This is a genomic window from Roseimarinus sediminis (assembly GCF_050433125.1).
Lineage (GTDB): Bacteria > Bacteroidota > Bacteroidia > Bacteroidales > Prolixibacteraceae > Roseimarinus > Roseimarinus sediminis.
Window position 1 is genome coordinate 1 of the sequence record NZ_JBNPXV010000001.1, and the last position, 115,343, is coordinate 115,343.

87 protein-coding genes and 3 tRNA genes (1 of these 90 running past the window's edge) are annotated in these 115,343 nt (G+C 44.5%); 48 read left to right on the plus strand and 42 right to left on the minus strand.

Annotation, left to right across the window (positions count from 1 at the left end; all coding sequences use genetic code 11):
• Positions 1-143 precede the first annotated feature (143 nt).
• The 3 genes from FHS86_RS00005 to FHS86_RS00015 all read left to right on the plus strand — a co-directional run bounded on the left by FHS86_RS00005 (position 144) and on the right by FHS86_RS00015 (position 4,304).
• A complete protein-coding gene (locus FHS86_RS00005; protein ID WP_429409804.1) occupies positions 144-818 on the plus strand; it encodes an endonuclease III domain-containing protein in 675 nt (224 codons plus the stop codon).
• 88 nt (positions 819-906) lie between these two features.
• A complete protein-coding gene (locus tag FHS86_RS00010; RefSeq protein WP_429409806.1) occupies positions 907-3,123 on the plus strand; it encodes a DNA cytosine methyltransferase in 2,217 nt (738 codons plus the stop codon).
• Positions 3,120-4,304 carry an MvaI/BcnI restriction endonuclease family protein gene (locus FHS86_RS00015; RefSeq protein WP_429409807.1) on the plus strand — a complete coding sequence of 395 codons (1,185 nt, stop codon included), beginning with the start codon at positions 3,120-3,122 and terminating at the stop codon, positions 4,302-4,304. The genes FHS86_RS00010 and FHS86_RS00015 overlap by 4 nt, the downstream gene beginning before the upstream one ends.
• Positions 4,305-4,791: 487 nt before the next feature.
• Here FHS86_RS00015 and ltrA read toward each other — a convergent pair whose 3' ends face one another.
• A complete protein-coding gene (ltrA, locus tag FHS86_RS00020) occupies positions 4,792-5,841 on the minus strand; it encodes a group II intron reverse transcriptase/maturase (RefSeq protein ID WP_429409809.1) in 1,050 nt (349 codons plus the stop codon).
• A gap of 968 nt (positions 5,842-6,809) precedes the next feature.
• Here ltrA and FHS86_RS00025 point away from each other — a divergent pair.
• From FHS86_RS00025 to FHS86_RS00045, 5 genes are all read left to right on the plus strand, one after another.
• Complete coding sequence (locus tag FHS86_RS00025; RefSeq protein ID WP_429409811.1) at positions 6,810-10,574, plus strand: beta-galactosidase small subunit-related protein; 3,765 nt, start codon at positions 6,810-6,812, stop codon at positions 10,572-10,574.
• A 122-nt stretch (positions 10,575-10,696) separates the two neighbouring features.
• Entirely contained in the window at positions 10,697-11,035 is a 339-nt protein-coding gene (locus FHS86_RS00030) for a transposase (RefSeq protein WP_429409813.1), read from the plus strand.
• A gap of 579 nt (positions 11,036-11,614) precedes the next feature.
• Positions 11,615-12,271, plus strand: a complete 657-nt coding sequence (locus FHS86_RS00035; protein ID WP_429409815.1) for a hypothetical protein — start codon at positions 11,615-11,617, stop codon at positions 12,269-12,271.
• A 576-nt stretch (positions 12,272-12,847) separates the two neighbouring features.
• Positions 12,848-13,168 carry a nucleotidyltransferase domain-containing protein gene (locus FHS86_RS00040; protein WP_429409817.1) on the plus strand — a complete coding sequence of 107 codons (321 nt, stop codon included), beginning with the start codon at positions 12,848-12,850 and terminating at the stop codon, positions 13,166-13,168.
• Positions 13,165-13,557 (plus strand): HEPN domain-containing protein, encoded by a 393-nt coding sequence (locus tag FHS86_RS00045; protein ID WP_429409819.1) that lies wholly within the window; start codon positions 13,165-13,167, stop codon positions 13,555-13,557. The genes FHS86_RS00040 and FHS86_RS00045 overlap by 4 nt, the downstream gene beginning before the upstream one ends.
• A 272-nt stretch (positions 13,558-13,829) precedes the next feature.
• On the opposite strand, the gene FHS86_RS00050 is transcribed toward FHS86_RS00045, so the two are convergent.
• On the minus strand, positions 13,830-14,945 hold the full coding sequence (locus tag FHS86_RS00050) for a methyl-accepting chemotaxis protein (RefSeq protein WP_429409821.1): 1,116 nt from the start codon (positions 14,943-14,945) through the stop codon (positions 13,830-13,832).
• Between the two features lie 233 nt (positions 14,946-15,178).
• Here FHS86_RS00050 and FHS86_RS00055 point away from each other — a divergent pair, with 233 nt between their 5' ends.
• The gene (locus tag FHS86_RS00055; protein WP_429409823.1) at positions 15,179-15,370 is read left to right on the plus strand and encodes a cold-shock protein; all 192 of its coding nucleotides are present in this window, start codon (positions 15,179-15,181) and stop codon (positions 15,368-15,370) included.
• Positions 15,371-15,446: 76 nt separating this feature from the next.
• On the opposite strand, the gene FHS86_RS00060 is transcribed toward FHS86_RS00055, so the two are convergent.
• Both FHS86_RS00060 and FHS86_RS00065 read right to left on the minus strand, forming a co-directional pair.
• On the minus strand, positions 15,447-16,166 hold the full coding sequence (locus tag FHS86_RS00060; protein WP_429409825.1) for a DUF6320 domain-containing protein: 720 nt from the start codon (positions 16,164-16,166) through the stop codon (positions 15,447-15,449).
• Positions 16,163-17,461 (minus strand): hypothetical protein, encoded by a 1,299-nt coding sequence (locus FHS86_RS00065; protein WP_429409827.1) that lies wholly within the window; start codon positions 17,459-17,461, stop codon positions 16,163-16,165. The genes FHS86_RS00060 and FHS86_RS00065 overlap by 4 nt, the downstream gene beginning before the upstream one ends.
• A gap of 112 nt (positions 17,462-17,573) precedes the next feature.
• Here FHS86_RS00065 and FHS86_RS00070 point away from each other — a divergent pair, with 112 nt between their 5' ends.
• Both FHS86_RS00070 and FHS86_RS00075 read left to right on the plus strand, forming a co-directional pair.
• A complete protein-coding gene (locus tag FHS86_RS00070; RefSeq protein WP_429409829.1) occupies positions 17,574-20,372 on the plus strand; it encodes a LamG-like jellyroll fold domain-containing protein in 2,799 nt (932 codons plus the stop codon).
• 63 nt (positions 20,373-20,435) lie between these two features.
• Positions 20,436-20,990 (plus strand): helix-turn-helix domain-containing protein, encoded by a 555-nt coding sequence (locus tag FHS86_RS00075; protein WP_429409831.1) that lies wholly within the window; start codon positions 20,436-20,438, stop codon positions 20,988-20,990.
• Between the two features lie 310 nt (positions 20,991-21,300).
• On the opposite strand, the gene FHS86_RS00080 is transcribed toward FHS86_RS00075, so the two are convergent.
• Positions 21,301-21,720, minus strand: coding sequence for a cupin domain-containing protein (locus FHS86_RS00080; RefSeq protein WP_429409833.1), 420 nt, complete (start codon positions 21,718-21,720; stop codon positions 21,301-21,303).
• Between the two features lie 631 nt (positions 21,721-22,351).
• Between FHS86_RS00080 and FHS86_RS00085 the strand changes: the two genes are divergently transcribed.
• Entirely contained in the window at positions 22,352-22,813 is a 462-nt protein-coding gene (locus tag FHS86_RS00085; RefSeq protein WP_429409835.1) for a hypothetical protein, read from the plus strand.
• A gap of 69 nt (positions 22,814-22,882) precedes the next feature.
• On the opposite strand, the gene FHS86_RS00090 is transcribed toward FHS86_RS00085, so the two are convergent.
• The gene (locus tag FHS86_RS00090; RefSeq protein WP_429409838.1) at positions 22,883-23,644 is read right to left on the minus strand and encodes an exodeoxyribonuclease III; all 762 of its coding nucleotides are present in this window, start codon (positions 23,642-23,644) and stop codon (positions 22,883-22,885) included.
• 107 nt (positions 23,645-23,751) lie between these two features.
• Positions 23,752-27,009: a S41 family peptidase gene (locus FHS86_RS00095; protein ID WP_429409840.1), complete on the minus strand. Its 3,258-nt coding sequence runs from the start codon at positions 27,007-27,009 to the stop codon at positions 23,752-23,754.
• Between the two features lie 272 nt (positions 27,010-27,281).
• On the opposite strand from FHS86_RS00095, the gene FHS86_RS00100 reads away from it, so the two are divergent.
• From FHS86_RS00100 to FHS86_RS00110, 3 genes are all read left to right on the plus strand, one after another.
• Positions 27,282-28,343, plus strand: a complete 1,062-nt coding sequence (locus tag FHS86_RS00100; RefSeq protein ID WP_429409843.1) for a DUF4382 domain-containing protein — start codon at positions 27,282-27,284, stop codon at positions 28,341-28,343.
• Positions 28,344-28,691: 348 nt separating this feature from the next.
• On the plus strand, positions 28,692-29,912 hold the full coding sequence (locus tag FHS86_RS00105) for a metallophosphoesterase family protein (RefSeq protein ID WP_429409845.1): 1,221 nt from the start codon (positions 28,692-28,694) through the stop codon (positions 29,910-29,912).
• 36 nt (positions 29,913-29,948) lie between these two features.
• Entirely contained in the window at positions 29,949-33,026 is a 3,078-nt protein-coding gene (locus FHS86_RS00110; protein ID WP_429409847.1) for an AAA family ATPase, read from the plus strand.
• Here the strand turns inward: FHS86_RS00110 and FHS86_RS00115 are convergent.
• The 3 genes from FHS86_RS00115 to FHS86_RS00125 form a co-directional block, all read right to left on the minus strand.
• Positions 33,023-33,967, minus strand: a complete 945-nt coding sequence (locus tag FHS86_RS00115; protein WP_429409849.1) for a pyridoxal-phosphate dependent enzyme — start codon at positions 33,965-33,967, stop codon at positions 33,023-33,025. The genes FHS86_RS00110 and FHS86_RS00115 overlap by 4 nt on opposite strands.
• 86 nt (positions 33,968-34,053) lie before the next feature.
• Positions 34,054-35,286, minus strand: coding sequence for an alpha/beta hydrolase family protein (locus tag FHS86_RS00120; protein WP_429409851.1), 1,233 nt, complete (start codon positions 35,284-35,286; stop codon positions 34,054-34,056).
• A 152-nt stretch (positions 35,287-35,438) separates the two neighbouring features.
• Complete coding sequence (locus tag FHS86_RS00125; protein WP_429409853.1) at positions 35,439-36,431, minus strand: aldo/keto reductase; 993 nt, start codon at positions 36,429-36,431, stop codon at positions 35,439-35,441.
• Positions 36,432-36,545: 114 nt separating this feature from the next.
• Between FHS86_RS00125 and FHS86_RS00130 the strand changes: the two genes are divergently transcribed.
• Positions 36,546-37,154 (plus strand): flavin reductase family protein, encoded by a 609-nt coding sequence (locus tag FHS86_RS00130; protein ID WP_429409855.1) that lies wholly within the window; start codon positions 36,546-36,548, stop codon positions 37,152-37,154.
• Between the two features lie 12 nt (positions 37,155-37,166).
• Here FHS86_RS00130 and porK (FHS86_RS00135) read toward each other — a convergent pair whose 3' ends face one another.
• The 8 genes from porK (FHS86_RS00135) to topA all read right to left on the minus strand — a co-directional run bounded on the left by porK (FHS86_RS00135) (position 37,167) and on the right by topA (position 48,240).
• Positions 37,167-38,507, minus strand: a complete 1,341-nt coding sequence (gene porK / locus FHS86_RS00135; protein WP_429409857.1) for a T9SS ring complex lipoprotein PorK/GldK — start codon at positions 38,505-38,507, stop codon at positions 37,167-37,169.
• Between the two features lie 111 nt (positions 38,508-38,618).
• The gene (gene porN, locus FHS86_RS00140) at positions 38,619-39,488 is read right to left on the minus strand and encodes a type IX secretion system ring subunit PorN/GldN (protein ID WP_429409859.1); all 870 of its coding nucleotides are present in this window, start codon (positions 39,486-39,488) and stop codon (positions 38,619-38,621) included.
• A 23-nt stretch (positions 39,489-39,511) separates the two neighbouring features.
• Positions 39,512-41,143: a type IX secretion system motor protein PorM/GldM gene (gene porM / locus FHS86_RS00145; RefSeq protein WP_429409861.1), complete on the minus strand. Its 1,632-nt coding sequence runs from the start codon at positions 41,141-41,143 to the stop codon at positions 39,512-39,514.
• Positions 41,144-41,159: 16 nt separating this feature from the next.
• Positions 41,160-42,203, minus strand: coding sequence for a type IX secretion system motor protein PorL/GldL (porL, locus tag FHS86_RS00150; protein ID WP_429409863.1), 1,044 nt, complete (start codon positions 42,201-42,203; stop codon positions 41,160-41,162).
• Between the two features lie 59 nt (positions 42,204-42,262).
• On the minus strand, positions 42,263-43,564 hold the full coding sequence (gene porK, locus FHS86_RS00155) for a T9SS ring complex lipoprotein PorK/GldK (RefSeq protein ID WP_429409865.1): 1,302 nt from the start codon (positions 43,562-43,564) through the stop codon (positions 42,263-42,265).
• Between the two features lie 18 nt (positions 43,565-43,582).
• Positions 43,583-44,623, minus strand: a complete 1,041-nt coding sequence (locus tag FHS86_RS00160) for a PorP/SprF family type IX secretion system membrane protein (protein ID WP_429409867.1) — start codon at positions 44,621-44,623, stop codon at positions 43,583-43,585.
• Positions 44,624-44,634: 11 nt separating this feature from the next.
• Positions 44,635-45,819, minus strand: a complete 1,185-nt coding sequence (locus tag FHS86_RS00165) for an arginase family protein (protein ID WP_429409869.1) — start codon at positions 45,817-45,819, stop codon at positions 44,635-44,637.
• 87 nt (positions 45,820-45,906) lie between these two features.
• Positions 45,907-48,240 (minus strand): type I DNA topoisomerase, encoded by a 2,334-nt coding sequence (gene topA / locus FHS86_RS00170; RefSeq protein WP_429409871.1) that lies wholly within the window; start codon positions 48,238-48,240, stop codon positions 45,907-45,909.
• Positions 48,241-48,550: 310 nt separating this feature from the next.
• Between topA and FHS86_RS00175 the strand changes: the two genes are divergently transcribed.
• The 6 genes from FHS86_RS00175 to FHS86_RS00200 all read left to right on the plus strand — a co-directional run bounded on the left by FHS86_RS00175 (position 48,551) and on the right by FHS86_RS00200 (position 58,055).
• Positions 48,551-50,920 (plus strand): penicillin-binding protein 1A, encoded by a 2,370-nt coding sequence (locus FHS86_RS00175; protein ID WP_429409873.1) that lies wholly within the window; start codon positions 48,551-48,553, stop codon positions 50,918-50,920.
• Positions 50,921-51,041: 121 nt separating this feature from the next.
• Positions 51,042-52,934, plus strand: coding sequence for an Ig-like domain-containing protein (locus FHS86_RS00180; RefSeq protein WP_429409875.1), 1,893 nt, complete (start codon positions 51,042-51,044; stop codon positions 52,932-52,934).
• A gap of 47 nt (positions 52,935-52,981) precedes the next feature.
• Positions 52,982-54,226, plus strand: coding sequence for a CotH kinase family protein (locus FHS86_RS00185; RefSeq protein ID WP_429409877.1), 1,245 nt, complete (start codon positions 52,982-52,984; stop codon positions 54,224-54,226).
• Positions 54,223-55,836, plus strand: a complete 1,614-nt coding sequence (locus FHS86_RS00190) for a right-handed parallel beta-helix repeat-containing protein (RefSeq protein ID WP_429409879.1) — start codon at positions 54,223-54,225, stop codon at positions 55,834-55,836. Before FHS86_RS00185 ends, FHS86_RS00190 begins: the two co-directional genes overlap by 4 nt.
• A gap of 18 nt (positions 55,837-55,854) precedes the next feature.
• Positions 55,855-56,535, plus strand: coding sequence for a DUF2490 domain-containing protein (locus tag FHS86_RS00195; protein ID WP_429409881.1), 681 nt, complete (start codon positions 55,855-55,857; stop codon positions 56,533-56,535).
• Between the two features lie 11 nt (positions 56,536-56,546).
• Positions 56,547-58,055, plus strand: coding sequence for a CotH kinase family protein (locus FHS86_RS00200; RefSeq protein ID WP_429409883.1), 1,509 nt, complete (start codon positions 56,547-56,549; stop codon positions 58,053-58,055).
• A gap of 131 nt (positions 58,056-58,186) precedes the next feature.
• Here the strand turns inward: FHS86_RS00200 and FHS86_RS00205 are convergent, their stop codons facing one another.
• A complete protein-coding gene (locus FHS86_RS00205; RefSeq protein WP_429409885.1) occupies positions 58,187-61,078 on the minus strand; it encodes a M16 family metallopeptidase in 2,892 nt (963 codons plus the stop codon).
• Positions 61,079-61,285: 207 nt separating this feature from the next.
• Here FHS86_RS00205 and FHS86_RS00210 point away from each other — a divergent pair, with 207 nt between their 5' ends.
• On the plus strand, positions 61,286-61,714 hold the full coding sequence (locus FHS86_RS00210; RefSeq protein ID WP_429409886.1) for a hypothetical protein: 429 nt from the start codon (positions 61,286-61,288) through the stop codon (positions 61,712-61,714).
• On the opposite strand, the gene FHS86_RS00215 is transcribed toward FHS86_RS00210, so the two are convergent.
• From FHS86_RS00215 to FHS86_RS00230, 4 genes are all read right to left on the minus strand, one after another.
• Positions 61,711-62,856 (minus strand): outer membrane protein assembly factor BamD, encoded by a 1,146-nt coding sequence (locus FHS86_RS00215; RefSeq protein WP_429409888.1) that lies wholly within the window; start codon positions 62,854-62,856, stop codon positions 61,711-61,713. The two genes, FHS86_RS00210 and FHS86_RS00215, sit on opposite strands and share 4 nt — an antisense overlap.
• A gap of 42 nt (positions 62,857-62,898) precedes the next feature.
• Positions 62,899-65,256: a penicillin-binding protein 1C gene (pbpC, locus tag FHS86_RS00220; protein ID WP_429409890.1), complete on the minus strand. Its 2,358-nt coding sequence runs from the start codon at positions 65,254-65,256 to the stop codon at positions 62,899-62,901.
• A 4-nt stretch (positions 65,257-65,260) separates the two neighbouring features.
• On the minus strand, positions 65,261-70,771 hold the full coding sequence (locus FHS86_RS00225) for an alpha-2-macroglobulin family protein (RefSeq protein WP_429409892.1): 5,511 nt from the start codon (positions 70,769-70,771) through the stop codon (positions 65,261-65,263).
• A gap of 65 nt (positions 70,772-70,836) precedes the next feature.
• Positions 70,837-71,523 (minus strand): 2-C-methyl-D-erythritol 4-phosphate cytidylyltransferase, encoded by a 687-nt coding sequence (locus FHS86_RS00230; RefSeq protein ID WP_429409894.1) that lies wholly within the window; start codon positions 71,521-71,523, stop codon positions 70,837-70,839.
• 206 nt (positions 71,524-71,729) lie between these two features.
• On the opposite strand from FHS86_RS00230, the gene FHS86_RS00235 reads away from it, so the two are divergent.
• The 3 genes from FHS86_RS00235 (at position 71,730) to FHS86_RS00245 (ending at position 74,450) form a co-directional block, all read left to right on the plus strand.
• Complete coding sequence (locus FHS86_RS00235) at positions 71,730-72,395, plus strand: DUF2461 domain-containing protein (protein WP_429409896.1); 666 nt, start codon at positions 71,730-71,732, stop codon at positions 72,393-72,395.
• Between the two features lie 64 nt (positions 72,396-72,459).
• Positions 72,460-73,140 carry a DUF5020 family protein gene (locus tag FHS86_RS00240; RefSeq protein ID WP_429409898.1) on the plus strand — a complete coding sequence of 227 codons (681 nt, stop codon included), beginning with the start codon at positions 72,460-72,462 and terminating at the stop codon, positions 73,138-73,140.
• 17 nt (positions 73,141-73,157) lie between these two features.
• A complete protein-coding gene (locus FHS86_RS00245) occupies positions 73,158-74,450 on the plus strand; it encodes an NCS2 family permease (protein ID WP_429409900.1) in 1,293 nt (430 codons plus the stop codon).
• 361 nt (positions 74,451-74,811) lie between these two features.
• Here the strand turns inward: FHS86_RS00245 and metG are convergent, their stop codons facing one another.
• Complete coding sequence (gene metG, locus FHS86_RS00250; RefSeq protein WP_429409902.1) at positions 74,812-76,845, minus strand: methionine--tRNA ligase; 2,034 nt, start codon at positions 76,843-76,845, stop codon at positions 74,812-74,814.
• A gap of 577 nt (positions 76,846-77,422) precedes the next feature.
• Between metG and FHS86_RS00255 the strand changes: the two genes are divergently transcribed.
• From FHS86_RS00255 to trmB, 7 genes are all read left to right on the plus strand, one after another.
• Complete coding sequence (locus FHS86_RS00255; RefSeq protein ID WP_429409904.1) at positions 77,423-78,355, plus strand: tail fiber domain-containing protein; 933 nt, start codon at positions 77,423-77,425, stop codon at positions 78,353-78,355.
• A 93-nt stretch (positions 78,356-78,448) separates the two neighbouring features.
• The gene (locus FHS86_RS00260) at positions 78,449-79,021 is read left to right on the plus strand and encodes a hypothetical protein (RefSeq protein ID WP_429409906.1); all 573 of its coding nucleotides are present in this window, start codon (positions 78,449-78,451) and stop codon (positions 79,019-79,021) included.
• Positions 79,018-81,543: an esterase/lipase family protein gene (locus FHS86_RS00265; protein WP_429409908.1), complete on the plus strand. Its 2,526-nt coding sequence runs from the start codon at positions 79,018-79,020 to the stop codon at positions 81,541-81,543. The genes FHS86_RS00260 and FHS86_RS00265 overlap by 4 nt, the downstream gene beginning before the upstream one ends.
• Positions 81,544-81,670: 127 nt before the next feature.
• Complete coding sequence (gene holB / locus FHS86_RS00270) at positions 81,671-82,795, plus strand: DNA polymerase III subunit delta' (RefSeq protein WP_429409910.1); 1,125 nt, start codon at positions 81,671-81,673, stop codon at positions 82,793-82,795.
• 171 nt (positions 82,796-82,966) lie between these two features.
• Positions 82,967-84,223: a PSP1 domain-containing protein gene (locus FHS86_RS00275; RefSeq protein WP_429409912.1), complete on the plus strand. Its 1,257-nt coding sequence runs from the start codon at positions 82,967-82,969 to the stop codon at positions 84,221-84,223.
• A gap of 3 nt (positions 84,224-84,226) precedes the next feature.
• Positions 84,227-84,688: a gliding motility lipoprotein GldH gene (locus FHS86_RS00280; protein ID WP_429409914.1), complete on the plus strand. Its 462-nt coding sequence runs from the start codon at positions 84,227-84,229 to the stop codon at positions 84,686-84,688.
• Positions 84,689-84,690: 2 nt separating this feature from the next.
• The gene (trmB, locus tag FHS86_RS00285) at positions 84,691-85,434 is read left to right on the plus strand and encodes a tRNA (guanosine(46)-N7)-methyltransferase TrmB (RefSeq protein ID WP_429409916.1); all 744 of its coding nucleotides are present in this window, start codon (positions 84,691-84,693) and stop codon (positions 85,432-85,434) included.
• A gap of 204 nt (positions 85,435-85,638) precedes the next feature.
• Here trmB and FHS86_RS00290 read toward each other — a convergent pair.
• The 4 genes from FHS86_RS00290 to mutS form a co-directional block, all read right to left on the minus strand.
• Positions 85,639-85,711 (minus strand) — tRNA-Gly (locus FHS86_RS00290).
• Between the two features lie 112 nt (positions 85,712-85,823).
• Positions 85,824-85,908 (minus strand) — tRNA-Leu (locus tag FHS86_RS00295).
• Between the two features lie 42 nt (positions 85,909-85,950).
• Positions 85,951-86,023: transfer RNA gene (locus tag FHS86_RS00300), tRNA-Gly, on the minus strand.
• A 245-nt stretch (positions 86,024-86,268) separates the two neighbouring features.
• A complete protein-coding gene (gene mutS / locus FHS86_RS00305) occupies positions 86,269-88,893 on the minus strand; it encodes a DNA mismatch repair protein MutS (protein ID WP_429409918.1) in 2,625 nt (874 codons plus the stop codon).
• Between the two features lie 208 nt (positions 88,894-89,101).
• Here mutS and FHS86_RS00310 point away from each other — a divergent pair, with 208 nt between their 5' ends.
• Positions 89,102-89,836: an SDR family NAD(P)-dependent oxidoreductase gene (locus FHS86_RS00310; protein WP_429409920.1), complete on the plus strand. Its 735-nt coding sequence runs from the start codon at positions 89,102-89,104 to the stop codon at positions 89,834-89,836.
• 11 nt (positions 89,837-89,847) lie between these two features.
• Here the strand turns inward: FHS86_RS00310 and FHS86_RS00315 are convergent, their stop codons facing one another.
• The 3 genes from FHS86_RS00315 to FHS86_RS00325 form a co-directional block, all read right to left on the minus strand.
• A complete protein-coding gene (locus tag FHS86_RS00315) occupies positions 89,848-90,201 on the minus strand; it encodes a hypothetical protein (protein WP_429409921.1) in 354 nt (117 codons plus the stop codon).
• Positions 90,202-90,211: 10 nt separating this feature from the next.
• The gene (locus tag FHS86_RS00320; protein WP_429409923.1) at positions 90,212-90,649 is read right to left on the minus strand and encodes an aspartyl protease family protein; all 438 of its coding nucleotides are present in this window, start codon (positions 90,647-90,649) and stop codon (positions 90,212-90,214) included.
• Positions 90,650-90,726: 77 nt separating this feature from the next.
• Positions 90,727-91,077 carry a carboxypeptidase-like regulatory domain-containing protein gene (locus tag FHS86_RS00325; protein WP_429409925.1) on the minus strand — a complete coding sequence of 117 codons (351 nt, stop codon included), beginning with the start codon at positions 91,075-91,077 and terminating at the stop codon, positions 90,727-90,729.
• A gap of 266 nt (positions 91,078-91,343) precedes the next feature.
• Between FHS86_RS00325 and FHS86_RS00330 the strand changes: the two genes are divergently transcribed.
• Together FHS86_RS00330 and FHS86_RS00335 are read left to right on the plus strand one after the other, a co-directional pair.
• Entirely contained in the window at positions 91,344-92,048 is a 705-nt protein-coding gene (locus tag FHS86_RS00330; protein WP_429409927.1) for a ComF family protein, read from the plus strand.
• Positions 92,049-92,062: 14 nt separating this feature from the next.
• The gene (locus FHS86_RS00335) at positions 92,063-92,452 is read left to right on the plus strand and encodes a DUF3859 domain-containing protein (protein WP_429409929.1); all 390 of its coding nucleotides are present in this window, start codon (positions 92,063-92,065) and stop codon (positions 92,450-92,452) included.
• Positions 92,453-92,510: 58 nt separating this feature from the next.
• Here FHS86_RS00335 and queA read toward each other — a convergent pair whose 3' ends face one another.
• Positions 92,511-93,560, minus strand: a complete 1,050-nt coding sequence (gene queA / locus FHS86_RS00340) for a tRNA preQ1(34) S-adenosylmethionine ribosyltransferase-isomerase QueA (protein ID WP_429409931.1) — start codon at positions 93,558-93,560, stop codon at positions 92,511-92,513.
• Between the two features lie 192 nt (positions 93,561-93,752).
• Positions 93,753-94,457, minus strand: a complete 705-nt coding sequence (gene truB, locus FHS86_RS00345; protein WP_429409933.1) for a tRNA pseudouridine(55) synthase TruB — start codon at positions 94,455-94,457, stop codon at positions 93,753-93,755.
• A gap of 35 nt (positions 94,458-94,492) precedes the next feature.
• On the opposite strand from truB, the gene FHS86_RS00350 reads away from it, so the two are divergent.
• The gene (locus FHS86_RS00350) at positions 94,493-94,696 is read left to right on the plus strand and encodes a hypothetical protein (RefSeq protein ID WP_429409935.1); all 204 of its coding nucleotides are present in this window, start codon (positions 94,493-94,495) and stop codon (positions 94,694-94,696) included.
• On the opposite strand, the gene FHS86_RS00355 is transcribed toward FHS86_RS00350, so the two are convergent.
• Genes FHS86_RS00355 through FHS86_RS00365 form a run of 3 tightly spaced genes read right to left on the minus strand, consistent with a single transcriptional unit; the run spans position 94,668 to position 98,330 of the window.
• Complete coding sequence (locus FHS86_RS00355) at positions 94,668-94,925, minus strand: DUF3098 domain-containing protein (protein WP_429409937.1); 258 nt, start codon at positions 94,923-94,925, stop codon at positions 94,668-94,670. The genes FHS86_RS00350 and FHS86_RS00355 overlap by 29 nt on opposite strands.
• Before the next feature lie 29 nt (positions 94,926-94,954).
• Positions 94,955-95,833: a cell division protein FtsX gene (locus FHS86_RS00360; protein WP_429409939.1), complete on the minus strand. Its 879-nt coding sequence runs from the start codon at positions 95,831-95,833 to the stop codon at positions 94,955-94,957.
• Positions 95,823-98,330, minus strand: a complete 2,508-nt coding sequence (locus FHS86_RS00365; RefSeq protein ID WP_429409941.1) for a YfhO family protein — start codon at positions 98,328-98,330, stop codon at positions 95,823-95,825. Before FHS86_RS00365 ends, FHS86_RS00360 begins: the two co-directional genes overlap by 11 nt.
• 81 nt (positions 98,331-98,411) lie before the next feature.
• Here FHS86_RS00365 and FHS86_RS00370 point away from each other — a divergent pair, with 81 nt between their 5' ends.
• Together FHS86_RS00370 and FHS86_RS00375 are read left to right on the plus strand one after the other, a co-directional pair.
• Positions 98,412-99,950, plus strand: coding sequence for a lipopolysaccharide biosynthesis protein (locus FHS86_RS00370; RefSeq protein WP_429409943.1), 1,539 nt, complete (start codon positions 98,412-98,414; stop codon positions 99,948-99,950).
• A 9-nt stretch (positions 99,951-99,959) separates the two neighbouring features.
• A complete protein-coding gene (locus FHS86_RS00375; RefSeq protein WP_429409945.1) occupies positions 99,960-100,937 on the plus strand; it encodes a sulfotransferase family protein in 978 nt (325 codons plus the stop codon).
• Between the two features lie 6 nt (positions 100,938-100,943).
• Here the strand turns inward: FHS86_RS00375 and FHS86_RS00380 are convergent, their stop codons facing one another.
• From FHS86_RS00380 to FHS86_RS00390, 3 genes are read right to left on the minus strand one after another with little or no spacing between them, the layout of a single operon-like run.
• Complete coding sequence (locus tag FHS86_RS00380; protein WP_429409947.1) at positions 100,944-101,939, minus strand: glycosyltransferase family 4 protein; 996 nt, start codon at positions 101,937-101,939, stop codon at positions 100,944-100,946.
• Positions 101,936-103,012: a non-hydrolyzing UDP-N-acetylglucosamine 2-epimerase gene (gene wecB, locus FHS86_RS00385; RefSeq protein ID WP_429409949.1), complete on the minus strand. Its 1,077-nt coding sequence runs from the start codon at positions 103,010-103,012 to the stop codon at positions 101,936-101,938. The genes FHS86_RS00380 and wecB overlap by 4 nt, the downstream gene beginning before the upstream one ends.
• Positions 103,009-104,310 carry a glycosyltransferase gene (locus tag FHS86_RS00390; RefSeq protein WP_429409951.1) on the minus strand — a complete coding sequence of 434 codons (1,302 nt, stop codon included), beginning with the start codon at positions 104,308-104,310 and terminating at the stop codon, positions 103,009-103,011. Before FHS86_RS00390 ends, wecB begins: the two co-directional genes overlap by 4 nt.
• Before the next feature lie 74 nt (positions 104,311-104,384).
• On the opposite strand from FHS86_RS00390, the gene FHS86_RS00395 reads away from it, so the two are divergent.
• From FHS86_RS00395 to FHS86_RS00420, 6 genes are all read left to right on the plus strand, one after another.
• A complete protein-coding gene (locus tag FHS86_RS00395) occupies positions 104,385-105,476 on the plus strand; it encodes a DegT/DnrJ/EryC1/StrS family aminotransferase (protein WP_429409953.1) in 1,092 nt (363 codons plus the stop codon).
• 99 nt (positions 105,477-105,575) lie between these two features.
• Complete coding sequence (locus FHS86_RS00400) at positions 105,576-106,133, plus strand: acyltransferase (RefSeq protein ID WP_429409955.1); 558 nt, start codon at positions 105,576-105,578, stop codon at positions 106,131-106,133.
• Complete coding sequence (locus FHS86_RS00405) at positions 106,130-107,443, plus strand: nucleotide sugar dehydrogenase (protein ID WP_429409957.1); 1,314 nt, start codon at positions 106,130-106,132, stop codon at positions 107,441-107,443. The genes FHS86_RS00400 and FHS86_RS00405 overlap by 4 nt, the downstream gene beginning before the upstream one ends.
• Positions 107,444-107,499: 56 nt before the next feature.
• On the plus strand, positions 107,500-107,727 hold the full coding sequence (locus tag FHS86_RS00410; RefSeq protein WP_429409959.1) for a UPF0175 family protein: 228 nt from the start codon (positions 107,500-107,502) through the stop codon (positions 107,725-107,727).
• Positions 107,711-108,175: a DUF3368 domain-containing protein gene (locus FHS86_RS00415; RefSeq protein ID WP_429409961.1), complete on the plus strand. Its 465-nt coding sequence runs from the start codon at positions 107,711-107,713 to the stop codon at positions 108,173-108,175. Before FHS86_RS00410 ends, FHS86_RS00415 begins: the two co-directional genes overlap by 17 nt.
• Before the next feature lie 21 nt (positions 108,176-108,196).
• Positions 108,197-109,135 (plus strand): Gfo/Idh/MocA family protein, encoded by a 939-nt coding sequence (locus FHS86_RS00420; protein WP_429409963.1) that lies wholly within the window; start codon positions 108,197-108,199, stop codon positions 109,133-109,135.
• A 14-nt stretch (positions 109,136-109,149) separates the two neighbouring features.
• Here FHS86_RS00420 and FHS86_RS00425 read toward each other — a convergent pair whose 3' ends face one another.
• The 3 genes from FHS86_RS00425 to FHS86_RS00435 all read right to left on the minus strand — a co-directional run bounded on the left by FHS86_RS00425 (position 109,150) and on the right by FHS86_RS00435 (position 110,966).
• A complete protein-coding gene (locus FHS86_RS00425) occupies positions 109,150-109,437 on the minus strand; it encodes a hypothetical protein (protein ID WP_429409965.1) in 288 nt (95 codons plus the stop codon).
• A gap of 67 nt (positions 109,438-109,504) precedes the next feature.
• On the minus strand, positions 109,505-109,978 hold the full coding sequence (locus FHS86_RS00430) for a hypothetical protein (RefSeq protein WP_429409967.1): 474 nt from the start codon (positions 109,976-109,978) through the stop codon (positions 109,505-109,507).
• 88 nt (positions 109,979-110,066) lie between these two features.
• Positions 110,067-110,966 carry a hypothetical protein gene (locus tag FHS86_RS00435; RefSeq protein ID WP_429409969.1) on the minus strand — a complete coding sequence of 300 codons (900 nt, stop codon included), beginning with the start codon at positions 110,964-110,966 and terminating at the stop codon, positions 110,067-110,069.
• 206 nt (positions 110,967-111,172) lie between these two features.
• On the opposite strand from FHS86_RS00435, the gene ileS reads away from it, so the two are divergent.
• From ileS to FHS86_RS00450, 3 genes are all read left to right on the plus strand, one after another.
• The gene (gene ileS, locus FHS86_RS00440) at positions 111,173-114,598 is read left to right on the plus strand and encodes an isoleucine--tRNA ligase (RefSeq protein ID WP_429409970.1); all 3,426 of its coding nucleotides are present in this window, start codon (positions 111,173-111,175) and stop codon (positions 114,596-114,598) included.
• An 86-nt stretch (positions 114,599-114,684) separates the two neighbouring features.
• A complete protein-coding gene (locus FHS86_RS00445; protein ID WP_429409972.1) occupies positions 114,685-115,062 on the plus strand; it encodes a TraR/DksA family transcriptional regulator in 378 nt (125 codons plus the stop codon).
• Between the two features lie 68 nt (positions 115,063-115,130).
• Positions 115,131-115,343, plus strand: partial view of a lipoprotein signal peptidase gene (locus FHS86_RS00450; RefSeq protein WP_429409974.1) — the beginning only. It continues 426 nt past the right edge of the window; only the first 213 of its 639 coding nucleotides appear in the window; its start codon is at positions 115,131-115,133; its stop codon lies beyond the right edge, outside the window.

The window sequence follows — 115,343 nt, forward strand, 5'->3', positions numbered from 1 at the left end:
GAATCAAGAATAAATGAATTTTTGTACTATTGTATGATCTTTTTAAGTGGCACAATTTGACCGAACAGGCTGGCATGGTCACTCCGAAATAACCAAGAGCCAAATCTTTGCCGACACACAGGCAGAATGAGTACCTTTGCTATGTGGATAAAGTTGACTTCATATACGAATCTGATATTGAGTATTTCCAAGCGAAACTTCTCTACTGGTATAAAGATAATGGACGGACTTTTCTTTGGCGGAATAAATCGACTACAAATTATGAATTGATTATATCAGAAGTGTTTCTGCAAAGGACAAAAGCCGAAACTGTTTCAAAATTCCTACCGACTTTTTTTAAAAAGTATCCATCATGGAAACAGCTTGGAGAAGCAACAGAAATAGAATTACAAGAAATTATAAGACCATTAGGATTATACAAACAACGTGGTAGTCGACTATACAAATTATCGCAAGAACTTAAGAAAAGAAAAGGAAGGTTTCCAAAGGAACGGAACCAAGTTGCTGAAATTCCTATGATGGGACAATATATTACCAATGCTTATGAACTTTACGTATTGAAAAAGAAATCGCCATTACTAGATGTTAATATGGCTCGTTTACTTGAAAGATTCTTTGGCGAAAGAAAGTTAGCAGATATACGACATGACCCCTACTTACAAACATTAGCCTATCGAGTAGTAAATATTGAAGAATCAAAGGAACTAAATTGGGCAATTTTAGATTATGCTTCCATGATTTGTGAAAAAACAAATCCAAATTGTCCTAATTGTTTGATTCATAGCAAATGCAAACTTTTTATCACAAAATCAAAATAACAGTTCATAAATTTTCCTCCTCGATTGTGATGAAAAATAGAATATTTGTCCGTAAATTTGTCCGTGTACGTAAAAATGTCCGTAAGTTATGGCTACAATAAATTACTATCTCGACAAAGCAGACAAGAAAGGATTTGCACCTATTCATATGCGAATTAATTGCAATGGTTCGCAAGTAAAGGTATCTACAAAAAGAAAAGTAAAACCTGAATATTTTGACAAAACAACACAAACAGTAAGTGACTCATGTGAAGAACATAAAGAGTATAATTTTTATTTGAATTTCTTAAAAAATCGTGCAGATGAGCTATTAAACCAATCATATCGCAAAACATATACTGAAAAAGAATTGAAAGATTTGCTAAACGACCATGTTATTAATTACAAAGAAAATAACGATGTAAACATCGTTCGTGAACAACTTTCGTTATATGGAAAATCTTTCAAATTTGTTGATTTGTTTGCTGGAGCGGGTGGCTTTAGTGAAGGTTTCCTTCAAGCAGAAGTCAACAATAAATTCTTCGATTTTATTGCAGCAAACGATATAAATGAAAATTGTGAATTGACTCATATTGTTCGCTATAATCATCAGCTCGGTCTAGATGCTAAATTCCTTTGTCAAGATATTACAGAACCTGACTTTTTAGACAATCTTTTAGAGAAAATTGGCGACCATAAGATTGATGTAGTTTGTGGAGGACCTCCATGTCAAAGTTTTAGTTTGGCTGGAAAACGCAAAAAATTTGATAAAAAAGATGACTTGTTTTCACATTACCTTGAAGTTATTAAGGCCTTACAACCGAAATATTTCGTAATGGAAAATGTTAAGGGAATTCTTACAAAAGAACAGGGCAAAATAAAGGAGTTGATTTTAAAAGAAATTAATTCCATTATTGACGTTAATGAAGTTCCCAAATTAATATCTTTCCTTAGGTCACTTAAAGGAAAATTCAAAAAAAATGATTTTATAATTGATGGTCTTATCAAGAGAATTGAAATAGAGAAGCTTAGCGAGACCAAAAAAGAAGAGGGCAAGGAAGCATTTATTCGTTTCGTTGAATCTAGATTCAGAAATCTCACCCCAAAAATAGTCGATTATAAAACAAGCAAAACAGATTCAGGAATAAGTACAATTCGCCATGGGTTTAATATTTTAATACGCAATAAAGAATGGGAGAAATTGAAAAGAGACATTATTAAAGAAAAAGACTATTGTAATATTGATAATGATTTCTTTGTTGAGTCATTTACAACTTTCTTAAGCGATTTGGGAACCGATGAAGTAATCAATAAAATTGAAACTGCTTTTAAAAGCTTAAAAATTGCTAAAGAATTTAATGACGAAATAGATAGCATTCTTTCGTCACTAAGAATTTACACATACTCCTTTGATGAAACAATTGATTTTATAAGAAACAATTGTGATAAATCACAAATTGATAAACTTGATAGTCTTGTTGAGAGTATCCGTCTTTATAGAATCGAAAAACCTTTTGTCGCTAATGCTTCAAATTATGGAGTTCCTCAGAACAGAGAACGAGTGCTGTTTATTGGTTGTCGTAAGGACCAGAAATTCATTTCAGAAATTCCAGCAACAGTTTCTGAAAGTGAGAAGGTGTCTGTTTTTGAAGCCTTGTACGATTTAGATTTTATTGGTAATAACCAAGAATTTCATCACTACGAGCCAGTCAATATTAATGCTCAATTCAATGGTACAGCAAAGAAAATGAAGAGTTTAGTTCAAAAACGAACGATTGATGGAAGAATAAATAAAAAGGAAGGTAAGACATTTGCAGAATGGAGCAAAGAAGGAAGACTAATTAAACAATATCAACAAAATGCATGTAAGCCCTTTTATGTTAGAAATACAGAAGCTTTAGATACAGGAGAGAAAAACTACGATGATTTGAATAATCATAAAACCAGCAATCAAAACAATGATGTAGTTAAACGGTTGAAAATTATTCTTAACGAAGGCGATTATAAAAATGCACAAATCAAATTAAATCAATGTGGTTTAGCCTCGAATAAACGAAATTACAATGTTTTAAAACCAGAAGAACAGAGTCCAACAGTTATGACAATTCCTGATGATTACATTCATTATAATTCTCCAAGAGCATTGACAGTTAGAGAAATGGCCCGGTTACAATCCTTTGACGATTCATTTGTATTTCAAGGGAAACGGTCTACTGGAGGGAATAACAGAAAATCAGAAGTTCCACAGTACACTTTAGTCGGTAATGCTGTGCCACCGTTATTAGCAAGAGCTGTTGCGACCGAAATATTAAAAAACATTCGATGAGAGCATTATCAAAAATTGAAGAAGACAGGTTAAAGATACTGACGAAGAATTCCGTTTCACTTGCACTAATTGAACCGACAGAAACAGGTCTAAAGAAATCAATTATGGATGCGACAGGCCCTGTTCGAAATTATTTGAAGGAGAATAATTTTCATGACTATGATATTCAACATCAAGGACCTGACCACAAGGTTATAATCGAAGGATTTCTTTACGACCAATTTAAAATATCAAAATCAAATGTTTCTTTGTACCGACCAAAAACAAAAAAGGGAGACCCGAGGATTTGGTTATCTGGGTTAACAAAATTTGCTAATCCAAATGATATTATTTCTTTGATTTGTTTCGAAAATCAGATTCATGCTTTTAATCTATCGCAACTTCCAATAGAAAATTTGATTCGCTCTGCACTAACAAATCCATTAAAAGAATTAATCGAAGAAATAAATAATAGAGAAAATGCGATTGCAACTGAACTCCTATTAAAACTAAAAAAGATTGCTCAAGGTGGTGCAATCCCTTCAATGGTTGATGCCGATACTTCTGTTGGTCGAACTCTGGAAACAGTTTTAGGAATTGACATTAACTCATCTAAACTGCCAGATTACAAAGGAATTGAATTGAAATCATTCCGCAGTAAACGGGGAAATCGAAAAAACTTATTTGCACAAGTACCTGACTGGGATTTAAGCAAGTTCAAGAGTTCTGCGGAAATACTCGATAATTTTGGTTACTGGAGAGAGAAAGATTTTAAATTATATTGTACAGTTTCTACTATTACTACAAATTCTCAGGGATTATCATTGAGAATGGATACAGATATTAAACAACTAATCGAGAATTCAAATAAGACTGCAATTGGAGACTTTGTTGTTTGGACTCTTGATAAATTACATTCCAGATTGCATGAAAAACATAGGGAAACATTCTGGGTTGAAGCTGACAGTACAATTATTAATGGAAAAGAGCACTTTCTTTATACCGAAGTTGAACATACCAAAAAACCAATTAGCTCTCAATTTGATATTTTGATTGAGCAAGGCATGATTACACTTGACCATTTGATTAAAAGAAACTCAAATGGAAAAGTTGTTGAAAAAGGCCCTCTATTTAAAATTAAGCCGGCAGGATTAGATTTACTATTTCCACCAAGTGAACATTATAAATTGATTGAAAACTAATATGCCAGCCCTTCGCAACCATACACATTGTCAAGTCGCTCAAAAAAGCCAACACACAAACCTAAACTTGTCAATAAGTATGGCTGCCCCAACGCACGGTGAGACGATGGAGAATAAAGCACTAAAACACAATCGAGTAGATGGCCAGTGAGCCAATAGCCCACTGGTGCACCTCTCACACCACCCAGCATACGGGTCTCGTACTGGGCGGTTCACTAATGTAGGCTAACCTTCATGTAATACTCTTGAAGACTGATGTAGCCACGTTGCTTAAGCCTGTCAACCGTGATGGTAGTCCCTAAAATGGGACTCTGAGCAACTTTCCAACCTCCCATTCTCGTTCGGCTCCATGCATAGGCTTGATCAGGTTTTATGCCTAAGCGGATGAGGTTCATTCTCTTCCTGTCGGCCTTTCTCCAGTAGTGCCAAATACAATAACGTAAGCGGTTACGTAGCCATTCATCCAGCTTTTTCAGCTTTAATTGAATTACGAAGTAATCACGAATGCCTTTTTTGTTTTGATTGTATGAGTAATGGAGGCGGGTTTGAAGTAGTTCACCCAGCCTCGGATTACAAGGTTTAAACGTTCGATGCGTTCATCAAAGCTCATTGGTGTGGTCTTTCTGGTTATCATTTTCAGCTTTTGCTTTAACGACTTCCATTTCTTGTCCTCCACCACCAATTGGTATCTGCCTCTCTCTCCACGTTTGTAGGTTGGTACGAAACCGAACCCTAAAGTGGTGAAGCTTACTGGACGGCAAATACCACTCTTTTCCCGGTTAATGGGCAATTTGAGTTTATCCCTCTGGAATTTATAAATTCCATTGCCTACCCTTCGGGCGGCTTTCTTGCTTCGCACATAAATGCTAAAATCGTCGGCGTAACGCACGTAGCGAAGTTGTCGCTTTTCCAGTTCTTTATCCAACTCATTTAGCAGGATATTAGACAGTAGTGGGCTTAATGGAGAACCTTGCGGTACTCCCTTTCTTCGTTTGTGCAGTGTACCGTTGATAGCAATTGGTGCACGTAGAAATGAGCGCAATAGTTTCAAGGTTTTATCGCATTTAACCTTCTTATAAATCAAGTCCAGCAAGATACCGTGTTCGACCTCATCGAAAAACGATTTAAGGTCGATATCCACGATGTACTGATAGCCGGAATTGATGTTTTCAAGGCTTTGTGCAATGGCCTGATGGGCATTCCTGTTCGGTCGGAAACCATAACTGTGTTTTTGGAACTCAGGTTCGAAAAGTGGTTCCAGCACCTGATGCATGGCTTGTTGAAATACCCTGTCCACAACTGTTGGAATACCCAGCAATCGTTTCTTACCATTCGGTTTAGGAATCTCTACACCCAGTATCGGTGATGCCTGATAACTTTTCTCCCTGATTTCCTCGCGCATTACGTCGGCGTTTTTCTTCAGGTATTCCCCAAGTTCAGTTACCATCATCTGGTCGATACCCGCTGAACCACCATTTTTCACAACCTGTTTGAATGCACGGTTCAAGTTTGTTCTTGATACTAATTCTTCAATCATACTGCTCTTGTTAGCTTGTCCCGCTTGATTAAAGGCTACAGTTGTTCTGGTTATCGTACCGTAACAAACAGCTGCTCCAATTTTCATTAAGAACCATTAGCGTTCAGTCCTTTACCACCTTGTGAGACTATCTGCAATTTATGAATGCAGCTCGTTGCTGGTAGCTACTATGACCTCTGCTGACTTCTCGCTGTCCATCCCGTGGTTAGCGAGATATCCCCAGGTAAGTGTGTGTTCCTTCCTCCGATTCCTTCTGAATCTACTTAACAACACATATCCATTACTGGATTTTGGACTTTACAATGATCCCGCCTTGCGGGACAAGTTATGCTTGCTTATCCGTTTTGTTAAGCCTCATATCCAGTTTCTGTGCGTCAGTACCGAATTTTGCCGTTTGACTTCCTTCACTGCTTCCCTCGCAGGAAGCCAGCTTGTCACTTGCTAATACTTCAAAGCGTTACCTCTGCGTATAAGGGACTTTCACCCTCTGGAACATTCCTGACTCACTTTTATGTTAAGCCAAAATAAATTTGTATTTTACCAATTTATTCAGAGCTTTTACAAAAGTGTGTCAGCACACATGCTGGGCACACACACGCGGTATAAAAAATTGCCGAAACATCAGGTTATTCAATGGTTGTAGCCCGCTTCAACTTTTGTGTAACTTGACAGGAAATCGCCCGCAATCGGCAACTTTTCATACCGCCACCGTTGTAGCCAATTATACAGACTGAGCACACAAAGATTAAATATTGACATGAAACCTAAAGAAGTACTTATAGAAGCTGTAAATAAATTTCTGAAAGAAAAGCTCAAAGAGAAGGGATTTGTTTTCTCTGACTCACAATTGAAATTTACGAAAAAGCTAAAGGGCTGACTTATTGGTGAAATTGGGCTTTAGAGCAATGTCATATATTCTATCTTCGAGAAAAAATATAGTATCCATCAAGATAAAAATATAATCGAGCATGAAAAAAATAGTTGGCTTATTTATCGTTCTGGCAAGTTTTACAGTCTCAGCGCAGCAATCGAAATTTACGAATGTTTATCATTTCATTGAAAATACAGAGGTGTTTGAAATCAACCAGACTGAAGGTCACACGGTTTGTATTCCATTGAAATCGGTTGATGAAGCATTAAATACTCAGAAAACGAAGTCGGAAAATGTGCTTTCGTTGAATGGAAAGTGGAAATTCCATTTTGCCAATACGCCCGAAGGTACACCCAACGACTTTTTTACATCCAATTTTAATGATCAGAAATGGTCTGAAATTACAGTTCCGTCCAACTGGGAAATGCAGGGTTTTGGCGATCCTTTTTTCCGAAATGTTGCACATCCGTTTCGCTCCAATCCGCCTTTTGTTCCGCGCGAATACAACCCCACTGGTTCGTATCGCAAAACGTTTACCGTGCCGGCAAAATGGAAAAGTAAACGCATCTTTTTGCGCATGGAGAAAACCGCTTCGGCATCGTTTGTTTGGATCAACGGACAGGAAGTGGGCTACAACGAAGGTGCGCAAGAGCCTGCCGAATATGATGTTACGAGTTTCCTGAAACCAGGAAAAAATACCATTGCCGTCAACGTAATTAAATATTCCGATGGTGTGTACCTCGAAAGCCAGGACTATTGGCGCCTGGCTGGTATTTTTGACGATGTTTGGTTGTATGCAAAAGAGGATGTGCATATCTTCGACTGGTATGCCACTACCGACCTCGACGAAAACTACGAGAACGCAAAACTGAATTTGCAGATTACGGTAAATAACCAATCGAAAACCGATAAACAGAACTACAAGGTTAAAGCTTCCTTATTTGATTCTGACAATGTGTTGGTTCAGAATCTTACTTCTGATGCCGTTCAAATAACTGCTGATAATAAGCAAAATATTACTATTTCATCAGAAGTATTAAATCCAAAAAAGTGGACCGCCGAAACACCCAATCTTTATCGGTTAACAATGGAATTAATAAACAATGAAGGTAAAACCGAAGAGGTAATTGCTGGTCGTATAGGTTTTAAAGAAACCGAAATCCGCAATCAGGTTTTTTACCTCAACGGTAAGGCCATAAAACTGAACGGCATCAATACCCACATGCAACACCCCACTTTGGGTCATACCATGGACGAAGCCACCATTCGAAAAGATTTTGAACTGTTTAAACAATTCAATATAAATTGTGTACGCATATCACACTATCCACCTGTAAGGCGCTATTTAGGATTGGCCGACGAATACGGATTCTATATTATTGATGAAGCGGGCGTGGAAGCACATGCCACCGAATTTTTGAGTGATAAAGCCGAATGGGAACCCATGTATCGCGAGCGGGTTCGCAAAATGGTGTTACGCGACCGAAATCATCCATCCATTCTGTTTTGGAGCGCCGGAAACGAAAGTGGCGAAGGCGCAACTATTTGTGCCGTGATTGATGAAGGGCGAAAATACGATACAACACGATACTGGATGTATGGCGGAAACGCTTTTTCGCATGCTTGCGAAGAAATTATTGGGCCACGTTATGCTACTCCTTTTGATCTCAAAACACAGGTGGGGATGGTTCCTGAAAGTGTTGATCCACGCCCCTCGTTCATGGACGAATACCTTTCGGTGGCTGGAAACGCTGGTGGTGGACTGGATGAATATTGGGATGTGATTTACCAGTATCCACGCATCATGGGTGGTGCAATTTGGGATTTTGTTAGCCCGGGCTTGCTCGATCCGGTTCGCAAATTGACCGACTCCTCACCCAACAAGGTCGCAACGCACATCATGGGACGCGCCAAACTGGTTGCCGGACACGATGGAAAAGGCATTGATCTGAATGGACAAGACCAATGGGTGGAACTTTACCAAGATAAAAACATAGAAATTTCGGGCAATGAATTAACGGTTTCGCTTTGGATTTTTCCACGCGATTTAATGAAAATGGGTGGAACACTGCTCACCAAAGGAAACAATCAGTTTGGTTTGCAGCAAAATGGTGACAACTCGCTCGATTTCTATATCAACACAAGGAGAAAAACAGTTATAAGTGGTGAATTACCCGACGATTGGACACAAAACTGGCATCATGTGGCAGGTATTTATAACGGGGAGTCAATGTCATTATTTATCGACAACAAAAAGGTGGCTGAAACACTGGTCACCGGGAACATTACCAATTTCCCTTTTCCGCTTAATGTGGGCAAAAATGCCGAGGCACATGGTCAGCATTTGTCCCATTATTTGTGCGATGCCATTATCGATGAGGTGGGTATTTTCTCCGAAGCGATTGAAATCAATGAATTATACGCATCAAAACCCGACTTGAAAAATCGTGCAGCTTTGTGGCTCGATTTTGAGCAGGAGCAAAACGAAGGCGAGTTTTTTAGCTATGGAATTGGTGCGCGAACCTATGGAAGCATTTGGCCCGATCGGGTTGCGCAGCCCGAAATGTGGCAAATCAAAAAGTCGGCTCAACCCATTTCTGTGAAGTGGAGCAATGCCGAAAAACTGGAAATTGAAGTGCAGAACACAAACTTTTTCACCAATACGAATGCCTTTGAGGCTCGCTGGAACCTGGAGGAAAACGGAATATCCATAGCTTCGGGAAAATTGGAAGTGGATGTTGAACCGCAGGTAAATAAAATCTACGTTCTTCCTATTTCAAAACCTCAGCTAAAAGCCGGTGCAAGCTATTTGGCAACAGTTAGTTTTCATTTGAAAGAAGCTACACAATGGGCGCCGAAGGGTTTTGAACAGTGTTGGGATCAATTGGAATTGCCATGGAATGTTCCTGCCGATAAAAAAATGGTACAGCATCCGACCAATACTTTGGAAGTAACAGATAATGAGAAACATTTGATTGTTTCGGGAGCAAATTTCGATTATACCTTTAGTAAAGCCGATGGACAATTGTACTCCATGAAATACATGGGTACAGAATTGCTGAAACAGGGAGCGCAACTCAATGTTTGGCGTGCTCCTCTGGCGAACGAACTGGACGACTGGACCACTTATTCGGTTAATGTATTTCCTTCAAACCAGGGCTACGGAAGGATGATTTCCACTGCATGGTACTCCCTCGGTCTGGATAATATGAAGTCAAAACTTGAATCATTTCGGGTTGAAAATAAAGCTGAAAATACAATTGTTAGTATTCGTGAAATTGCTCTTATGGGAAATGGACGCGGTGCAGGCTTCGAAAATGAGATGATTTATACAATTTCGCCCGACGGTGAAATTCGTTTACAGCACACGATTCATCCGAATGGGAACATGCCCATGTACTTGCCACGCATCGGAACACGATGGGTTTTCAATGACCAAATGCAAAAGGTAGAATGGTTTGGACGCGGGCCGCAGGAAAATTATCCCGACCGCAAAACCGGCTATCGTATTGGGCTTTATCAATCAACAGTCGATGCGATGTTTGAGTACTATTTAATACCTCAGGATTGTGGCTTGCGAACAGATAACCAATATGTAAGATTTACAAACGAAGAAGGAATCGGTATCGAGTTTTCGGCAGCTGAACCATTCAATTTCAATTGCTATAATTACAGCACCGAAAATTTGTCAAAGGCAAAATACACCTATCAACTCATCAAATCGGATGGTGTAACATTCAATTTCGACTACCAAACAACCGGGGTAGGATGCACGGCAATAGGGGTGATTAATAAATATCAAACCATTCCTCAAACCATACAGTTCACAAGTTCGATAAAACCATTTAAAATCAATAAGTAAGCAGGATAAATAACTGGCTACAATCGAGTGGGTAGCCGCTAGGCTAAAAGCCTATCGGAGAACCCCTCACACCATCCGTCAGCTGACGGATACAGGTCTCGTATACAGCGGTTCATTAAGATGTGGGGCAACTTTTTCGTAATACGAAAGCAACGCTTGGTAACCTGATGTCAAATCATTTGCATATAATTGCCAGTGCCACTGATGAAGAAAACTTATCTGATATCCTACGCGATTTCAAGAAGTTTTCCAGTAAAAAGATTATAGAAACTATAAAAGAGATTCCAGAGAGCCGCCGGGAATGGTTGCTCAATTTGTTTTGGTATGCCGGTAAAAACAACAAGAAGATAAAGAATTTCAAGGTTTGGCAGGATGGCAACGATGCAAAAGAAATTCATTCAACTGCATTTTTGGAAGAAAAAATGGATTACATCCACAACAATCCATCAGGGCAGAGATAGTATCAAATCCGGTTGATTATTTGTACAGTTCAGCCCGGGATTATGCTGGAGAGAAAGGGTTGGTGAGTATAGAGTTTGTTTAAAGTAACAGGATTAAAAACGAAGATCGGCGGAGCCAAATCCTAAGCCAGGAAGCGCGGATTGCAATCGAAGATCACCTTAGGTAAATCCGCACTCGCGCTTTGAACTTACATTGTGCAAATCTGGAAGAGCATGTGAAAAGTAAACCAGCCACTTCCTGAACTTAAACCCTTCCATTGCTTCCTCATTTTTACCCTCAATGACTACCGATTCTTTTCTTTCATATATTGTACAGCATGTTTTGCTTTTTGATGCATGTACTGAAATAATATTTTATTAAATTGAGGCACCAAAACTAAAACAGCATGCCAACTACCACTCATACAAAACCGACAAGCAAAACTCCCTTTTGCAAACCCTTAAAGCCTTGTTGTACTAATTCATCCTTCAACATAAGATGACGTACCTAAGCCTACACGCGAACTGCTGTGCCCCCTTTAGCAAAAACCCTGGCAGTACAAGCACCAATAATAACCACTACAGTTTAGACGTTACCGTATGAAACGAACCTTTTTAAACACAAGCAGGGAACCATCAACCAACGGATGTGTGTTCCATCCGTTCATTAAAAAAACAAAGCTAATTTGTATTCTTTTGCTTTTCAACCTGATTTTAAATGCACAGGAAAATAATCATGCCAACAAGGTACTTCAGCTTGGAATCAACAGTGCCTTTTTTAGTTCAGGAGACATGACAGGCCTGGGATTGAATATTGAATACAACTACCCGGTCAATAAGTATCTGTCAATAGCACCAAGACTCATGAGTGCCAAGGCAAACGGAATTTCCAATTATACCTCTTCAATGAATAAATTCCATCATATTTCCTCCTTTGCTTTGAGCTTGTCGGCTAAGATTACTCCGTTTCCGGATCAATTCAAAAGACTGAAATTAGATTTTGGAGGACTTTGCCATCAGTTTACAAAAACCAGGGGTACTTTGAGCAACAGCGATGAATATGATACTTACAATACAAGCAATACCAGTTATTATGAGGACAATTTATTCGGACTCTTAGCATCTCTGAGCTTTAATGTAATTGATTCCCAAAAAATGGCCGGTGGTTTAAGACTTGATTTATTGACAAGTCTTCACGAAGGATATTTAGAAAGCGATGCATTTCAAACAGGTATCTATTTCGGTATAAAATTTTGATATGTACTATTAACCAATCAATAAACCAACATGAAACAATTAACCAAGCTTCTGATTTTATTCATTTTGATGCAAATGAATTTCACAACTTTAAATGCGTTGGAACTGGAGAGAAAGGGTTGGTTGAAATAGAGTTTGTTTAAAGTTAAAGGATTAAAATCGAAGATCGGCGGAGCCAAATCCTAAGCCAGGAAGCGCGGATTGCAATCGAAGATCACCTTAGGTAAATCCGCACTAGCACTTTGAACTTAAATTCTGTAAATCCGGCAAAGCGGATAATTTCGCCCTGCAATTCGGTCCGATTGGGCACAATTATCATATTTTCTCTAAAACATTCAGAGAACTATTAGAGCCGGGTTAGAGATGCTTATAACCAATTAATTCATTTAGCTTTCAAAAAAACATTGCCGCAATTGCTTCCTATTCAATGAATAGGAGGCAAATTGATGATTAATAAGCAAGGGCAGCTTGTTTTTGCACAACTTGTAACACTTTGCGCGAGACTCACGTACCCACATTTGCATTTTTCACTTCGTGCAGATTTACAACTAAAATCCTTTTACGTATATTTGGTATATGAAAACCTCACAGACAAAAATATTAAATCAGATTAAGAGGATTGTAAAAGACAAAGAACCTACGGCAAAGATTTATCTTTATGGTTCACGATCACGAGGCACAGCAAAAGACAATTCAGACTGGGATTTATTAATTTTGTTAAACAAAGATGATGTTTCGAATGAGCTTGAAAGAGAAATTACCTATCCGCTATATGACCTTGAATTTGATACTGGAGAGGTGATTAGTCCGATGATTTACTCCGAGAAAGAATGGAATTCAAAATATAAGCTTACACCCTTTTATCAAAATGTAATGAGGGAGGGCATACTCCTATGACAGATTTCACCCTTGAAGATTACATCAAATATCGAATTGACCGTGCGAATGCAACTATCGAAGAAGTTCGGGTACATATCGACAACAGATTTTGGAATACAGCAATAAACAGGATGTATTATGCTTGTTTTTATGCTGTTAGTGCGTTATTGGCAAAAGAAAAGATTGAAGTTTCGAGCCACTCTGGAGTTCGTCAAAAATTTGGAGAGAACTTCGTCAAGACAGGACTGATTGACAGAGATTTAGCAAAGCATTTTACAGAATTATTCGAGAAAAGGCACAAAGGTGATTATAACGACTTTTATGATTACGATGAAGAAACAGTCTTGCGTTTATATCCTTTTTCACAAAGATTTATAGCTGAGATTACAAATATACTTAACAGTTAACAAGTGAGGGAAATAAATAAGACGCTGAGCGGATCGCAACACCCAGTGATGATTCCCGCATGCCGGCAGATTCAGGGCGATGTATTTAAAGAAAGTTCTTAAAATATTTTTGAAAGATAGTGAGACGGTATTCTTTGATTTATTGCAGGTTTAATACTTTCCAGGAACTGGATTTAAGCAAAATTCCCAGGCCTGAATACCTGAGCGATGCCAAAAAGATGGCCGGTACCTTTTTTGAAAATTTAAAGAAACAACCAGCACAAGGAAAATGCTTATAGCTCAAAGTATTTTACTGTGTCTTTAAGCTTCTCTGAAAAATGGGTCAGCTCTTCGGAGCTGGCCGCCATTTCTTCGGACGAGGAAGCATTTTGCTGTACCACATCGTTCAACTGGTGAATGGCCATGTTGATCTGTTCCAGACTGTTGTTCTGTTCAACGCTGGCCATGCTGATCTCATCAACCATTCGGGTAATCTGATTCATATCGGCTACGAGTTGCGTAATCATCCTGCCTGTTTGTTCACTTACACGAACCGTTTCCTCCGAGATGGCATGTATTTCGGTGGCGGCATGCTTGCTGTTTTCGGCCAGCATGCGCACCTCGTTGGCAATAACCGAGAAACCACGGCCATGTTCGCCGGCCCTGGCCGCCTCAACCGACGCATTCAAAGCCAGAATATTGGTTTGGTAGGCAATGTCGTTGATAATGTTGATCTTTTCAACAATGTTGTTAATCGAACGGATGCTGATTTCGGACGTAGCTCCCATTTCATTCATGGCAGCTGCGGTATCCTTCACAATGCGGGCCGTATTTTGCGCATTGCTTGCATTTTTCTCATTATTGATCGAAATCTCGGCCATGGTCGATGATATTTCTTCAGTGGTGGCTGCCTGCTCGTTGGCTCCGCTTGAAATCTGTGTCGAAGCAGAACTTTGCTGGTACGACGAATTATTGATGAAAGTCGAAACTTCCTTAATGGCTCCTACTGTTTGATACAACTGTTTACGCATGGCTTCGAGCGAACGGGCTACCTCCCCGTATTCATCGTTCAGTTTCATGAGCTTTTCGTCGAAAGCATGGTTCAGTTTGCCCATTGCCAGATTTTGGGTGATATTATTCGAAAGTAACGAGGTGGGTGTTTTGATCGACTTGTTGACCAGACTAAAAACAGAAACAATGTAAACCAGGCCAATGGGTAAAACATATTTCAATTCGGTAAAACCGTTCTTACCGATTAAGAAACCCATAAAGGCCACAACAACTGCCGAAACCAGAATCAGGGAACTGCTTTTAAAAACCAGCGACGACTTGAATATTATTCTCAATACCAACATCAAAAGCGAACCAACCCCCAATAAAATCAGAAGAAAAACCCCAATATCACTCATACCCTGTTTGCTTAAAAAAACTTTTTGTTAACAAGGCAATATTAGTAAAGATTCTCAGATTAACAAGCCAACTGAACAGTAAAAAGTGAGTTCATTTGACAATTTATCAAAATGGAAACACTTTTTACTTTGCCTGTTTTTTAGCTAAATATTTTAAATTTCGAAGTTTTATTAATAATTAACACTTTGCTCTCAAAAATATTTTTAACTTGCGCCAAATTAATTATAACATCATGAATAAAGGAACAGTAAAATTTTTCAACGATTTAAAAGGATTTGGTTTTATTAAAGATGCCGAATCGAACAAAGAACATTTTGTACATTCATCGGGTTTGGTTGACAGAATCAAAGAAGATGATGAGGTTACCTACGAACTGGAACAAGGACAAAAAGGACTCAATGCAGTAAATGTTAAACTTGCATAGTTTAAGATACATAAGACATTAAAAAAGAGGCTCCGTTTTTACGGGGCCTTCTTTTTTTGCCCTAAGCGGGAGGATCTTAAATATGAAAGAATCTTTTCAGATCGGTCACCCTTTTCAGCCGGTGATGTACATACAATAATAAGGATGAAAGCAGCAAGGTTGAAACCAAAACGGTCAGACTCCATCCCGCATATTCATATTCGCCTTTTTGCAGAAAAATAACACCATCAATCGCAAGGCACATCAAACCGATACCAACAAGCGCATAGGCAATTACGTTCAGCCCTTTGTTTCGTGCTTTTCTGAGCAGCAAAACAAAGAACAAAATAATCAGGTAAGCCGAAAGCAGCAAAGGAATGCCGTAGTGGATGCCCCATCCGGTATTTCCTGAATACAGGTCGAGAAGGAAGATAAAGCCCGCGGCCGTTAAAAAACTAAGCAGCAAGACCAGCAGCAGCCTTTTGTGCCAAAAAGAAATAAGGGTAATATCGATAAACAACACCAGGCCCACCGTAATCACATATTTCGACCAGCTAAGCGCTCGATCACCCACCAGATTAATCGTTAAACTAATCAGGATGGCCGAAAGAATGATCATGCCGGCTATTTCCCAAAATATTTTCCGCTTCTGCAAGCCGGTTAGCTTATTATAGGCTGTAAGTCCTTTCTTTTCGCTGATGTGAAAAGTACTATCATTGGACAATGTTCTTTCCCTATCTGAAAGTGGAGCCCCGCACAAAGCGCAAAAATTAGCATTGTCTTCTGTCTCCACGCCACAATTTCTACAGTAAATCATAATTCCTGTTTGTTTTTTTCTGCTTTCATATTAACTCCCTGGCTGCTTAAGAATTGACTGTATTTATTTTCAAATTCTTTCGATTTGGTGATGTTTCCGAAACTTAATACCAGGTGATCACCAAAACCCGCCACGCCGCAGTTAAGCTTTAATACTTTGTTGGGAGGTGGTGGAATGGCAATGAAGTAAGCAATCAATTCCGCTGTTTCGGCAGGCAGCTGAATGGCGCCCATGTTGGTAACAACACCACTGTACTGACTGGCTCCCAGAGAATAGGACTTCATTCGCAGTACAGCACTTTTAATAAAAAGAGGAATTCCGCGAACATAGATTTTCTTTTCGCTGCCCACATTTCGGGCAATGTTCTTATTAATCAGTTTTTCATCGCTTTCAAGCGCCATCTGATGAAAAACCGTTTTCAGCACTTCATCGAAGGTATAATGCCCCAGACGCAGGTCGAGTTCGGGCATCACAAAAAGTGAAAAATTCCGCATGGTTTTCGATGGGAAGATATTCCTCAGATCAACGGGGACCTGAACGCGCAAGGGTCTGTACTTATTTCTTTTCCGCGGTGAAGGCAGGGCTTCAAAAATTTCCTGCAACACAAATAAATAAGCTGCGACCAAAAAAACAGTGATGCTGACTCCCTTTGCATTGGCCACCTGCTTTATCTGTTGCAGCGAAATAAGGTGAGTCGATTGTTGGTAGCGAGGCTTTCTGTTGAGTGCGAAGGGCAAATGAAAGGCCTTCGATCGTCTGATCATCGGAGGTATTTCCTCCTTAAAATACCTTTTGTATGCATCTTCATATTCCTGTTCATCAATTGGCAAATGGGTAGCCCGAATGCTATGATCAACAAGCGGGTTGGCTCCACAGGCTTTAGAATACTCTACAAGGAGTGTTCTCAGAAACTGAAATCCTCCCCCACCGTCACTCAAAATGTGTGAAAACTCGATACTGATTTTTTTATTTCTGACCAGTACCCTAATCAACAGTTCTTCTTTGGAAAACTTACGGCACAAAGCTCCCGTGTCGGCCAATACAGGAATGTGTTTTGGCAGGTGTTCAAGATAATACCAGAAGAAACCTTCTTTGAGCTGTACAATAAAGTAAGGAAAGCGCTGCTCACAAAGCAGGACGGCCTTCAACAAAGGCTTAATCTTAACCGGTTCTTTTAAAACAGCCGTTAATCGAACCACGGCCGGCACCTCGTCGGATATAATTGCTGGAAATATTTTCGCGGCATTATCAAGCGTTAACCAGAAGCGCCTGCCAGTTGAAGCTACAGCATCCATGTTTCAAAGTTATTATTATTTGTTACAAAATTTCGTTCAATAAACTTAGTTTTGTCTGTCGATGACATGCTACTATCAGTTTTGGGCAGCAATAACGAGAAAACAATTTCAGATGATAAAAAACATTGCACTTTTCCTCCTGGCAAGTCTTGTTTTAACACTACGGCCAGTTTCTGCACAAAATAACGGCTCAGCAACCATAAGCAGTGCCGCCGATTGGCTAACAGCATTGCCGGTTCCCGACCGGAGTCTTTCGTTCAGCGTGTCCGACAGCGGAGAATACAAGCCCATCATTTGGGGACTCGACCTGGCCTGGCTGAGTGAAGGCAACATCAAAAGAGGCATGGCTTTTATGGGAGCCGAACGCATCGACCTGATCCGTTCATCCTTTACCCCTACCGCTCCATTGGATGACGGACAATTGCAGGCCACTGAACTGGGCCGGCTCAACGAGCGCCTCAACATCATTGCGCTGCTGGGGCGCCCGATGCAGCTTGTGCTGAATTGTGATCATCCCGTGGTTGATCCCTGGTTTAGTGGAAATGCAGCCCGCTGGGCACAGCTGATCGATGTCACGGCCAAACTACACGAGAAAAGTGGTCACAGGGTGCTGACCGTATCTCCCTTTAACGAGCCCGACTTTAGTGCAACCGGTCAGGGCAGCATCACCGATTTTTATAACATTGCCGGTGAATTAAGAAAGAATCCCCATTTCGACAGCATTCGCATTTCGGGTGGAAACACACTCAATACCGACCAGGCCCTTCCCTGGTATAATCAGCTTAAAGCCCGCCTCGACGAGGGGAACACCCACCAGCTTGCCGGAAGTTTCGACAACTATGCCGCCTTTTTTCAAACCGTAAGAGCCAACGGGCATCATGCCACCAACGATGAACTGCACAATGTAATGGAAGCCATGGTGGGTGTTGAGTACGGCATGCAAACCGGCATATGGTGGGGCACTGCCGAACGCACCCGTAGTGAGTTTGTAAAAGCCAGCGACGGACGCCGGCTCGCCTACAGCGAACACCGTCCCAACTGGACGGCTGCATCGGTTTATCGTCATCCCGAAGGAAAGATCCAGGGTTTTGTTGGTTCTTCTGAAAGACAGGCTGTTAACACCAGCTTTCGTTTTGTGTCGAAAGAACGGGATGTGTATTTTGACGGCCACGGACCACAACGCGAATACATCATGAATATTCCGGGTGGAACAGGCTACCAGCAGGGGCAAACCAATGCCGAAGGGCTTGTAAATATTACCTGGGGTGACGACATACAACCGGTCATCGACGGACAATACATTCTGGTGAACCGAAACAGCAGCAAGATAATGGAAGTAGCCGGCGGATCGGCTACCGCAGGTGCCAATGTTCGCCAGAATAGCTACAAGAATGCCAATTATCAGCAGTGGTATGTTAAACCGGTGAGCACTCGTATTGGCGGCGACTACAGCTATTATACCATCACGGCTGTACACAGTGGAAAAGCACTCGATATCATGAACTGGTCGCTTGATGCCGGAGGAAACCTCATTGTGTGGGACGATGCGAAAGGTGCCAACCAGCAATGGTACCTCGATTACATTGAGGATGGCTGGTTTAATATCCGCAGCCGCCACAGTTCCCTTTGCATCGAGGTAGCCAATGCTTCGGCTGTAAGCGGGGCCAACATTCAACAGGGAGCGCCGGCCGATGCATACAGTCAGCAATGGCGATTGATCCCTGCCGGGGCAGCTGTAGAGTTTGACGCCCCCGATGTTCCTAAAAACCTGCAGGCAAGTGCCAATGCCGAATCGATCGCCTTGCAATGGCAGAAAAGCAGTGCCTCCGACGTGGCAGGCTATACAATTTACCGCTCGAAAAAGTCAGGCGGCCCATGGGAAACCATTGCCCGACAGGTGAACACCACTGCTTTCGTTGATAATACGTGCATTTCGGGCGAGCCTTTTTTCTACCGGATCAAGGCAGTTGATCATTCACTGAACCACTCCGACTGGTCAAACGAAGTGATTGCAAAGGCAGGCAAGACCAACGCACTTGTTGCCCACCTTACTTTCGATGAAACAACCCGCGACAGCTCCGTCAATTTAAACCACAGTGCTGCATTTGGCAGCATTTCGTATGTTGAAGGAAAAACAGGATCCGGTGCCGTTTCGCTCCGGGGCACTTCGGCCTTCCTGCAACTACCGGCCACTGTAGCCAGTCACCAGGAGCTAACCATCGCCTGCTGGGTTTACTGGCGGGGAGGTGGAAACTGGCAACGTATTTTTGATTTTGGCAACAACCAGGATGAATACCTCTTTCTGACACCCAAATCCGAATCGGGTGAATTGCGCTTTGCCATTAAAAACGGTGGAGAAGAACAAACACTGAACACTACAGCCCTCCCTGCCCGACAATGGACCCATGTGGCTGTAAGTTTTTCTGAATCGAAGGTAGGTTTGTATGTTAATGGCATGCTGGCTGATGAATCGGAGAACATCAGCATCCGTCCGTCTGATTTTAATCCCATCCATAATTACCTTGGCCGCAGTCAGTATCCCGATCCACTGTTTAATGGCTACCTCGACGATTTCAGGCTATACAACCATGCGCTGGAAGCCGATGAACTGATGCAACTTATGCAGTTGACAAGCGATGTAAATCAGCTTTCACCTGTAGTTGCAAGTCTTTCGTTATGGCCCCTACCAGCCAACGATGTAATCAACGTCAGCTACCATTCACCAACGATTCAGAAAGGTCATTCCAAGCTCAGGCTTTTCAATATAAACGGGGTCCTTCTGTTAAAAGAGGTGATTAAAAACGGCCAGACGATGCAGCTTGAAACAGCCCATTTGCCATCGGGCACCTACCTGCTCCAATTGAGCAGTAAGCGAGAAACGTTCGTGAAGAAACTAATCATAAAAAGATAATTAAGTCTTTCTTAATTTATTAAATATTTCTCAACTTTGTGTTTTAATAAATAGCTTGTCGTTATGAAGCGAATTGGTGAAAGAATCAGGCGTAAGCGCGATGCGCTCAGCATGCAGTTGAATGAGCTCGCTCAAAAAGTAGGCGTTAGCGCCAGTGCCTTATCTCAGATCGAGAAAGCAAAAGCCTTTCCATCGATATTTACCCTTAAGGCCATTGCCGAAAATCTAAACACCACTGTTGGAGAGCTCATTGGAGAAAACGAAAGTCTTAGCAAAAATCCGGTAGTGCGTAAAACCGAGATGAAATTTGTGGAAATAACATCCGGCGGCACCGAGGTATTTTTATTATCCCACCACGATGTCAACAAGCAAATGGACACTTACTTTGTTCGCTTCACGAAGAATTCGCACCTTAACAACTACTTTGAAAAGCACACGGGCCAGGTATTTTGCTATGTGGTTTCGGGCAAAATTGATTTCGAACTCGACGGAATGCTTCATGTGCTCACACCCGGCGACACCATTTATTTTAGCAATAAAACTCCCTATTTCATTCAAAATAAAGCTGCTACCCACTGCGAAATGCTTTGGGTGATCAACAATCATTCAGGATGCTAAGCCTGCTTCATTTACGTTTTCTTAATATTGGCGTATTGATTAAGCACTAATTTATTAATTAAGCGCTGGTTTATTATTTTCGCCTCCGATTTAGGTATTACATCGGTTCAGGTTGTATATTCATTTGCTTAAGATAAAAAAACAGGCAGGTGTTTCAATTATAGATGATTAAGATTTGACAACACTTCCTGCCTGCTGTGCAATGGGTTGGGTGTAGCTACACTCAACCCTTTTGTAAATAATGCTTTCCCTTTTGGTATTATGACTATCTTTTCTCAAAAATAATCATCTTTCAAGCGTCTGACTGTCCTTATTGAAGATATTTCTTTATCACAAGGTATTTTAATTCGCTATCACCAATGTTTCGGATTCCATGCTCAACACCCGAAGGACAGTAGAAACTGGCATAAGGTTCAGCAGTCACCGAATCGCCCCCGAGATAAAGACGGGCTGTTCCTTCCAGAATGAAAAAGAATTCGTCTTCCTGATGCTTATGCGGTGCATGCGTGGCAGCGTGGGGTGCAACAACGCTCATTTTTAAGGTGCGCCCGTCAATAAAATCCTTATCGGCAAACCAGTACTGGTAGCCCACCTTTGTTTTTACTGCCTCTTCTATCGAAAATTGATTAACACAATTTTCGACGGTCCATTTGCTTTCATTTTGAGCCATGGCCAAGCTGGCTACCGAGAGGCCCATCAGCAGCATAACAACAAACTGAATGTTTTTCATGAACTGTATTTTTGATTCGAACGCTATATTACAGAAAATTAAAGCATTTTGCAATGCAACGAAAACGAACGCGTACTTTTATTTGTTAACAGGTATAATGCCTTCATTTTGCAGAATACCTATAGGCTATATATACTTACCTAAGGCCAATTAAATTAATACCAGCTAAGTAGTTAAAAGAATGTTTGCTATCTTCACCCTGTCAATTCGATGTTGCGGTCTAAGGTTATGGCAACAGCTTTACGGTGAAGGTGCCCTGTAACCGGCTGATAACAGCGCAGCATTGAAAAACCGTTTAAACCTTCGTTTTTTAGCGAGGGTTTTTTAATCTGTGGCCTTTTCAGCTTATTTCAGTAAAAGATCTTATTCCTCTACTCCCGCTTCGGTGGGAGTTTTTATTGTTATCATTTTGTCTTTTATTTTCTAATCATCTCCTGGTTGGCCTAAGTCCCGATTTCTATTTGAATGCTCATTTCAGGCTGCTAAGCAACAGCCTTTTAAAGGCCAAACAGTAAAATATCTACATTTCGTCATAACAGAGCGCACACTCATCAAAAACAACATGGTAAAGCAAAAGAGTTTTAGTTGTTTTGTCTAACAATAAAAAACCTTATACTAATCAACTAACTCAATGAAATTTTTTGTTCTGACAATTCTGGCCCTCATCGTTTGTTCGCTCGAAGGGTATTCACAAATTCGGTTCCCCCTTGAATACCGTGTTGAAAAACAAGCCATGTGTACCCCAATGGAACTTCTCGAAGATGTTCTTTTCAGGCATCCTTATTATGCCAAACCGGTGAATATACATTTCGATGGTGAGCAGCTAAAAATGAATTATGATGAAGGCACCGCTCATTTGAGTAAAAAAATAAACAAGGTACACTACGAAAGTGAATTCGAAGATGACAAGTTAGCACTCGAAAAGATTTATTATTGTGATCAGGAAATCAGCACCGATACTTTTTTACTGGTAGTCGATTACAATGTAGGCTATGTACAGTTTATCGTCCCAACCAAAGATTCAACAGGTGAGAACATAGGATACACCTCGTACCGAAAGTTTGTAAAGACCAACGAACTCGCACTAAACTAACAACACAATAAAGTCACAAAAAATGCCGGTAGCAATGCCGGCATTTTTTATGTTCCTACTAGTCGCCAATCATATTTCAATCGCTACAGGGCAGTGATCACTACCCATCACATCACTCAGAATTTCAGCATTCTTTAGCTCATTTAGCAAGGACTGGCTCAGCAAAAAATAATCGATTCTCCAGCCGATATTTTTCCCACGGGCTCCGGCCCGATAGCTCCACCACGAATAGGCATCGGTACGTTCGGGATACAAATGCCGGAAGCTGTCGACCAGCCCCCCTTCTGCAAAACGATCCATGCCATCGATTTCTTCCTGCATGTAGCCTGCATACTTGTTGTAGTTCGCCTTTGGACGTGCCAGGTCGATATCGCGGTGGGCCACATTAAAGTCGCCACAAACTATGACCGGCTTTTGTTCTTCGAGCCTTTTCAGATACGAGAAGAAGGCCTTGTCCCACTCCTGGCGATAAGAGAGCCTTTTCAACTCACTTCCCGAATTGGGGACATAAACACTGACTACAAAATACTTTTCATACTCGGCACACAAAATCCGTCCTTCGCTGTCGTGTTCATCAAGGCCCATGCCACGTGAAATGGCAAGTGGTGCGGTACGCGACAGAATGGCCACTCCCGAATAGCCCTTTTTTTCAGCCGAGTTGGAGGCGATGTAATACCCCTCGAGTGATTTCAGTGCCTCTGCCACCTGGTCGTCCTGTGCTTTGGTTTCCTGCAGACACAAAATGTCGGGATTCATATCATTTACATCCGAAAAAAAATCCTTTTTTGTAATGGCTCTGATACCATTCACATTCCATGATACTATCTTCATTGTCCTTCGTTTTTTCAAATTATTGGCTGGTCACAGTCATTCCACTAAAAAAGCTCCCGGGCCGACACACCCGGGAAGCCTGTTATTTCAAGCGCTTTGTGATCGGCCTATTTTACCGGAGCATCGGGGATAGATGGTAAATCCCTGCGTTCCTTCATTTGCTCCATAATCACTTCAATGGCTTTATTGAGTTGCTCGTCTTCGCCATTAAATTCTTTCCACGGATCATTCTCAATCACCATGTCGGGACTTACACCCACTCCTTCGATCATCCATTTTCCTTCCATCGAAAGGGAAGTAAACTGAGGAATCCGAAGGTCTGTACCATCAATAAACGGCAACGATCCGCTGATGCCAACAATGCCACCCCAGGTGCGCGTTCCGATGGTCGTTCCAATACCAAGGGCCTTGAAACCATGGGCAAAAAGATCACCATCGGAAGCCGAATATTTATCGATCAATGCCACTTTGGGACCTGTTTGTGTTTGAGCCGGAACAGGAGATACAACAGGTGAATTGCGTCGCATGTTCACACGGTAGGCTTCGCGTGCCAGCCGTTCGAGTATCATGGGCGAAACATTTCCTCCGCCATTGCCCCGGTCGTCGATAATCAAGGCCTTCTTATCGAGCTGTGGATAGAAATAACGCACAAACTGATTCAGACCATTGGGTCCCATGTCGGGTATGTGCAGGTAACCCACTTCGCCCTTGGTGGCTTCACTCACCTTTCGGATGTTATCATTTACCCATTTAAAGTAATACAGCTCACTTTCGTCGTCGACGGGAGTCACCAGAACTTTACGGGCACCGCTTTTTTCGGGACGATCGTTGATCAGCAGCTCGACCGTTTGACCGGCTTTTCCGACCAGCAGTTTGTAAATATTTTCAACCGTATTGCTTTCGTGCCGGTCAACAGCGATGATGTAGTCTCCTTCGTTTACATCGGCACCGGGTTGCTGTAAGGGTGAAGCCAGTTGTTTTGACCAGGGGGCTCCATCGAGTATCTCTTCAATTTTGAAGTAACCCGATGGGTCTGCACTTATTTTGGCTCCCAGCAAACCGGTTTTAATGCGCTTTGCCTTTGGTTTTTCACCCGTGTTCACATAGGCATGCCCGGCATTCAGTTCGCCAATCATTTCACCAATAAGGTAATTCAAATCGTCGCGGTGCTGCACATGAGGCAGCAGCAGACTGTACTTTTTGTGTATCGCGTTCCAGTCGACTCCGTGCATGTTTTCAACATAGAAGAAATCGCGCATCTGCCGCCATGCTTCGTTAAAAATCTGCGTCCACTCAGCTTCGAAAGCTACCATGGTTTTCATGCCCGACAAATCGATCGGCTGATCTATTTTCACCTGTCCCGAAGGCAGGTCGACCAACTGCCATTTGCTTTGGCTGCCCAGCAACATTTTCTTGTTGTCGGGCGACAGGGTGTAGCTGTAGTTCCCGATTTCGCTTTCTTTTTCCTTCTTTACATCATACACCATCAGCGAACGCCCGGAAGCTGCTCCCTGAACAAAGCGATTGTAGTAGATTTTATCGCCTGTCATGCTGATCGATGAGTAGTAGGCAGGCTGAACAGGCAGGGCAATGATTCTATTTTCTATTCCATCGAAATCAATTTCAGTACCCGAATCCTTTTCTTCCTTATCATCCTTCTTCTTTTTATCTTCCTTTTTATCATCCTGCTTATCTTCTTTTTCAACGGGCTGAACATCCTTATTTTCGGGAGCAAAGGGCGATGGCGTTTTCTTGCTCAGGGTAAGCAGGTAAATTCTGTCGGTATTAATGTAGGCATGGTTCCACTCGGTTCGGCTGTAGGTTGGATTAAAGTCGCGTTGAGAAGAGAACAACAGATATTTTCCATCGGATGAAAAAGAAGGACTGCCCGAATCGTACCAGGCTTCACTTACCTGGTGTAGCTGTGTTCCATCGGTCGAAACCATCTTAATCACACTCATCTGATTGGGCATGGCATCGCTAAAAACCAGCCATTTGCTATCGGGGCTCCAGTTAAAATCACTTAGCCTCGAGCGCTCACTTTTGGCCACTTGGCGGCTTTCGCCTTTTTCAATATCGGTAAGCATAAGGCGATACAACTGATCGTTCCATGCAAGGTATTTGCTGTCGGGGCTCCATCGGATGTTAAAAATATAACTCGTATTTCCGCTGGTGAGCTGTCTGGCCGCATCGGAGCCATCGGCTGCCTGTATCCATATTTCATATTCACCGCTCTGATCAGACAACCAGGCCATCCATTTTCCATCGGGTGAATATTCAGCGCCCCGCTCGTGTGCCCCCGAGCTTTGTGTATGGTTATAGGTAATGCCTTCGTCGGTGGGCACTGAAAACACTTCGCCCCTTGCCCCAAACAAAGCACGACCACCATCGGGTGACAGGCTGATCGAGCGAATGTTCTCAGCCAGCTCCTTTAACTCCTTACGAGCATACGGCTGGTCGTTGGCAATGCTTACCGGCACTAGTTTGAGCGTCCGGGTTGTTGTTTCGAAAGTAAAAAGCTGCCCGCCCTTTTCGAATACAATGAGCGAACCATTGTGCGAAGGAAACTTGATATCGTAGTCATCGAAATTGGTCACTTTTTCAATGTTGCCTGTTTGCGTGTTGTAAACAAACAGGTTCATGGTGCGATCGCGGTCCGAAAGAAAAAAGATCTCATCCTCTATCCACATCGGAAAAACATCCTGGGCATCGTGATTGGTGATGGCCACTGTTTCGTGGGTGTCGAAGTTATGTACCCATATTTCATCGGCCATGCCTCCCTGGTAGTACTTCCAGGTACGGAACTCACGAAATACCCGGTTATAAGCCATTTTCTTTCCGTCGGGTGAAAAGGAACAGAAACCACCTTCGGGAAAAGGAAGCTGAACCGGCAGATTTCCGTCGGGTGAAACGGAAAACAACTGCCCCTTAAATGAATTAAAGCTTTGTTTCCTTGTGCGGAAGACAATGCTTTTTCCATCAGGACTCCAGCTCATCACGATGTTGTTGGGCCCCATGCGGTCGGCTACATCGTCGCGTCCCAGGGTGGCTGTGTAGGTGAGCCTTTGGGGCTGCCCGCCTTCAGAAGGCATAATATACACTTCGGTATTGCCATCGTACTGCCCGGTAAAAGCCAGTTGAGAGCCATCGGGCGAGAAACGTGCAAACAACTCATTTCCTTCGTGGCTGGTTAATTTCCGGGCAATTCCCCCATCGATGCCAACCGAATATAAATCGCCTGCGTAAGTAAAAGCAATCTGATTTTCACTCACACTCGGAAATCGCAACAAGCGGGAGTTTTCTGCCATCATCGTCATTGACAAAACAAGTAGGAAGGCAGTCAGTAAATGTCTAATTTTCATCATTGTATTGGGTTAAATATGAATATTGAAGTAAAGCTCCCATAAAAGTAGGCAATGCCTTTGAGACTGAAAAAGATTTTAGTCACCGGGTATAAACAGAATCATGCTATTTTTGCTCACGCTCCCATCAAAATGAAAAGCACTTTCTCAATATGAGAAAATATTACAAGCTTACCAATTATTTATTGTGTTGATATTATGCTACTTATCAATTTATATATTTTTAGCACGCTTCTTGTCAGGCATGGTTCAAATCACTTTAAAACAATAAAGCTATGAGACATTTGAAATTAATGATTACTGTATTTGCTTTAAGTGCGTTGGCACTGGTAAGTTGTAACAATGAGGAGCATATGATCCCAGAAGATAAAGGGCGACTCAATGTACACATTACCGATGCTCCTTTCCCCATCGACATGGTTGGAAGCACTGAAGTAACAATCGACAGGGTAGAGATCAGAAAACAGGCCGAGATGGGTCTGGATGAAGGTCACGATTCCTTTGTCTTTATAAGTAATGAGACTGTAACAATTGATTTGCTCGATTTGACCAATGGAGTGACTGAGGTACTGGGTACGGCTGATCTTGACCCCGGAAACTACGACTTAATCAGGCTGCATGTTGTTGATGCCAGCATTACCCTGAACGATGGATCGACTTACGACCTGAAAGTTCCAAGTGGAGATGCCAGTGGATTGAAAATTAAAATTGAACCATCGGTATACATCGAAGCAGGCCAAAGTTCCGATGTATTGCTTGACTTCGACCTGAGTCGCTCCTTTATTGTAAAGGGCAATTTCAAGAAAGGCACCTTTAACGGTTTCATCTTCAAACCCGTGGTACGTGGTATTTACATGAAACATGCCGGAAGTGTTGAAGGTACTGTTACCGATTCAACAGGTACTCCTGTCAAAAATGCAATGGTAGAAGTATTCATTCCTGGTCAAAACGACGACATCGATGATGATGAAAGCGAAGAAGGAGCAGACGACGACAGCATGAAGTCGGGAGACTATGACGAGAATGATGAAGATGAAGATTCTAACAATGATTCGGCCAGTACATTTACCGACGAAGATGGTGCATACAAAATCATTGGACTGCCCGAAGGAACTTACACTGTAGTGTGCACACACGATGACTTCCTTAGTGACACGCTTACCAATGTTGTCGTAAGTGCCGAAGCTGAAACCATCGTGAATTTCGAACTACTTCCTGGCGACGACGTTGATGAGGAAGGTGACGATGTTGACGAGGAAGACGATGACGATTCTGAAGATGATGATGATTCTGAAGACGATGGCGAAACTGAAGATGAAAACGAAACTGAAGAATAAAAAAGAACACACACATCCACATCCCTTCACGGGGGGGACAAGGGCGATCCTCTTAATAAGAGTTAGCCGCAAAACGAAGAGGGTACCAAATGGTGCCCTTTTCCTTTTTTTTATCAGATCGATCAATTGAAGACCAACCCGGGTAGAACGCTATTTGAGCACAAAGCACTTTTCTGTTATTCATTCTTATACCATCTGCCCAATTATTGATAACTTAGTCGCTCTGTCAGCCAACAGTAGTCATCTACCATGAGAGACTAAGGTGGCAGCAAAACAAATCAATGCAATAACAAGCGAAGAAACTATTTTATCCATCTCACAAAAACAAGCACTTAGCAAAGTTCGGGCATGAAAATATTACACACTTCAGACTGGCATCTGGGAAAACGACTGGAAGACTACTCTCGTATTGGAGAACAGCGCGCCTTACTCGATGAAATTGACCGGATTGCAAGCCTGCACAAGGCCAATGTGATCGTTGTTGCAGGCGATTTGTTTGATACTTTTAATCCGCCAGGCGAAGCCGTCGACCTGTTTTACCAGGCACTGAAAAAGATGTCGAAAAACGGACAGCGTCCGATAATCGCCATCGCAGGGAATCACGACTCACCCGACCGTATTGAAGCTCCCGATCCGCTGGCCCGCGAATGCGGGATCGTTTTTGCCGGCCATCCCAATATTCTGATTGAGCCTTTTGAACTCGATTCAGGACTGAAAGTATTACAAAGCGAGCGGGGTTTTATCGAACTGAAGCTTCCGGCCAGTGAAGATCCACTGCGTATACTCATTACCCCTTATGCCAACGAGTTCAGGCTGAAATCGTACCTTGGAAAAGAGAACAGTGACGAAGCCTTGCGACAGCTGCTCCAGGAACGTTGGCAACAACTGGCCGACAAATATTGCGACAACAAGGGCGTTAACCTGCTGCTCAGTCACCTTTTTATGATTAAAAAGGGATCAAGCCCTCCCGATGAACCCGACGATGAAAAGCCCATTCTGCACGTGGGAGGCGCCCAGGCCATTTACAGCGAAAATGTACCGGCACAAATTCAATATACCGCCATGGGACACTTGCATCGCATGCATGCCATCGACGAAAGCGACGATAAAGCAATGTATTACAGTGGAAGCCCCTTGTCGTACAGTTTTGCCGAGGCCATGCAAAAAAAATACGTGCTGCTTGCCGATGTTGAGCCGGGAAAAACAGCACGGGTTGAAAAAATTGAGCTAACCAGCGGCAAGCCTCTGTTGCGCAAAAAAGCATACAGCATGGATGAAGCCATCAACTGGCTTACTGAAAACCAGGATGCCCTGGTTGAGCTGACAATGGTTTCGGATAATTTTTTAAGTGCACAGGAAAGGCGCCGCCTGCAACAGGCACATTCAGGTATTATAAGCATTGTACCCGAAGTACTTAATGCCGAAGTGCTCCTTAATCAGAAAAACCAGCAAATCGATTTAAGCCAAAGCATGGAAGCGCTATTCACAAGCTATGTGAAACACACGCGGGGTCAGGCCCCCGACAAAGCCATGATGGACCTGTTTAAAGAAATGCTTTCAGAAGAATAAGCTTCAAATTTTTAAGTTCAGCTAAAACCAAAGCAAATGATACCCGTCGAACTCACCATACAAGGCCTTTACTCCTATCAACAGAAACAATTTATCGATTTCACACAGCTCACTGCCGCTCATCTCTTTGGTATTTTCGGATCGGTTGGCAGCGGAAAATCTACCGTTCTCGAAGCCATTACCTTTGCCCTGTATGGGAGAACCGACCGGCTTAATCTTTCGGGCGACAAGCGCAACTACAACATGATGAACCTGAAATCGAACGAACTACTCATTGCCTTTGTGTTCGAAACAGGCAAGTCGCAAACCCGGTACTTGGCCGAGGTTAAAGGCAGACGAAACAGCAAACGTTTCGAAGATGTAAAAACACTCGACCGCACAGCCTACCGCATGGAAAAAGGAAAGTGGATCCCGATCGAACCCCTGGAGTTGGAAGCTGCAATTGGTTTAAGTTATGAAAATTTCAAACGTACCATCATCATTCCACAGGGACAGTTCCAGGAATTTTTACAGCTAAAGAACAAGGACCGCACCCAAATGATGAAGGAACTTTTTCATCTTGAGAAATTTGAATTGTATCACAAGGCTGCGGCCCTGGAGCAAAAAAACAACGCACTGCTACAGCATACCGAAGGTCAGCTACAGCAGCTGGGAACCATCGACCCGGAACAGCTTAAAGTATATGAACAGCAACTCGAACAGCTGAAAAAAGAAAGCGATCAAATTAAAGCACAACTTGAAAGACTGAAAACTGAAGAGATCCAATGGCAACAACTGTCAGGCCTAAATACAAAGCTGAACAAGGTACAGGGCGAACTGAAGGAACTGAGTTCGAAACAGGAAGAAATGGCCCGGCTGGAAGAGAAAATCAGTCGGTATGAAGACTGCCTCTTACAATTTAAAAACCTGATTGAGGCTGCCGACAACAGCAGGCAGCAGCTGGCGCTTCAAAAATCGAACATCGAAAACGAAAGCAGGAAAAAGCAGGAGTTGAGCACCCTCCTCAAAGTAGAGGAAGAGCGCTTCACCAAAATCAAAAAGGACTATGAGCAACGGGAACAACTTCTTCAGCAGGCGGAGGAGATTCAAAAGATCGAACGCATCCTGAATCTCGAAAAACAACTCCATACCGACAGGGAACGACTGCATAAGGGAGAAAAAATTCAGCAGGCAACACAGCAAAAGATCGATCACTTGCAAAAAGAAAAAAATACACTTCATCAGGCCATCAAACAAATCAAAGCGCAGCAACCCGACATGGCACTTTTAACCAGGGTGCAAAGCTGGCATCTTGCCAATAAAAACCTGCTTCGCCAAAGCGAAGAACTCAATTCCGACGCACAAACACATCGGCAACAAAGCATAAGGCTTGAAGATGCGATGAAGCAAATGGCTGACAGTCTACAGACCGATTCATCGCTTGCCGGCGATGCTCCGGCTTTGCTGCAACTATTGAAAGACAAAATTGACCAAATAAAAAGCAAAATGAAGGCCAATAACGAAGCCGCTAATCAGCTGCGCCTTCAGCAGGAGCTCGAAAATTATGCACAAGCGTTGAACGAAGGAGATCCCTGCCCGCTGTGCGGAGCCAGGCATCACCCTGAGCCCTTTAGTGCCGAAAGTGTAAAAACGAAACTGAATGAGCTCATAAAAACCAACGAAAACCATGAAAAAGAAGTTGAGAACCTGGGCGAAATGATGGTCAAAGCTGGCGAATTGAAACACCAGCTCAGTGTTGAACAAAAGCAACTTGAGCTAATCAGGAGAAAAGAACAAAACATCGTTGAACAACGAAAAGAACACGATAAAGCTTTTCAATGGAAGGCTTATGCCAGTGAGCAGGATGTTACGAAAGCCTTGCAGCTGGCCGAGCTACTTCAAAAACAATTAAAAGCTCAGGAAAGCCAATATGAAAAAGTTAGCAGTGATCTCGACGAAAGCATCAAGAACAAGGAATTGTATCAGCAAAAAATTGATGAGCTGAAAACCAGCCAGACAAGCTATTCTTCCGAAATAAATATTCTGAAACAACAAATCAAGCGTTTAGCACCCGATGACTTTCGGGAGAAAACAAATTCAGAAATCAGTCTGTTGCGGTCAAGGCTCATCGAGCAGCACAGTCATATTGAAAAAGAGTACAGCAATCAAGCAGAAAAACTGACCCTTTTGCGTAAGCAATACGATCAGATTTCGGGCAGTATTGAAGCCAATTTGAAAGCTTTCATGGCCGAAGAAGTTCGTACACAAAAACTGCACGAACAACTTGAAACAGAACTGGAAAAATCGTCCTATCGGCAGCTGGCTGAGGTAAAGACCATTTTGGCTGAGCAAATCGATCTGCCAAAGGCAAAAAAAGAACTGACAGCATTTCAAAACGCCCTGGCTGCTGCAAAAAAACAGGAACAGCAGCTAAATGAAGAACTCGCCGGTCGAAGCTACAACGAGCAAAAGCACAACGAACTGAAAAAGGAAATAGCAACGCTGGATGAAAGCCTGAATCAGAAAAACAAAACAATGGGGAAAACCGATGCCCTGTTGAAGCAACTCGGGGAAGATCTTGAACAACTCGCAAAGCTCACCAAACAGCACGAAGCGCTTTTGGAACGTGCCGAAAACATCCGGCGCATGAAAACACTTTTTAAGGGCAGTGGTTTTGTGAATTACATTTCATCGGTGTACCTGCAGAATTTGTGCAATGCTGCCAACGATCGTTTTTACCAGCTCACCCGCCAAAAGCTGAGTCTTGAAATTACCGATGACAACAGTTTCGAGGTGCGTGATTTTATGAATGGAGGAAAAGTAAGAAACATAAAAACCCTTTCAGGCGGGCAAACCTTTCAGGCTGCCTTGTCGCTCGCCCTGGCTTTGGCCGACAACATACAGAAAATTACCGAGTCGAATCAGAATTTCTTCTTCCTCGACGAAGGCTTTGGATCGCTCGACAAGGAAGCGCTCACCGTGGTTTTCGACACCCTGAAGGCACTTCGAAGGGAAAACCGTATTGTTGGGGTAATTTCTCATGTTGAAGAAATGCAACAGGAAATTGACGTTCACCTGAAAGTGGAAAACAGCGAGGCAAATGGAAGCATCATCCGTCCCAGCTGGAAGAATTAGAAAGGCAGTCTTTCGAGATCGACATTTCCGCCTGAGATAATGATCCCGACTTTCTTATCCGCCACATCCACCTTGTGCTCTAAAATGGCAGCCAGGGGTACGGCCGACGAAGGTTCAATAATTATTTTCATACGCTCCCACACCATGCGCATGGCCTGAACGATGGAAGCTTCAGAAACTGTTACCACCTCATCGACCTGCTTCTTAATGATTTTGTAATTCATTTCACCCAGCGAGGTAAGCAATCCGTCGGCAATGGTATTGGGCTGCACCGAAGGCACCAGCCGATCGCCATAGAACGAACGACAGGCATCGTCGGCACCAGCCGGCTCGCAGGCAACAACACGCGTTTTTGGGCTGAGCGCCTTAACGGCCAGAGCGGTTCCACTCAGCAAACCTCCTCCTCCTACCGGACACAATACAAGATCGAGCGCTCCGACCTCTTCGAGCAATTCTTTGGCCGCAGTACCCTGGCCTGCAATAACTTTGAAATTATTGTAAGGATGAATTTCGCTTGCCCCTGTTGCTGCAATAAGTTTTTTCAGCGTGCTTTCACGTGCTGCCAGTGTGGGTTCACAATAAGTAATTTTTGCACCATAGCCTGCTACTGCTTTCTTTTTAATTTCCGGTGCATTTGCAGGCATCACCACATAGGCAGGAATTCCTCTTTTACGCGCAGCCAATGCCAATGCAGCAGCATGGTTGCCCGACGAATGGGTGGCCACACCATTTGCTGCTTCCTCTTCACTTAAGGAAAAAACAGCATTTATTGCCCCTCTGAATTTAAAGGCTCCTACCTTTTGCAGGTTTTCACATTTAAAAAAGAGCGAAGCACCTGCAAAACCATTAATGCTCACACTGGTCATTACCGGTGTGCGGTGAGCAAATTTCTTTACTAACTGGTGTGCAGTTTCTATATCGACAAACTGAGGAAGAAGCATAGCTGGCAGTTTTATGATTTTCATTTTAAAGATAAACAAAAGAGACGGTTGTTGTCCGTCTCCTTTTTGTATCTTTTCTATTTCAATTAAAAACTGGCAAACCAGTCGAGCGCTCCAATCAGTGTTGGCGGAAAAGCCATAATATGATCGGCACCGGGAAGCGGTTTCAGTTTTACCTTCGATCCGGCTCCGTCATTCTGAAAGTTCTGGTATAGCTGAATCGACTCTCTTCCGGGAACCCACAAATCGTCGTTACCGTAGTACAAGGTAAGCGGAGTTGACAGTTGCCACGAAGTGACTTTATTGGCATCAAATGCTGCCCGCATGGAAGCATAGGCATCACTTGCGGCAAAGATCGAATCGTTTTCAAAATCGTCGTTAAAGAGTTCGCCAATATGAAAGGTGCCAAAACTCGAGTTGACTTCTTCTTCCGATTTACGACCGTCGATGAGTACAGGAACCGAAGCGGCAAATTCTTCACTAAACACCTGGGAATAGTCAACATCCATTTCGGTATATTTCAAATACGATTTCAGAATGTAAGCAATAAACGAAGGTTTTTCATAAATCTGCTGATCCATGATCCAGTCGCGGAACTGGGTCAGGTTATAAGCTCCACTGCCCGCCGCGGCACCAGTAACATGAATGTCGGCATTCAGGTTGTTGTTCTCGATGGCCGACAAGGCGGCTACTGTTGCACTCGCTCCCTGGGAATAGCCGAGCATAAAAAGCTGGTCATTGGTTTCACAGGGATCTTCGGTAGCGATAAATTCTTTTGAAGCCCTGATCATATCCAATACCGCATTGACAGTGTACTCCTTGTGCATGTAGGGATGCTGCACCTGGGCCGATTCCCCGAACCCAATGTAATCGGGAATAACAACCACCATGCCGGTAGCTGCTATGAGGGTCATGAAGTCGTTGGTGGCAGCCAGCGAGGGAGCCTGCGATTTCTGAAACAGGGTTCCATGCTGATAACTAAGTACCGGGAAAGCATCTTTCTTGCTGTCGCTTAGTGGTACCGCCACAACACCCGATGCTTCGATGGTATCGCCTTCGAACGCTGTTTTGTAAGTAATTTTGTAAACTTCTACGTCGTATTTCAACCTTGCAGTAAGGCTGCTTAAATCTGCTTCATCATAATTGGCCAGAATCGCCTTCAGGTTATCGACTGTTAAAGGAATGGGCGGAGTAAATTTCTCCGATTCAACCAAAAACACCGGTACCAAATCCTTGTCTTCTTCGCCGTCCTTTTTACACCCTCCAACAACCAGCAATAATAACATTGCCAGCCACAAGCTTAATCTTAAATGTTTCATCCTTTTCTGTTTTATAATATAAAGGAAACCCCGATTGTAAACGCCTTCATTTCACCTGCTTAATCATTGGCTCAGTTCAGTGGCAACCATCAGTTCCCATTAACAAAATCCATACCAGGTACTAATGTAGTACTTGATGCGCTTTGTTGATATTAATTTTTAATAATTGTTTCTATTTCTACCAGTTCTTCTGCAGAGAACAACAAATAATCAAGTGCTCCCAGGTTATCGTCAAGCTGTTCAACCGAACTTGCTCCCACCAGGACTGAAGTAATTCGATGGTCTTTGAGCAGCCATGCGATGGCCATCTGGGCAAGCGACTGACCCCGTGCTTCGGCAATCTTGTTCAGGGCTTTTACTTTGTCGATTGTTTTTTCTACATCATCTTCCTTCAGAAAGCCCCACGATTTGGCAGCTCTCGAATTAGCCGGAATCCCGTTAAGGTATTTGTCTGAAAGCAGTCCCTGTGCCAGTGGAGAAAAGGCAATCAGTCCAATTCCGTAATCTTCGGCCGTTTCGAGCAAGTGCTCTTCCACCCAGCGAACAAACATCGAATATTTCACCTGATTGATCAAACAAGGAGTTCCCAGGTCGTTCAGTATGCGGGCAGCCTCGATGGTTTCGTCGGCCGAGTAATTCGAAATCCCAACATACAAAGCCTTTCCCTGGCGCACGATCTGATCGAGTGCTCTCATGGTTTCTTCAAGCGGGGTATCGGGATCGGGGCGGTGATGATAAAAAAGATCGACATAATCGAGCCCCAACCGTTTAAGACTCTGGTCAAGACTCGAAATCAGGTATTTTCGTGATCCCCAGTCTCCATAGGGTCCGTTCCACATGTGGTAACCTGCCTTGGTCGATAGGAACATTTCATCGCGGTGAGCCTGAAAATCGAGCTTCATCACCCTTCCAAAATTTTCTTCAGCCGAGCCGGGAGGCGGCCCGTAATTATTGGCCAGATCGAAATGCGTAATCCCGTTATCGAAGGCATGCCTGATAATTTTTCGGCCATTTTCAAAGGAATCAACTCCCCCAAAATTGTGCCACAAGCCGAGCGAAATCATTGGTAAACTGATACCTGAACGACCACAACGTTTGTATTGAATTTTTTCGTATCGTCTGTTATCTGCCTGATAGTGCTCCATATCTCTTGTTTTGAAGTTCTCATACAAAAGTACTTAAATGATTGAATTTTTTGAATGAATCGTCACGAAAGCGTCCCATTCCTGATCTCTTTTTATCTTTGTTAAAAAAACAAGATGGGAAAAATTGACTTCAAACCCGGAACCATGGTTTATCCCTTGCCTGCAGTGATGGTAAGCTGCGGTTCGACACCCGACGAATACAATATCATCACCATTGCCTGGACAGGCACTATTTCGAGCGATCCTCCCATGTGCTACATCTCGGTGAGGCCCGAAAGACATTCATACGACATCATCAAGCGAAATAATGATTTTGTAATTAACCTCACCACCGAGAAACTGGCCCATGCCACCGATTGGTGCGGCTGTCGAAGTGGTCGTAAATTTAACAAATGGGAAGCGATGCAGCTTACACCGGGAAAGGCCAAGACCGTGAAGGCTCCCATCATTAATGAAGCGCCTGTGAGTATTGAGTGTGTTGTGAAAGACATCATTGAACTGGGCGTTCACCACATGTTCCTTGCCGAAGTCGTGAATGTCAGGGTGGATGACAAGTACATGGATACTGAAAGTGGTCGCTTTGATCTGGCCAGTGCCAATCCGCTGGTTTATAATCACGGGGCTTATTTCAGACTTGGTCAGAAAATTGGAAAGTTTGGTTTTTCGGTGGAGAAGAAAAAGAAAAAGAAGAAGCCGGGAAAAAAGCGGCCTGACAACTCATAAAGCAACGCGCAACTATTCGTAAGCTTTTCGTTCGTCCTCGATGGCATTCATTACGCAACGGAAGCCCACATAACTCGAAGCGGAATCCTGGTATTCAAAATCGCGCGTACTTACTTCAAGATAATAGGCTACGTCCTTCCATGAGCCTCCCCGTACTACTTTTCGCTTCATGGCCGGCGGATCGCCGGAGTCTGCATCGTAGCGGTACTCGGGGTTCATATCGTGCATCAGCTCATAGCCTGCCGGATCGAAGGCGGTACTGGTCCACTCTGCCACATTTCCGGCCATGTCGTACAAGCCGAAGTCATTGGGATCGAAGGTACCCACCTTCATTGTTTTAGCCGACGTATAGCTGTCGGCAATGTAGTTGCCACGTTTGGGTTTAAAGTTGGCAAGGTAACAGCCCTTATCATTTAGTGTGTAATATCCTCCCCAGGGATATTTAGCATTCAGGCGACCTCCGCTTGCTGCATATTCCCACTCAGCTTCGGTAGGCAGGCGGTACGAATGAACCGGGAGGATTCCATGGCGTCCCAGAAAGTTCTTCTTTTGCTCGGTACGCCAGTGACAAAATGCATTGGCCTGTTCCCATGTTACTCCCACTACCGGATATTCATAAAAGGCCGGATGGTGAAAATATTTCAATGTCCAGGGTTCGTTGTACGAGTAGGTGAAGTCGCGAATCCAAACCAGGGTATCAGGATAAACCGGCACCTCTTTCTTCACAATGAAATCCTGACGGCTCTGAATCCCTCCCTCATAGCTTTGCGTGGCATAATTATAGGAATTGGCCCTTTTGGCTGCCTTTTCGAGGTCGATATAGGCATAGCTGTAGCTAATGTTCCGGTAATCGACTTCCCGTGGACCATAAAAACTTTCATCGCCCTGATAAAAAATCGGCTGCAAGGCTTCTGCCACATCTTCCCGCTGATCGGTCCAGATGTCCGAAATTTTTAAGCGATCGACTACAGGAGGCTCCAGTATCTGATTGTTTCGTCCGGTGGCCATGTAATATTCAATACCTGCTTTAAACGTAAGCGTAGCGGCCACTGAGTCGCTTACCCAGCGCAGGTATTGCCTGTATTCGTTGTTGGTAATTTCGGTTTCATCCATCCAGAACGACTGCACCGACAAGTTGCGGATGGGGACCAGTGCCTGGTCAATATTATCGTCGCTCACCCCAATTTTAAAGGTTCCCTGCTTAATGTAGCTCATTCCGTAGGGTACGGGTTCGAACCAGGGGGCACGTGCCTTGCCCCGTAGTTCATGCACTACAACATCCTCACTGCATCCCGCGCCCATCAACAGCGTGATCAGAAAAAACAGATAATATGTTGTTTTATGGCGATACATAGTCAAAGTATGTGTGAATAACGTTCGCGATTGCTTTCTATTGCTTACAAGCCAAAAGCCCTATGGTATTTCCATAAGGCTTTTATCGAAAAACAATATTTCAGCTTCTTTCTAGTTTTCCCACAGATCCTGCTCGAAATTAAATATTTCGTTTTTAATACGTTGTGATTCAAGCTGTGCTTCGCGCCCCATCACATAATCGGTAATCATCCTGTCGTTGTACACGTTGGCTTCCTGTACGAAATAGGAATTAAAATAGCGGTAAACGAATACATCGTCGTACGAGTAAAGCGGCTTATCGCTCACCTGGCTGTACACCGGAACTGTTGACAAATAAGCTCTTGCATCGGGATAGTAAATCCAGAAGAGGCGCTGACGGCGCATCATTCCATTCACCATGTATTCCCTGATAGGACAAATGCCGATAATTTCGCTGTGTAGCTTTGAATCTTTCCGGTTAAAATACCATACCTCTTTAACCAGTACCTGTTTGATATCTTCCGACTTCCAGCGAATGGTGATCAATGAGTCGCGGGTAACCCCCGGCCTTATTTCAACAGGAACAATTTCCTGTTGCATGCCGATGTCCTTAATATCCTGCGTGTTCAGAAAGATATTATTGGGATCGAATTCAAAGGCATTGTTTTTCAAGGGCACTTTGAAGGCATTGAATTGATTTTGATCGATTCCATCGATGATGGCATTGATCAAACTCCTGCGCCGGTGAAGGGTATCGGTCGGATAATATAGCGGCAGGTTCATCTTCTCCCTCAGGTCGATGATTTCCCAGGTTACTTTTGACCAAAGCACATCGGCTTCGCGCACAAAAGGATACTTCACATACTCACGGTTTGTAAAATCATTTTCTTGTTGATAGGTATCGTGAAAGGGACCAAATTTATCGGTGAACCTCACGCCATCCTGTGAAAATCCACAAAGTGGCAACAAGAATAAAAGTGTTATTTTAATGATAGCTTTCATACCCATGGGTTTTTAGCATTTTCTTATTGTACTGTTAAAATTATTGGTGACAACTGGCGTTCATCATCCTCCTCGTCGTCGGCAATTCTTGCTCTGATATTTTCAATCGATATTTTATCTCCAGCGCCCAGACTGTTCAACAATTGCTTCTGTTCGTTGGTAAAACGGTAACTGTTTGAATGAAGTGTTTGCGTCAAACCGCCTGAAGTTGGTACCGACAAATCAAAACTCGTTACTTCGAAGCTTAGGTCGAAGTCAAAATCTTCAAGAACGGCAAACACCCCTACCTGCACTCTCAACATTTCGCGTGGGATTGAACCTGTAGCTCTTCGTGCAATCATTGCTTTTGGATCGGGTACTTTTTTCACCCTGAACACCATTTCTCCCATCGAGCGTTTTTCGTCCTGGATATCGGCATACACAATCACCCGGGTATTCAGGCCTTCGTAATCGAGCTCGGCCGGTTCTACGATCCAGTTATCACCACTCTGGTACATTTTCCCGTTGGTACATACGGGTTGCAGCGCACTATTGGGAACACCGGGGACGGAAATACTTACAGGATTTTGAAGGTCCTTATAAAGCACATTCATCTTGGTTGGAGAAATGGTTACCGCCGGTTTGGCCACTTCAAATTTAAATTCAAAGGGTTTAATGCCTTCACCTTCTCCATCGGGATTTTTGTACTTTATATAGCCACTATAATTGTACTCGCCGGGCTGATCGGGTTTAATCGAAAAAATAGCTTCGTTGCCTTCGATGGGAAGAGGGCTTTCTCTTCCGTCCATGTAAACGGTAAGATCGTTTGTCGAATCTTCGGCCGAAAGGAAGATGCGTGCTTTGTATTCCTGCCCCTGGAATATGTAGGATGCTTCGGGGATCACTTTGGCACTTAAGCCGGTAAATTTAAATGATGAGGCGTCGATCTGATTGTACAAATGACGAAGCACTGCCGATTCGGCATTGCGCACATCGATTTGCAGTTTCGAAAGCAACGCGATACTGGCAATCACCGGGGTTGCTTCGAAATTTCGGCGTACCCAGCTGCGTGAATTCAATTCGTCGCTTTTCAGTTCATTCCGTTCGGGATCGTCCACATCGAGCGATGATTCAAGATTTTGTATGATGCTTGGGTTATTTTTAACAATCTCTATCAATTCAGCGCGATAATCCTGAATTTTCTTTTGCAGGTCCTCGCCCCGTCCTTTGGTAAGCATTATTTCAGGCGAAACATTCAGATCATCCTGACGCTGCAGCACGATCGTGTCGTTTTTCCGTGAAATAATGTATGGAAACTCTTCAGAGAGTTCATCCTCCGGATCCTTTACTTCGGCTCCGGCACCATATACCAGCATTTCCTTTGTTTCAAGAATGTAGCTAACCAGCGAATCGCTTTTTTGATGGACCTCGTTGGCCATGTTCATCCAGCGCTCTACCTTGCTTTGGTTCAAGTCGTAGGCCTGTTCGAAATCGCTGATCAGTGTTTTGTTTTTATCGGTGAAGCTCAGATAAGTTTGCATCAGGCTTTCATCAACAATTTTAAATGCATACAGTGTTTCTGCGGCCACATTCAGTGCAAGCATGGCCGTCAGCACCAGATACATCATGTTGATCATCTTCTGCCGGGGGGTTTCCGGACAATTCTTCGTTCCCATAAGCTAAACTCCTGCTTTACCTTTTACCATTCAGCGCACCGAGCATCTTTCCATAGATGTCGTTCAATGCCTGTATATTTTGGTTGATCTCTTTTGTATTCTGATTGAATTTCCTGGCTTCTTCCACCGAGGTCACAAGCAGTTTACCTACTTCGTCAACTCCTTTGCTGTACTCATTCATCATTTGCTCTACCTTGCCTGAACCTTTCAGTTGTAGCTCATAGGCTGCATTGATGGCTGCCAGGTTTTTGTTCAGTTGTTCAAGTTGCGTTCCATAATCGCCACTTGTTTTTTCGATGCCTTTAAAGCCTTTCGATAAGGTAGCGCTTAATTCACCATAAGAAGTATTCAGCTGTGCAGCCGACTGATCGATTTTTTCAGCAAATCCGAGCCCTGAACTTTCGAGTGAACGGGCTGCTTTTTCACCCGATTCCTTAATGCCGCGCGTAGCACCCTCGAGCGTTGATGTCATTTGTCCAATGGTATGATCAATACCCTGGCTTGCTTTGGCGAAAGAGCTTTTCAGCTCTTGAGCTGTTGATGAATAACTTCCGGCAATTTCATTTACGCTTTCTTCCATAACAGCCGACACTTTCTTATTCGCATCGACCACTGCACCTATCGAAGAGGAAGCTTCGTTTATATTTCGCACAAAGCTTTCGCTTGCTGCGCTTGCATCGCTTATGTTTTTAAGCCCCTTCGCAGTATTATTTAACTGCTCGAAACTTTCCTTCAGGCTGTTGATTTGTTCCTGTGGAAGGCCGGCGATTGAAGTTCCGCCTCCGCTGCCTCCGCTACCAAAGAAATGATCGTATTTTTTATCCTGTATTTCGTAACGTTTGAGCTCACGATCTTTTTCCTCACCGGTGCGTAATTGCGGATAAACCACTTTCCAGTCGGGTAATTCCATTAGCGGCTCAAATGCTGAAATGAAGAAGATGATTGCCTCGATCGATAATCCTACTCCCAAAAATACACTGGCACCAGGCAGGTGCTCCAGTTTAAAAAGTGCACCAATCAATACCACCGAAGCTCCCCAACTATAAATATAGTTCTGCATGAGCTTCCACCGTTTCGAATGCAAAAAATCACCAATATTCATTGTCGTATTATTAACTGTTAGAAATCGTTTCCAAAAGATGACCGTACACACCTGAAACCAATGAAGGAGGTGGCGGTATCCTGATATTCAAAAGTGCGGGTTGAAACCTGCAAATACATGCCTACATCTTTCCATGAACCGCCGCGAATCACTTTTCGTTTCAAAGCGGCAGGGTCACTGTCGAGCGCATCGTATTTAAAGTCGGGATTCAGTTCGCTGATCATTTCAGGGGCAAGTTCTTCAAAAGCGGTGCTTGTCCATTCGGCTACGTTACCCGACATGTCGTAAAGACCGTAATCGTTGGGTGGATATTCGGCTACCTTCATGGTTGCCAGGCCGCCATCTTCGATGTAATTACCGCGCATTGGTTTGTAGTTGGCCATGAATTCGCCCATTTGGTTCCGCGAATAATAGCCTCCCCATGGATACATCGAATTTTGCAGACCACCACGGGCTGCATACTCCCATTCAAATTCGGTAGGCAGGCGATAATCCTGAACGGTGGCATCGCCAATTGATGAAAAGAATTCGTTTTGCATTTTGGTTCTCCACTGGCTGAAAGCCTTGGCCTGTTTCCAGTTAACACCCACCACGGGATAATCGTCGAAGCCGGGATGCCAGTAATATTTGCTGGTCCATGGCTCGTTGTAGGAATAGGTGAAGTCGCGGATCCAGCAGAGTGTATCGGGATAGATGTGTGTTTTTTCGCGAACAATGAAATCGGCACGGCTGTCGATTCCGCCGCCATAGCTTTGTGTTTCGTAGTTATAGCTGTTTCGGCGCTGAGCTGCTTTTTTAAAGTCGATCCATGCGTAGTCGAAGAACAGTTTGCGGGCATCCACTTCACGCTGCCCGAAAAAGCGCTCTCCTGCCGGTACAAAAATGTCTTCCAGACTGAGGGTATCTTCCCAGTCGATCGGCTCATCCCAGTTTAAGCTCTGGTAATTGCCATTTTCATCGACATTGGCATAGTACTGCGCATTAGGATTTGAACTGTTGTAGAGCAGGGTGCGTGCAATCGAATCGCGTACCCAGTTTGAAAACTGGCGGTATTCGTTGTTGGTGATTTCGGTATCATCCATCCAGAAAGCATCGATAGACACTGTTCTTGTGGGATTGATCGATCCGTCGGGAATTTCATCACTGGGACCAATGCGCAGCGCACCTCTTCGAACAAAGGTCATTCCATAGGGTACCGGTTCAAACCAACCACCTCTGGACTGAGTAGCCCCGATCAGCTCACCACTCTCTCCCGATTGACTACAACCAGCCATCACAACGATCGCCAGAAGCAGAATAAATAATTTATAGTTTCTCATAACAACATAATTCTAATCCTACAAGTATCTAACACTCTTGTATTTTTGGTCACGTTTTGTATCAACACTAAACGAATAAGTCACCATTACTTCATGTGAGGTGGCTCCTCCGTACATCAAACCACCAAAGTTCACATCAAGTGCATAACCTACTTTTAATCCGTTTACCAGCTCGAGGCCGGCCAACAGACTTGTTGCTGCTAAATTTCCGGGTGATAATCTTAATCCAAAACCAGCCCAGTATTTATTGTTGTAATATACAGTTCCGTTCAAGTCGAGCATATACATTGCCAAATCAGTTCGTAAGAGAAATGTTGGCTGCAAGTCAAATAACGGATCTGGCAGCGCAATATTGTATCCTCCGTTTAAATAGTATGTTGCGGGATAATAGCCCACATTTACCTCCGGCTTACTTTTGTCTTCGGCATAAACCACATTAGGTTGATTAATATTGGCTACTGCTCCTCCCAGGTAATATTGCGATGTTTCGTAATACACACCCAATCCCAGCCCAACAGAAAGTGTTGAGTACTGATTGGGAAAATATTCATCGCCCTGGCTCCACGAATCGCCGTCGGGTAAGAGATATTCAGGCATTATACTGTAATTATTCAGTCCAACAGTAAGTCCTCCTCCAATTCTTCCACCTTCGAGCGAATGATGATAGGCATAACTCAAATCGACATTGACATTGTCGAAAAAACCCAGTGCGTCACTCATAATCACGATCCCCAAACCGCTTTTTGAGCCCAAAATGTCAACGGGTGCTTCCACCCCAAAAGCCGAGGTAACCGGCTTTCCTTCGCCTATTCCGGCAAGCATGGTTCGGTTTACAAACACTGCGTTAATGGCAGTACCACTCCCTGTAAATGCCGGATTTGTTACAGGTTTCAACAGCATGTAACTGCTAAACAATTGTTCCTGCTGTGCGATAGCTGCTAAATTAACCAATATAAACAAAATAAAAAAAGAAAATATTTTTTTCATATAAGCATCCTCACCCTTGCAGAATGGCCACAATATTAACAAAAATAAGACATTATCTTTCCTATTTTTCATTCGTGCGTTTTTTATTTCAATTTTTTAAAGTTAAGCCACCATCTTTCGGGGATTTCGTTTTGGCATGCCTGCCTGTAATCATCGGCAGTACAGCCTGCCAAAACCGTCTCAGAATGCGCTTCCCCGGCAGTTAACTGACGGACCTCAATCCACCAGCGGTCGGACTTGTTACTTTTGTAAAAAACGATAGGAAAGTCAATTTCGTCTATTTGCACCTCATATTTTGTACACTCACTAAGCGATGATGCCGGATAATCGTGTTTCCGGTGTACATAACCATCGATATAATACCATAACATCTGCGCCGCCAGTTTTACGGTTTGCCGCTGCGGATCCATTTCCGAATCGACTTCATAAAGGCCCAACGATCGTACCCGGTCGCTCAGTCCGGCATAGCGGGTAAGCCGACAGGCTTCGTCAGCAAAAAGCCCGTTGGGCGATCCATCCTTCTGCCCCGGCGCATCGGCCATGCGAATAGCCGAAATATCAAAACTCACCAGATCGGCATCGCGCAGAACCGGCTCACATTGCTCGATTTTTTCTCGTACCAGGCCAAGCCGGTAGTGTTCAAAGTACAATTCAGCAAGGCGCTTCAGCTGAATTTTATTGACAAAATACGACTGGTAAGCCAACACCGCAATATTGTAAACAAAAGCGGCTTCATCGTCGATAATGGCATTAAGGTAATTGCATTCCTGCACCGAGTGCTCTGAAGTGGCGAGGTCAATGCGCGAATCGACAGCAACCAGATTGATGTTATTTTCAAATTCTTTAAAGGCCCTGAAACTTCCCAGGGTAAGCAGTTGCGATCCTCCCACCACCACCACATTCACTTTTAATTGAAAAAGAAGGGCACTTACTTCCTGCAGGGCAAACTGGGTTTCGTGAATATTCTTCCCCGTTTTAAGATTTCCCAAATCGGCAATTCGAATCGAGGCAAAGCGCTTTAAACGATAAAGCTCTTCTCTGATTTTCTGCGGGGCACTGTTATTTTTCCCCGACACATCGAGGTGTTGATTTATAAAAACAAAAGCCATTTCGAAGTGCGCATCGGCCGGAATCGGACGCACTGAACTATTGATTACCAACGCGCTACCCAACGAGGTGTCGTCGTGCAGATAAGCACTGTTTTCAAAATCTTTGAGATTGACCGCTTCAAAGAAATTGAGAATTTCGGCAAGTTGATCTCTAACCATCGCTTACTTTCATCGAAATAATGCCTGAAAATAATACTATTCACAAAAAAGGCAAACCTTTTGGCCTGCCTTTAAATGGATTAATAATTATTTTTTCTTTCGGGGTGCTTTTTTCGTTTTGCCTCCCTCTTCAATTATTTTCATACAATCGTCCAGTGTCAGCGATGCTGCATCGCATCCTTTAGGCAGCTTATAATTCTTCTTTTTAAAAGAAATATAAGGTCCCCAGCGACCGTTCAGCAGCCGAAGTTCAGGTTCTTCATCAAAAACCTTGATGACTGCTTTTCTATCCTTCTCGCGCTTGGCTTCTATTAGTTCAATGGCCCGGTCGAAGTCGATGCTTAAGGGATCATCGCTTTTTTCGAGCGAAACAAATTTGTTGTCGTGACGAATGTACGGGCCAAAACGTCCAACCGCAACCGTTACCTTTTTGCTTTCGTATTCGCCCAGATCGCGTGGCAGTTTAAAGAGATCAAGGGCCTCTTCGAGACTGATGGTTTCGAGGTGCATGCCTGCCTGAAGACTGGCAAACTTAGGCTTCTCGTCGGTTTCAATATCTCCGGTTTCGCCCAACTGAACCAGCGGACCGTAACGACCAATTTTAACCGAAACCTGTTTGCCGGTTTTGGGATCGGTGCCCAAAATACGCTCTCCATTGGCTTTTTCTGCCACTTCAAGCGTTTCTTCAACCGATTGGTGAAAGGGCTTGTAAAAATCGGCAATCATTTTATCCCATTCGGTATTTCCTTCAGCAATGGTATCGAATTGTTCCTCAACACTGGCTGTAAAATTGTAATCCATAATGATTTCGAAATTCTTTAAAAGAAAATCATTCACCACCATGCCGATGTCGGAAGGAAACAGTTTTGATTTTTCATTACCAAAAGTTTCCGTTTTAACCTGCTCTGTAATTTTTTCTTTCTGAAGTTCAAGCGTGATAAAGTCGCGTTCGCTTCCCTGACGGTCTTCCTTTACCACATAGCCACGATTTTGAATGGTGGTAATGGTTGGGGCGTAAGTCGAAGGACGTCCGATCCCCTGTTCTTCGAGCTTTTTCACCAAACTGGCTTCGGTATAGCGGGCTGGACGCTGAGTGAAACGCTCGGCTGCCAGAATGCTTACGGGCGTTAACGAATCATTTTCACGAATGGGTGGCAGCAGATCATTTCCATTTTGTCCTTCCTCTTCATCATCGGTCGATTCGAGATATACCTTCAAAAAACCATCAAATCGGATTACTTCACCGGTAGCAACAAATTTTTCGCTGGCAGTGGAAAGGCCAATGCTAATGGTCGTTTTTTCGAGTTCGGCATCGCTCATTTGCGAAGCTACCGAACGTTTCCAGATCAGGTCGTACAGTCGTTGCTCCTGATTGCTCCCCGAAACACTGTCCTTGTCCATGTAGGTGGGCCTGATGGCTTCGTGGGCTTCCTGGGCTCCCTTGCTCTTGGTTTTATACTGCCTTATCTTCGAATATTTTTCACCATAAAGTGTTTCGATTTTTGCTTTGGCTGTATTAATGGCCAGCGACGACAGGTTGACCGAGTCGGTACGCATGTAGGTAATCTTACCTGCTTCGTACAAGCGCTGGGCAATGCTCATGGTTTGCGAAACCGAGTATCCCAGCTTACGACTGGCTTCCTGCTGAAGCGTTGAAGTGGTAAAGGGAGCTGCCGGGCTTCGGCGAAGCGGCTTTTTGCTCACTTCTGCCACTTTGAAATCGGCTGCCTGACATTTTTCGAGAAAAGCCCTGGCTTCGTCACGGGTGTTAAAGCGTTTGTTCAATTCGGCTTTCATTTCACTCTCTCTGCCTTCGCTGTCCTTCACTTTAAACACAGCCGTCACCCTGAAAGCCGATGTGGCTTTGAAAGCGAGTATTTCTCTTTCTCTTTCGACAATCAAACGCACAGCCACCGACTGCACCCTGCCTGCCGAAAGTTGTGGCTTTACTTTTTTCCATAAAACAGGCGAGACTTCAAAACCAACCAGGCGGTCGAGTACCCGGCGAGCCTGCTGGGCATTTACCAGATTGCGATCGATGGGCCTCGGATGCTGAATTGCATCAAGGATGGCATTTTTCGTAATTTCATGAAAAACAATGCGCCTGGTTTTTTTCTCATCCAGTTCGAGCGCTTCAAGCAAGTGCCATGCAATCGCCTCTCCTTCGCGGTCCTCATCAGATGCGAGCCATACCGTTTTGGCTTCCTTTGCCAGCTGTTTCAATTCCTTAACCACAGCTTTCTTGTCGGTCGAGACAATGTACTTGGGTTTAAAATTGTTTTCAATATCTATTCCGAATCCCTTTTTCTCGAGATCACGAATGTGACCAAAACTCGATTTAACAAGGAAATCCTTACCCAAAAACTTCTCGATAGTTTTCGCCTTTGCAGGTGACTCAACAATAACTAAGTTCTCTACCATATACGATTTTTCGTGAAAATTCTCCTGCAAAAAAGTCTAATGCGCTGTAATACAACGACCAAACAGTTTGCAGCTTGTAATTTTTGCACTTACCAGATTGCAAATTAATCTGCAAATTAAAGCATTTCAGAAAGCAACATCAAAATTTTTCTGCATTCAACGGTGAATTATTTTTTTATTTAAATCATTACAATACAATATATATTGTATTGTTTAGTTTGAAACAGAAATTATTTTTAAATAATTTTCACGACGAAGCAGAATCAGAACGCAGTGTGATATTTCATTATCTTTGTACAAATTTTACCAGATGGAAACTGAAAAGAAATCATTTCGTACCTACATCATCGTGTTATGGAGTCTCGCCCTGACGATGGTCATAGCAATGATCGTATTTTTCTGGATGATCACAGCCGGCAAACTGGGTTTTATGCCCAGCTTCGATCAGCTTGAAAACACAAAATATACGATTGCTTCCGAAATAATTACCAGCGATGGCCAGCTCCTGCACAAATATTATAAAAGTGAAAATCGTACCCTGGTCGAATACGACGATCTGGGGCAACATTTGGTAAACGCCCTGGTAGCCACCGAAGATGAGCGTTTTTATGAGCATTCGGGCATCGATTTGAGGGGACTGGGCCGTGTGGTAAAGGGAGTAGTGACCAACAATACCAGTTCGGGAGGGGGAAGCACCATATCGCAACAGCTGGCCAAACTTTTATTCCCGCGTGAAAGCAATTCCGGACTGAAGCTGGTAGTCAGAAAATTCAGGGAATGGATCATTGCGGTTAAACTCGAACGCAGCTATACCAAAGAAGAAATCATTACCATGTACCTCAACAAGTTTGAGTTCATACATGGAGCTTTCGGAATTGAGGTCGCTTCGCAGACCTACTTTAATGCCAATCCCGATTCACTTGAACTGCACCAGGCCGCCATGCTGGTTGGAATGCTGAAGAACCCGTCGTATTACAACCCCGTTCGTTCAGAAGATGCTGCCATGAAAAGGCGCAACATTGTATTGGGACAAATGTTGAAAAACCGCTACATCAATCGCGAACAGTTCGACAGCACCCGCATAAAACCACTCGACGTTCACTTTAACCGCAGTGGAATCAAAGAAGGCTCGGCTCCTTATTTCAGAAAATACCTCGAACGCACCATGATTGCCAATCAACCTGAGCGCAGCAATTATGGCAACTCGGCCCGTTCGGTTCAAAAATACCACGAAGATTCAGTGGCCTGGTTCAACGACCCGCTTTACGGATGGTGTAACAAGAACCTGAAGCCTGATGGTACACCCTACGATCTGTACGTTGACGGACTCAAGATTTACACCACCATCGACTACCGGATGCAACAATATGCCGAAGAAGCAGTTGAAACCCATCTTCGTCAGCTTCAGCCTCAACTGGATGCCCATGTGAAGAATTTTAGAAACCCTCCTTTTTCGAACGATCTTTCCGACGATCAGGTTCAGCAAAACCTCAACAATGAGGTATTCCGAAGTCATCGTTACCGCTCGTTAAAACAGAAAGGACTGACCAACGAGCGCATACTAAAGAATTTCAACACCATCGACACCCTCATGGTGTATACCTGGGAAGGATATAAGGACACCATTATGACGCCCCTCGATTCGATTAAGTACTACCTGAAACATCTTAGCTCATCGTTCATGGCCATGGATCCTAACACAGGGGAAGTGAAAGCCTGGGTGGGTGGTTCGGCTTATGGTTTTACCGAAATCGACATGGTGCGCTCTTCAACTTATAAAAGGCAGGTAGGATCAACCTGCAAACCCTTTTTGTATACGCTGGCCATGCAAAACGGACTTTCACCCTGTAAAAAAGTCCCCAATGTGGAGCAAACCTTCATACTTGATGATGGAACCACATGGACGGCAAAAAACTCGGGTTCGTCGGAGTTTGATGGCAAAATGGTGACCTTGCGCTGGGGCCTGGCCAATTCAGTCAATCAGGTTTCGGCCTGGGTAATGAAACAATACAACCCCGAATCGATGAGAGGAGTGATGCAACGCATGGGAATTTACAGTGATATTCCTGCTGTTCCTTCCATGTTTCTGGGAACAGCCGAAATTACCCTCTATGAAATGGTTGCAGCCTACGCTGTTTTTCCCAACAAGGGTGTTTATACTACACCACTGATTGTACAGCGCATTGAAGATAAAAACGGTAACCTGCTGGCTACTTTTTCACCCCGCCGACACGATGCCATCAACGAAGAGACGGCTTACCTGATGACCAACCTGCTGCAGAATGTGGTGCGCGAAGGATCAGGAATCAGGCTGGTGTCGAAATATGGCGTTTTTGAAGAATATGGAGGTTTCAGTACGCCCTTTGCAGGGAAAACAGGCACCACACAAAATCAGAGCGACGGATGGTTTGTAGGCTATACCCCTGAACTGGTAGCCGGCGTTTGGACCGGAGCCAATTATCGAAGCATACACTTTGAAGACATCACCCGCGGACAGGGTTCGAACATGGCTTTGCCGGTTTTCGGCCGCTTTTTTAAGAAAGTATTTGCCGACTCTACGCTGCATTACAGTGAACACTTTGAATTTGAAGGCCCTGAAAATTTCGACATCAACCTCAATTGCGACGAGATGACAATCGAAAAGGAAGAGGTAACACCTGCCTTCGACCGCTTTTTTTAAACAGGAAAAACGCAACGAGCCGGGTCTGCCAGCTGGCAGATCACAACAATGTTTCTAAATACGAGTTGCCTTGAAAACGGAGAAACGATGAAGCTCCATTGAAAATAATAAATTTAGAAGAATGAATATAAAGACTCCCGGAACAACTGTCATTGCCCGGCTGATTATTGCAGCATCGATACTTGCCTATTTTTTCTCGGCCAATTCATGTGCCAATCAGGGAGTCGGTCCCGGCGGGGGGCCACGCGATTCCATTCCGCCACTGGTAATCAACAGCCATCCTCAACCTTTTGAAACCAATTACGAAGGAAAAGAAGTCAGGCTTACCTTTGATGAATATGTTGTTGCCACCGAACTGAACAATAAATTGGTAATCTCGCCACCACTGGCCGCAAAAAGCGAAATCAAAACCAAAGGAAAAAGCATCGTCATTCAATTAAAAGAAGACTTAATTCCCGGCCGTACCTATTCCTTCGATTTTCAGGATGGAATCAAGGACTACAACGAAGGAAATCAAATCGAAAGCTTCCGGATGCTGTTCTCAACTTACGACAAGATTGACACGCTGCGCATCAGCGGTTATCTGCTCGATGCCTTTACGCTCGAACCGGTCGAAAATGCCATGGCAACCCTCTATTCGATCGACGAAGATTCACTCTTCACCTCGTTGGTTCCCGATTACATTGCCAAAACCAACAAGGAAGGTTTTTTCATGTTCGACAACCTGGCCGAAGGTACTTACCGTTTGTTTGGCCTGGTTGATGCAGACAATAACTACTATTACAACAACTATGAACAAATCAGCTTCTCCGACTCACTCTTAAAGCCGGAAGCCCGTTTCGTCGCGCAAATCGACACCCTGATCAATGAAGGAGATACTGTAATCAGCAATGGATATACCGAATATTCCCCCATGGGTATTTACCAGTTCCTGTTCACCGAAGAGGAATACTTACAATTTCTCGATAACTATCAACGTGAAGCGCCCGATCAATTTTCGCTTGTTTTTTCCGAAGCGCTCACCGATTCGTTTCGATTCAATCTTCTGCCTAAAACTGAAACAGATGTACTTTATACCGAATTCAACAAAGAACGTGACAGCCTGAACGTATGGATTACCGACACCCTCATTGCCGGAAACGATTCACTTTATCTCGAACTTAGCTACACCGTCTCCGATTCAACAGGTTTGCCGATTAGTAAAACCGATACCCTTGATCTATTTTATTTCAAAAAGAATAAGCCTTCGAGAATTAAAAAAGAAAAAGAGGAGGAACCCGACAAGGAACATGGACTATTCAGCATCAACACCAACCTGACAGCCAACAACTTCGATCTCAACAAACCCATTTTGGTGACCATGCCAGCACCGGTAAAAGCCTTCAATGATACGGTTTTCCACCTTCAAAAAGTCATTGACGATTCTACCCATACCACGGAAGCAATCAGCATAAAGGCCGTCGAAGGATCAAAACGCAAATTCATCATCGAATACGAAGTAGCCGAAGCCAGCACTTATCGACTAATGATTGACTCGGCAAGCATCACTACCTTTACCGGATTGTACAACCAACCTTTATCAGCCAGCTTTAAAACACAGTCAGCCGACCATTATGGTACAGCCATCTTCAATTTGAGCGGAGTCGATACCACTGCCATTCTTCAGTTAGTAAAAAACAACGACAAGGAGGCACTTGTGAAAGAACTTTATATCGACTCAAAACAAAAAGGCAAAATCCGCCTTGATTTTCTGAAACCAGACAAATACAAGGCAAAACTGATTATCGATTCCAACGGAAACGGAAAATGGGATGGCGGGAGCTTTGAAAAGAAGCTGGCTCCGGAAAAGGTATTCTACTTTCCTAAAGTGATCAATATCAAATCGAACTGGGACCTGGAAGAAGACTGGACCATCGATTTAGACCATCCTGACTACCAGAAACCAAAAGAAGAAGAAAAGAAAGAACAAGGAAAAAAAGAACAAGGAAAGCGGCAGGAAAACATTCGTCGTTAAACAAAGCACAAAAAAGGCATGCGCCCGATAACTGATACGATACCGGAATGATCAAATACTGGATAGCTACTTTCGGCCTGTTTGCATTTTTGTTCGTGCTAAGCGCATGTTACAAAGAAGAACCAGTTGCGACCGAATACTCCGGTACCAGCTTCCTATTCGAAATGAGCGAAAATGCGGAAGAAAAAATTGATGAAGCACGCGGAGAACAGTTTTTCATCGAACCAACACCTTCGATGCATCTCGGATCAAAAACTTTTGCGATTGAACGTTTTAAAATAAGAGGACAAAGCGCCCTCGATTTTCAGCGCAAAAGCTTTGCAGTTAAACTAAGCAGCTCCTTGCTGTTACCAGTTAATGAGCAGGCCTATTACGAGTTTGAAAAATTCAAACTAATATCGATGGTTTTCGATTATACCTACATTGAAAACCGGCTGGCCCATCTCTTACTTCAAAAGGCCGGTTTGTGGCCATTGCATTCGTTTTACACCGAAGTGCTGATCAACCAACATCACAAAGGCCTGTATCTCTTTGTTAACGATCCGGCAGAATACCTGTTCAATGAAAATAAAGCAGTGGCCTTGTTGCGCCGTTACTATCAAAACCAGCTGAGTAATATTGAAATCAACGAAGCAGCCACAAGCCACAAGCCACAAGAATTTACCGATGCATTCATGCAGATTTATGAACTGCTGAATAAGTACAATGGCGTTCAATTGTATTGGCAACTTGAACAGCGAATGAACATCGAAGACTATATGCGAAAAATGGCAATTGATTTTTTGCTAAAAAATGGCGACACAACGGATGAAACATTTTTCTATGCCATGGAAAAAAACGGTGCAATTTATTTCAACATTCTGCCCTGGGACTACGACGATCTGTTTTCATCGCAGCCACACGAAGCAGGTCGCGACTGGGCCGTGGGAACGCTCTTTGGTGAACGGCGTTACCCTGAAAATCAGGATGTGCTCAATGCACTCGATGGAAGGCTGATTTATTCCATCGAAGATGACCTCGATTACATCATTGCCATCGATGATTACCTTTATGAAAAATACCTGGAACAATTAAAAGCAATCCTTCCGATTTTCGACGAAGAAGTGGTGACATCGGTTTTTGATCAGGTATATAACGAGCTCTGGCCCTTTTATCAAAATAAAGAAATTATTCACCAGTCACAGTTTGACAGCGATGCCACTTCGACAGAACTGTTACAGACCAACATCGACCATAAAAAGGAACTGCTTACGAAAAGAATTGGTTTTGTAAAAAAACAGCTTAGCCCATGACTGCTTTTTTAAAAACATATTCGCTATGCCTTTTATTCTTTGTACTTAATGCGTGCAATTTTAGCGACTCCGATCTGTTCTCAGGTGATATTTTGCTCACTGAAATTGAAAACAAAACCAATTACCTGGCACCACTCATCATTCAGAACAATGATGATGAAACAGTACGATTAAACGGGAAAACACTCACTTTTGAGCAGGGCCGTTATGAGTTGAATGAAGCAGGCTTTTATGAACTGACCATAGGAAATGACGAAACGATCCGCTTTGTTCTGCTCGATGAAGAACGGGGTGAAACTGAATGGGGGCTGAAAAAATGGATTCCTGCCACCCCCGAATTTCAAACTGAACTGCCTCATGAAGTACTACTTTTTCACCCTGCAAACTATGTTCCGGGGCTTAAAATCCCCCTTGTGGTACAACTTGAAAACCATCAAGCCAACCAGGCAATCAATGCAAAAGGAACAGCAAACGAGCAGCGTTTTTTGTTGAAAAACGGTGCCGGAAGTATTCAGCTTGATGCAATAGAAGGGCAAATTAAACTACTGCTGGGCGGACAAACAATAAGCAAAACCCTTGGCAAAGCAGCCGTCTCTTTGGCTTTTCCTGATCAGGTAATTTCAGGTGACATCGTCATTCCCGAAAATGAAACGGTTCAAATCACCAACGACCTTATCATCACAGCCAGTGGCAGTTTAACCATCGAAGCAGGTGCTATTTTATTGCTTGACGAAGGGGTAAACATCTACAACCAGGGACCAGTACACATCAACGGTACAATCGTAAATCCGGTATGGCTAAGCTGTTCAGCATCTGATGCACATTTTGGCGGATTTATTTCCACGGGAGCCAATGCCGCCATTACCGCAAAACATACCTTTTTCACCAACTTTGCACAACACGCCGAAGCCGAATATCAATACGGACATGCCAGGCATCAGGCCTTGTTCAGGGCAAGCGATACCCGGCTTTCGTTTACCAACTGTTATTTCATGGATACCCCGGGACAGGTTTTTTACCCCGAGCGGAGTCAGATCGAAATTGAAAACTGTTTAATACAGCGGGCAAAAACAGGTGGTCAGATCAATGCCTCCGAATTAACAATAAACAACAGCTATTTTTCCGACTTCCCCGACGACAGCCAAAATTACCGCAACGAAGACAATGATGCCCTTTACATCAGTGGCAGCTCAGCCACCATAAGCCATTCGGTATTCATGTATGCCAAAGACGATGGCATTGACTCGGGTGGCAGCGAAGGAGGCAAGATTAGCATCTCGGGATGCAGGATAGAAGCCTGTTTCCACGAAGGGCTGGCTTTATCAAGTACCAATCCGGCTGTAAAAACACACACGATCATCAATACAACCGTGAGCAATTGCCAACAGGGCATTGAGCTGGGTTACAGTTCTTCGCAACACGAAGTATACATTGAAAACTGTCATCTTAATAATAACTATATTGGCATCCGCTATGGCGACAGCTATGAATGGAGCGTTATGGGAACCATCACCGTCAGTTCATCGAACCTGGATGCGAACGAAAAAGCCAGCTGGAACATGCTTCGGCAAAGCTGGACTGCAGCACCCGATCATTTAATATTTGAGTAAAAACCATCATTCAAAACTATGCGATTTCTTATTGTCATTTTGCTTTTCGTTTTCAACGCTCCATTGCTGCTCGAGGCACAAAGCATGAAGGTTGTTCAGGATTTTAGAACAAGAACAACCCTTGGCATCGAAAAAGAACTGACCAAACAACTGAATATGTATGCCGAACTGGAATCGGGCCTCGAAGAAAACATTTCGTATCTTGGAAAACTCCATGCCGAGGGCGGAATTGAATATGAACTCTTTAAATTTATTGATCTTCAGGTGAGTTACCGCTTTAGTAAAAACCGAAAAAACTACAGCGATGAATACAAATATACCCATCGCCTGGCCCTTGCGGCTCAAATCTCACACGAAGTAAAACGACTCAAAGTGTACTATCGCCTGCAATATCAAAATACCGATGAAGATGCCCTGGAAGCAGCCCCTCAGAAATTTGAAAACCTGATCAGGAACCGGCTGAAATTCAGATACAATGTATGGGGCAGCAAAATCGATCCCTTTTGTTATACCGAGTTGTACCTGTTAGCGGGCAACAACGGAATTGACGCCACCAAACTTAAAACCGTTGCAGGCATTGAATTTCCTGTATCAAATATGGTCGAAGTGAAACTTTATTACCGGAACGACCGGGAGCTAAGCGGCTTCATTCCATACACCTACCACACGGCAGGTGTGAGCATTTATTTCGAATTGTAAGGCAGCTTAAAATGAAACAACAACTTCGGAACATCCTCATTGTATTAGTGGCGGCAATCACGCTCTCGTCCTGTTATGAAGAATATTCGTATTTGCCCGATAACTTAGCAAACAAGGGCACCCTCTGTTTTAACAACAGCCTGGTTCATTTCGATCAGTCCGGGCAAACCGCACTGGTGGCTGTTCCCTCGTTTGAAGATTTCAACCCGCTTGTCACCTTTGTTGATTTCAGGGAAGTAAAAATCGACGGCACGAAGCTTGAAAACGAAATGAAATATAAATTTGAAAAACTGAGTAAGCAGACCAGTTTTTTGCTTGAACTTACGAATTACGACGGACAGACCAAAAGCTACAACCTGCAATTTACCTTATTGCCTGTTGTACATATTCATCACAAACACCAGTTGATTCCCGATGAACCTAAAATACTGGCTGCTTTCACACTGAGTGATCCCAAGGCAGAGAAAACAATCATTGAATACTGTGGAATCGAAACCAGAGGACTTTCGGCTGCCGGACTTGAGAAGAAGTCATACAATGTTGAAATCAGGGAAAATGCTGAAGAAAACACCGAAAAAGCCACATCGTTTCTGGGGATGTACCAACATCACGACTGGATGCTCGATGGAGCCTACATGGACCGCAGCATGATGCGCAACAGGGTCTCGTTCGAAGTATGGGACAGAATGCAGAAAAACGCGCCGGAACAAAGCGACCTGCTGCCGTCGGCCATCGATGGCCGTTTTATCGAACTTTTCATTAACAATTCCTATAGTGGTGTGTATTGCCTTTCGGAGAAAACAGACCACATAAAACTTGGCATTGAAACAGGGAATAATCACGGCTACCTATACAAGGCCGAAGATTGGTCGGATGCAACCAAACTGGAAGGATTAAGCGATACAACCCGCTCAAACAGAACCTGGGCAGGCTGGGAGCTGAAGTATCCCGACGATCAAACATCGGGGAGCTGGACTCCGTTGTATGGCTTCATCGAAGACCTGAATGCAGCAAGGCATGATGCAGCAGGAAACAGACTTGAGACAGCAGTTTCATCAGACCAGTTAATTGACTATTATCTTTTTTTAAATCTGCTTAACGGAGCCGACAATGTTGGTAAAAACGTGTTCCTGGCCAAGAAAACGAAAAACGGACCCTTTTATTTTTGTCCGTGGGATCTTGATGCAACCTGGGGCAGAGACTGGGAGACAAAGCCTTCGGTCTACAATTCAATGCTTACATTCCATGCTTTCGAAAAAATGAGAAGCCTCGAACCTGAAAAATACAGTAAGCAACTGAAACAGCGATGGTTTCATTTAAGAAACACTACACTTCAGCCTGATTCTGTTGTTGGTCTTTTCCTGGGCTATCAGCATCTTTTAAATCATTCGGGTGCCAGTCGCAGAGAACAGGAACGGTGGCCCGGTTCGCTTGATAATCTGGATGCTGAAACAAAATACATTGATGAATGGAGCAGAAAGCGAATAGAATACATGAACCAATATTTTAGTTCATTCTGATTACCAAACAGCCACAAGCCAATTGGTTTTTCCTGCTCAATGGCAATGCAAATTCAACTTGTTGAAAAATAAAAGAGGAGCAAACTGAAAATACATTTCGTTCGCTCCTCTTTCCTGAAATAGAGAATGAATTACTTGCTAAACAACTTATCGGTACTGAGATTCTGATAAGAACCGATGGTTTCAATCAATTTTTTATCCACTTTCTTTCTGTCGCCCACAATAATCATCGAAACGGGTTTCGACTGTATGTTTTTGGTGTAGAATTCATTAATGTAGTCGATATTGGCTTTCTCGAATTCTGCCTGATGAACTTTTACCGGATCCTCGCTGTAGCCCTGGCGTTCATAATTTTCAATATAGTAGGAAACATAACGATCGGTTGGTTGCTGCAAGCTACTGCCATAAAGCAGGTTATTGCGCACGCCCATTGCTTTTCGTTCTTTCAGTGGCATTTCTCTGATCAGTGAATTAGCAACCTCAGCCGCATCGTTGGTCTTGTCGCCCTGGGTTCCGATGTAGCCCACCATGTATGCAGGATGGCCGGCAACCGACGGGGTGGCAACAGAGGCACTTGCCGTGTAGGCCATCGATCGGAATTCTCTTATTTCGCTGAAGAAAATATTATCAAGCCCTTCACCAAAATACTTCGAAAAAGCAGTAGTTTCTTCAGCCATTCCGATGTTGTATTGTTCGGTAACCGGCAGCATCAGATAGATGTTTGACTGACGGGTTCCGGGTTTATTAACGACATAAACCGTATTTTCTGCTGGCTGACTAATTTCACGGACATAATAATCGGAAGCCGGAAGCCGGCCGGCAGCAAAGGCAAGATTGTTTAATAACTTGGTCTTGGCTTCATCGCTTGTCGAACTGCCATAATAATGAACCAGTGCCTCGTATTTGGTGGCTTTTATAAATTCGCCGGTAAGCTGGTTAATGTCGAGTGCAAGTAGTTCGTCCCAGGTCAGTCGGTCGATACTTGGCGAATTTTCACCGTAAATGAGGTATTGGGCCGCTGCATTGGAAAGACTTTGGAAATCGTCTTTTTGTACCATGCGTCCGTTCAGCTCACCACCAATCAAACTGTTGTACTGTTTCTCGTCGAGATCGGGTATGAGTGTAACCATCGAAATCAACTTGCAGGCTTCTTCAAGGTTCTTCTCTCTTCCGCTAATGGTAACAGTAAGAAAGTTTTCATTGGCACTAAAACGATAGCTGCATCCCAGCTCTCCCATTTTTTGCTTGAATTCGCTGGGCTCATAGTTTCCGCGAACTCCGGCATAATTCATTAGCTGAGCTGCAAAATCGAGGGTTGGTATTTGGGCTGTACCCACCTTGTATTTAATGCGCAAATCGAAAATATCGTTCTGGGTATTTTGCTTATAATACAGCTCAACCTTGTCGGCAATCTGTTCGCGATGAATGTCCTTCCTGAAATCAATAAAATCGGCTTGAGCTTGAGCATTGGCAATCTTATCCTGTATTTTTAGTGCAAATTCAGATGCCTCTTCAACAGTTTGCAATACCGGCTCGATCTCAGGCTTCTCAATTTCCTCGCTTTTGATCTCACCTTTTGTGGAACTTACTTCGAGATAAACATCGTTGAGATAACGATTGGCTACCTCACTTAAGTCGGCAATGCTTATTTCATTAATTTTATCAAGATAGCGATTGGCATCTTCCAGCGGACGACCACTGATAAAAAAGTCAATCAGCCATTGTCCCCGGGCCGTAAAATCTTCAAGCATCACCAAATAATCACGAATGTAGTTATCGCGAACAGCATCAAGCAATTTCTGATCGATTTTACCTTCCTTGATCAAATCAATTTTATCGAACAACAAGTCATCGATTTCAGAAGTTGACAACTGACGCATCTGAGCGAGGTCGAAGTTGGGAACGGCTGTAATGGCCATCATTCCTGCACTTTTAAAAGGATAGTAAAATGAGCCAACCGACATCAGATCACCATCGGTTGCCAGCTGATCGAGCAAGCCGATCGATGCCGAATTGGATAAAACTTCGTTGAGTATTTGCATCTTTATCAGGTCGTCGTCGCCCATCATCGGTGCATTGTATGTCCAGCGACCAATGGTGTAAGGTGTTTGTTTGATCTTTACCTTTGCATGCTTTTCAAGCTTTATCGGCTCAACTTCAAAGTTTGCCAGTGGCTTTTCCTCCATCTGTCCGAAGGTGGCCTCAATTTCACTTTTTATACTTTCAGGGTTGAAATCGCCCACTAAAATGAGCGCCATGTTTCCGGGCACATACCACGTATTATAGAAATCGATTAATTTCTGTAACGAAGGGCTTTTGAGGTGCTCTCCATAACCGATAACCGACTTTCCATAAGGCGTTCCCTTGTACATGTTGTCGAAGGTTACATTCTGAAAGTTACGCATTGGGTTCTCAAGCCCCATGTTGTATTCTTCGTATACCGTTTCAAGCTCGGCCTGAAAATTACGGAATACCGGATTGGTAAACTCATTGGCATAAATATCGAGCCAGGCTTCCGACTGTGACGCCGGAAAAGTACTGAAAAAGAAGGTATAGTCGTAACTTGTTGCCGCATTAATTCCTGTGGCTCCAATGCTTTCGAGCAGGAGTACAAATTCCTTTGTTTGAAAGTATTTACCCTGTTCCAGCGACGCTTCATTGATCTTTTTGATTATTTGATTCCGCTCTTCCTCGTCGCTGCTCTGACGAAGTTCCTCAAATAAAGCAATTACCTTCTCGTAATGCACTTTCTCTTCCTGCCAGTTAATGGTCCCAACATTGGCGGTACCGTTAAACATAACATGTTCAAGATAGTGGGCCAGTCCAGTTGCATCTTCGGGGTCATTAACGGCTCCGGCATTCACCGCAATGGTTCCAAAAACCTTCTGTTGCGAATGATCTTCATTTAAAATCACGGTAAGTCCGTTTTTCAACTTATAGCTTTCAATTTTGAATTCAGAAGCAACAAGTGAAGTGCTCAACACAAGGGTTAGCATTAAAACTAAAATTTTTTGACTACGCATGGGTTAACAATTTTATGGGGTTTAATCATACTAATTTGCAGTAATTAATTGAATCGTCATCAGCTTTAGTATCACTTTGGAATAAATTGTTACACTTTTTTGACCAAGACTGCATTTTCAACGCCGAAACAATGCAAGCAGCATTATTAGGAAACTTCGTGTTTTTTTTCATATTTTTGACCAAAGAGAATATTTAGTTGATTAAGCGTGGTATTTTTTAGACAAATAGCTATCGGAGTCGTTTTTCTGCTTCTAATGGTTTCGTGCTCGAAAGAAGTGTCGACTTTCGAAAATGAAATTCCTTTGGGAGAAATTACCTTGCGAAAAGGCACACCATCGAGGGTGTCAGCCGATTTGATGCTGATGATAACATATATTGAAGACAATCGTTGTCCAATAGGTGAAGTATGTAGCACTCCGGGATCGGTAAACGTCTCGTTTAAAGCCTACAGCAAAGGGAACTCATCTGATTTTTCCATTCGGTATTACAGCAACCGGGAGCAATGTGCCGATACCTTTCTGAATCACCGCATCGAAATTACCGACCTAAGTCCTTTCAGATACGCCAACCAGCTTATCGACACGATGGATTACCGGATTGTGGTGCTTGCTGCCTTGCTCGACGAAAACAACTAGTATTTACGGTACACCGATTTCAGGAAGCCCGCCGCATCAAAAAACAGCGGATCGCTTGAAAGGAGAAACATTTCCTGTGGCGATGGAGGCATTCGTTGTTTTTCACCCAGCAATTTCAACACATGATTGGGCAGGGCCTTTTTGTCGCCGTTGTAGCTGGCCCATTCACTTTTCCAAACATAGGTGGTATTAAATTTTCGCGAATTGAGCTCTTCCCCGCCCTGAAAATCGTTGATGGTAACTGACAGAATCCCCCGGGCAGGCAATTCACGACTGAAAGTTCTTACATCGGCCTTCACAGTGCCCATTACATCGTGTGTTACTCCCTTATCGTCGGTATAAGAGCCAACGACCACACTGTCGAGCTGATAATTGCTTTTCTCTTCTTTTTCAAGAAGTGTTCCAATGTGAAATTCCAGAAAACGGATACTCACCACATGATCGGGCTCGAGTTGAATTTTTTCAGCCGTTTCGGGGCGGTAGAAACTGATGAACTGGCTGTTGTTGTCCTTCACCATCTGGTCGAACAGGCGCAGGTAAAACACCCTGGAATTGATGTCGTAATTTTCGTGCAATTCGGGCTGGTGTTCAACAACTACCTTCAAAGTTGCCTTGTCTTTTGCCACGAGCAAATAGTCATCGATCTGATCGAATGACGGCTGCTGCTCCTTTACCCAAACAAAACGCCGGTAAGCCTCGCGGGCATCAGCAATATTTTCTTTTTCGAGTAAAATAAGCGCATTATCAAATTGCTCTTTCAGTGCTAATTTTTCGGCTTCCCGCTGCTGATCGTGATAATAAACCACAGGCTTAACAGCCTCGAGGGCTGCCGGACTCCGCGAAATTTCATCGGCCAGTGCATTCAATAGTTGATAGGTGTCGGCAATCTTCAGGTACTTGTCATAATCGTTCGATAACGACAGCTGATCGATCCTTTGTTTGTAATAGTCGAGTGCCATGGGATAACTTTTCTGAATCAGGTTGATCGCATTTTCCGAATCGGGTCGTGTACGCAGGTGCTTCACAGCCTGGAGGGTGGCTTCGTAGTAGTTTCCTTTGTTAAATGCAGTTTTGCCGGTACTGCACGCTGAAATTACAGCGGTAACAAAGAGCAGGGTAATAATATTGGAAATCCGTTTCATTGGGTTAAAATTTTTCTTTAGTTGCTGTGCTAAATGTACTATTTATTGTTTATCCGAAAAAATAGTAAAATCATTCACCAGGGTATTTCCCAGCCCATCGATGATGGTTAAGGTATGTGTTCCGGGGCCGGGTGAAAGGGCCATCTGATGGAACTGATCTGTTTCTCCAATAAACGTGCCATCGACATGCCAGAACAAACGGCTGTTTCGGTTACGGTGCGCTGCTTCGAACACAATTCGTCCTTTCTCCCCATTCATCTCATTGGGTACATAAAGTTTTTTCAGATTGCGGGGAGAAATGAGTTCAATAAATGCAATCTTCCGGTCGCTGATACAACCAGGTTTTACCGGTGGCAGCGTGTAATAATTCGGATGATTCTGACGGTAGTACCACTCCATCGACGGGGGTAAAACCATGACCGAATCGTGGTGCATTTGGCTAACGGGGTAGCACGACGAATTGACCTGCCATTGTCGGTCGGCCGATAAATGAACGATTTGATGGTAGGGGCAGGCTTTTGTTCTCAGTCCTGAAACGGGAACATCGCGACTCACCCTGTGCGGGCACAGTGCCGACGCCGTATAGCCACTTTCACGACAGGTCTCAAGCACCGTTGTTTCAGCAAGGGGCTGAGCAAACCAGCCTGACTTTGGCAACAAATCGAGCAGATCGAAAAGGACCGGTGCCGCCGCCCGGCTTCCTGTAAGTCCGGGTTTTCCTTCACCATTGGCATTCCCGGCCCACACGGCGACCACATAACGCGGGGTGGTGGCAATGGCCCAGGCATCTCTGAAACCAAAACTCGTCCCCGTTTTCCATGCAATCCGGTTCGACGAGCTGAAGTTCCACCAGCCACTTCGCTCATCCGGCCGATTCACCCTTTGCAGGGCATCGAAGGTAAAATACACCGAAGCGGCTTTCAATTCAGGAAGTGCTGTTTTTTCGCGGGGCTTCGTCTCTTCGGGGAACAAAACAAGCGGGTGAATGTCGCTGCCCTGGTAAGTTTCACTTTCATTGTAGTGATTTAAGCTACGCGCCATCGATGCGTAGGCACCGGCCAGTTCGAACAAACTGGCCTCGCCTCCTCCCAAAATGAGCGACAAGCCGTAATGTTCAGCCGCTTGATCGAAAGTACTAAAGCCTAAATTGTGCAAGACATTCAAAAAACGGGCTTCGCCAAACTGATGCAACATTTCAACTGCCGGTACATTCAACGACTTACTCAGCGCTTCGGAAGCCCTTACTGCACCCGAATAGGAATAATCGAAATTGGAAGGTGAATAACCCGAAAAATTAACCGGCACATCCCTGATCAGCGCATCGGGCAGGATTTCGCCGTATTGAAGCAATGCCGCATAAAGGAAGGGCTTAAGAATGCTGCCGGTACTTCGGGGTGCATTCACGATGTTGACATAGCCCTGGTGCTGCTTGTCGAGGCCCGGGGTATTGCCTACATAACAAACAACATTTCCGGTATTCACCTCGGCAATAATGGCTGCCATGTTGTTGATCCCGCCCGACTGCAATCTTGCTGCATTGCGCCTTACAATCGAATTGGCTTTTTGCTGCCAGTTAAAGTCAATCGAAGTGTTCACTTTTTTCCCGCCATGTTGTTGACCTGCTTCTTCAATTAGATGATAGGCCAGGTCGGGCAGGGTTTTGGGTGAATCGGGAACCGGTTCGGCCAGCGCTGCACGGTAGCTAAGCGAATCGATGAGCTTCTTTTGCAGCAAACGATGTAGCAGACGGTCGCGCTTTTGTTTCAGTGCTTCGGTATTTTTACCCGGATAAAGCAGCGAGGGGGCATTGGGCAACACCGCCAAAGTTGAGGCCTCGGCCCACGACAGCTGATGCGCGGGGCGCTTGAAATAACGCCACGAGGCAGCATCGATCCCGACAACATTGCCACCAAAAGGAGCATTGGAAGCATACAGCCGTAAAATTTCTCTTTTTGATTTGAGCAGTTCGAGCTTAAGCGCCATGCCCATTTCGAGCAATTTACCCCCAATGGTTCGTGGCGGGTTGTTACGCGAAAGCCTGGCAAGCTGCATGGTAATGGTACTGCCTCCGCTTACAATTCTCCCCTGCTTCAGATTCTGAAAAAGTGCCCTGCCTGCCGACACAGGGTTGATTCCCGGATGTTGGTAGAAATAGTTGTCCTCAAATGCGAGCAGGGCTTTTTCGTAATTGGCTGGCAAACTGTCGGTTTGAGGAAAGCGCCATTGTCCGTCGCCGGCAATGCGGGCTCCCAGCAAACGCCCGTCGGCCGACAAAACAACCGTTGAAGTGGGCTTGTCGAAACGCGGAGCCGGAACAATAATAAAAAGAAGAAGTCCGATGAAGGCACTCGCTGCAAGCACCTTCCACCGGGTTCTTATGGTTTTTATTTTTCTGTTCACCTTCCTATTCTTTGACAACCGATACCCTTTGACCCGGCACTTTTGCAAAAACCGACTTGTTGTACATGTCACCGCAGTTTACAGGCGACATAATAAAATCGCCACAATAAGCAGCATTCAGGTGCACCGTGAATGTCTTACTTTCGTATCCTGCCAGACCAAAATAGGTATAAATTCTGTCGTCGCGAATGTCGTGATAATCAAATTCACTTTTCTTATCGTTGTCGGAGCCAAACAAGCGCGAGTTAATAATCTCCCATCCCGAAGGAAAAAGCTGGCTCAAGGCAATGTTTTCGACCCTTGAGGCATTTTTATTGTAAACCGTAAGCTGTACTTTAAAATCTTTTCCCTGAGCCAGCCGGCTTACATCGAGCGCTTTGCCATTTTGCCCCGAATAATTGGCTACCAGCTGCAAGCCATTCGAAACACTTTCGGTATCAATGCCCGCAACTATGCCTTCGTTACTTGTATTGACAAACAAAGCACCCGTCCCTGTATTTTTCAGCTTACAACGGTAGTTTGCCGTGTTATCGAAAGTGAATTCGGTGATGTTGATTGTGCTTTTCGCCTGGTGCCTGCTTGTGCTCGAATTGCTGCTCAAGCTGTATTCCATCGTTTTATCCGCTCCTGTTTTCTGACCGAACTTAGCCAGGCTGATTAAGGCAAATGCAGTGCTTTGTGTGCTGTGCCATTGGTCTTCCGACAATTTTTTCGAAATACGAACCGCCAGTTCACTCGCTTTTTCCACTTCGTCCATTGCCAGCAGGCTCAAAAGAATGACGCTTTCATCGCGCAATTCGGAACCATAGTAGTAATAGTATTTGGGCTTTTCGGCCTGCATGTTTCTGAAATCGACCAGTTGATAAGCTACGTCTTTCATCCCTGCCAGACTATAGGCTCCGGCAAGCAGCCATTTGCTTTGTCTGTTCAGGCTTTCCACCGCACGCAGACGGTTCATGGCCGATATTTGTGCCTCGCCTTCCATGGCCAGTAAAAATAGCCGGTAGGCCTGCACAAAATTGCTGTTCCTGAAATCGCTGTTCGCATTGTATTCCATCGTATGCGCGCGCAGGTATTTTAACCATTCACTTTTCATGTTACCCGGAACCAGATAGCCGGCTCTTTCGGCTGCTAACAGGAAGTGCCCGGCATAACAGCTTGCCCACTCGTTACTACCGGAAGCCCCCGGCCAGTAGGAAAAAGCCCCCGAAGAAAGCTGATAGTTTTGCAGGCGTTCAATTCCTTTGGTGATGTTGTACCTTATTTCATCATTTTGTTCGGCTGGCAGATCAAGCAGATCAGGCAAATACAACTGAGGGAAAACCGAAGAAGTAACTTGTTCGATACAGCCGTGCGGATAAGTGATAAGGTATTTCAAACGCCGGCCCAGGTTGAGCGATGGCATGGTCGAAACTTCGATTTGGGCTTTGTTGGTACCGTCGACACCAATTTTGGCAAAATCGAATTCAAACTCCTCGTCGGGCTGTAGCAGCTTAAACTGCGTATGAACAGTTGGCAGGTTGGCTTGTCTGATGTCGAGTTCCATCTCGTAAAAACTCTTCTCCTTACCCGATTCAACACTAACCTTCAAACGGGCAATGCCGGTTTTCTTTTGCGACTTCACAGTAAAAAATACATCTTTTTCACCAATCGCATCGAAATAAATTGTACTGTCGCTATTCCCAACGACCTGCAGAAAATCGTTGGTTTCAATTTTGATTTTGACCTCCTTAACCGATGCTTTCATGGCAAAAACAGAAACCGGCAGATCAAGCTGTTCGTCGGGTGAAAGCACGCGGGGCAAAGTGGCCAGTACCATCAGGGGCTCCCTCACCGGCGTGCTCATTTCGGTGTTTCCATATTTGCCTTTTTCGGCAGCAATTACCATGGTGCGCACCGCGCCCACATATTGAGGCAGTGTAATGGTGTGTTTGTTGCTCTCTCCGGCTTTTAAGCGGAAGGGGCCAAGCACTTTTACTACCGGTTTAAAACGTTCCGATTTCTTCTTCGAGTGATCGATGGCGCCATCGCTGCCTCCCACGGCAAACATGCTTTCGATCCGGCTTCCAAAAGAGCCCATTACGAACTCGAACAGGTCGTAGGTGTTCACACCAAGAGCCTCGCGGGCATAGAAGGTATTCCACGGAACCGGAGTTTTGAAAGAAGTAAGATCGAGCAATCCTTCGTCGACAAGGGCAATGGTGTAGTCCATCGCTTTTTTGTTGGCTTCTGAAACTTTCACGGTAAATTCTTTCAAAGGCCGAAGCTCATCGGGCATTTCAATTTCGGGATACAACCTGGTTTCGGGATCTTCGACCATCACCGGAGCGTAACCATAGAGTCGGATTGGCAGGTCGTTGGCCGTTTGCGCATGGGGCTGAATGAGCGTAATGTGCACAAAAACATTGGGTGCCATTTCGGGAGTGGCTTCAAATTCATAATGATTGAAGTCCTGTAGATCGGTGAGCCATTCCTGCGCCAGAATGCGGCTTCCGTTTTCGATGCTTAGCAGTGCCCTGGCCTCGCTGTTGGCCGGAAAACTCACCTTCACCTTTTCTCCTACCCTGAAGTTTTCATCTTCGGTAATCAGGGCCAGCATTTGCGCTCCCCCCTTCTGCTGACCTCGGCCCCATGGATATCCAAAGTAAATTATCTGACCGCTTACATGGCCGTTGGGCGACGTTACCAGCAGCAAATGGCGCCCCCATCGGTTTTCGTCTTTTTTAATTTTGAACGAGGCTTTTCCATCCGAAGTGTTAAGTTGAGTACTAAATACGGGCTTGTGCCAGGTGGTACCAGAATAGGAAGCCAGGTTTTCGTTGTTGCTGTTGTACCACCATCGATAATCGAGTTCGAATAATTTTACCTGAATGCCTTCTACCGTAAGCGGCTTGCCATTTTCGTTGACCGAAGCAAGTTCGATAAGATGCTCCTTGTCGTTATCGAGTTTGTTCCAGTTCTTATAGGAATAATTGATTTTCAGACCAACATAATCTTTAAAAGGGCTGAATGGCTGGGTGAAATAGTTAATGCTGAAATCACCTCCATTTTCAAAAACCTTACTTGTAAAGGCAGCACGCAAAAAGCCGGTAACATTTTTATTGGGTTTGAAATCGAAAGTCAAAGCAGCTTTTCCGCTTGCATCGAGTTGCTTGTCGAAAATGGTGAGCTGCTCACCGTAATATTTTTCGTAGGGTGTTGAAAAATCGAAGTCTTTAAAGTCTTTGAATTTCGGCGCGTAAGAACTAAAACTTACATCCACTTTGGCTTTCAGATTGGCAGCCGGGGTGCCATGAAGCCATTTCGCTTCGAGGGTTCCCGCTGTTGGATGTTGAGCTGTAAGCAAGTCATTGTCGAACTGAACGTTCACCTTCAGGCGGTTGGGCTTCACCGTTTCGATGCGAATGGTTTTACTGAACTGAACCGCACCGGCCTTAAGCACAGCCTGCCAGTTTCCCGTGGGGTCATCCTGATTCGTTTTGAAGAAAAAAGGATAAATGAAGCGTTGGTCGCGCTGCTTCACCATCTTTTTCACAAATTGCCCTTTCGGGTTGTACACTTTAAGGATGAGGGGATGTCCCTGAGGAAGCGCAGGCAATTTGTCCTCTAAAATGAAGGAGACGAAGACTGAATCGCCGGGGCGCCAAACATCGCGTTCGCCATACATAAAGCCTTTAATTCCCTGCTTCACACTGCTGCCACCTACATCGAAATTACTCGTCGACTGCATGCTGCGGCTGTCGATTTTCAGATAGCCCCTTTGTTTGTCTTTCGACGCAATGATCAAAAAAGGTGCCCGGGTACACTTTATTTTCAACAAACCATCGCCATCGGTCGATCCACTGTTGATGAGCTGGTTCTGATAGTCGTAGATTTTAATGTCAACTCCTGCTTCAGTTTGGGCCGTGAGCAGGTTGCTAATGTGAATGTAGGTGTTAAGGTCTGCTTCTGTTTGTGCAATGATCCCATAGTTGGAGCCCAGTATATTGCGCGAAGGAAATTTTCCGGGATCGAAATAGGCATACGAACAGGCATCGTCGCGTTTCGACCAGTTGTAGTAATGGCTGTAAAAAACAGAGCTATAGGAGTAATTGGGATATTTTTCTTCTTCTTCAACAGGAAGAAAGTGATTGTTCTCGTCGCCGCCCGATTCGCAGGAATAAAGCGAATATTCCTTTCGGAAACCAATTTCAACATTGTAAATGGCCCCAGGTTCTACTTCAATTAATTTCGAAAGATCGAGATTGAAAGCATTCCATGAATTCAGGTCAACGGCTCCCTTGTTGGTCAGCAGCACTTTCGAACGGTGAACCACACGTCCGACCCGGTTCAGGGCATATTCTGAATCGAAGTTGTTTTCCTGTAAAAACGCATGAATGTTGTTGGTAAAAATCTTGAGAATACGCACATCCACCGCTTCAAGGCTTACTGCTTCAAAAGGAAAATAAAGGCCTTCGTTTTGTGGAACGATGACCCCGTTGCCCAGTAGTTTTACCTCAGGTTTGAGCCCGCCAAAATCGAGGGTATAACTTGTTTCGCTTCCAAGCTTGTATCCGTGCAGGCTTTCGAAGGCCCCGTTAATGGTCACTTTATGAGTTCCGGTAAGGCGGCCGGCAGGATATACCTTCAGGATGTTGTATTCAATTTTGTATTTCCCGGCCGTGGTGTTGTCGATTTGTACCAGACCCCGATAATCCTTCTCGGTATTGATGGGATCGGAAAATACAATTTCGAGGTACTGGTCGGGCTGATTAATCACCCTGGCCGACGAAATTTTAAAGTTGGTTATGGATGGAACTGTTATTTCGATGCTGTTGTCTGAATTTTGGGCACCAATGCCTTTGCCGTCCCATTTCAGGGTCAGTGTTGAGTTCTCCTCCTTCCGCTGTATGTTCCCAATGGTGAAAAGATGAGAATACGACTTAGGATGATGTTCCCACTTAATTGTTAATTTTTGCTCGCCCGCCTGATTGGCCTGCAGCACTTTCTCGATTTCAGCATTTTCGAACAAGTCCGAAGTTTGAACTTCTCCTTTTACTTCATAGCGGGCACTGTTTAATCTGTCGATCGACAAGCCGGAATGCGTGAGCGTAAATTGCTTTTGAGGAGTTTGGAATGAAAATTCCATTACTTTCAGGTTTTCGTGCGTATCCTGAATTTTACCCAGCTGAAGCCTGCCCAGGTATTTTGTATTCCAGGCCAACAACTGAGCAGGTCTGAATTCAATGGCATCGGGGTTGACCCAGGTGGCTGTTCCCTCAATGGCGGGAGTGAAGCCCAGCAATCCCTTTTCGAGGGTAGTTCCAAGTTGTTCGGTCCCCACTCGATCGGTGGAGAACTTGATGATGATCGGGTCGCTTCGTTTCACAACTCCGGTGGTAACTCCTGCGATGTATTCGTGATACTCGTCGATTGATTTCCTTACACTTTGTTCTTTTGAATTGGAAGAACAGGAAGTAATAAAAACAGCAATTACAACTGCAAACAGCGTTTTAATGCATAGGGGTGATTCCATGATCCTGGTTTTTTATTAGCCCACTAAGTTACAAAATTATGATAAGCGGCAAGTAATATAAAAAGCTATTTATCGAGCAGCGCCTCAGCCATTTTCAAGTCATTAAGGTGAGTGATTTTGATGTTTTCACGGTTGCCCTCGACCAGATGAATGTCAACACCGGTTTTTTCGAGCACCGAGGCATCGTCGGTAAAGGCGGCATCGAAAGGCTGTGTGTAAGCTGCTTTTATTAATTCGGAATGAAAAACCTGAGGAGTCTGGATGCCCACAAACTTCGAGCGATCGACCATTGCGCTGTGTTCGCCATTGACCATTCGCAGCGACTCAGTCACCGGCAAAACCGGGATGGCATTTCCTTCTTGTTCTGCCATATTGCAACAACGTTCAATCGTTGCCTTGCTTACCAGCGGGCGCACTCCGTCGTGAATCAAAACCAGTGCGCCGTCGGGGATGGCATCCAGCCCGTTTTTAACACTCGAAAAACGCTCGCTTCCTCCCCTCACCAGCCGGTGAGCAGTTATGAAATGATGCTCCTGACATAGCTTTTCCCAGGTAGAGAAATGGCTTTCGGGCAAAACCAGCACCAGCTCCATGCTGCGATCGAAGCGTGCAAAGCGATCGAGGGTATGCATTAAAACCGGTCTGCTGCCCAATAACATAAACTGCTTTGGCAGCTCACTATTCATGCGCCTTCCGCTGCCACCGGCAACAATAATAACATAGGATTTTCGCTTTGTTTTTATCTGATTCATGAGCGATGCTTTTCTATGAAAAAATCATTTATTAAATTCAGCCTGTCAATTTCAAGCAATAAAATTAGCCTTTATTGGCTTATAAATTGGTTAAAATGAAACGAGCATGTAAAATATTTACATCGTGGGCAATGACCGACCCCAATAACTATCATGCGAATTCCATCTGCCAGCTGGCGGATCTTTAAAATAAACAATTTAATCGTATGAAAGAAATTTATGATTTTCTGGTCGGGCTCGAAGCCAACAACAACAAGGCATGGTTCGATGAGAACAGGGAACGCTACCAGCAAACAAGACAACAGTTTCTTCATTTAACCGAGCTGCTCATTAACGAAATCAGGAGTTTCGATCCCGAAATTCCCTTTCTCTATCCAAAAAAATGTGTATTCAGAATATTCAGGGATGTAAGGTTTTCGAACGATAAACGCCCCTACAAGAACAACTATGGCACTTTTATCGCCCGCGACGGACGCAAGGGCGGAAGCCCGGGCTATTACCTGCACATTCAACCTGGTGCATCATTTTTGGGAGGAGGTATTTACATGCCCGATACGGAAAAGCTAAAGGCCATCAGAAGCGAGATTTACCATCATCCTGAAGATTTTGCCGAACTGATCAACGATGAAACCTTCAGCCAACATTTTGAATTATACAGCGATGACAAGTTAAAAACTGCCCCCAAGGGATTTCCGAAGGACTTTGAGTACATCGACTGGCTGCGTTACAAATCATACGCTACCATTTGTCCGCTAAGCGACGAACAACTGCTGAGCAGCGATTTACTTTCCTTTATTTTAAACCGCTTTAAATTACTGTCTTCGTTCAATCATTTTCTAAACCATGCTATTGATCAGTATAAAATGTCATGATTGATTCTATTTTCGGCCCTTGCAGGAAAATTTATTGATAAATCTTAACCATAAATTGATTAAAATGAGAAAATTGACCTTGATTGCCTTGCTTGTTGTTGCTTCGCTGGTAGCAAAATCGCAAAACCTTCAAATGCACTATGATTTTGGTGCCGACCGCAACTATCTGACAACCACCCTGGAACAATTCAAACCCGATGCCATGGGTAGTACTTTCTTCTTTGTCGATTTTAATTACGATGCCAACGGAGCTACTGAAGCTTACTGGGAAATTGCACGCGAATTGAAAAAATGGGACGCACCTGTTTCGGTTCATGTTGAATTCAACGGCGGCTTAAACAAGGCCCTGCAATTCAACAATGCCTATCTGCTGGGAGGAACCTACTCCTGGAATGCAGCCGATTTTTCGAAAGGATTTTCTTTATCGGCCATGTACAAACTAATTCAGGGCAACAGCTCACCTCACAACGGACAGCTGACTGCCGTTTGGTACCTCAACCTGCTCGACGGTAAAGTATCGTTTACCGGCTTTGCTGATTTGTGGACTGAAAAACACACCGTTTCGAATGATGGTTTTGTAGCCGACTTTCAGGATGCAGACTTCATCTTCCTTTCGGAGCCCCAATTGTGGTACAACATCAACAAGTCCTTCTCGCTGGGTGGCGAAGTAGAACTTGCCTACCACTTTGCCGGAACCGCAGGATTTAAAGCCTGCCCTACCCTGGCTGCAAAATGGACTTTCTAACCTGAAAAACTGATATCATGTTAAACAAATTTTTCAAGCTCGACGAGAAAAAAACCAATGTACGCACCGAAATCATAGCAGGTATTACCACCTTTATGACCATGGCCTACATTCTGGCAGTAAACCCCAACATCCTGAGTGCAACCGGGATGGATAAAAACGCGCTGTTTACCGCCACGGCCCTCTCGGCACTCGTAGCAACCCTGGTGATGGCGCTGTGGGCCAAACTGCCTTTTGCACTGGCTCCGGGAATGGGACTCAACGCCTTTTTTGCCTTCACCGTAGTGCTTGGCATGGGTTACAGCTGGCAATTTGCCCTTACGGCTGTTTTCCTCGAAGGTATTATCTTTTTAATCCTTACGGCCTTTAACATCAGGGAGCTGATTGTGAATGCCATTCCCATGAACCTGAAACATGCCATATCGGCAGGTATTGGCCTGTTCATTGCCTTTATCGGGATGCAAAATGCCGGGCTCATTGTGAACAACGACGCCGTACTGGTTGGATTGGGCGATATGAGCTCACACACTGTTTGGGTATGCCTTATTGGTTTGCTCATTTCGGGTGTTTTGCTGGCCATGAAAGTAAAAGGTGCGCTCTTGATTGGTATTCTGGCCTCAACAGCCATCAGCCTTCCTTTGGGAATTACCCACTGGCCCGAAGGTGGTTTGTTCTCGGCCCCTCCATCGCTTGAGCCCATCTTCTTCAAGTTCGATTTCTCGCAAATCCTGTCGTTCGATATGCTCATCGTACTGTTTACTTTCCTTTTTGTCGACATGTTCGACACCGTTGGCACCCTGGTTGGCGTATCATCGAAAGCCAATATGCTTGACAAGGACGGAAAACTACCCCGCGTGAAGCAGGCCCTTTTTGCCGATGCCATTGGTACTACCTTTGGATCAATTTTAGGAACCAGTACCGTGACTACTTATGTTGAAAGTGCTTCGGGTGTTGCCGAAGGTGGTAAAACAGGACTGACCGCTTTATCAACCGCAGGGATGTTCCTCATTGCCCTGTTCCTGGCCCCTTTGTTTTTGATGGTTCCCGGAGCAGCCACAGCACCTGCACTGATTCTGGTAGGTTCGTTTATGATGTCGCCAATATTGAAAATCAACTTTGACGATTATACCGAATCGATCCCGGTTTTCCTTACCATCATCATGATGCCGCTGGCTTACAGCATTGCCGAAGGCATTGTGTTTGGAATGCTGGCCTATGTGGTACTGAAAGCCCTTAGCGGAAAGATCAAAGAAGTATCGGTTGTAATGTGGGTTTTGGCCGTATTGTTTGTGCTGAAGTTTTTCATTTAAAACAAGATCCATATAGATAAAAAACCTGCCTGTATCATTACAGACAGGTTTTTTTATTAGCGAATCTCATCATATTTCTTTTAACACCAGACCAATTGCTAACATCTTCAATAAATTGGCAAAACAATTTATATTGACAGTTTTTTGGACTCAAACGGCCATCAGACAGAGAGACCCTGTTTTTGAATACTGGATGAAGCGATATAAAAGTAATTCCTATTCAAAAAACATCCTGATAAAAGGCCCATCCTTGCGTACAAGGTGGGCCTGAATTATAATCGGGTAAATTGCCGATCTGCGGTGAAGCAGTACTGCAATTCACGAAAAAGCCCCAACGCCATGTTGAGGCTTTGTATTTTTTTTATTTTATTTCCGACCCGTTTCGTACGGGGCTTACCGGACTTACAAATTTAAGGGTGCCATCGGCGTCTTCGGCCATCAGAATCATGCCCTGCGACTCGATACCACGCAATTTACGGGGCTCGAGATTCACCAGAATGGAGACCTGTCTTCCAATTACTTCTTCAGGTGTATAGTATTCGGCAATGCCTGAAACCACGGTTCGCTGATCAATGCCCGTATCTACCAACAACTTCATCAGCTTTTTGGTTTTAGGCACCTTTTCCGCTTCAAGAACGGTAGCTGTGCGGATGTCCATTTTCTGGAAATCGTCGAAAGTACAATTGTCCCTGGCCGGTTGGGCCTTTGCTTCGGCCAGATCGTTGGCTTTTTTGGTCTCCAGCAATTTGTTTACCTGGGCCTCGATGACTGCATCATCAATCTTTTCGAAGAGCAACTCCGGCTGATTCACCCCATGGCCGGCAGGCAGCAGATCGGTACGGCCCAGCTCGCTCCAGTTCATTTTTTCGAGATTCAGGAAACCACGCAGCTTTTCGCAGGTTAAAGGCATAAAAGGAGCAAACACGATGGTGAGGTTGGCCGTAAGCTGCAGGCACACGTTCATGATGGTTTTTACCCGCTCCTCGTCGGTTTTCACCACTTTCCATGGCTCCATGTCGGCCAAGTACTTGTTGCCCAAACGGGCCATGTCCATGGCAATTTTCAGCGCTTCGCGAAAACGGAAGGTATCCAGACTTTTCTCTACATCGGCTTTCAATACTGCCAGTTGCTGCAGTGTCTCCCTGTCAACGTCGGTCAGAGCGCCGCAAACAGGAACTTTGCCGTCGTAGTATTTCTGGGTAAGTACCAGCGCACGGTTTACAAAGTTGCCAAAAATGGCCACCAGTTCGTTGTTGTTGCGTGCCTGAAAATCCTTCCAGGTAAAATCGTTGTCCTTGGTTTCGGGGGCGTTGGCTGTGAGTACATATTTCAGCACGTCTTCCTTGCCCGGAAATTCTTCGAGGTATTCGTGCAGCCAGACAGCCCAATTGCGCGAAGTGGAAATTTTATCCCCTTCGAGGTTCAGGAACTCATTGGCCGGAACATTCTCAGGAAGAATAAAAGTGCCTTCGGCTTTCAGCATGGCCGGGAAAATGATGCAGTGAAAAACAATGTTGTCTTTCCCTATGAAATGAAGCATGCGTGTTTCCTCGTCTTTCCACCAAAGTTCCCATTCGGGCGTCCATTCCTTGGTAGCCGAAATGTAGCCAATGGGGGCATCGAACCAAACGTACAATACCTTGCCTTCGGCACCTTCGACCGGCACCGGCACGCCCCATTGCAGATCGCGGGTTACGGCACGCGGGTTCAGTCCGCCGTCGATCCAGCTTTTACACTGGCCGTACACGTTGCTTTTCCATTCTTTGTGACCTTCGAGGATCCATTCGCGCAACCAGGGTTCGTATTCATCGAGCGGAAGGTACCAGTGTTTGGTTTCCTTCATCACCGGCACATTGCCGCTGAGCATCGACCTGGGATTGATCAGGTCGGTAGCATTCAGCGAAGTGCCACAGCTTTCACACTGGTCGCCATAGGCCTTCTCGTTGCCGCACTTCGGGCAGGTGCCGGTAATGTACCGATCAGCCAAAAACTGGCCTGCTTCCTCATCGAAATACTGCTCGTTGGTTTTTTCGATGAATTTGCCTTCGTCATATAACTTTCTGAAAAATTCTGAAGCGGTATCGTGGTGCACTTTGGCACTGGTACGCGAATACACATCGAACGAAATGCCAAAACGCTCAAAAGCATCTTTGATGATTCCGTGGTATTTATCAACAATGTCCTGCGGGCCAACACCTTCGTTTTTGGCCTTCAGGGTAATGGGAACACCATGTTCATCGCTTCCCCCGATAAAAGCCACCGCTTCGCCTTTCAGCCTGAGATAACGGGCATATATATCGGCAGGCACATAAACCCCTGCAAGGTGCCCGATATGAACCGGTCCGTTGGCATAAGGCAGGGCCGAAGTAATGAGTGTACGTTTGTAATTTGCCATTTCTATTTTGTTAGTCATTGGTCATTGGTCATTGGTCATTAGTTTGCTTTAAACCGCAGAGGACGCATAGAATGTACGCAGAGGAAACAGAAAAAAAATAAATGAATTGTTTCCTTACAAGTTCCAATGCATTTGGTTTAAGAACCTGCTAATGACAAATAACTTCCATTTGATTTTTGAATGTGCAAAGATAGAAATTGAAAATTAAAATGTAGTTTTTACCCACATCATAATCACTTCAACAGCAACAGGCCCCGAATAAGCAGGAAGAACTATCAATCCGTGGTTTTCAGCAGAAGCATGTCTTCCTGCTGTTTAATAGCAATTATATACATGATTGCATTGGTTCATAATATGTTTTACAGCAGCTTTCGAAAGATTTAACACTTTAAAGGGTAACCTTTTGTATGTTTTTCGTATAAACTAGTACAAAAAACACAAATATTTATAAACCCTCTAAAATAACTATTATGAAAAATCAATTCAAATCAATTCAAATCAATTCAAATCAATTAAGAAAGTTTTCTTCTTATTAGTCGCTGTTTTACTTTTCTCTGAAGTTCATGCACAAATCAAATTGGATTCGAGTGGAGATATACGATTTGGTACAATAGATCCATTATGGAACAGTCAATTTGATATTTATAATTTTGGAAAGACTTTGCTTTACGATGAAACCTGCTTTCATACTTATTATAGTACAGTCGATTTGATTACTTCTCAGAATGATGATAATGAAACCAGCATTGTTCCAATGGATCCTGGTTTTTGTAACATTGGAACCAGTGATTATCACCTATATGAAGTTTATGCTTATAAAATAAATGGGGAAGTTTATCAAACCAGTTCGGATAGAAGGTTGAAAGAGAATTTCAGAGAGATAGAATCTGCCCTTGATAAAATAAAAAAGCTAAAAGGTCAGAAATATGATTTGAAGTTACAATGGAAAGATTCTGTAAAAAAAGATGAAAAAAAGAATCTTTTAGAAAAGGACAGGAAAGATCATTTAGGATTTGTTGCTCAGGATGTTATGAACATCATCCCCGAGGCTGTTTATTATGATGAAAGATCTGATAAATATTACCTCGAATATGATGCCTTTATCCCAGTAATTGTTGAAGCCATGAAAGAACAGCAGGCCACCATCGAAGACCTCGAAACCAGGATTGAAAAACTGGAAGGCAATCCAAAAAGCAAATCAGCGAACATTGGAAACTCAACCGGATCCAATGAACCTGACATGATGAACACCGCCACCCTTGGCCAAAACATCCCCAACCCTTTTAGCGACAATACCCGCATTGACATTCTCCTGCCCGAAACGGTCAAAAAAGCCGGTTTGTATGTTTACAACATGCAGGGCGCTCAAATCAAATCGTTCGAAATTATTGAACGAGGCAATACTTCAGTTACCATTGAAGGTTTTACCCTTGATGCAGGGATGTATCTTTATACCCTTATTGCCAATGGCAAAGAGGTGGATACGAAAAAGATGATATTGACGAAATAGGTTTCAATAAAGGAGTTCACGTTGGAATGCCATTAATTCACGACTTTTGGAAGTTGAATTATTTGAAAATTTATTCCTAAAAATCAACAAACCATGAAAATTATAAAACTACTCGTAATCTTAATTGTATCCATCTTACTTTATAACAGCTGTAAAAAAGATGGCTGCGAACTTACCACAGACGATATGGACTGGTTGCTTGAGGAATACGACAGTCTGTATTATTTGAAAAATGGAACAGATACTGTTGTGGCTAAAGTCATTTCAGGTTTTGGCCAAGATGAATATGATTGGCAATGGGGTATCCGAACAGGAGATAATGATTACTATGGATATTCATATGTCATTTTCAATATATTACAAAATAATACATTATCTTTCAACTATACAATAAATGCATGTAATAATAATGTGATGATCAATGAAATAAAGACATATCCTAACAAGAAGGAAATTCATGTTTTTTACTATTATCTCAACAAAGATTCCATTAAGAATAATAGTGTAAAAATCGATGACAAGGAATATACAAACTGTTTCTATTTCAGTTCATCTGAAGATACTGTTTTACAGGAATTAATTTTTTCTAAGAAGTATGGCGTTGTGAAATTTAAAACTACTCAAAACGAATTATTCGAACTTTTACCCTTAAACCTTAAAGAATGAAGAAAATAAATTTATTAATAATAGTTCTGTTTACTGCCATAAATTGTATGGCACAAACGACGCTCGACTTTTATCCTTCGATGTTCGATAACCTTGCAACTTCGAAACTGTCAACCAATATTTTGGCCGATAAAGCAGGATTGCCCGAAATGCTTTTTGGCTTTAACGGAAGTAGTTCGTGTGCAGCCTCAGGCATGGAAGAATTTCTATTTACTTATCAAACCTTGTATACTGGCAACATAGGAACACCAACCATACCAACACCCGATGCAATATTCAATTCAGTAGGTGAAAAACCCACAGATGTTATACCACTTGGTGCGCTCTATTTCAATTATAACTATATCGATGAAAATGCATTTAATAATGGGCTAATCCAAATTATCAACTCCCAGTTTTTCGATGGACCCAACAGTGGTAATCCTTACAATCAATCGGTTTGCGTGGCACTAGGAACTTTATATCCCGACACGCTAACTCAACTGGTTACCTTTAAAGCTGAGCCATTAAGAGGCAACCTAAGCAACAATGTTTCATCTGCTCAAATCAATTTTGCCGATGGTGCAGGATATAGAACCTATACAGCAAATACACAATATGCTATTGACTACAGTACCGATGGCGATTACACCATCACCCTGAAGCTAAACCTTACCGGAGGTGGTTCGGTTTATGCCAAAAGTTTAATTCATGTATCGGCTTCTGCTCCACTTAAATCGGTAGCCATTGGCGGTTTTCCATCCGATTATCCCTGCAATAACGGTATCGTTCCGGCATATAACAATACTATTTCGATCACGCGCACCGGCTCAATGAACGATGGTTTGGTAAAGATTTGGTATGGAAATAATCCTAATGGAACACCTAAAACCCAATTAACCAAGCCGGTTGTAATTGTCGACGGTTTTGACCCTATTCCGCTTGAAAGCGTGGATCGCTCAGCCGAAGAAATTTATTTTGAAACTAACTTCAATTCATCCTATCGTGACATCAATAAATATAGCTATTGTGAAGAAGTTTACAAAGAAAACAGGGTCTCCATTACAGAAGGGCTAATCGATCGCTTAAAAAACCTGGGCTACGATATTTGCATTGTTGATTTTGAATGGGGAGGTAATGACATTATGGAGAATGTTGAAACACTAAAACAAGCAATTGGTCAAATAAATACGAGATTATCGAATAATGGATCTAGTGAAAAGTTGATTGTTATGGGGCCTTCAATGGGAGCTTTAATTTCACGAATTGCACTTTCTGAAATGAGCAACCACAATACCCGGATTTACATTTCATTCGACGGGCCACAGCAAGGCGCTTATATCCCAATGCCATTACAAGAACTATACGGTTATATGTTTAGTGTTATAAATAAAACCATCACATTTTCAGAAGCGGTATTTGCATTATTAAATATGCCCATGAAAACTTTTTCAGCATTGCTCTTCCAGGTAACCTTAAATGGTGTTGTACGCGAATACTCTCCACTTGACTGTCCGGCAGCAAAGCAAATGTTAATGTACCATTACCTTGGGACTTCAAATAACCAACCATATGCACCACATAGCGATCATTCTACGCTTTACAATAGTATTGAAGGTGTTTATCCATCCAATTGCATGAATATTGCAATATCTTGTGGCGATGGCCATGGCAATAGTCAACTTGGTTTCCCATCAGCAGGCGCCGATTATTTAGGTTATTCTACCAGTTCAAAAATTAAAACAGATATTGAATTTAAAGAATTACCAACTTCGGGTAGTCTGTCACCTTTTATGAAACTTAATGTATGGCAAAATGCTTTGTTTGGAATAAGACTTAATTACATCAACAAAGAATATAAATCGTTTACAACTTCAAGTTCAAAATCGTACGAACACTTGCCCGGAGGAAACTTTAATGGGAATTATATGCTAGGATCACTGCTTGATAAATTGAGCACGGGTTTCGACTATGACAAATATGAATGTTTTATGCCATTATCAACTGCATTCGACTTATCAAGTAGTGTATCAAATAATATTTTTTCAGAGTTTAATATTCCTACGGGAAGGAATTTTACAAAGAACATTTACCCTTCAAAATCGCCATTCGATATGCTTTATGTATGCAATGAAAACAGATATCATGTTTTACGGGGACCTAATCCTAATGCCGATGATAACACGCTAAATTCTTCAATACCCGGGCTTACTCAAGACATGACTGATTTTGTTGTTTTCCTTGTTGAGAATTCAGAAAATATTGAAGATGCAACGCAAAGCGAAGTTTATAATATATACGACATTTACCAGAACAGTGGTATCCAATACTGTTCACAACCATTCAATGCTGATTTACTTGAAAACGGTACAGTGAAAAAAAGTTACAACTCATCATCTGTTAATATCTCAAACGTAACAATTAGCGGAAGTGACAAAGACATTGAGGTTTATAGTACACAAAGTATCACTATAGGGTATAATACTACAATTGAAAATGGTGCAACTTTCAAAGCAGACTATGCCAACTGTCCAGCTGAATGATTTTATAAGTTACCTACCCCCGAAAGGGTTTTGATCCCTGTTGGGGCTACATTAAAAAACCATCTTTCCCATTTTCTCATCTAATAAACCTGGCAGTTTTTCACCTTTTTTTTTCATCTTTGCATTCATGCAATTCAACGATGTTATTGGGCAGGATGCCATTAAAAAGCGGCTGATTGAAGGGGTTCACGAAAACCGGGTGAGCCATGCACAGTTATTTGCCGGCACCGAAGGAGTGGGCAAAATAGCCATGGCCATTGCCTATGCACAGTTTTTGAATTGCAAAAACCGGAGTGAAAGCGATGCCTGCGGTCTTTGCCCCTCGTGTAAAAAATACAACAAACTCATCCACCCCGACCTGCATTTTGTGTTTCCGGTGGTGAAAACACCAAAACTCAAAGAACCGGTTAGCGACCACTTTATCGACAAATGGCGGGAGCTGGTGCTGAAAAGCCCTTATTTCAACCTGAATAACTGGTACAAGGCCATCGATGTTGAAAATGCACAGGGAAACATTTACGTGCACGAAAGCAGTGAGATCATCCGCAAACTGAACCTGAAAACCTTCGAAGCCGAGTACAAGGTGATGATCATCTGGATGGCCGAACGCATGAACAGGCAGTGTGCCAACAAACTCCTGAAGATGATTGAAGAGCCGCCGCCAAAAACACTCTTCATCCTGATAAGTGAAAACGAAGAACAGCTGCTGACCACCATCCGTTCGCGTACCCAGCTGATCAAATTTCCTCGTATCGATAATGAGTCCATGAGCCGGGCACTGTCCACCTTACCCGAAGCGGCCGGCAAAAACATACAGGGACTGGTACACCAGGCCAACGGGAATTTCATCACCGCTCTTAACCTGATCTCGCCCAACGAGGAAAAAGCCTTTTTCTTCGCGCAGTTTACCAATATTATGCGCATCAGCTACAAGCGTGACTGGATGCCCCTGTTCGAATGGGTTGACAGCATTGCTTCCATTGGGCGCGAACGCCAGAAAAGCTTTCTGCTTTATGCCATGAAAATGCTGCGCGAAAATTTCGTTCTCAACCTGAAACGTCCCGAAATTGTGTACCTGAACGATGAAGAAATGGGCTTTTCTGAACGATTCAGCCCCTTTATCAACGAACGCAACATCCTTCATTTTTCCGAAGAATTTGAAAAGGCCTTTCGCGACATCGCCCAAAATGGCAATCCCCGCATCATCTTTCTCGATTTGTCACTAAAAATTGTGAAGATGATCAGGGCCTGAGTTGCTTTCCTGCTTTCAAATACTTCATTCAAAGTCCTTCGGCACTAAAGCATATTCTTTCTATTTTAAATCGCTTCCCTTTTTACAATCAGTTAATTCCTTATTTTTGTTTGCAGAAATAAAACCAAAGATATTCCTCCTCGCTTGCGAAGAGGCACATAAGCTTACTATATGACAACAGGCAATCCAATTTTCAGGGGCTGCTCAACCAGCAAAAACGGCGGATCGTGTGCCAAGCTCGACACCTACAACTGGCTGAACGATGTGGCCAACACGGCCAATCCCGAAGAACTGGTTGAAATAAGGTTCAAAAATACCCGAAAAGACTATTATAGAAATGTTAATCAGCTGAGTCTCGCTGTTGGCGAATTGGTCGCTGTAGAGGGAAACCCGGGACACGACATTGGCATGGTTTCGCTCACCGGCGACCTGGTGCTGAAACAAATGAAACGACACAAGGTGACCATGGTGAATGGTGAACTCCGAAAAATATACCGGAAAGCCAAACCGGCCGACGTCGAGAAATGGGAAGCAGCCATGCAGCGCGAACACGAAACCATGATCAAAACGCGGCAGATTGCTGCCGACCTGAAACTGAACATGAAAATTGGCGATGTAGAATACCAGGGCGATGGCACCAAGGCCATTTTCTACTACATAGCCGACGAGCGGGTCGATTTCAGGCAGCTCATCAAGGTACTGGCCGAAACCTTTCGCATACGCATCGAGATGAAACAGATCGGAGCCCGACAGGAAGCGGGTCGTATTGGCGGCATCGGGCCCTGTGGACGTGAATTGTGCTGCAGCTCGTGGATGTCGAATTTTAGTTCGGTCACCACCGTGGCAGCCCGTTATCAGGAGATTTCGATGAACCCGCAAAAACTGGCCGGCCAGTGCAGTAAACTCAAGTGCTGCCTCAATTACGAAGTGGATGTTTATCTCGACGAACTGAAATACTTCCCGCCCAAAGAAAAACTACACACCGAAGAAGGGGAATATGTGTACATCAAAACCGATGTGTTCAAACGTATTTACTGGTACACCCTCAACAACCATGCTCCTAGCGGTCAGATCGGTGTTCCTGTCGATCGCGTAAAGGAAATCATCGTAATGAACAGCAAGGGCAAAAAACCCGAAAAACTGATGGACGTACTGCTGAGCGCGGGCAAGGAAGCCGACCACAACTACCACAATGTAGTTGGCCAGGACAGTCTTACCCGCTTTGATAAGCCCAAAGAAGACGGGCGAAAAAAGCGCCGAAAAATAAAACGCCGACCACAGGGAGAAGCTGAAAAAGTTCAAACAGGCGAAAGAAAACAGGTCCAGCGAAATGCACAGGACAGAAACAACAATTCGAACCGCAAACCCCGAAGCAACAGAAACAACCGCCGGCGGGGTCCAAAACCTGAAAACAGTCAGAATAATTAAGACATGAAAAACTTTGCAAGTCTATTGATTATCTTCACTTTGCTGTTGTTTGCCTGCGATGCCAACCGGGTATACGAAGATTATTACACAAGCGCTTCCGACGGATGGCACAAGGATTCAACAGCTGATTTCACCTTCGAAATCAGCGACACTACGAGCCTTTACAATCTGTATGTCAACACCAGGAACCTCGAAAACTACGGATACAGTAATCTGTGGCTTTTCACCAGCATTACAGCCCCCGACGGCTCGGTGCTGGCCGACACCGTCGAATTTCAGCTAGCGCTGCCCAACGGCAAGTGGACCGGCAAAGGCACCAGCGGAGTGTATCACAATCAGAACACTTACCGGCAGGCAGTCTACTTCCCCATGTCGGGTACTTACACCTTTTCAATCAGACAGGGAATGCGCGAAACCAGGCTCGATGGCTTAAGAAATGTTGGAATAAGTGTTGAAAAAGAATAAAAGTGGGAAAGAATAAGCTTTCGAAATTTGCCGACATGGAACGTTTCAGCAATGTGCTGCAGGTAACGTTTCACCAACTGCAACAAAACGATCATGCGTTGAAAGGAAACTGGAAGCGCGACTTTTTTAAAAACGAAGGGCCCATTGTACTCGAACTGGGCTGTGGAAAGGGTGAATACACCACCGGACTGGCACAACTGGCACCCGAAAAAAACTACCTGGGGATCGACATCAAAGGAGCCCGCATGTGGAAGGGAGCCAAATATGCCATCGACCACGGGCTGGACAATGTAGGTTTTATACGCACGCACATCGAGATGATTGCTCAGTTTTTTGCACCCGGCGAAGTAAGCGAAATCTGGCTCACCTTTCCCGATCCGCAAATGAAGAAAACCCGGAAACGGCTCACGTCCACCCGTTTCATTGCCCTTTACCGTCAGTTTTTGAAACCCGGCGGCATTGTCCACCTCAAAACCGACAGCAACTTTCAATACCGCTACACCCTCGAAATGGCCAAAGCCAACGGTTTTGAAATTGTTGGCAATAACAACAACATTTACGCCGACGATCAGCACGAACCGGTGCTTGACATCAAAACCTACTACGAAAAACAATGGATTGCACGTGGCTTAAACATCAAATACATTAGCTTTGTACCTCACCAGCAGGAACTAATTGAACCCGACGTGGACATTGAGCCCGACAGCTACCGCAGTTTTGGGCGCGGCGCCATTACGGTCGACTAAGAACACGAGCAACTAATGTCGTCAGACAACTTACATTGCGCTCCTGCGAAAACGAATATTCATTCAGGCTAAGCATACTCCCTTTTTGGAACAATCGCCGGAACCCTGGTAAAAGAAGAATTAAATAGAAATGTGAAGCCTGATCGATCCCAACAGCCCCTACAAAAAAAGCCTCTGAATTATAAATCCAGAGGCTTTCATTAGAGCGAGAAACGGGACTCGAACCCGCGACCCCGACCTTGGCAAGGTCGTGCTCTACCAACTGAGCTATTCTCGCAATTATTTTTCAATACTATAAGAACCCGCGACCCCATCCGTCAGCTGACGGATCGTGCTCTTCCTCCCGATAGCTATCGGGATGAGCTATTCTCGCATTCAATTTTAATTAGTACCCGGAGCGGGACTTGAACCCGCACAGCCATAATAGCCATTGGATTTTAAGTCCAACGTGTCTACCAATTCCACCATCCGGGCGACCCTGCAAAAAGAATCCCATTAAGATGAATTCCTGCTTAGAGCGAGAAACGGGACTCGAACCCGCGACCCCGACCTTGGCAAGGTCGTGCTCTACCAACTGAGCTATTCTCGCATTTATTTTTCAATATTATAAGAACCTTCGCGACCCCCATCCGTCGGCTGACGGATCGTGCTCTACCTCCCGATAGCTATCGGGATGAGCTATTCTCGCATTCAATTTTTTAATGAACTTCGCTTTATTTGCACTGTTGCCTTCAACGTGGTGCTTTAGCGGATGCAAATATATGTCTTATTTTTTTTTCTCCAAAAAAAAGATGCTACTCATGGGCCGATTTTTCATAATAAAGACCAGCACTGCTATTTCAGACCCGCAATCCGCTTTATTTCATTGAGTTTATTCAAAGCATCAATCGGAGTCAGATTATTGATATCGAGATGGACGATTTCATCACGAATCTGTTTCAGCACCGGATCGTCGAGCTGAAAAAAGCTGAGCTGCATCCCTTCCCGCTCAGTACCAATCGTATCGAGTGGTTTCGACAGCGATTCTTTTCGGTGGGTATCCTCAAGCTGTTTCAATATCTCTTCGGACCTTTTTACAAGACTTTTGGGCATCCCGGCCATGCGGGCCACATGAATCCCAAAACTATGGTTACTGCCTCCCCTGATGAGCTTACGCAGAAAAATAACCTTGTTGTCGATCTCTTTAACCGTCACATTGTAGTTTTTCACGCGGCCAAAAGCATGTTCCATTTCATTGAGTTCGTGATAATGCGTGGCAAAAAGTGTTTTTGCCCTGGCTTTCGGATGTTCGTGAATGTATTCAACAATCGACCAGGCAATGGATATCCCGTCGTAGGTGCTGGTACCCCGGCCCAATTCGTCGAGTAAAATCAGACTGCGGTCGGAGAGGTTGTTCAGGATACTGGCCGCTTCATTCATTTCGACCATGAAGGTTGATTCGCCTAGCGAAATGTTGTCGGATGCACCCACCCTGGTGAAAATCTTATCGACATAACCAATCTGCGCACTTTGAGCAGGCACAAAACAGCCAATCTGTGCCATTAGTACTATCAGGGCAGTTTGACGCAGCAGGGCCGACTTACCCGACATGTTGGGCCCGGTAATGATAATGATCTGCTGTTCGTCGCGGTTTAGCCTTACATTGTTCGAGATATAGTTCTCGCCAATGGGCATCTGGCGTTCAATGACCGGATGGCGGCCTTCCCTGATGTCGATCACTTCGCTTTCGTCGACCTCCGGCCGGTGGTAATCGAACTCCGACGATACGGTGGCAAAGGACAACAAGCAGTCGATTTGCGACAAAATATTTGCATTGAGCTGAATGGCCTGAATGTATTCACTTAAGGCATTCACCAGTTCGTTGTAAAGCCTGGTTTCGAGCTGAAGGATTTTTTCTTCGGCTCCCATGATTTTGGCTTCATACTCCTTCAGTTCCTCGGTGATGTAACGTTCGGCACTAACCAGTGTTTGCTTTCTGATCCATTCAGGAGGAACTTTGTCCCTGTGTGTGTTACGCACTTCAATGTAGTAGCCGAAAACGTTGTTGAAACTGATTTTCAGTGACGAAATTCCGGTGCGCTGAATTTCACGTGCCTGCATTTTTACCAAAAAATCCTTCCCCGAGCGTTTGATGGTACGCAGCTCGTCCAATTCGGCATTCACTCCTTCGGCAATCGTATTTCCCTTGTTAATTTGCGCAGGCGGATCGGGATATATTTCCTTTTCGATTCGCTCAGCTATCGACTGGCAGGGATTCAACTGTTCGGCATACTTTTCAAGCGTTTTATTTTCCGAAGCAGCACAAAGCGCCTTAATGGGACGAATGGCCTGCAAGGCAATCTTCAACTGAACCACCTCGCGCGGGTTAATGCGCTGAACAGCCACTTTTGAAATGATCCGCTCGAGATCGCCCAGCTCGCGCACCTGCATTGCAATCTGTTCTTTTAGCTCTGTTTCGTTAATCAGCACCTCAACGGCATCGAGGCGGTTATTTACCGACTGTACATTTTTTAAGGGAAAAGACACCCACCGCCGCAGCATCCTCGCACCCATGGGCGTTAAGGTGCGGTCGAGTACTCCAATCAGGGTCTTTCCGCCCTCGTTGATGGGATTGATCAGTTCAAGATTCCGAATGGTAAAACGGTCGAGCCACACAAAACGATCTTCCTCGATGCGTGCCAGGTTCGAAATGTGCTTGATATGGTGATGCTGGGTTATATCGAGGTAATGAAGGATGGCTCCCGCAGCCATTACCCCGTATTCGAAGCGCTGCACGCCAAAGCCCTTCAGCGATTTCACCTCAAAGTGGCGCAGCAGGCGGTCGTTGGCGGCATCGGCAGTGTAAACCCAGTCGTCGAGTGTAAAAGTATAATACTTGTGCCCGAAGTACTCGCTAAAAGCTGCATCTTTCCCTCGTTGAAAAAGCACTTCCTTTGGCTGAAACGAATTGAGCAGTTTATCGACATATTCGTAGGTCCCTTCGGCGCATAAAAACTCTCCGGTTGAAATATCGAGAAAGGCCACACCGGCCATCTTACGGTCGAAATGAACCGATGCCAGAAAATTGTTTTCGCGGTGATTCAGGATGTTATCATTAATTGAAACCCCCGGAGTAACCAGCTCGGTAATTCCCCGCTTGACAATCTTTTTGGTCATTTTAGGGTCTTCGAGCTGCTCGCACACCGCCACCCGTTGCCCTGCCCTCACCAGCTTTGGCAGATAGGTGTCGAGCGCATGATGCGGAAATCCGGCCAGTTCAACAAAACTGGCCGAACCATTGGCCCTGCGAGTAAGTGTAATCCCTAATATCTCGGCTGCTTTGATGGCATCTTCACCAAAGGTCTCGTAAAAATCTCCTACCCTGAATAACAATACGGCATCGGGATGCTGGTCCTTGATGGCATAATATTGTTTCATTAGCGGGGTTTCTACATATCTTTTTCCTTGTGCGGCCGACATAGTACTTATTTTCAGTGTTTAAAAAACGGACAGACTTGTTTCGTCGTTGTTCATTCTTTCAGTAACAAAGATAATTGTTTAAACGCGGCATTGAAAAAGCAGTTCGTTTTGAATCCCTGTTTTTATCAACAAAATAAAGCTAAATTTGAGCTCGCCGCTTGAAATAACTTACAAGCTGCAAACATTCTCAATAAAAGGAAGAAAGTAAATGAAAAAGAAAGTAGCCATTATAAGCGGTTCGGGTAAAGGGATTGGAAAATCGTTGGCCCGGGCTTTCGCTTTGAAGAAATACCATGTGGTGATTGCAGAAATTGATCAGGAAAGCGGCAGGGAAACGATGGATGAGCTGCTTGAGGCCGGCGAATCGGCACGCTTTATTAAAACCGATGTTTCAAAAGTAAGCGACATTGAAAGCATGGTTGCGAAAACCATCGAACAGTTTGGCCGTATCGACGTGCTGATCAACAATGCCGGCTTGTCGGAGTTCACCAATATTTTTGAGATAAATGAAGAACAATGGGACCGGGTGCTGAACACCAACCTGAAAAGCGTCTTTTTCGCATCGCGCGAAGTGGCACGCCACATGAAGGAAAAGGGAGGCAGCATCATCAATATCGCCTCCACCAGGGCCATCATGTCGGAGCCCAACAGCGAAGCCTATGCTGCATCGAAGGGAGGAATTCTGGGACTGACCCATGCACTGGCGGCATCGCTCAGCGAGCATCGCATTACGGTCAATGCCATATTGCCCGGATGGATAGCCAACGAGAAATACGATGAGCTGCGACCAAAAGATCATGATCAGCATTTTTCAAAGCGGGTGGGCAAACCCGAGGACATTGCCCGTGCCTGCCTCTTTCTGGCCGATCCGCAGAACAATTTCATCACCGGTTCGCAGCTTGTTATCGACGGGGGCATGACCCGTAAAATGATCTACGAATAAATAAAATAACACTACAGCGATCTGAAAAAAGACACGATCACATTGGTATCGAACCATTCGAGGCCATAGAGAAAAAACAAAATAAGCAGGGCGAGAAAGAAAAAGACGAAAGCACCTATTTCACGTCCTACAACTTTTTTGCCCGCTCGCATGAATTTATTTCCTGCTTTGGTGGCCCACTGGTCGATTTTTGAGAACAGCGGATAATAGATCAGCACCACCACGGCCATTCCGATGGCAGTAAACAAATGAGGTGAATAGCTCCAGCGATAAGTCAGCATGTACTCATCGATCCAGATGGTTAACAAATTGGCCAACAAAATGCCCAGCACCATTACCATTATTTTGAATAGCTTTCGGCCCATCTCATTCGCTTTAAATAGTAAACAGCAATTCCATGCGTTCGAAATCAATCACTGCTTTATGTGAAAGCAGAAAATCGCTTCCCAGCAGACCAACAATCTGCTCATTGGCATAGCTTTTATAAAGTGCATTGATGTGCTTCAGATCGATGATGGCTACAGGCCAGCTTTTCATTTCAAGCGCACCAAAACGAACACGGTGCAACACCCCGGTATTTGTTTCAATATGACCTTCGCCAATGCCGGCCGATCGCACCTCGGTTTCGGGGTCTGAAACAGCATGGTAAAGATGGTTGAGATTCCCATCGAACACGGTTCTTGAGGCACCTGTATCAATGGTCCATTTTCCGCTTTCATTGTTATCAAAAAGCGAATCAACCAACAGGTGATAATTTTCTTTCTCGAGCGCTACCAGCTGCAAGGGAATACTGACTCTTGTCCTTCGTTTCATGGTTTACGAAGATAAAAAAAAGCACGCCGAAGCGTGCCTGAGTTGAGAAAATATCTGGTAATCGTGTGAGATTCGGATTATTCGCCCTGAGCAAGTTGAATCTTTAATTCATGCAACTCATTGTTTCTGACATCGATATTCTGAGTTAACACTTCCTTGTAAGAGATCATCTCAACATTTAGCTTGTATTTTCCGGGTTGCAGCTTACTGAATTCGAAGTTGCCTTCGAAGTCGGTATAACATACCGTTTCGGTTCCATGCAGCTTCACTGCAACACCTACGAGTTCTTCACCGGTTAATTGATCAATTACTTTTCCGCTTAATACGCTTTCCACCATTGGAGTATTATCTTCTGTTTTTGTTTTTTTCTCAGCAAAAACAGGGGCAATCATCATTAGAGCCAAAGCGATCAATGCTATTTTTTTCATTTGTTTTTCTTCTTTTAGTACACTCCAAAAGTACGTCAGCCATGTTAACTGATCATTAGCACTGGATTATAAATGATTTATCCAATTGTTAGCTCATGCGAGTCAATGTTAATTAATTATGAATACAAATTACTTTAATAAAGGAACTAAAATAAGCGCTTACAAGACTGGCTAATAACAGCTTAAAACCATAACTTGTACCTGAATTTTCCTTTCATTGAAAGTTGGCATATGTTACCTGAAAGGTCACCAAATACAAAAAGAGAATGAAGAACGGACTGCTGACAATGGCTGATGATTTTCTTTCACTGATTTATCCAAGGTTGTGCATTTGCTGTGACATGCCGCTGGTTAAACAGGAAAAGATTCTTTGCACCAAATGTACGCTCGACCTGCCACGTACCCACTACCATCTGCTTCCCGACAATCCGGTTGAGCAGCTTTTCTGGGGAAGAACGCGCCTTGAAAAAGCCACTTCCTATTTTCTTTTTCAGAAAGGAAGCCGTTACCAGAAACTCTTGCACTACCTGAAATACAAAGGATTCAGAACCATTGGCAGCGAGCTGGGAAAGCGTTTTGGTGCCGAATTGATGCAAAACAGCTACTTCGACGAGGCTGATGTACTGGTGCCCGTTCCCTTGCATCCCAAAAAAGAAAGAAAACGCGGCTACAACCAGAGTCTGGCCATTGCCGAAGGACTGGCCCTGCAGCTGCACAAACCCATCAGCCACAAAAACCTTTACCGAAAACACAGCAGTGAAACACAGACCCGCAAGGGCCGTTATGAAAGGTGGGAGAACGTCAGTGAGCTGTTCGACCTGCATGAGCCCGAAGAATTTGCGGGAAAACACGTGTTGCTGATCGACGATGTAGTCACTACCGGATCGACCCTCGAAGCCTGTGCAGCCACCCTGCATCGTTGCAATCAATGTAAAGTGAGCATTGCCACTTTAGCTTTTGCTTCGATCTGATTATTTTTGCAGCGATGGCAAAAAAGAAATTTGAAGTTGAAATGTACAGTTATGGTGAATATGCACCATGGGACCGGAACAGCAAAGCCATTCCGAAGCTACTGTCGATAAAAAACACAATTGAAGCCGAAAGCGGAACCGAATTTGGCTATGTGCTCAGAATTAAAAAGGCCAAAGGCAAACGCATCGATTTCAGGATTGACCACCCGCCTTTTCGGGATGAAAGCGGAAAAGTGAGCCCGCCTTTTACGGGCCAGGTTTTCATTAACAGCAATACTTACGAATTCTTTCTGGGCGATTGTGTGTGGGCACCTGTCGATGATAAAATGGGAAACTGGACCATGACCACCAAAATTGAAGGTGAAATCGTTGCACAAAAAACGCTGCGGCTCGTTCCCAAATAAGAAAAACGAGGGCATGCCTTCCGACACGCCCTCGTTCTTTTATTTCGAATGCAATATATCAAATAATAAGCATGGCATCACCATAGGTACCAAAACGGTATTTCTCCTTAATCGCTTCCTTGTAGGCTTCCATTAAAAAGTCGTAACCAGCAAAACTTGCCACCATCATCAACAGGGTTGATAAAGGAAGATGGAAATTAGAGATCATGCAGTTGGCAACGCTGAATTCATAAGGCGGAAAAATAAATTTATTGGTCCATCCTTCGTAGGGCTTTAACTCACCTGCAGTCGACACCGAGCTCTCGAGTGTACGCATTACGGTGGTTCCAACGGCACAAACGTTTTTCTTCCTGCTTCTTGCACTGTTTACAACATTACAGGCTTCCTCGTTGATCCAGATTTGCTCCGAATCCATCTTATGCTTGGTCAGATCTTCAACATCGACACTTCTGAAATTACCCAGGCCCACATGGAGGGTGATGTAGGCAAATTCGGTTCCCCGTATTTCGAGTCTTTTCAACAATTCCCTGCTGAAGTGCAGTCCTGCAGTAGGTGCAGCCACTGCTCCCTCGTGTTTTGCGAAGATTGTCTGATAGCGTTCCTTATCATCGGCTTCTACGGGTCGCTCAATGAATTTAGGCAGCGGTGTTTCGCCAAGACTGTAAAGGGTCTTTTTAAAATCGTCGTAAGGGCCGTCGTACAAAAAGCGGAGCGTACGACCACGCGAGGTGGTGTTATCAATTACTTCGGCCACCAAAGTATCATCCTCGCCAAAGTAAAGTTTGTTGCCAATTCTAATTTTTCTGGCAGGATCAACCAACACATCCCATAAACGCTGCTCGCGATTGAGCTCACGTAAAAGAAAAACCTCGATCTCGGCACCTGTTTTTTCCTTGTTACCATACAAGCGGGCTGGAAAAACCTTGGTGTCGTTAAAAATAAAAACATCTCCATCGTCGAAATAATCGATGAGATCTTTGAACAACCTGTGTTCGATTTTCCGGGTTTCACGGTTCAACACCATCATACGACTTTCGTCGCGGTGATGCGTCGGATGTAGTGCAATTAATTCCTCTGGTAATTTAAACTTAAACTTTGATAGCTTCATCTGTTTACTATTTTGATCAATAATAAGCCGTACAACAAAGCTGCCGGCCATCGATTAAGGCGCACACCTACAATCATTTATTATTTCTGATTGAACTGTTTCACCAATGCACACCCATCATTTTTTGTCTCTCTTTTACAAGTGCTTAAGAAAGTTCACTGAGTCGCCTTATACGACACAAAAACAAAAAGGTTACAAAAGTGCTAATTTTTTTTCAAAAATATCTACACTCCAGGCCTCATCTAGCTGATAGTCACCGATACGGGTACGCCGCAAACCAATCAGATAGGCTCCACTGTTAAGTTGAAGTCCAATATCGCGTGCCAGTGAGCGAACATAGGTTCCCTTACCACAACGGATTCTGATTTCCAGCTCCGGCAATTCAAAACGCAGCACTTCGATTTCGTGAACAACAATTCGGCGTGCTTTCAGCTCCAGTTCTTCACCCTGCCGGGCATAGTTAAATGCACGTTTCCCGTTGACCTTAATGGCCGAAAACACCGGAGGCACCTGATCGATTTCGCCTATAAATCCTTTTAATACAGAATCAACAAGCCCGGAGGTAATATGTTCTGTCGGATAGCTTGCGTCTTCTTCGCTTTCGAGATCGTACGACGGGGTACTTGCTCCCAGTTTTATCAGAGCGACATACTCTTTCTCATCTGCCTGGATGATCTCAATCTTCTTTGTCATTTTACCGGTACACAACACGACCAGTCCGCTTGCTTTGGGATCGAGCGTTCCGGCATGCCCAACCTTCAGCTTTTTAATGCCCAGTTTGCGGCACAACAGGTAGCGCACCCGGTTCACCACATCAAATGAGGTCCAGTTAAGGGGCTTATCAAACAGAAGAATTTCTCCGGAAATAAAATCGCGATCGGCTAAACTTTGATTCATGAATTTACTTGCTGCCAGTGTCTTAAAATAGGTGTATGATAAAAATTTCAGGCCGCAAAGATAACAATAAAGGCAACAAGTGCCTAGTGGATAGAAAAATAAACGAAGGGCGCTTAAAGCGCTCTAAAAATAAAAACACCAGCAGGAAAGAACAAAGCGCTTATAATGAGCAGCAACAAGGCAACAATACGCACAAGCAACAACACTTGCCTACTCCGATGTCTTTGGTTTTTTCATGATGGCATAAATCTCGAAAAGAAAACCGGCCAGAACAATCATCGGCGCAAGGGTTATACGACGAAAGTTGAATACTTCGGGATTAAACACCTCAGGATCATCACTGCCACCACCCATCATTAACAAAAAGCCAATAACGATTACAACAAGGCCGATGAGCATCAGTTTATAGTTTTCCCAACCCAGGGCAAATGTTTCTTTTTGAGGAGTATCGGAATTCTTTTTCGACATAACTGTTTTTATTTGAGCTGTAAAAATAATCAATTAAATAATTCATCATAGCGCATGCGCAGGAATTTGTTCACGGCAAAGAAAGTCGACAACCACGAAATAATAATGCCGAAAATAAAAACCAGGGCAAATACCAGCAAAATTACCTGATTCGACTGGTAGTTGAACAAGTCGGTAAAATGATGGCGGTACGAGAGCACCAAAAGGGCCAGCAAGCCGTTGGCAAGCAGCGCACCAATCATGCCGTGAAGCAAGGATCGGTTAATAAAGGGCCGCCGGATGAATGAACGGTTGGCTCCCACCAGTTGCATGGTGTTGATCAGAAAACGTCTCGAATAGATCGACAGGCGAATGGTGTTATTAATTAAAGCCATGAATATAAGCAACATAACCAGCCCCAATCCCAAAAGGATCAGACTTATTTTTTGTGCATTGTCGTTGATCAGGTTCACCAGGTTGCGCTGGTAAAAAACTTCTTCAACATTCGTAAACTGAAGAAATTTTTGCTCAAGTGTTGCCAGGCTGTCGTTATGTGTATAGGCCGCATAAAGTTTCACATCGATGGTGGCATTTAGTGGATTATAGCCTAAAAAGCCTACAAAATCTTCGCCCAGCTCCTCTTTTAGCTGAAGGGCTGCCGTTTCAGAATCGACATACTCGGCCGACTTAACTTCAGGCTGTGCAGCGAGCAGCTTCTGCAACTGCAGCAAGTCGACATCACGCACCTGTTCGTCAAGCACCAGCGTAAAACCAATGTTTTCGCGGATGTAACGGTTCAGGTACTGGGCGTTGAATACCATCATCGACAACAGGCCGATCAGAAAAAGCAGCAGGGTAATGCTCAATGTTGAAACAAAATAAGCATTGATCAATCTCCGCTTCAGCGGCCTTGGGCTTTTATTCTTCATCGTCGTTCAAACTTTTTCGTTTCATTTCTTTCACTTCGCGCAAAACGAGGCCTGCAACTGTCAGCAACAGGATCAGCGAAGAGGCAAACGAAACTGCATTCCCCATTTTGTAGGACTGTGGCTTAAACTCGAAAACAATTTCATGCTCTCCGGCAGGAAGTACCATGGCTCTAAGTAGATAGTTGGCACTAAAATGTGCTGCTTCTTTTCCATCGATCAGGGCAATCCATCCTTTGGGATAATAGATTTCGGAGAAAACAGCCAGCTGTTCCTTTTGGGCCTTACTATGGTAAACCAGCCGGTTGGGCTCATAGGCCGTCAGGCTGATTGTTGCATCAGGATCGCTTTCCAACTGATCTGGTAAAAGCGAACGAAAGCTCTCATCGATTACTGCAGTGCGGCTTACATCAATCTTTTCCAATGCAGCAATTTCTTCATCGGCATTGGCAACAAGTTGCCAGTCATGAAGCATCCAGGCATTGCCCAGCGCATGGCGGTTAAAAAGCGGCGCTGCATTTGGATTGTAAATAACATAACGTGTATTCAGCATGTTGATTGCGCTAAGTCCGGCAAAAACCTCATCGGCCTCAGCCTGCGACTGTACTTTCTGCAAACGCATGCCCAGCTGCTGAATTTCGGGCGATAAATGGTATTCGATCAGCTCCTGATAGCGCTGCATTTTAGCACCATGGTATCCGCCAATCGATTTGTGAAAATAGGAGGTAGCAGCATCATTCCATGGATTTACAGCAATGTTCAGCACCCTGTAATCGGGATCCTTGTCGCTCAGAATTTGCTGATCGGCCTTCGATGCGGTGTAGGGTTGTTCTGCAACACGGCGGCTAACAAAATCGTCGTTATTAAGATAGCGCTTGTTGATGGGCCACATGTCGGCAAAAATCAATACCACCCAGAGCAGTATGGCATGCTGAGCCTTCAGCTTCTTTTTCCAGAATGCCCAGATACTGGCAGCAGCAAGCGTCACAAAGATGAAGGTGCGCAGTGAGTCGGCACGCAAAACCTGCCGTCGATCGGATCTGAGTGCATCCAGCAGGTTCTGCGACCAGCCCATTTGTGCATAGCGGGCATCGGCACTGCCGGTAAAATCGCCGGCCAGGCCGGGAAACAACACAAATACCAAAGCCAATCCGCCTGTAATGCCGAAGGCATATTTCAGGTTTTTCATGAAGGTTTGATCATCCGCCTTTCTGAGATACACCTCCCGCACAGCCAAAGCGCCCAAAAGTGCCATGGCAAAATGCTGAATGACAATGATATTTTTAACATCCCTGAATTTGTTGTAAGCCGGGAAATAGTCGATCATAAAATGAGCCAGCGAAGGAATGTATTTCCCCAGCGAAAGCAGCAGGGCAATCAGCACAGTGGCAGCTACCCACCATTTTTCCTTTCCCTTCACCATAAAGAGGCCGAAAACAAAGAGGAAGATAAGCACAGCACCATAATAAAAGGGCGCTCCCGAAATGGGCTGACTGCCCCAGTAGAGCGGTGCCTGCTGCACAATTTGCGCCGCCCGCGCTTTTCCCTGGCTTTGCGCCAGTTCCTTGTACAGATGCGACGATTCGTTCAGCGACTCCATCATGCCACCGCCTTTAAAACGGGGAATAAAAGCCGTAAGCGCTTCACCCAGGTCGTAGCTGTAGTCGAGGATGTAGCTTTTATCGAGGCCCGAGGTCTGGTCTTCGTCGGGTGTCAGTTCCGACTCACCCCGCATCGAATACTTTCCATATTCATAGGTTGTATAAAGTCGTGAGAAGTTGGCCCCAACGGCCAGTACGGCAGCCAGCAATAGCAGGGCCGATGTTTTCATAAAGGCAGGCAGTGTTTTCTTCATGATGGCGTCAAGCAGGTAGGTGACTCCAATAATGATCACCATAAGCCCCGCATAATAAGTCATTTGCGGATGGCCGGCATACAACATAAACGAAAGGCCAAAGGCCGCCATCAGGCTTCCCGGAAGGGCTTTACGACGATAGGCATAAATAACACCTCCAACCACCAGCGCAATAAAAGTGATGGTATTTGCTTTCGACATGTGCCCCGTGTCGATCCATACAAAAAAGGCCGTATTCATTCCAAAGGCCAGTGCGGCAGCAAAGCTGATCCACACATTCACCTTAAACAAAAGCAGCATAACAAAAAACAAGCTGAAATTTAGCAGCAAATAACTCGCCGGCCTGGGAATGTTGTAGAAAAACTGTTGGATTTTTCCAATCAGGTTGCCGGGATATTCAACTGAAATAAGGTAGGCGGGCATGCCTCCAAACAGGCTGTTGGTCCACAAGGCCTCTTCGCCGGTTTCGTTGCGGTGATCGACAAGCTCCTTTGCCATCCCCTTAAAATGAGTCACATCGCTTCCTTCGATTACTTTTCCCTGCAACAAGGGAGCAAAATACACCAGGGCAACAACCAGAAATAACAACAGGGCAATTACAATGGAGCGGCCTTTTGCCTGATTGCTCATTATCTTCTTCAGCATGAGTTTCTACTATCTAATGTTCAACGTTTAAGCTTTCAATTCTCCTCAAAAGTAAAAAAACGTATGGATTTTCTTTTCAAAATGATAACTTTCCTAAAACATCTTAATTTAGCAGTTTTATTTAGAAAAATGGGCATCGTCATCCGTCAGACAATCAAAGGAACCATCTGGTCGTACCTGGGGGTAATCATTGGTTTTATTACCACTTCGTACTTTTTCCCCAACTACCTCACAACCGAAGTGGTTGGTTTACTGGGACTTCTGGTTTCCTACTCCCAGCTTTTTGGGAGCCTGTCGCTGCTGGGTTTGCCAGGTGTAACCAGTCGTTTATTTTCCTATTTCAGAAATAAGGAAAACGGACACAATGGCTTTCTGTTCATTGCCCTCTTGTTTCATCTGGCCGGAATTGTGCTTTTCCTTTTGGCTTTCTTTCTTTTTAAACCCCTGCTGATTGAGACCAACATCGACGATTCTCCGCTGCTGGTGCAATACCTCTACCTGCTCGTTCCATTAACAGTGGCCGTGATGTTGTTTGTTTTTCTCGACACCTTTAACAAGGTGCTTTACGATGCTGTTTTTGGTACTTTCCTGCAGGAATTTCTGCAGCGCTTTCTGATCCTGGCCGTTACCATTCTCTACGTAACACGCATCATTTCGCTCGAGCACTTTGTAATTGGCTATGCCATTGCCATCATGAGCAAAGCAATCATTATTCTGTTTTTCCTTTTACGCAGAAAAGCCATCGACCTGAAACCCAGGTTGGATTTTCTCGATCGTCCAATGCGCAGGGAACTGGCCAGTGTTGCCATTTTTTCGCTGGTAAGCGGCATGGGCTCGCTCATTGTTTTCAATCTCGACAAAATCATCATCAACCAAATGCTCGACCTGTCGAATACCGGTGTTTACACCATTGCCTTTTACTTCGGATCGCTCATTGCCATGCCTTCGAGGCCCCTGTTGAAAATTTCGGGGACGCTCATTGCCGATGCCTGGCGAAACAACGACCTTGGCACCATCAGCCGCATCTACAACAAAAGCTGCCTCAACCAACTGATTATTGGCGGATTATTGTTTCTTGGCGTGTGGGCCAACATCGACAATGTGCTCATCATACTGGGCGACGACTATCTCGAAGGCCGCTGGGTCATCTTCTTTATTGGCATGGGCTACCTCATCGACATGAGTACCGGAGCCAATGGCCAGATCATCAATTTTTCGAAGTACTACCGCACCAGCCTGCTTTTTATTTCAATACTGATCGGGCTGGTGGTAGTCAGCATGCGACTGCTCATTCCGCTTTGGGGAATTGTGGGTGCAGCCGTCGCCATTGCCGCATCGCTGCTTTTCAACAACCTGATGCGTTTCCTGTTTTTACGCAGTAAATTTGGCTTTCAGCCATTCACCATTCATTCACTGCTTGTGATCGCCATTTACCTTTGCATTTATTTTATTCAACTGCTGTTGCCCGCGATGCCATTTCTACCCGACCTGCTGGTACGCAGCACCTTTATCGTCGTGGTGAGCTTCCTGATTTTCTGGAATTTCCCGATATCGGAAGACCTCAAATACCTTAAGCAGGTAGTTATTGCTAAATTGAAAGAAAGAAAAATTTTTAAATAGAAAGAAACCTTGAAACATCCAATTTTTATACTGGGAGCACACAAGTCGGGAACCAGCCTGTTGCGCAGTCTTTTCGACTCACACAGCCAGCTGTTTACCATTCCTTTCGAGGCCCACTATTTTGAATTGTCGCAGCACTGGGTTGAAAACCCTTACCGGAAGACCAGCCCGCAGCCACGCAAGGCGGCTACTACCCGCAAAGCGATGATTGAATACATGCAGTTACTGAACCAAAGCGACGACCGCTATGCCGACTCGGTAATGAAAGACCGCATCGATACAGCCCGTTTCGAGGCCCAATTGCAGATCAACGACCAGCTGCCCGAAGAACAGTGGATCGAAAACTACTTTGCCGCCATCGCCCGCTCATTGGGTCACGAAGCAGGCATCGATCGCTTGCGGGTGGTTGAAAAATCGGTCGAAAACGGAGAGTTTGCCATCGAGCTGAGCCGGCTTTTTCCTTCTGCCAAATTCATTCACATTGTCCGTAATCCGTATTCCAACATTGTTGCGCTCCGAAAATACAAAAGCATCGGCTTTGGTTTTCCGCTCATCGACAAACTATTTAATACACTGAGCAACAACTTCTACTGGCTCGAGAAGAACCAGAAAAACATTGAAAATTATCTGCTTGTGAGGTACGAGGATCTGCTCACCAATCCGAAAAACACCCTTGATCAGATTTGTAATTTTCTCGACCTGAACTTTGAAGAAACGCTGCTTGTACCTACTTCCCAGGGAGTGCAATGGAAAGGAAACAGTACCAGCAACAAACAATTCAGCGGCATCGATGCCTCGAACCTCGACAAATGGAAGAAGGAACTGCTTCCCATCGAAGCGGCATTCATCAACCGGCATTTGGCTTTTATTGTTGAAAAATATGGCTACGAAAAATATGAATGTGAAGGATCAGAATGGAAGCGCGGAAAGGGAGAAAGCTTAAAACGCTACTTCTACAACCGCCTTTACCGCTACTATTTGCACTGAAGCGCACTAGGCTTCCATGAGAGCAAGGAGCTTTTTCTTTCTTACTTCGTTCGAGAAATTAGCTGTTACATAACTTCGGGTTTCTACCCTAAGCTCCTTATCGAGCACAATTTTTAAACGGGCTGCAATGAGTTGCTTATTACGGGCTACTGTTTCGCCATGAGGCCCGATGACCTCAGGCATCCCACCCACGCGGGTGATCATGGGATAACAGTTAAAATACATCCCTTCGGCCAGCGCCAGACAAAAGGTATCCATTCGCGACAGTTGGAGGTAAACCGAAGCCTTTTGATAATACTCCACCAGTTGCTGATGCGCTACAGGGCTGCAAAGGGTCACATTGGACGGAACATTGTCAGCAAGGCGTTCCATCATCACTTCGCTTACTCCAATTACCATAAAACGATATTCAGGCAAAAGCTTTGCTACATCGATAAAGGTGTCGATTCCCTTTAATTGAAATGATCTTTCACCATCGATCAGTCCCACTGTAATTATCAGTTGCTCTTTTGTTTCAGCTGACAGCATGCTCCCGTCGAATTTCACCGAATTATAAACCATTCGGCGCTTTGCACCGGGAGCTATGAACCGCACTTTCCGATCGACGTAATGAGAAACGGTGAGGTTGCAGCCTGCCTTTTTCATCGACTGAATGGCAAAAAAGCCCCTGAACTTTTTGAAGAATGCTCCGTACTTTAATTCCGGGATGCGTCCCACGTCGTATCCTCCGATTACCAAATAGCTTTTCTTTCGGCTCCAACGGGCAAACACGACGGGCAGAAGCGAATGATAATCGGCAAACCAGATAAAAAACGAGTGATACTGCCAACCATGCAGCAGCAGGAAAAAAGCCTGTTTAAAAAGCGACCATGCAAGTACATGCAGTTTTTTTGAAGCATTAAACGGATACAAACTTACCTCGTACTTTTCCGACAGGCTTTCGTAGTCCTGCTTTACAAAAGTACTGTACGCGGTATGTACCAGAAGTACTTTTTTTTTCATAGCTCAAGCAGTTCCTGTGCAATATGATCTCCGCTATGGCCGTCGCCATAGAGGCTGGTAGCAAAGTCATTGCGCCTGTTCAGCATTTCCATTGCCAGTTCAACAATGCGTTGCTCGTCGGCTCCCGATAAAACGTTGTAACCGTACTCGACCAGTTCGGTCCATTCGGTTTGTTCTCTGAGTGTAACACAGTTCTTACCGAAGAAGTAGGCTTCCTTTTGCAGCCCGCCACTGTCGGTCATCACCAGCCTACAGTGTTTCAGCAATTCAATCATGTCGAAATAACCCACCGGGTCGATCACTGTAAACTTCAGTTTTAATCCTGCTTTTTCAATCATTTTCCGGGTTCGTGGGTGCATGGGCAACAGCACGCGCATTTGCTCATTCAGCTGATTGAGGGCACCAACAATGGCTTCGAGCTTAGCCGGATCGTCCGTATTTTCCTGGCGGTGCAGCGTCGTCAGCATATAAGGCTTTTCCAGATCGATTGTTTTGGCCACAGTTGATCGTTCGGCCGATTTTTCGCTGTAGAACATGGCTGCATCGTACATTACATCACCTGTTTTCACCAGTTTGCAGTTGAAGCCGGCAAAGCCCTCCTTCTCGAGGTTCCGGATGGCTGCCTCGCTGGGACAGAACAAATACGATGAAATACGGTCGGTAAGAATACGGTTAATTTCTTCGGGCATTTCCATGTTAAACGAACGCAGTCCGGCTTCAACATGGGCAACCGGTATGTGCAGTTTTGAGGCTGCCAGCGCACCGGCCAGCGTAGAGTTGGTATCGCCGTAAACAACCAGCACATCGGGTTTCTCATCGAGCAGCACCGCTTCAATCTTTTCAATCATCCTGCCGGTCATTGCACCGTGCGTCAGCGAATTGATACCCAGGTGGTATTGGGGATGTGGAATTTCCATTTCTTCAAAAAACACATCCGACATCCCATGGTCGAAATGCTGACCGGTATGAACCAGCACTTCGGTGATCCCTTTTGCTTTAAGTGCACGGCTCAACACAGCTGCTTTCACAAACTGGGGCCGGGCTCCTACAATGCTTACTATTTTCCTGCTCATTCAAACAATTTTTCAAATTCATTAACCAGCTGCCCGGTGAGATTTCGCCGCTCAAAGCGCTCAATCCCCTTTGCTTCCACTTTCAGACTCTTGCGTTTGAAGTGCTCAAACATCATCGTCAGCGCTTCCTCTACCCCTTCACGGTCATCAAAGTCGAGCATTTCTCCGGTATGGGTTGCTTTCAATATATTGCCCAGATCGCCATCAGGTGGCCCCAGTGCCAGTACCTGTCGCCGGGCTGCAAAATACTCAAACACCTTTCCGGTGAGGATGCCTTTGGCATTGGGTGTATTATTCAGTGGCAGGTACAAAACCGAAGCCTGTTTCAAATGATTGAACACTTCGCTGTGCGGAACATAGTCGATGGTTTCGACCCATTGTTCAAGTCCGTATTCTTTGATGCTTTCCTGCACCGAATGGTCTAATTTCCCGATGAGCCTGAATCTCAACTTATCAGCAAAATCCGCATCGCGTTCAAGCAGGTTCTTCAGGGCTTCCCATAATACCGGGTGGTTTCGGTCGCGGTTAACCGATCCCAGATGAAGCAGAATGAATTGCTCATTCTCGACCGTCTCATCCACTTCGGGAAAATCAGCAGCATCGAAACCATTGGTGATGACCACCTGGGGGGTTCGGGTTTTGGCTGCAAAAGCTTCCATCATGTTTTGTCCCACCGACACCACCAGGTCGGCCTTATCGAGCACTTTTTGTTCCAGCCGGTGATGGCGGCGATCGGCCATGGGCGAAAGCTGAAGCGCCTGATAGAAATCAATTTCGGTCCAGGGATCTCTGAAATCGGCCACCCATTGAAGGCCAAAACGCTGTTTAAGTTTCAGTGCAATCAAATGCAGGCTGTGTGGTGGTCCGCTACTCACAATCAGATCAACAGGATTTTCCTTCAGGTAGGCCGTTAAATAGCGAATGGAAGGAGCAATCCAGAATCGTTTGGCATCGGGAATAAAAAGATTTCCCCGCACCCACAGCGCAAAACGGTCGCGCGCTTTGGGAGCTGCCGACTCGGACAAAAAGCCTGCTCCGAATTTCTCTCCTGCTTTTCTTCCTGTAAATTTACGATAGGCATCGAGTGGCTCCCATATCGGCTGGCGATGTACTTCAAGACCGTCGGGCACATCCTTCATCAACGACTCATCAATGGCAGGTGTTTCGGGGTTTTCGGCAGTATAAACCACCGGTGTCCAGCCAAATTCAGGGAGGTATTTCACAAATTTCAGCCAGCGCTGCACCCCTGCTCCCCCGCCCGGAGGCCAGTAATAGGTAATGATGAGTACTTTCTTCATTTTTCCACTTTGTCAGGCAAATGTAATAATCTTACATGAATTCCTTTATTTTTGTATTTCCAATCAGGATGACTATGAAATTTTGCGATCTGAACGTACAGTACAATCAGTATAAAGATGAAATTGACCAGGCCATTGCCGCTGTGATTTCATCGGCCTCGTTTATCAATGGTGAGGAGATCGATCTGCTCGAAAAAGAGCTTTCGGCCTTTACCGGAAGCAGGCATTCCATTGCATGCAGTTCGGGCACCGATGCCTTGTTGCTGGCCATGATGGCACTTGAGGTACAGCCCGGCGATGAAATCATCTGCCCTGCGTTCAGCTTTTTTGCCTCGGCATCGATGATCAGCTTCCTTAAGGCAAAACCTGTATTTGTGGATGTTTCGCCCCTTGATTTCAATATTGATGTAACGAAAATTGAAGAGAAAATCACTGCTCGCACCCGCGGAATCATTGCTGTTTCACTTTTCGGACAATGTGCCAATTTTAAGGCCATTAACGAAATTGCCAAAAACAAGGGACTGTGGGTCATCGAAGATGCGGCCCAGTCGTTTGGAGCCATTTACGACGGCAAACGTTCGTGTTCGCTTAGTGATGTGGCCACTACCAGTTTTTTCCCGGCCAAACCGCTGGGTTGCTACGGCGATGGCGGGGCCATTTTCACCGACGACGACAAGCTGGCTACCAAAATGGCCATGCTGCGTTCACACGGACAGGTAAAAAGGTACCATCATCAGCGCATAGGCATCAATGGCCGCATAGACACCCTGCAGGCTGCCATTCTCAGGGTAAAACTCAGGCACTTCGAAAAGGAGATCGTCACCCGGCAGATGGCGGCACTGAAATACAGTCAGCTGCTCGACGGCCATGCCCTGCTACCCGAAGTGGGTGACGACAACATCAGTGTGTGGGCGCAATACACCATTGGACTTGAAAACCGCGACCATATCAGGGAACAACTTGCAGAAAAAGGCATCCCTACTGCGGTGCATTATCCTGTGATTCTTCCCCTTCAGGAAGCTTTCAGGGAGGTGGTTCCGGCAGGCGAAGCTTTCCCTGTTTCCCAGTTGCTCTCAGAAACAGTGCTTTCGTTACCCATGCACGGTTTTATAAGAAATGACGAAATAGAAGAAGTTGCCCGGACGCTTATTGCGCTTCAGTCATAAAAAAAGAAAGAAGAACACCGGAAAAAAGATATTGAATTAAAATATTAGCTGTTCAACCATTTAAATATTCATTAAACAGCTGCTAAAGAAAAGAACACGATGCCCTACTTTCACGAAACAGCCTGTATCGATCAGGGAGCACAAATTGGAGAAGGCACAAAAATCTGGCATTTTTGTCATGTGATGGCTGGTGCCGTAATAGGACCCGATTGTGTATTGGGGCAGAATGTTTTTGTAGGAGGAAAGGCCCGGCTCGGAAAGGGCGTGAAGGTACAGAACAATGTAAGCATCTACGATTCGGTCATCATTGAGGATGATGTATTTTGTGGGCCCAGCTGTGTATTCACCAATGTGGTAAACCCCCGCTCGTTTGTCGAACGAAAAAACGAATACCGGGAAACCCTTGTCAAAAGGGGAGCCAGCATTGGAGCCAATGCCACCATTGTTTGTGGGGTCAGCATTGGTGAATATGCCCTGATTGGAGCCGGGGCCGTCGTGACCCAAAATGTAAAGCCTTTTGCCCTGATGGTTGGCGTTCCTGCCCGGCAAAAAGGATGGGTAAGCAAAGCCGGAGCCGTTTTGGGTTCCGATCTGCGTTGTCCCGAAACAGGAGAACAGTATCAGCTGACCGACGATCAACTAGAAATAATTTCATGATGGATTATAAAAAATACTTACTGGATAAAATTGAAAAATCGGAAGAAGTAGTAGGCGTAATTGGCCTGGGCTATGTTGGACTTCCACTTGCGGTCAATTTTGCCAGCGAAAAAGTAAGGGTGCTGGGCTTTGAGAAATCGGAGGAAAAAAGTCAGAAAGTAAACCGGGGTGAAAACTACATTGGCGATGTGAAGGATGCCGAACTGAAACAAGTGGTTGAACAGGGCTATCTGAAAGCAACGACCGATTTTTCACAACTGGGCAAGTGTGATGCCCTGCTGATTTGTGTTCCGACCCCGCTCGATATCTTCAAAAAGCCCGACATGAGTTACATCGAAAGTGCCTGCATCGAAATTGGCACCCACATGAAACCGGGTACTTTTGTTTGTCTCGAAAGCACCACCTACCCCACTACCACCGAAGATTTTATACTGCCACTGATAGAACAACACGCATCGCTTAAGCATGGCGATGATTTTTGGCTGGCCTTTTCGCCCGAACGGGTCGATCCGGGCAACAAGCAATACCTTACCCGAAACACACCCAAGGTACTGGGAGCCATGACGCCCGACGGACTTGAAATTGGCAGGAAAATTTATGCCAAGGCCATCGACCATATCCATGCGGTGAGTTCACCTCGGGTGGCCGAAATGGTGAAAATACTCGAAAACACCTACCGGCTCATCAACATCAGTCTGATTAACGAACTGGCACTTCTGGCCGGAAAAATGGACATCAACATCTGGGAAGTGATCGATGCAGCCAAAACCAAGCCCTATGGCTTTCAGGCTTTTTATCCCGGCCCGGGAATCGGCGGACATTGCATCCCGCTCGATCCCTTCTACCTGGAGCACATTGCCAAAAAGTTCGGTTTCGACCTTAGCATGATCCACACTGCCGGCCACATCAACAACATGATGGCCCACCGCATGACCATCAAAATCAACTCGGCACTCAACCGCCACAAAAAGCCGGTCAACGGCAGTAATATTTTGTTCTTGGGTGTGGCCTACAAACCCAACATTGCCGATGAAAGAGAATCGCCGGCCCTGAAAATTATGGATGAGGTAGACAAAAAAGGCGGCATGGTGAGCTATTACGATCCCTTCATTCCAAAAGTGACCACCGACGAAGGAAGAAAATACACTTCGGAAGTGTATTCGGCTGATTTACTCAGCAAGGCCGATTGTGTAGTACTTTGCACCAATCACGATGCTTTCGATGTGAACTTCATTCAGGAACATTCAAAATTAATTGTCGATTTACGAAACATGATTGAAACACCTTCGGAGAAGGTTTATAAACTATAATGAAGCACAGAGTGTTTTTTTAGTACCTTTGAATAGCTAGTCAGTTAATACCAAATATGAGACAGTTAATAATAGACATACCAGAAAATCTTCAATTAAATGAGAAGGAAACAAAACGCTTCCTTGCTGCAAAAATGTTTGAATCGGGGAAATTATCGCTTGGACAAGCTGCTGAATTAGCCAATTTGTCGATAATCGCCTTTGCCGAAATTTTAGCTGACTACAACGTTTCTCTAGTTAACTATACCTTATCTGATGTAAAACGAGATGCCCAACAGTTCTAGAACCATTATTTCAGATACGAGTTGTTTGATCATCTTATCAAAAATTAATGAGTTTGAACTTCTTAAAAAAAGTGCAAATAGAATTTTAGTGACAAATACTATTGCAAAAGAATTCAAGCACCCCTTACCCGAATGGATAAAAGTTAGAGAGCCTGCAGGTCGTCATTACCAAAAAATATTAGAGCTTGACGTTCACGCCGGAGAGGCAAGTGCGATTGCATTATCTTTAGAAATAGATAATTCTATTCTCTTAATTGATGATTTAAAAGCCAGAAAGATTGCAGAAAAATTATCTTTGAAATTTTCCGGGACGTTGGGCCTAATTTTAAATGCAAAACAAAAAGGAATTATAAGGAGCATTAAACCAATCCTCGATATAATCAAAACCACAAATTTCAGGTTTGACCATAAACTACTAGATTCGATTTTAGAAGAAGCAAATGAATAACACGCTCAGAATTTATAAACCATGACCAATTTTGCCCTGGTAGGTGCGGCCGGTTACATTGCCGAGCGGCACATGCGAGCCATAAAAGAAACAAACAACAGGATTTTAGCTGCAACCGATGCCTTTGATGTAATGGGCCGTATGGACAGCTTTTTCCCCGACGCGGAATTTTTTCTCGACTTTAATGCCTTCGAGCAACACATCGCTTCGCTGAGAACCACCCCAACGCCCATCGATTACTACAGCATCTGTTCGCCCAACTACCTGCATGCCGGGCACATCATGTCGGCACTCGGTCATGGCGCCAATGCCATCTGTGAAAAGCCGCTGGTGTTGTATCCGCACGAAATTGAAATGCTTGCGAAGGCAGAAAAAGAAAGTGGGAGAAAGGTATACAACATCTTACAACTGCGACTGCATCAAACCATTATCGATCTGAAGAAGAAGATTGAAAATGGTGCCGCCGGTAAGATCTACGATATCGATTTGAGTTACATTACCTCGCGCGGAAAGTGGTATTATAAAAGCTGGAAAGGCGATGTGGAAAAATCGGGAGGGGTAGCTACCAACATTGGCATTCACTTTTTTGACATGCTTATGTGGATTTTTGGCGAAGTGCAGGAAAATACCGTTCACCTTTACGATGCCGATAAGGCAGCCGGCTTCATCCGGCTTGAAAATGCCCGGGTACGCTGGTACCTGAGCCTCGACTATAACGACATCCCGGCAAAAGCCAGGGATAAAGGAATGCGCACCTATCGTTCCATCACCATCGAAAACGAAGAAATTGAATTCAGCGGCGGTTTTACCGACCTGCATACTTCAAGCTACCAGCACGTACTCGATGGAAAGGGCTTCGGACTTGAAGAAGCAAAAAAGAGCATCATCCTGACCGATCAGATCAGGAATGCTCCTCGTGTTGGACTGAAGGGCGACTATCACCCTTTCCTGAAAAAGTAAGCGGCAAGCTACGATCAGGCGGCTATCTTTCCCAGCTTTTGGTAGGCATTGTCGCAACCGGCCAACAGGTCCTCGATGATCTTACGGTAGTGTTTCTTAACCAGTTTGGGATCATCCTTTCCGTCGGGATGATTGCTGCGATCGATGAGTTGGTTATGCAGTTCGGTCAGTTCGATAATCACATCGAGCACTGCTTTCTGATCGGCTTCCTTCTCCTGCTTTCCGGCAACATCGAGTGCATCCGAAATCACCTGCTCAATCAGCAGGGTGATGTCTTTTTTCAAGTCTCTTTTACTAGCCATGACTGGTATTTTTTGTTTGTTTAAATATAGGGAAATATTGCCTGTGATCGGCTGTTGCTCAAAAAAATTAATTCAGATTGAACGCCAGACCACCCAACAGGTAAGCCACACCGGTACCCGCTTCGGCAAATAAGCGAACCTTGCTGTTTAAGGGATAGCTGGCACCCAAAACCAACCCGGGTTCCATGGCAGTAACATTATCATGGTCTTCAAGCTGAACAATTACATAGCTAATGCCAAAATTGCTTCCAATGTAGGTATCCATTTTGTCGATAAGCGGATAGTGAAAAGTAACACGGGCCCCCATACTGCTTTTAAAATCGTTGTTCTTTATGCCCATACTCACGTAGGGACCAACACCTATAACCCCGAAATCGGCAATTCCATCAATGATGCCAATGTCGAGTGTCACCGCCGTAGCGATATTTGAGTGAAGCCCGGCTCCCAGGGTGAGGCGCTGATCTCCTTTAAAAAAAACCTGATCCTGGGCATAAGTGCCAAGCGATAACAACAGTAACAACGCAACAATGATCTTCTTCATACAAGACTGAATGTGAATTGATAAATTTCACTGCAAAACTACATATTATTCCTTCGCATACAAGTACCGGCTTGCTGTTGAACGGCTATTAAAAGGTGTCGATTCGCCATAACTGTTGTTTGAAATTTTCGGTTTTCTCACACGAAATCAACAGTTTCCCTCCGGGGCTATAACAAATACCTTCGGTTTGTGCATTGTACAAACCACTCAGTTTCTGCTTACGTGCATTGGTGAAAAAATGCTTCCCCGAAATATCAAAACTCCATACATAAGATTGATAGTCGTAATAACCAACAAGTGCAAGGGTTGAATCAGACGAAATATCGGCACCGGTAACAAGTGCGCCGATTTCAAAACTATCAATGACCTCACTCATATATTCACCCGGAATTTTAGGGAAACCATACACCTTGGTCTTGAAATCCTTCCAGTCTTTGGTAAAAACATAAAGTGAATCGCCCCAGGCAACCAGAGCTTCACAATCGAAGGGATGCAGCCTGTAAGGAGGATTAAAATCAACCCTGTCGGCATATTCAAACGCAATGACCCCTGCCTCGACTGTCGATTCAACATCCTTGCTGATCTCGTCCTTGCGAATCTTTAAAATTTTCAGATCGCTGCGTGTACCGGCATTGTTTCCGGTTTCTGCAATGTAAATGTATTCCTGATCCTGGGTAATGTCTTCCCAATCGGTATTCTCAGCATTTTTGATGAGCACTGTTTTTAGCACCCTGCCACTCAGGGTATCCACCGCGTACAGTTCATTTTTCCCACCACTGTCGTTAAAGGTCCAAAGCATTTCATTCCAGAAGATAATGCCCGAGTTTTCATTCACCGAATGATCAAGCAGCGCAACTTCCCCCGGCTGTATACTGTCTGTATGCACTTCACCGATGGCTGCACTTTTAGCACCCCGTTTACAGCCGGCTGCTGCGGCCAGTGCACAGAACAAAACAAACATCAGAATAACAGAGTGATAACGCTTCATTGAATTGAAAAATAATTTTTGAGCAAATTAATGTTTTTTTCCACGTCATTTTCTACCTGCTAAAATCTTCTTTCAGAAAATAGTGCAGATCATGTTTCCTTATTAACTTCGGGATAACGCGAAGGCAAAAAAACCAATTCTGCACCCATTCACAAATGACTTTTTATATATTTGTACACTTTTTAAAAATCAGGCTTTTGCACGTTATGACGAACAAGTTCAAAGAATACAAATCGTTCGATTTATCACAGATCAACAAGGAGATTCAGCATCGTTGGGAAAACGATGACACCTTTCATAAAAGCATGAGTACCCGTAAGGGCCAACCCACCTTTGTATTTTACGAAGGACCGCCATCGGCCAACGGGATGCCTGGCATTCATCATGTAATGGCCCGTGCCATCAAGGATATTTTTTGCCGTTACAAAACCATGCAGGGCTTTCTGGTAAAGCGCAAGGCCGGCTGGGATACCCATGGCCTGCCCGTTGAACTGGGCGTTGAGAAAAAACTGGGAATTACCAAGGAAGACATTGGAAAAAGCATTACGGTGGCCGAATACAATGCTGCCTGTCGCACCGAGGTGATGAAATATACCAGGGAATGGGAAGAGCTGACCCGCCGTATGGGCTACTGGGTCAACATGGACGATCCCTACATTACTTACGACAACCGCTACATCGAAACCCTTTGGTTCTTGCTTAAGAAAATTTACGATAAGGGATTGCTTTATAAGGGCTATACCATCCAGCCCTATTCGCCGGCTGCCGGTACCGGACTCAGCTCCCACGAGCTGAACCAGCCAGGTTGTTACCGCGATGTGAAAGATACTACTGCCACGGCACAGTTTAAAGTGATCAGAAATGAGGTGTCGGAGAAATTGTTCGGGAACATTGAAAGTGACCTGTATTTTCTGGCCTGGACCACTACGCCCTGGACCCTTCCTTCGAACACCGCTCTGGCAGTAGGCCCGAAAATCACCTATGTACAAGTACAGACCTTCAATCCATATACCGGGAAACCCATGGTGGCTATACTGGCCAAAGACCTGCTTTACAGCTACTTTAATCCCAAGCATGCCGAAGTAAGCTTTGATGATTATCAGCCGGGCGACAAGGCCGTTCCCTTTAAAATTCTAAACGAATACAATGGAACGGAACTGCTTGGAATCAGCTACGAACAGCTAATTCCTTTTGTAAAGCCCGAAGGCGATGCTTTCAGGGTAATTCCGGGCGACTATGTCACCACCGAAGACGGAACCGGCATTGTGCACATTGCGCCCACCTTTGGTGCCGACGACGACCGTGTTGCCAAACAGGCCGGCATTGTGCCACTGATTCTGGTCGACAAAGAAGGCAAACGACAGGCCATGGTCGACCGCACCGGTAAATTCTACCACATTGAAGACCTGGACGAAAACTGGGCCAAAACCTATGTTAATGAAACCGTTTACCGCGATTTTGCAGGCCGTTACGTAAAGAATGCCTACGATGATACCCTGAGCGAAAACGACCCGACCCTCGACATCGATCTGTCGGTGATGCTGAAAAAAGAAAACAAAGCCTTCAGGGTCGAGAAGCACGAGCACAATTACCCACACTGCTGGAGAACCGATAAACCGGTACTCTATTATCCGCTCGACTCCTGGTTCATCAAAACCACGGCCATCAAAGACCGCATGATTGAGCTCAACAAAACCATCAACTGGAAACCTGCCAGCACTGGCACCGGACGTTTTGGCAACTGGCTCGAAAACCTGGTCGACTGGAACCTGTCGCGTTCACGCTACTGGGGAACGCCACTCCCGATTTGGCGTACCGAAGATGGAAGTGAAGAAATATGCATCGGTTCGGCCGAAGAACTCATGAACGAGATCAACAAGTCCATCGAAGCCGGCTTCATGGATAAAAACCCGTATGAAGGTTTCAAAGTGGGCGATCATTCAAAAGAAAATTACGACATCATTGACCTGCACCGGCCCTATGTCGACGACATCGTTCTCGTGTCGGCCAAAGGAGAAAAAATGTTCCGCGAAACCGACCTGATTGATGTTTGGTTCGATTCAGGCGCCATGCCCTACGCCCAATTGCATTATCCTTTCACCGATCAGACCCCGCCAGTGGGAGGAGCTGATTTTATTGCCGAAGGAGTGGATCAAACCAGAGGATGGTTTTTCACCCTGCATGCCATAGGAGCAATGATTGATGACAATACCGCCTTCAAAAACATCATTTCAAACGGCCTGGTACTCGACAAGAACGGCAACAAAATGAGCAAGCGCCTGGGCAATGCGGTCGATCCTTTCGAAACCATCGAAAAATTCGGCTCCGACCCGCTGCGTTGGTACATGATTACCAATGCCCAGCCATGGGACAACCTGAAATTCGACGTTTCGGGAATTGATGAAGCACGCCGCAAATTTTTCGGAACCTTGTACAACAGCTATAGCTTCTTCGCCCTGTATGCCAACATCGACGGCTTCACCTATGCCGAAGAAGAAGTGCCCATTAAGCAGCGCCCTGAAATCGACCGCTGGATCCTGTCGCTCCTCAACAGTTTAATAAAAGAAGTTACCGAATGCTACGAAGGCTATGAGCCAACCCGTGCAGGCCGTGCCATTTCCGATTTTGTGACCGAGAACCTGAGTAACTGGTTTGTTCGTTTGAGCCGTAAACGTTACTGGGGTGGCGAAATGACTACTGACAAACTTTCGGCTTATCAAACCCTTTATACCTGTCTGGCCACGGTGGCCAAACTGGCAGCACCCATTGCCCCCTTCTACAGCGACCAGCTGTATTCCGACCTCAACAAGGTAAGTTGCCGTGAAAGCGACCAGAGTGTTCATCTGAGCAGCTTCCCTTCGTACGACGAAAAGCTGATCGACCGCGACCTGGAAGAACGCATGGCACTGGCTCAGAAAGTATCAAGCATGGTGCTGGGCCTGCGACGCAAGGAGAAGCTAAAGGTGCGGCAGCCCCTGGCCAAAATCATGGTACCCGTTCTCAATCCCAAATTTGGCGAACAGCTCAAGGCAGTTGAGAACATCATTCTTTCCGAAATTAACGTAAAGGAAATTGAATACCTTACCGATACGGCCGGAGTCATCAAGAAGAAGATCAAACCCAACTTTAAAACCCTGGGGCCCAAATACGGCAAGCAGATGAAACAGGTAGCTGCTGCCATTGCCTTGCTGAACCAGGATGACATTGCACGATTTGAAAACGATCAGCAATACACCATCGAAATCGAAGGAAACAGCATCGTGCTTGAACTGGCAGATGTTGAAATTCTTTCGGAAGACATTCCGGGCTGGACGGTTGCCACCGAAGGCCAGGTAACGGTTGCCCTCGACATTGAGTTAAGTGATGATTTACGTCATGAAGGAATTGCCCGGGAATTTGTAAATCGTATTCAGAACATTAGAAAAGAAAGCAACTTTGAAATCACCGATAAGATCGAAGTGAAGATTCAAAAACACGATTTGTTGAACGAGGCCCTGCAAAAGCACGCCGATTACATTAGCACCCAAACACTTGCCAACTCACTGGAACTGATTGATAAACTGGAAACAGGAAGTGCCAGAGAAATTGACATTGATGATGTAAGTACCTTAATCGAAGTTAGCCGCTCATAAGATTGAACAAGGCTCAAACTTCGATACAATATTTTTGTTACATTTGGTAAATTTTATCGAAAAACAGCAATCCAAAACCTAAAAATATGAGCGAAAAAACCAGGTATTCCGACGAAGAGCTTAAGGAGTTCAAAGAGATCATCCTTAAGAAATTGGATAAAGCTCAAAAAGATTACGACATCTTTAAAGGCTCGATCACTCATAGCGATGATAACGACACCCAGGACACCTCTCCTACTTTTAAAGTACTGGAAGAAGGTGCTGCCACCCTGTCGAAAGAAGAAGCCAGCAAGCTGGCGCAACGTCAGCTGAAATTCATTCAACACCTGCAGGCGGCCCTGGTTCGCATCGAGAACAAAACCTATGGCATTTGCCGGGAAACCGGCAAGCTGATTTCAAAGGAACGCCTGCGTGCAGTGCCACATGCCACCCTTTCGATCGATGCCAAAAACATGCAGCGTTAATAAAGAGCAAAAACAAATAGGTTTCAATTGAGGGCCCCTGCGCTCTCAATTTTTTTTAGTGTATTACTATGTCGAAAAAACAACTGGCCATTCTGGTAATTGTACTGATCCTTCTTGCCGATCAGATTTTAAAAGTATGGGTGAAAACAAGCTTCTTCCTGGGTGAAGAACGAAGTGTTATCGGAGACTGGTTCCTGCTTCATTTTGTCGAAAACCGCGGAATGGCTTTCGGTTTTGAATTTGCCGGCCGCTTTGGAAAGGTACTGCTTACCCTTTTCCGC

Bases quoted from the DNA above. Each gene is read 5' to 3' on its own strand.
- FHS86_RS00010 (WP_429409806.1), top strand. From the start codon at position 907: ATGGCTACAATAAATTACTATCTCGACAAAGCAGACAAGAAAGGATTT.
- FHS86_RS00015 (WP_429409807.1), top strand. From the start codon at position 3,120: ATGAGAGCATTATCAAAAATTGAAGAAGACAGGTTAAAGATACTGACG.
- ltrA (WP_429409809.1), bottom strand. From the start codon at position 5,841: ATGATTGAAGAATTAGTATCAAGAACAAACTTGAACCGTGCATTCAAA.
- FHS86_RS00025 (WP_429409811.1), top strand. From the start codon at position 6,810: ATGAAAAAAATAGTTGGCTTATTTATCGTTCTGGCAAGTTTTACAGTC.
- FHS86_RS00035 (WP_429409815.1), top strand. From the start codon at position 11,615: ATGAAACGAACCTTTTTAAACACAAGCAGGGAACCATCAACCAACGGA.
- FHS86_RS00040 (WP_429409817.1), top strand. From the start codon at position 12,848: ATGAAAACCTCACAGACAAAAATATTAAATCAGATTAAGAGGATTGTA.
- FHS86_RS00045 (WP_429409819.1), top strand. From the start codon at position 13,165: ATGACAGATTTCACCCTTGAAGATTACATCAAATATCGAATTGACCGT.
- FHS86_RS00050 (WP_429409821.1), bottom strand. From the start codon at position 14,945: ATGAGTGATATTGGGGTTTTTCTTCTGATTTTATTGGGGGTTGGTTCG.
- FHS86_RS00055 (WP_429409823.1), top strand. From the start codon at position 15,179: ATGAATAAAGGAACAGTAAAATTTTTCAACGATTTAAAAGGATTTGGT.
- FHS86_RS00060 (WP_429409825.1), bottom strand. From the start codon at position 16,166: ATGATTTACTGTAGAAATTGTGGCGTGGAGACAGAAGACAATGCTAAT.
- FHS86_RS00065 (WP_429409827.1), bottom strand. From the start codon at position 17,461: ATGGATGCTGTAGCTTCAACTGGCAGGCGCTTCTGGTTAACGCTTGAT.
- FHS86_RS00070 (WP_429409829.1), top strand. From the start codon at position 17,574: ATGATAAAAAACATTGCACTTTTCCTCCTGGCAAGTCTTGTTTTAACA.
- FHS86_RS00075 (WP_429409831.1), top strand. From the start codon at position 20,436: ATGAAGCGAATTGGTGAAAGAATCAGGCGTAAGCGCGATGCGCTCAGC.
- FHS86_RS00080 (WP_429409833.1), bottom strand. From the start codon at position 21,720: ATGAAAAACATTCAGTTTGTTGTTATGCTGCTGATGGGCCTCTCGGTA.
- FHS86_RS00085 (WP_429409835.1), top strand. From the start codon at position 22,352: ATGAAATTTTTTGTTCTGACAATTCTGGCCCTCATCGTTTGTTCGCTC.
- FHS86_RS00090 (WP_429409838.1), bottom strand. From the start codon at position 23,644: ATGAAGATAGTATCATGGAATGTGAATGGTATCAGAGCCATTACAAAA.
- FHS86_RS00095 (WP_429409840.1), bottom strand. From the start codon at position 27,009: ATGATGAAAATTAGACATTTACTGACTGCCTTCCTACTTGTTTTGTCA.
- FHS86_RS00100 (WP_429409843.1), top strand. From the start codon at position 27,282: ATGAGACATTTGAAATTAATGATTACTGTATTTGCTTTAAGTGCGTTG.
- FHS86_RS00105 (WP_429409845.1), top strand. From the start codon at position 28,692: ATGAAAATATTACACACTTCAGACTGGCATCTGGGAAAACGACTGGAA.
- FHS86_RS00110 (WP_429409847.1), top strand. From the start codon at position 29,949: ATGATACCCGTCGAACTCACCATACAAGGCCTTTACTCCTATCAACAG.
- FHS86_RS00115 (WP_429409849.1), bottom strand. From the start codon at position 33,967: ATGCTTCTTCCTCAGTTTGTCGATATAGAAACTGCACACCAGTTAGTA.
- FHS86_RS00120 (WP_429409851.1), bottom strand. From the start codon at position 35,286: ATGAAACATTTAAGATTAAGCTTGTGGCTGGCAATGTTATTATTGCTG.
- FHS86_RS00125 (WP_429409853.1), bottom strand. From the start codon at position 36,431: ATGGAGCACTATCAGGCAGATAACAGACGATACGAAAAAATTCAATAC.
- FHS86_RS00130 (WP_429409855.1), top strand. From the start codon at position 36,546: ATGGGAAAAATTGACTTCAAACCCGGAACCATGGTTTATCCCTTGCCT.
- porK (WP_429409857.1), bottom strand. From the start codon at position 38,507: ATGTATCGCCATAAAACAACATATTATCTGTTTTTTCTGATCACGCTG.
- porN (WP_429409859.1), bottom strand. From the start codon at position 39,488: ATGAAAGCTATCATTAAAATAACACTTTTATTCTTGTTGCCACTTTGT.
- porM (WP_429409861.1), bottom strand. From the start codon at position 41,143: ATGGGAACGAAGAATTGTCCGGAAACCCCCCGGCAGAAGATGATCAAC.
- porL (WP_429409863.1), bottom strand. From the start codon at position 42,203: ATGCAGAACTATATTTATAGTTGGGGAGCTTCGGTGGTATTGATTGGT.
- porK (WP_429409865.1), bottom strand. From the start codon at position 43,564: ATGAGAAACTATAAATTATTTATTCTGCTTCTGGCGATCGTTGTGATG.
- FHS86_RS00160 (WP_429409867.1), bottom strand. From the start codon at position 44,623: ATGAAAAATAGGAAAGATAATGTCTTATTTTTGTTAATATTGTGGCCA.
- FHS86_RS00165 (WP_429409869.1), bottom strand. From the start codon at position 45,819: ATGGTTAGAGATCAACTTGCCGAAATTCTCAATTTCTTTGAAGCGGTC.
- topA (WP_429409871.1), bottom strand. From the start codon at position 48,240: ATGGTAGAGAACTTAGTTATTGTTGAGTCACCTGCAAAGGCGAAAACT.
- FHS86_RS00175 (WP_429409873.1), top strand. From the start codon at position 48,551: ATGGAAACTGAAAAGAAATCATTTCGTACCTACATCATCGTGTTATGG.
- FHS86_RS00180 (WP_429409875.1), top strand. From the start codon at position 51,042: ATGAATATAAAGACTCCCGGAACAACTGTCATTGCCCGGCTGATTATT.
- FHS86_RS00185 (WP_429409877.1), top strand. From the start codon at position 52,982: ATGATCAAATACTGGATAGCTACTTTCGGCCTGTTTGCATTTTTGTTC.
- FHS86_RS00190 (WP_429409879.1), top strand. From the start codon at position 54,223: ATGACTGCTTTTTTAAAAACATATTCGCTATGCCTTTTATTCTTTGTA.
- FHS86_RS00195 (WP_429409881.1), top strand. From the start codon at position 55,855: ATGCGATTTCTTATTGTCATTTTGCTTTTCGTTTTCAACGCTCCATTG.
- FHS86_RS00200 (WP_429409883.1), top strand. From the start codon at position 56,547: ATGAAACAACAACTTCGGAACATCCTCATTGTATTAGTGGCGGCAATC.
- FHS86_RS00205 (WP_429409885.1), bottom strand. From the start codon at position 61,078: ATGCGTAGTCAAAAAATTTTAGTTTTAATGCTAACCCTTGTGTTGAGC.
- FHS86_RS00215 (WP_429409888.1), bottom strand. From the start codon at position 62,856: ATGAAACGGATTTCCAATATTATTACCCTGCTCTTTGTTACCGCTGTA.
- FHS86_RS00225 (WP_429409892.1), bottom strand. From the start codon at position 70,771: ATGGAATCACCCCTATGCATTAAAACGCTGTTTGCAGTTGTAATTGCT.
- FHS86_RS00230 (WP_429409894.1), bottom strand. From the start codon at position 71,523: ATGAATCAGATAAAAACAAAGCGAAAATCCTATGTTATTATTGTTGCC.
- FHS86_RS00235 (WP_429409896.1), top strand. From the start codon at position 71,730: ATGAAAGAAATTTATGATTTTCTGGTCGGGCTCGAAGCCAACAACAAC.
- FHS86_RS00240 (WP_429409898.1), top strand. From the start codon at position 72,460: ATGAGAAAATTGACCTTGATTGCCTTGCTTGTTGTTGCTTCGCTGGTA.
- FHS86_RS00245 (WP_429409900.1), top strand. From the start codon at position 73,158: ATGTTAAACAAATTTTTCAAGCTCGACGAGAAAAAAACCAATGTACGC.
- metG (WP_429409902.1), bottom strand. From the start codon at position 76,845: ATGGCAAATTACAAACGTACACTCATTACTTCGGCCCTGCCTTATGCC.
- FHS86_RS00260 (WP_429409906.1), top strand. From the start codon at position 78,449: ATGAAAATTATAAAACTACTCGTAATCTTAATTGTATCCATCTTACTT.
- FHS86_RS00265 (WP_429409908.1), top strand. From the start codon at position 79,018: ATGAAGAAAATAAATTTATTAATAATAGTTCTGTTTACTGCCATAAAT.
- holB (WP_429409910.1), top strand. From the start codon at position 81,671: ATGCAATTCAACGATGTTATTGGGCAGGATGCCATTAAAAAGCGGCTG.
- FHS86_RS00275 (WP_429409912.1), top strand. From the start codon at position 82,967: ATGACAACAGGCAATCCAATTTTCAGGGGCTGCTCAACCAGCAAAAAC.
- FHS86_RS00280 (WP_429409914.1), top strand. From the start codon at position 84,227: ATGAAAAACTTTGCAAGTCTATTGATTATCTTCACTTTGCTGTTGTTT.
- mutS (WP_429409918.1), bottom strand. From the start codon at position 88,893: ATGTCGGCCGCACAAGGAAAAAGATATGTAGAAACCCCGCTAATGAAA.
- FHS86_RS00310 (WP_429409920.1), top strand. From the start codon at position 89,102: ATGAAAAAGAAAGTAGCCATTATAAGCGGTTCGGGTAAAGGGATTGGA.
- FHS86_RS00315 (WP_429409921.1), bottom strand. From the start codon at position 90,201: ATGGGCCGAAAGCTATTCAAAATAATGGTAATGGTGCTGGGCATTTTG.
- FHS86_RS00320 (WP_429409923.1), bottom strand. From the start codon at position 90,649: ATGAAACGAAGGACAAGAGTCAGTATTCCCTTGCAGCTGGTAGCGCTC.
- FHS86_RS00325 (WP_429409925.1), bottom strand. From the start codon at position 91,077: ATGAAAAAAATAGCATTGATCGCTTTGGCTCTAATGATGATTGCCCCT.
- FHS86_RS00330 (WP_429409927.1), top strand. From the start codon at position 91,344: ATGAAGAACGGACTGCTGACAATGGCTGATGATTTTCTTTCACTGATT.
- FHS86_RS00335 (WP_429409929.1), top strand. From the start codon at position 92,063: ATGGCAAAAAAGAAATTTGAAGTTGAAATGTACAGTTATGGTGAATAT.
- queA (WP_429409931.1), bottom strand. From the start codon at position 93,560: ATGAAGCTATCAAAGTTTAAGTTTAAATTACCAGAGGAATTAATTGCA.
- truB (WP_429409933.1), bottom strand. From the start codon at position 94,457: ATGAATCAAAGTTTAGCCGATCGCGATTTTATTTCCGGAGAAATTCTT.
- FHS86_RS00350 (WP_429409935.1), top strand. From the start codon at position 94,493: ATGATAAAAATTTCAGGCCGCAAAGATAACAATAAAGGCAACAAGTGC.
- FHS86_RS00355 (WP_429409937.1), bottom strand. From the start codon at position 94,925: ATGTCGAAAAAGAATTCCGATACTCCTCAAAAAGAAACATTTGCCCTG.
- FHS86_RS00360 (WP_429409939.1), bottom strand. From the start codon at position 95,833: ATGAAGAATAAAAGCCCAAGGCCGCTGAAGCGGAGATTGATCAATGCT.
- FHS86_RS00365 (WP_429409941.1), bottom strand. From the start codon at position 98,330: ATGCTGAAGAAGATAATGAGCAATCAGGCAAAAGGCCGCTCCATTGTA.
- FHS86_RS00370 (WP_429409943.1), top strand. From the start codon at position 98,412: ATGATAACTTTCCTAAAACATCTTAATTTAGCAGTTTTATTTAGAAAA.
- FHS86_RS00380 (WP_429409947.1), bottom strand. From the start codon at position 101,939: ATGAAAAAAAAAGTACTTCTGGTACATACCGCGTACAGTACTTTTGTA.
- wecB (WP_429409949.1), bottom strand. From the start codon at position 103,012: ATGAGCAGGAAAATAGTAAGCATTGTAGGAGCCCGGCCCCAGTTTGTG.
- FHS86_RS00390 (WP_429409951.1), bottom strand. From the start codon at position 104,310: ATGAAGAAAGTACTCATCATTACCTATTACTGGCCTCCGGGCGGGGGA.
- FHS86_RS00395 (WP_429409953.1), top strand. From the start codon at position 104,385: ATGAAATTTTGCGATCTGAACGTACAGTACAATCAGTATAAAGATGAA.
- FHS86_RS00400 (WP_429409955.1), top strand. From the start codon at position 105,576: ATGCCCTACTTTCACGAAACAGCCTGTATCGATCAGGGAGCACAAATT.
- FHS86_RS00405 (WP_429409957.1), top strand. From the start codon at position 106,130: ATGATGGATTATAAAAAATACTTACTGGATAAAATTGAAAAATCGGAA.
- FHS86_RS00410 (WP_429409959.1), top strand. From the start codon at position 107,500: ATGAGACAGTTAATAATAGACATACCAGAAAATCTTCAATTAAATGAG.
- FHS86_RS00415 (WP_429409961.1), top strand. From the start codon at position 107,711: ATGCCCAACAGTTCTAGAACCATTATTTCAGATACGAGTTGTTTGATC.
- FHS86_RS00420 (WP_429409963.1), top strand. From the start codon at position 108,197: ATGACCAATTTTGCCCTGGTAGGTGCGGCCGGTTACATTGCCGAGCGG.
- FHS86_RS00425 (WP_429409965.1), bottom strand. From the start codon at position 109,437: ATGGCTAGTAAAAGAGACTTGAAAAAAGACATCACCCTGCTGATTGAG.
- FHS86_RS00430 (WP_429409967.1), bottom strand. From the start codon at position 109,978: ATGAAGAAGATCATTGTTGCGTTGTTACTGTTGTTATCGCTTGGCACT.
- FHS86_RS00435 (WP_429409969.1), bottom strand. From the start codon at position 110,966: ATGAAGCGTTATCACTCTGTTATTCTGATGTTTGTTTTGTTCTGTGCA.
- ileS (WP_429409970.1), top strand. From the start codon at position 111,173: ATGACGAACAAGTTCAAAGAATACAAATCGTTCGATTTATCACAGATC.
- FHS86_RS00445 (WP_429409972.1), top strand. From the start codon at position 114,685: ATGAGCGAAAAAACCAGGTATTCCGACGAAGAGCTTAAGGAGTTCAAA.